General features: G+C 46.9%; 108 protein-coding genes, 1 tRNA gene, 1 pseudogene and 1 riboswitch (2 of these 111 only partly in view). Of the genes and pseudogenes, 38 read left to right on the top strand and 72 right to left on the bottom strand.

What is annotated here, in order from left to right; genetic code table 11:
* Positions 1-62, top strand: partial view of a dicarboxylate/amino acid:cation symporter gene (locus tag ACTL32_RS10680; RefSeq protein WP_441341461.1) — the 3' end only. Its footprint begins 1,204 nt before the window's first position; the window shows 62 of its 1,266 coding nt (coding positions 1,205-1,266); its start codon lies off the left edge, out of view; it ends in the stop codon at positions 60-62.
* 27 nt (positions 63-89) lie between these two features.
* Positions 90-1,379: an aminotransferase class V-fold PLP-dependent enzyme gene (locus ACTL32_RS10675; protein WP_441341460.1), complete on the top strand. Its 1,290-nt coding sequence runs from the start codon at positions 90-92 to the stop codon at positions 1,377-1,379.
* A 141-nt stretch (positions 1,380-1,520) separates the two neighbouring features.
* Here the strand turns inward: ACTL32_RS10675 and ACTL32_RS10670 are convergent, their stop codons facing one another.
* The gene (locus ACTL32_RS10670) at positions 1,521-2,000 is read right to left on the bottom strand and encodes a UPF0158 family protein (protein ID WP_441341459.1); all 480 of its coding nucleotides are present in this window, start codon (positions 1,998-2,000) and stop codon (positions 1,521-1,523) included.
* Positions 2,001-2,179: 179 nt separating this feature from the next.
* Between ACTL32_RS10670 and ACTL32_RS10665 the strand changes: the two genes are divergently transcribed.
* Positions 2,180-2,662 (top strand): SRPBCC family protein, encoded by a 483-nt coding sequence (locus tag ACTL32_RS10665; RefSeq protein WP_441341458.1) that lies wholly within the window; start codon positions 2,180-2,182, stop codon positions 2,660-2,662.
* A 354-nt stretch (positions 2,663-3,016) separates the two neighbouring features.
* Here the strand turns inward: ACTL32_RS10665 and ACTL32_RS10660 are convergent, their stop codons facing one another.
* Together ACTL32_RS10660 and ACTL32_RS10655 are read right to left on the bottom strand one after the other, a co-directional pair.
* A complete protein-coding gene (locus ACTL32_RS10660; RefSeq protein WP_441341457.1) occupies positions 3,017-3,772 on the bottom strand; it encodes a hypothetical protein in 756 nt (251 codons plus the stop codon).
* Between the two features lie 4 nt (positions 3,773-3,776).
* On the bottom strand, positions 3,777-7,547 hold the full coding sequence (locus ACTL32_RS10655) for an AAA domain-containing protein (protein ID WP_441341456.1): 3,771 nt from the start codon (positions 7,545-7,547) through the stop codon (positions 3,777-3,779).
* A gap of 264 nt (positions 7,548-7,811) precedes the next feature.
* Between ACTL32_RS10655 and ACTL32_RS10650 the strand changes: the two genes are divergently transcribed.
* Positions 7,812-8,201 (top strand): DUF2892 domain-containing protein, encoded by a 390-nt coding sequence (locus ACTL32_RS10650; protein ID WP_441341455.1) that lies wholly within the window; start codon positions 7,812-7,814, stop codon positions 8,199-8,201.
* Positions 8,202-8,277: 76 nt separating this feature from the next.
* Here the strand turns inward: ACTL32_RS10650 and ACTL32_RS10645 are convergent, their stop codons facing one another.
* From ACTL32_RS10645 to ACTL32_RS10605, 9 genes are all read right to left on the bottom strand, one after another.
* Positions 8,278-9,375: a DUF4179 domain-containing protein gene (locus ACTL32_RS10645; RefSeq protein WP_441341454.1), complete on the bottom strand. Its 1,098-nt coding sequence runs from the start codon at positions 9,373-9,375 to the stop codon at positions 8,278-8,280.
* Positions 9,350-9,898, bottom strand: coding sequence for a sigma-70 family RNA polymerase sigma factor (locus tag ACTL32_RS10640; protein WP_441341453.1), 549 nt, complete (start codon positions 9,896-9,898; stop codon positions 9,350-9,352). The genes ACTL32_RS10645 and ACTL32_RS10640 overlap by 26 nt, the downstream gene beginning before the upstream one ends.
* Before the next feature lie 110 nt (positions 9,899-10,008).
* A complete protein-coding gene (locus ACTL32_RS10635) occupies positions 10,009-11,427 on the bottom strand; it encodes a YfcC family protein (protein WP_441341452.1) in 1,419 nt (472 codons plus the stop codon).
* A gap of 195 nt (positions 11,428-11,622) precedes the next feature.
* Positions 11,623-11,976 carry a hypothetical protein gene (locus tag ACTL32_RS10630; RefSeq protein WP_441341451.1) on the bottom strand — a complete coding sequence of 118 codons (354 nt, stop codon included), beginning with the start codon at positions 11,974-11,976 and terminating at the stop codon, positions 11,623-11,625.
* 38 nt (positions 11,977-12,014) lie between these two features.
* Positions 12,015-12,284, bottom strand: a complete 270-nt coding sequence (rpsN, locus tag ACTL32_RS10625; protein WP_441341450.1) for a 30S ribosomal protein S14 — start codon at positions 12,282-12,284, stop codon at positions 12,015-12,017.
* Between the two features lie 55 nt (positions 12,285-12,339).
* The gene (rpmG, locus tag ACTL32_RS10620) at positions 12,340-12,489 is read right to left on the bottom strand and encodes a 50S ribosomal protein L33 (RefSeq protein ID WP_441341449.1); all 150 of its coding nucleotides are present in this window, start codon (positions 12,487-12,489) and stop codon (positions 12,340-12,342) included.
* A complete protein-coding gene (locus tag ACTL32_RS10615) occupies positions 12,479-13,624 on the bottom strand; it encodes a GTP-binding protein (RefSeq protein WP_441341448.1) in 1,146 nt (381 codons plus the stop codon). Before ACTL32_RS10615 ends, rpmG begins: the two co-directional genes overlap by 11 nt.
* Positions 13,617-13,823, bottom strand: coding sequence for a hypothetical protein (locus ACTL32_RS10610; RefSeq protein ID WP_441341447.1), 207 nt, complete (start codon positions 13,821-13,823; stop codon positions 13,617-13,619). Before ACTL32_RS10610 ends, ACTL32_RS10615 begins: the two co-directional genes overlap by 8 nt.
* Positions 13,823-14,719, bottom strand: a complete 897-nt coding sequence (locus ACTL32_RS10605; protein WP_441341446.1) for a LysR family transcriptional regulator — start codon at positions 14,717-14,719, stop codon at positions 13,823-13,825. The genes ACTL32_RS10610 and ACTL32_RS10605 overlap by 1 nt, the downstream gene beginning before the upstream one ends.
* A gap of 183 nt (positions 14,720-14,902) precedes the next feature.
* On the opposite strand from ACTL32_RS10605, the gene ACTL32_RS10600 reads away from it, so the two are divergent.
* Positions 14,903-15,481 (top strand): sugar O-acetyltransferase, encoded by a 579-nt coding sequence (locus ACTL32_RS10600; RefSeq protein ID WP_441341445.1) that lies wholly within the window; start codon positions 14,903-14,905, stop codon positions 15,479-15,481.
* Positions 15,482-15,536: 55 nt separating this feature from the next.
* Here the strand turns inward: ACTL32_RS10600 and ACTL32_RS10595 are convergent, their stop codons facing one another.
* The 9 genes from ACTL32_RS10595 to ACTL32_RS10555 all read right to left on the bottom strand — a co-directional run bounded on the left by ACTL32_RS10595 (position 15,537) and on the right by ACTL32_RS10555 (position 25,674).
* Entirely contained in the window at positions 15,537-17,042 is a 1,506-nt protein-coding gene (locus ACTL32_RS10595; RefSeq protein ID WP_441341444.1) for a phytoene desaturase family protein, read from the bottom strand.
* A 293-nt stretch (positions 17,043-17,335) separates the two neighbouring features.
* Positions 17,336-17,497, bottom strand: a complete 162-nt coding sequence (locus ACTL32_RS10590; protein ID WP_204891909.1) for a hypothetical protein — start codon at positions 17,495-17,497, stop codon at positions 17,336-17,338.
* A gap of 124 nt (positions 17,498-17,621) precedes the next feature.
* Positions 17,622-18,062 carry a GNAT family N-acetyltransferase gene (locus ACTL32_RS10585; protein WP_441341443.1) on the bottom strand — a complete coding sequence of 147 codons (441 nt, stop codon included), beginning with the start codon at positions 18,060-18,062 and terminating at the stop codon, positions 17,622-17,624.
* Positions 18,063-18,087: 25 nt separating this feature from the next.
* On the bottom strand, positions 18,088-18,867 hold the full coding sequence (gene nadX, locus ACTL32_RS10580) for an aspartate dehydrogenase (RefSeq protein WP_441341442.1): 780 nt from the start codon (positions 18,865-18,867) through the stop codon (positions 18,088-18,090).
* Positions 18,868-19,049: 182 nt separating this feature from the next.
* Positions 19,050-20,249, bottom strand: coding sequence for a M14 family zinc carboxypeptidase (locus ACTL32_RS10575; protein ID WP_441341441.1), 1,200 nt, complete (start codon positions 20,247-20,249; stop codon positions 19,050-19,052).
* 302 nt (positions 20,250-20,551) lie between these two features.
* Positions 20,552-21,526 (bottom strand): alpha/beta hydrolase, encoded by a 975-nt coding sequence (locus ACTL32_RS10570; protein ID WP_441341440.1) that lies wholly within the window; start codon positions 21,524-21,526, stop codon positions 20,552-20,554.
* Positions 21,527-21,717: 191 nt separating this feature from the next.
* Positions 21,718-22,890, bottom strand: coding sequence for a Zn-dependent hydrolase (locus ACTL32_RS10565; RefSeq protein ID WP_441341439.1), 1,173 nt, complete (start codon positions 22,888-22,890; stop codon positions 21,718-21,720).
* A 17-nt stretch (positions 22,891-22,907) separates the two neighbouring features.
* On the bottom strand, positions 22,908-24,260 hold the full coding sequence (locus ACTL32_RS10560) for a dihydroorotase (RefSeq protein WP_441341438.1): 1,353 nt from the start codon (positions 24,258-24,260) through the stop codon (positions 22,908-22,910).
* A 1-nt stretch (position 24,261) separates the two neighbouring features.
* Positions 24,262-25,674, bottom strand: coding sequence for a sodium:solute symporter family protein (locus tag ACTL32_RS10555; RefSeq protein ID WP_441341437.1), 1,413 nt, complete (start codon positions 25,672-25,674; stop codon positions 24,262-24,264).
* Between the two features lie 105 nt (positions 25,675-25,779).
* Here ACTL32_RS10555 and ACTL32_RS10550 point away from each other — a divergent pair, with 105 nt between their 5' ends.
* Complete coding sequence (locus ACTL32_RS10550; protein ID WP_441341436.1) at positions 25,780-26,484, top strand: IclR family transcriptional regulator; 705 nt, start codon at positions 25,780-25,782, stop codon at positions 26,482-26,484.
* Positions 26,485-26,593: 109 nt separating this feature from the next.
* A complete protein-coding gene (locus tag ACTL32_RS10545; protein WP_441341435.1) occupies positions 26,594-27,343 on the top strand; it encodes an SDR family NAD(P)-dependent oxidoreductase in 750 nt (249 codons plus the stop codon).
* Positions 27,344-27,431: 88 nt separating this feature from the next.
* On the opposite strand, the gene ACTL32_RS10540 is transcribed toward ACTL32_RS10545, so the two are convergent.
* Positions 27,432-28,442: an aldo/keto reductase gene (locus ACTL32_RS10540; protein ID WP_441341434.1), complete on the bottom strand. Its 1,011-nt coding sequence runs from the start codon at positions 28,440-28,442 to the stop codon at positions 27,432-27,434.
* 289 nt (positions 28,443-28,731) lie between these two features.
* Between ACTL32_RS10540 and arr the strand changes: the two genes are divergently transcribed.
* Together arr and ACTL32_RS10530 are read left to right on the top strand one after the other, a co-directional pair.
* The gene (gene arr / locus ACTL32_RS10535; RefSeq protein ID WP_441341433.1) at positions 28,732-29,148 is read left to right on the top strand and encodes an NAD(+)--rifampin ADP-ribosyltransferase; all 417 of its coding nucleotides are present in this window, start codon (positions 28,732-28,734) and stop codon (positions 29,146-29,148) included.
* A gap of 219 nt (positions 29,149-29,367) precedes the next feature.
* Positions 29,368-29,670: a TIGR04104 family putative zinc finger protein gene (locus ACTL32_RS10530; protein ID WP_441341432.1), complete on the top strand. Its 303-nt coding sequence runs from the start codon at positions 29,368-29,370 to the stop codon at positions 29,668-29,670.
* Between the two features lie 74 nt (positions 29,671-29,744).
* Here ACTL32_RS10530 and ACTL32_RS10525 read toward each other — a convergent pair whose 3' ends face one another.
* Both ACTL32_RS10525 and ACTL32_RS10520 read right to left on the bottom strand, forming a co-directional pair.
* A complete protein-coding gene (locus ACTL32_RS10525) occupies positions 29,745-30,716 on the bottom strand; it encodes an NAD(P)-dependent alcohol dehydrogenase (RefSeq protein ID WP_441341431.1) in 972 nt (323 codons plus the stop codon).
* Positions 30,713-31,081, bottom strand: a complete 369-nt coding sequence (locus tag ACTL32_RS10520) for a YciI family protein (RefSeq protein ID WP_441341430.1) — start codon at positions 31,079-31,081, stop codon at positions 30,713-30,715. The genes ACTL32_RS10525 and ACTL32_RS10520 overlap by 4 nt, the downstream gene beginning before the upstream one ends.
* A gap of 236 nt (positions 31,082-31,317) precedes the next feature.
* Between ACTL32_RS10520 and ACTL32_RS10515 the strand changes: the two genes are divergently transcribed.
* Positions 31,318-32,193: a YitT family protein gene (locus ACTL32_RS10515; RefSeq protein ID WP_441341429.1), complete on the top strand. Its 876-nt coding sequence runs from the start codon at positions 31,318-31,320 to the stop codon at positions 32,191-32,193.
* 96 nt (positions 32,194-32,289) lie between these two features.
* Here ACTL32_RS10515 and ACTL32_RS10510 read toward each other — a convergent pair whose 3' ends face one another.
* Positions 32,290-33,609 (bottom strand): short-chain fatty acid transporter, encoded by a 1,320-nt coding sequence (locus ACTL32_RS10510; protein WP_441341428.1) that lies wholly within the window; start codon positions 33,607-33,609, stop codon positions 32,290-32,292.
* Between the two features lie 465 nt (positions 33,610-34,074).
* Here ACTL32_RS10510 and ade point away from each other — a divergent pair, with 465 nt between their 5' ends.
* The 3 genes from ade (at position 34,075) to ACTL32_RS10495 (ending at position 38,106) form a co-directional block, all read left to right on the top strand.
* A complete protein-coding gene (gene ade / locus ACTL32_RS10505; protein WP_441341427.1) occupies positions 34,075-35,802 on the top strand; it encodes an adenine deaminase in 1,728 nt (575 codons plus the stop codon).
* Between the two features lie 259 nt (positions 35,803-36,061).
* Positions 36,062-36,169, top strand: a riboswitch (SAM riboswitch).
* Positions 36,170-36,416: 247 nt separating this feature from the next.
* Positions 36,417-37,544, top strand: a complete 1,128-nt coding sequence (locus ACTL32_RS10500) for a 5-methyltetrahydropteroyltriglutamate--homocysteine S-methyltransferase (protein WP_441341426.1) — start codon at positions 36,417-36,419, stop codon at positions 37,542-37,544.
* 310 nt (positions 37,545-37,854) lie between these two features.
* Positions 37,855-38,106: a hypothetical protein gene (locus ACTL32_RS10495; RefSeq protein WP_441341425.1), complete on the top strand. Its 252-nt coding sequence runs from the start codon at positions 37,855-37,857 to the stop codon at positions 38,104-38,106.
* A gap of 243 nt (positions 38,107-38,349) precedes the next feature.
* Here the strand turns inward: ACTL32_RS10495 and ACTL32_RS10490 are convergent, their stop codons facing one another.
* Positions 38,350-38,778 carry an OsmC family protein gene (locus ACTL32_RS10490; protein ID WP_441341424.1) on the bottom strand — a complete coding sequence of 143 codons (429 nt, stop codon included), beginning with the start codon at positions 38,776-38,778 and terminating at the stop codon, positions 38,350-38,352.
* Between the two features lie 191 nt (positions 38,779-38,969).
* Here ACTL32_RS10490 and ACTL32_RS10485 point away from each other — a divergent pair, with 191 nt between their 5' ends.
* Together ACTL32_RS10485 and ACTL32_RS10480 are read left to right on the top strand one after the other, a co-directional pair.
* Entirely contained in the window at positions 38,970-39,167 is a 198-nt protein-coding gene (locus ACTL32_RS10485) for a hypothetical protein (protein WP_441341423.1), read from the top strand.
* Between the two features lie 33 nt (positions 39,168-39,200).
* Complete coding sequence (locus tag ACTL32_RS10480; RefSeq protein WP_441341661.1) at positions 39,201-39,329, top strand: hypothetical protein; 129 nt, start codon at positions 39,201-39,203, stop codon at positions 39,327-39,329.
* A gap of 60 nt (positions 39,330-39,389) precedes the next feature.
* Here the strand turns inward: ACTL32_RS10480 and ACTL32_RS10475 are convergent, their stop codons facing one another.
* Entirely contained in the window at positions 39,390-40,079 is a 690-nt protein-coding gene (locus ACTL32_RS10475; RefSeq protein WP_441341422.1) for an Ltp family lipoprotein, read from the bottom strand.
* Positions 40,080-40,453: 374 nt separating this feature from the next.
* On the opposite strand from ACTL32_RS10475, the gene ACTL32_RS10470 reads away from it, so the two are divergent.
* A complete protein-coding gene (locus tag ACTL32_RS10470) occupies positions 40,454-42,121 on the top strand; it encodes a DUF2207 domain-containing protein (protein WP_441341421.1) in 1,668 nt (555 codons plus the stop codon).
* A 150-nt stretch (positions 42,122-42,271) separates the two neighbouring features.
* Here ACTL32_RS10470 and ACTL32_RS10465 read toward each other — a convergent pair whose 3' ends face one another.
* From ACTL32_RS10465 to ACTL32_RS10445, 5 genes are all read right to left on the bottom strand, one after another.
* Positions 42,272-42,577, bottom strand: a complete 306-nt coding sequence (locus tag ACTL32_RS10465) for a hypothetical protein (RefSeq protein ID WP_441341420.1) — start codon at positions 42,575-42,577, stop codon at positions 42,272-42,274.
* Positions 42,578-42,594: 17 nt separating this feature from the next.
* Positions 42,595-42,963, bottom strand: coding sequence for a hypothetical protein (locus ACTL32_RS10460; protein ID WP_441341419.1), 369 nt, complete (start codon positions 42,961-42,963; stop codon positions 42,595-42,597).
* Positions 42,960-44,333 (bottom strand): PD-(D/E)XK nuclease family protein, encoded by a 1,374-nt coding sequence (locus tag ACTL32_RS10455; protein ID WP_441341418.1) that lies wholly within the window; start codon positions 44,331-44,333, stop codon positions 42,960-42,962. The genes ACTL32_RS10460 and ACTL32_RS10455 overlap by 4 nt, the downstream gene beginning before the upstream one ends.
* A gap of 35 nt (positions 44,334-44,368) precedes the next feature.
* Positions 44,369-45,382 (bottom strand): DnaJ domain-containing protein, encoded by a 1,014-nt coding sequence (locus ACTL32_RS10450; RefSeq protein WP_441341417.1) that lies wholly within the window; start codon positions 45,380-45,382, stop codon positions 44,369-44,371.
* Between the two features lie 90 nt (positions 45,383-45,472).
* Positions 45,473-46,096: an EcsC family protein gene (locus ACTL32_RS10445; protein ID WP_441341416.1), complete on the bottom strand. Its 624-nt coding sequence runs from the start codon at positions 46,094-46,096 to the stop codon at positions 45,473-45,475.
* A 358-nt stretch (positions 46,097-46,454) separates the two neighbouring features.
* Here ACTL32_RS10445 and ACTL32_RS10440 point away from each other — a divergent pair, with 358 nt between their 5' ends.
* Positions 46,455-51,677 carry an AAA domain-containing protein gene (locus ACTL32_RS10440; protein WP_441341415.1) on the top strand — a complete coding sequence of 1,741 codons (5,223 nt, stop codon included), beginning with the start codon at positions 46,455-46,457 and terminating at the stop codon, positions 51,675-51,677.
* A gap of 62 nt (positions 51,678-51,739) precedes the next feature.
* Here ACTL32_RS10440 and ACTL32_RS10435 read toward each other — a convergent pair whose 3' ends face one another.
* The 7 genes from ACTL32_RS10435 to ACTL32_RS10405 all read right to left on the bottom strand — a co-directional run bounded on the left by ACTL32_RS10435 (position 51,740) and on the right by ACTL32_RS10405 (position 62,854).
* A complete protein-coding gene (locus ACTL32_RS10435; protein ID WP_441341414.1) occupies positions 51,740-51,967 on the bottom strand; it encodes a YdbC family protein in 228 nt (75 codons plus the stop codon).
* A gap of 251 nt (positions 51,968-52,218) precedes the next feature.
* On the bottom strand, positions 52,219-53,490 hold the full coding sequence (gene sstT, locus ACTL32_RS10430; protein ID WP_441341413.1) for a serine/threonine transporter SstT: 1,272 nt from the start codon (positions 53,488-53,490) through the stop codon (positions 52,219-52,221).
* Between the two features lie 259 nt (positions 53,491-53,749).
* Positions 53,750-54,544, bottom strand: a complete 795-nt coding sequence (locus tag ACTL32_RS10425; RefSeq protein WP_441341412.1) for a hypothetical protein — start codon at positions 54,542-54,544, stop codon at positions 53,750-53,752.
* 319 nt (positions 54,545-54,863) lie between these two features.
* The gene (locus tag ACTL32_RS10420) at positions 54,864-56,123 is read right to left on the bottom strand and encodes a TIGR02679 family protein (protein WP_441341411.1); all 1,260 of its coding nucleotides are present in this window, start codon (positions 56,121-56,123) and stop codon (positions 54,864-54,866) included.
* On the bottom strand, positions 56,120-60,229 hold the full coding sequence (locus ACTL32_RS10415) for a TIGR02680 family protein (RefSeq protein ID WP_441341410.1): 4,110 nt from the start codon (positions 60,227-60,229) through the stop codon (positions 56,120-56,122). Before ACTL32_RS10415 ends, ACTL32_RS10420 begins: the two co-directional genes overlap by 4 nt.
* The gene (locus ACTL32_RS10410) at positions 60,219-61,388 is read right to left on the bottom strand and encodes a TIGR02678 family protein (protein WP_441341409.1); all 1,170 of its coding nucleotides are present in this window, start codon (positions 61,386-61,388) and stop codon (positions 60,219-60,221) included. The genes ACTL32_RS10415 and ACTL32_RS10410 overlap by 11 nt, the downstream gene beginning before the upstream one ends.
* Entirely contained in the window at positions 61,385-62,854 is a 1,470-nt protein-coding gene (locus tag ACTL32_RS10405) for a TIGR02677 family protein (RefSeq protein ID WP_441341408.1), read from the bottom strand. Before ACTL32_RS10405 ends, ACTL32_RS10410 begins: the two co-directional genes overlap by 4 nt.
* A gap of 351 nt (positions 62,855-63,205) precedes the next feature.
* Here ACTL32_RS10405 and ACTL32_RS10400 point away from each other — a divergent pair, with 351 nt between their 5' ends.
* On the top strand, positions 63,206-64,246 hold the full coding sequence (locus ACTL32_RS10400; RefSeq protein WP_441341660.1) for an aromatic acid exporter family protein: 1,041 nt from the start codon (positions 63,206-63,208) through the stop codon (positions 64,244-64,246).
* 207 nt (positions 64,247-64,453) lie between these two features.
* On the opposite strand, the gene ACTL32_RS10395 is transcribed toward ACTL32_RS10400, so the two are convergent.
* The 8 genes from ACTL32_RS10395 to ACTL32_RS10360 all read right to left on the bottom strand — a co-directional run bounded on the left by ACTL32_RS10395 (position 64,454) and on the right by ACTL32_RS10360 (position 70,421).
* Positions 64,454-65,026 carry a DUF2269 family protein gene (locus ACTL32_RS10395; protein WP_441341407.1) on the bottom strand — a complete coding sequence of 191 codons (573 nt, stop codon included), beginning with the start codon at positions 65,024-65,026 and terminating at the stop codon, positions 64,454-64,456.
* Positions 65,027-65,288: 262 nt separating this feature from the next.
* Positions 65,289-65,795 carry a TspO/MBR family protein gene (locus ACTL32_RS10390; protein ID WP_441341406.1) on the bottom strand — a complete coding sequence of 169 codons (507 nt, stop codon included), beginning with the start codon at positions 65,793-65,795 and terminating at the stop codon, positions 65,289-65,291.
* Positions 65,796-65,991: 196 nt separating this feature from the next.
* A complete protein-coding gene (locus ACTL32_RS10385; protein ID WP_441341405.1) occupies positions 65,992-66,276 on the bottom strand; it encodes a putative quinol monooxygenase in 285 nt (94 codons plus the stop codon).
* A 3-nt stretch (positions 66,277-66,279) separates the two neighbouring features.
* Positions 66,280-66,957, bottom strand: coding sequence for a type 1 glutamine amidotransferase domain-containing protein (locus tag ACTL32_RS10380; RefSeq protein WP_441341404.1), 678 nt, complete (start codon positions 66,955-66,957; stop codon positions 66,280-66,282).
* Positions 66,958-67,133: 176 nt separating this feature from the next.
* Complete coding sequence (locus tag ACTL32_RS10375) at positions 67,134-67,943, bottom strand: TspO/MBR family protein (protein ID WP_441341403.1); 810 nt, start codon at positions 67,941-67,943, stop codon at positions 67,134-67,136.
* Between the two features lie 44 nt (positions 67,944-67,987).
* A complete protein-coding gene (locus tag ACTL32_RS10370) occupies positions 67,988-68,974 on the bottom strand; it encodes a YhdH/YhfP family quinone oxidoreductase (RefSeq protein WP_441341402.1) in 987 nt (328 codons plus the stop codon).
* A 172-nt stretch (positions 68,975-69,146) separates the two neighbouring features.
* Positions 69,147-69,656 carry a YfiT family bacillithiol transferase gene (locus tag ACTL32_RS10365; protein WP_441341401.1) on the bottom strand — a complete coding sequence of 170 codons (510 nt, stop codon included), beginning with the start codon at positions 69,654-69,656 and terminating at the stop codon, positions 69,147-69,149.
* A 96-nt stretch (positions 69,657-69,752) separates the two neighbouring features.
* On the bottom strand, positions 69,753-70,421 hold the full coding sequence (locus tag ACTL32_RS10360) for a vWA domain-containing protein (protein WP_441341659.1): 669 nt from the start codon (positions 70,419-70,421) through the stop codon (positions 69,753-69,755).
* A 292-nt stretch (positions 70,422-70,713) separates the two neighbouring features.
* On the opposite strand from ACTL32_RS10360, the gene ACTL32_RS10355 reads away from it, so the two are divergent.
* Positions 70,714-71,361 (top strand): peptidoglycan-binding domain-containing protein, encoded by a 648-nt coding sequence (locus ACTL32_RS10355; protein WP_441341400.1) that lies wholly within the window; start codon positions 70,714-70,716, stop codon positions 71,359-71,361.
* Positions 71,362-71,485: 124 nt separating this feature from the next.
* Here the strand turns inward: ACTL32_RS10355 and ACTL32_RS10350 are convergent, their stop codons facing one another.
* Positions 71,486-72,205, bottom strand: a complete 720-nt coding sequence (locus ACTL32_RS10350) for a DUF4386 domain-containing protein (protein ID WP_441341399.1) — start codon at positions 72,203-72,205, stop codon at positions 71,486-71,488.
* Positions 72,206-72,846: 641 nt separating this feature from the next.
* Here ACTL32_RS10350 and ACTL32_RS10345 point away from each other — a divergent pair.
* The 3 genes from ACTL32_RS10345 (at position 72,847) to ACTL32_RS10335 (ending at position 76,167) form a co-directional block, all read left to right on the top strand.
* Entirely contained in the window at positions 72,847-74,094 is a 1,248-nt protein-coding gene (locus ACTL32_RS10345) for a DNA/RNA non-specific endonuclease (protein WP_441341398.1), read from the top strand.
* Between the two features lie 392 nt (positions 74,095-74,486).
* Positions 74,487-75,500: an STAS domain-containing protein gene (locus tag ACTL32_RS10340; RefSeq protein WP_441341397.1), complete on the top strand. Its 1,014-nt coding sequence runs from the start codon at positions 74,487-74,489 to the stop codon at positions 75,498-75,500.
* Positions 75,501-75,711: 211 nt separating this feature from the next.
* Positions 75,712-76,167, top strand: coding sequence for a hypothetical protein (locus ACTL32_RS10335; protein ID WP_441341396.1), 456 nt, complete (start codon positions 75,712-75,714; stop codon positions 76,165-76,167).
* Between the two features lie 635 nt (positions 76,168-76,802).
* On the opposite strand, the gene ACTL32_RS10330 is transcribed toward ACTL32_RS10335, so the two are convergent.
* From ACTL32_RS10330 to ACTL32_RS10320, 3 genes and pseudogenes are all read right to left on the bottom strand, one after another.
* On the bottom strand, positions 76,803-77,057 hold the full coding sequence (locus tag ACTL32_RS10330) for a hypothetical protein (RefSeq protein WP_441341395.1): 255 nt from the start codon (positions 77,055-77,057) through the stop codon (positions 76,803-76,805).
* 22 nt (positions 77,058-77,079) lie between these two features.
* Entirely contained in the window at positions 77,080-77,976 is an 897-nt protein-coding gene (locus tag ACTL32_RS10325; protein ID WP_441341394.1) for an acyl-ACP desaturase, read from the bottom strand.
* 629 nt (positions 77,977-78,605) lie between these two features.
* Positions 78,606-79,163, bottom strand: a pseudogene (locus ACTL32_RS10320) (PQQ-dependent sugar dehydrogenase); the annotation flags it as partial.
* A gap of 76 nt (positions 79,164-79,239) precedes the next feature.
* Between ACTL32_RS10320 and ACTL32_RS10315 the strand changes: the two are divergent.
* On the top strand, positions 79,240-79,902 hold the full coding sequence (locus ACTL32_RS10315; RefSeq protein WP_441341393.1) for a DNA alkylation repair protein: 663 nt from the start codon (positions 79,240-79,242) through the stop codon (positions 79,900-79,902).
* Between the two features lie 76 nt (positions 79,903-79,978).
* Here the strand turns inward: ACTL32_RS10315 and ACTL32_RS10310 are convergent, their stop codons facing one another.
* On the bottom strand, positions 79,979-80,305 hold the full coding sequence (locus tag ACTL32_RS10310) for a hypothetical protein (protein WP_441341392.1): 327 nt from the start codon (positions 80,303-80,305) through the stop codon (positions 79,979-79,981).
* Positions 80,306-80,574: 269 nt separating this feature from the next.
* On the opposite strand from ACTL32_RS10310, the gene yfkAB reads away from it, so the two are divergent.
* Positions 80,575-81,705 carry a radical SAM/CxCxxxxC motif protein YfkAB gene (gene yfkAB / locus ACTL32_RS10305; RefSeq protein WP_441341391.1) on the top strand — a complete coding sequence of 377 codons (1,131 nt, stop codon included), beginning with the start codon at positions 80,575-80,577 and terminating at the stop codon, positions 81,703-81,705.
* An 81-nt stretch (positions 81,706-81,786) separates the two neighbouring features.
* Here the strand turns inward: yfkAB and ACTL32_RS10300 are convergent, their stop codons facing one another.
* Both ACTL32_RS10300 and ACTL32_RS10295 read right to left on the bottom strand, forming a co-directional pair.
* Positions 81,787-82,320 (bottom strand): GNAT family N-acetyltransferase, encoded by a 534-nt coding sequence (locus ACTL32_RS10300; protein ID WP_441341658.1) that lies wholly within the window; start codon positions 82,318-82,320, stop codon positions 81,787-81,789.
* Between the two features lie 178 nt (positions 82,321-82,498).
* Positions 82,499-82,582: transfer RNA gene (locus tag ACTL32_RS10295), tRNA-Leu, on the bottom strand.
* Between the two features lie 251 nt (positions 82,583-82,833).
* Here ACTL32_RS10295 and ACTL32_RS10290 point away from each other — a divergent pair.
* The 10 genes from ACTL32_RS10290 to ACTL32_RS10245 all read left to right on the top strand — a co-directional run bounded on the left by ACTL32_RS10290 (position 82,834) and on the right by ACTL32_RS10245 (position 92,471).
* On the top strand, positions 82,834-83,622 hold the full coding sequence (locus ACTL32_RS10290; protein WP_441341657.1) for an ABC transporter ATP-binding protein: 789 nt from the start codon (positions 82,834-82,836) through the stop codon (positions 83,620-83,622).
* Positions 83,606-84,361, top strand: coding sequence for an ABC transporter permease (locus ACTL32_RS10285; RefSeq protein WP_441341390.1), 756 nt, complete (start codon positions 83,606-83,608; stop codon positions 84,359-84,361). The genes ACTL32_RS10290 and ACTL32_RS10285 overlap by 17 nt, the downstream gene beginning before the upstream one ends.
* 101 nt (positions 84,362-84,462) lie before the next feature.
* Complete coding sequence (locus ACTL32_RS10280) at positions 84,463-85,443, top strand: ABC transporter substrate-binding protein (protein ID WP_441341389.1); 981 nt, start codon at positions 84,463-84,465, stop codon at positions 85,441-85,443.
* A gap of 559 nt (positions 85,444-86,002) precedes the next feature.
* Positions 86,003-86,416 (top strand): helix-turn-helix domain-containing protein, encoded by a 414-nt coding sequence (locus ACTL32_RS10275; protein WP_441341388.1) that lies wholly within the window; start codon positions 86,003-86,005, stop codon positions 86,414-86,416.
* A 17-nt stretch (positions 86,417-86,433) separates the two neighbouring features.
* Entirely contained in the window at positions 86,434-87,138 is a 705-nt protein-coding gene (locus ACTL32_RS10270) for a hypothetical protein (RefSeq protein WP_441341387.1), read from the top strand.
* Positions 87,139-87,373: 235 nt separating this feature from the next.
* Entirely contained in the window at positions 87,374-87,736 is a 363-nt protein-coding gene (locus ACTL32_RS10265) for a cyclic-phosphate processing receiver domain-containing protein (protein WP_441341386.1), read from the top strand.
* Between the two features lie 913 nt (positions 87,737-88,649).
* A complete protein-coding gene (locus tag ACTL32_RS10260) occupies positions 88,650-89,765 on the top strand; it encodes a GTPase domain-containing protein (protein ID WP_441341385.1) in 1,116 nt (371 codons plus the stop codon).
* Between the two features lie 194 nt (positions 89,766-89,959).
* The gene (locus ACTL32_RS10255) at positions 89,960-90,922 is read left to right on the top strand and encodes a Kiwa anti-phage protein KwaB-like domain-containing protein (protein WP_441341384.1); all 963 of its coding nucleotides are present in this window, start codon (positions 89,960-89,962) and stop codon (positions 90,920-90,922) included.
* Positions 90,923-90,938: 16 nt separating this feature from the next.
* The gene (locus ACTL32_RS10250; RefSeq protein ID WP_441341383.1) at positions 90,939-91,598 is read left to right on the top strand and encodes a hypothetical protein; all 660 of its coding nucleotides are present in this window, start codon (positions 90,939-90,941) and stop codon (positions 91,596-91,598) included.
* Positions 91,599-92,096: 498 nt separating this feature from the next.
* On the top strand, positions 92,097-92,471 hold the full coding sequence (locus tag ACTL32_RS10245; protein ID WP_441341382.1) for a hypothetical protein: 375 nt from the start codon (positions 92,097-92,099) through the stop codon (positions 92,469-92,471).
* A 533-nt stretch (positions 92,472-93,004) separates the two neighbouring features.
* Here the strand turns inward: ACTL32_RS10245 and ACTL32_RS10240 are convergent.
* Genes ACTL32_RS10240 through ACTL32_RS10230 form a run of 3 tightly spaced genes read right to left on the bottom strand, consistent with a single transcriptional unit; the run spans position 93,005 to position 99,873 of the window.
* Complete coding sequence (locus ACTL32_RS10240) at positions 93,005-96,091, bottom strand: type I restriction endonuclease subunit R (protein WP_441341381.1); 3,087 nt, start codon at positions 96,089-96,091, stop codon at positions 93,005-93,007.
* Between the two features lie 12 nt (positions 96,092-96,103).
* The gene (locus ACTL32_RS10235; RefSeq protein WP_441341380.1) at positions 96,104-97,309 is read right to left on the bottom strand and encodes a restriction endonuclease subunit S; all 1,206 of its coding nucleotides are present in this window, start codon (positions 97,307-97,309) and stop codon (positions 96,104-96,106) included.
* Entirely contained in the window at positions 97,306-99,873 is a 2,568-nt protein-coding gene (locus ACTL32_RS10230; protein WP_441341379.1) for a type I restriction-modification system subunit M, read from the bottom strand. Before ACTL32_RS10230 ends, ACTL32_RS10235 begins: the two co-directional genes overlap by 4 nt.
* Positions 99,874-100,053: 180 nt before the next feature.
* Between ACTL32_RS10230 and ACTL32_RS10225 the strand changes: the two genes are divergently transcribed.
* The gene (locus ACTL32_RS10225; RefSeq protein ID WP_441341378.1) at positions 100,054-100,710 is read left to right on the top strand and encodes a Type 1 glutamine amidotransferase-like domain-containing protein; all 657 of its coding nucleotides are present in this window, start codon (positions 100,054-100,056) and stop codon (positions 100,708-100,710) included.
* Between the two features lie 95 nt (positions 100,711-100,805).
* On the opposite strand, the gene ACTL32_RS10220 is transcribed toward ACTL32_RS10225, so the two are convergent.
* The 9 genes from ACTL32_RS10220 to ACTL32_RS10180 form a co-directional block, all read right to left on the bottom strand.
* Positions 100,806-101,294, bottom strand: coding sequence for a DinB family protein (locus tag ACTL32_RS10220; RefSeq protein ID WP_441341377.1), 489 nt, complete (start codon positions 101,292-101,294; stop codon positions 100,806-100,808).
* Positions 101,295-101,390: 96 nt separating this feature from the next.
* On the bottom strand, positions 101,391-102,182 hold the full coding sequence (locus ACTL32_RS10215) for a YwaF family protein (RefSeq protein WP_441341376.1): 792 nt from the start codon (positions 102,180-102,182) through the stop codon (positions 101,391-101,393).
* Positions 102,183-102,334: 152 nt separating this feature from the next.
* On the bottom strand, positions 102,335-104,056 hold the full coding sequence (locus ACTL32_RS10210) for an acyl-CoA dehydrogenase family protein (RefSeq protein ID WP_441341375.1): 1,722 nt from the start codon (positions 104,054-104,056) through the stop codon (positions 102,335-102,337).
* Complete coding sequence (locus tag ACTL32_RS10205) at positions 104,057-105,559, bottom strand: class I adenylate-forming enzyme family protein (protein ID WP_441341374.1); 1,503 nt, start codon at positions 105,557-105,559, stop codon at positions 104,057-104,059.
* Entirely contained in the window at positions 105,556-105,939 is a 384-nt protein-coding gene (locus ACTL32_RS10200; RefSeq protein WP_441341373.1) for a MerR family transcriptional regulator, read from the bottom strand. The genes ACTL32_RS10205 and ACTL32_RS10200 overlap by 4 nt, the downstream gene beginning before the upstream one ends.
* Positions 105,940-106,203: 264 nt before the next feature.
* On the bottom strand, positions 106,204-106,629 hold the full coding sequence (gene mntR, locus ACTL32_RS10195; RefSeq protein ID WP_441341372.1) for a transcriptional regulator MntR: 426 nt from the start codon (positions 106,627-106,629) through the stop codon (positions 106,204-106,206).
* 41 nt (positions 106,630-106,670) lie between these two features.
* Complete coding sequence (locus ACTL32_RS10190; RefSeq protein WP_441341371.1) at positions 106,671-107,609, bottom strand: metal ABC transporter solute-binding protein, Zn/Mn family; 939 nt, start codon at positions 107,607-107,609, stop codon at positions 106,671-106,673.
* A 25-nt stretch (positions 107,610-107,634) separates the two neighbouring features.
* Entirely contained in the window at positions 107,635-108,495 is an 861-nt protein-coding gene (locus ACTL32_RS10185; protein ID WP_441341370.1) for a metal ABC transporter permease, read from the bottom strand.
* Position 108,496: 1 nt separating this feature from the next.
* Complete coding sequence (locus tag ACTL32_RS10180) at positions 108,497-109,237, bottom strand: metal ABC transporter ATP-binding protein (protein ID WP_441341369.1); 741 nt, start codon at positions 109,235-109,237, stop codon at positions 108,497-108,499.
* A gap of 233 nt (positions 109,238-109,470) precedes the next feature.
* Here ACTL32_RS10180 and ACTL32_RS10175 point away from each other — a divergent pair, with 233 nt between their 5' ends.
* Entirely contained in the window at positions 109,471-109,812 is a 342-nt protein-coding gene (locus ACTL32_RS10175) for a hypothetical protein (RefSeq protein WP_441341368.1), read from the top strand.
* Positions 109,813-109,865: 53 nt separating this feature from the next.
* Here the strand turns inward: ACTL32_RS10175 and ACTL32_RS10170 are convergent, their stop codons facing one another.
* Positions 109,866-110,747: a PucR family transcriptional regulator gene (locus ACTL32_RS10170; RefSeq protein ID WP_441341367.1), complete on the bottom strand. Its 882-nt coding sequence runs from the start codon at positions 110,745-110,747 to the stop codon at positions 109,866-109,868.
* Between the two features lie 348 nt (positions 110,748-111,095).
* Here ACTL32_RS10170 and ACTL32_RS10165 point away from each other — a divergent pair, with 348 nt between their 5' ends.
* Positions 111,096-112,193 carry an ABC transporter ATP-binding protein gene (locus ACTL32_RS10165; RefSeq protein WP_441341366.1) on the top strand — a complete coding sequence of 366 codons (1,098 nt, stop codon included), beginning with the start codon at positions 111,096-111,098 and terminating at the stop codon, positions 112,191-112,193.
* A gap of 176 nt (positions 112,194-112,369) precedes the next feature.
* Here ACTL32_RS10165 and ACTL32_RS10160 read toward each other — a convergent pair whose 3' ends face one another.
* From ACTL32_RS10160 to ACTL32_RS10150, 3 genes are all read right to left on the bottom strand, one after another.
* The gene (locus tag ACTL32_RS10160; RefSeq protein WP_441341365.1) at positions 112,370-112,576 is read right to left on the bottom strand and encodes a hypothetical protein; all 207 of its coding nucleotides are present in this window, start codon (positions 112,574-112,576) and stop codon (positions 112,370-112,372) included.
* Complete coding sequence (locus tag ACTL32_RS10155; protein WP_441341364.1) at positions 112,563-112,724, bottom strand: hypothetical protein; 162 nt, start codon at positions 112,722-112,724, stop codon at positions 112,563-112,565. The genes ACTL32_RS10160 and ACTL32_RS10155 overlap by 14 nt, the downstream gene beginning before the upstream one ends.
* 186 nt (positions 112,725-112,910) lie before the next feature.
* Positions 112,911-113,180, bottom strand: a complete 270-nt coding sequence (locus ACTL32_RS10150; protein WP_441341363.1) for a hypothetical protein — start codon at positions 113,178-113,180, stop codon at positions 112,911-112,913.
* A gap of 402 nt (positions 113,181-113,582) precedes the next feature.
* Between ACTL32_RS10150 and ACTL32_RS10145 the strand changes: the two genes are divergently transcribed.
* Entirely contained in the window at positions 113,583-113,924 is a 342-nt protein-coding gene (locus ACTL32_RS10145) for a hypothetical protein (protein ID WP_441341362.1), read from the top strand.
* Between the two features lie 134 nt (positions 113,925-114,058).
* Here the strand turns inward: ACTL32_RS10145 and ACTL32_RS10140 are convergent, their stop codons facing one another.
* Positions 114,059-114,673, bottom strand: a complete 615-nt coding sequence (locus ACTL32_RS10140; protein WP_441341656.1) for a YczE/YyaS/YitT family protein — start codon at positions 114,671-114,673, stop codon at positions 114,059-114,061.
* A 243-nt stretch (positions 114,674-114,916) separates the two neighbouring features.
* Positions 114,917-115,343, bottom strand: the 3' end of a protein-coding gene (locus ACTL32_RS10135; protein ID WP_441341361.1) for an NAD(P)-dependent alcohol dehydrogenase. It continues 542 nt past the right edge of the window; 427 of the gene's 969 nt are visible here — the last part of the coding sequence; its start codon lies beyond the right edge, outside the window; its stop codon occupies positions 114,917-114,919.

Here is a 115,343-nt window from a genome sequence, read left to right as displayed (position 1 = left end):
AAGCAGTTTTTAACTCTTCGAACAATCCAAAAGTGGATACGTCAAGCGAAGAAGTATTCTAATAAATTTATCGAAAGGTCGTGCTTCAAATGTCAGAACGCCATACAGATTTTTTCCCTGCAGACCTGCAAAACCAGCTTAACGGCCGGTTCTACTTTTTGAATCAGGACGTTTACGGTACACAGCGGCTTTTTTTTGAAAATGCTGGCGGTTCTTTGCGATTAAAATCTGCAGTAGAGGCTCAAACAAAGTACTCTGCATTTCCGGATTGCCCGGAACGTAATCATGACGTCGCATTAGATATTCGGAATGTGATTGATAAAGGAACTGAAGACATCCGCTTGTTTTTGAATGCACAAAGCGGCTCCATCGCTACATCACTGACCGCTTCAAAGCTGATGTTTGAAATCATCACTGCGGTTGCTGCATCAACATCTGCAGGAAACCTTGTCACTACGGCGATTGAACATCCATCTTCCTATGATGCATGCCAATTTGCTGCTGAACAATACCAGCACGAATTGCGTGTTGCCGCAGCTGATCCGGTGTCAGGAAGCATTCCGCTTTCGAATATTTTGGAACTGATCGATGAGCAGACGGTTCTTGTGTCTGTTATTTTGACTTCCAATATCACTGGGGCTATGCATGATATTAAGGAATACGCAAAAAAAATCAAAGAAAAGAATCCGGACACCGTAATTGTCGTGGATGCGGTTCAAGGGGCTCCCCACGGTGTAATTGATGTTGAAGACTGGAAAATCGACGCCCTGAACATCGCACCTTATAAAATGTTCGGCAATCGCGGAATCGGTTTTGCGTATCTTTCTGACCGCATCGCTTCTTTGCCGCACCATCGTCTGCTGGCGACCGCTTCAGACAATTGGCATGTCGGTAGCCCGACTCCTGCACATTTTGCAGGATTTACAGAAATCATCAACTATATTTGCGACATCGGCAGCTATTATAATGCTTCAAAAGACCGTAGAACCTTAATCGTCGAAGGAATGGAGCGCATTCATCAACAAGAACAAGCAATCCTCCACCGGTTTATAAACGGATCGACAGAAGCAACCGGAATTAAAAATTTACCAGGTGTCACTATTCACTTTGAACAAGTCAATAACATAAATCAGGATTTGATTTTGGCATTAACATTCGACAATATGTCCTGCTCAAAAGCAGTAAAAAAATATGGTGACCATAATATTCTCGTCTACGCCCGAGAGTCGACCAGCCACTACTCCAAGCGAATACTAGAAGCGATCGGCCTCGATGCCATCGTACGGGTATCACCGCTCCATTGCCACACCAAACAGGATGTGGATACTTTCCTGACAGTTACTCAAACCATTTTGTCAGAGGCGAATATAACCGTATAAAAAGGGCAGCTGCTTCAGAATCCTGAAGCAGCTGCCTTCATTAATTGGCATAATATTTTTATGACAGACTATTGCTATTCCAATTTAAGCCAATAGCCAATACACGCAAAACCTGACTCACTATTGCCTTTACTAGTGTTGCTACATACTACCGTCCGTCTTCTCAAGCTCCACAATCTTCTCGTAAAGCCCTTCCTCTTTCAGCCATTCCACAATCCGCTCTTTGGCAAATTCCTGTTCAAACTTGTACCAGTCTTCCGTCAAGTCCAGCGCATCCAATTGGTTCCGGAACTGCTGGAACGGTTTTTTTCGTTGCAGCGACTCCAGCAGTTTTTTCCGTTGGCTCGTGTCCGGCAATTGTCTTGCATACATTTCTCTTGCCTCATAGGCTTCCGGCGAAGTGAACTCCGGGATTATGATCAGGTCGTCCGCTGCTTCGACTTCTTCGTCCATTTCAAATTCGTCGTCGTATTCGGTATCGTCTTCATCTTCATCGTAGAATTCATCTTCAAACGGATCTTTCGGTTCGAAAATGATTTCTCCTGTCTTCACATTCAACATGCTTTGGAATTCTTCCGTCTGTATCAAATACTGGTCAGCCAACTCATCGATCAGCTTCATGGTTTTCGCCTCCGATACGTGTGATGAATGCGGTTCTGGTTTTATTTTAATGTATATGTGCAGATTTCGTAACCCTGCTATCTTAATGCTTGAGTTATACGATAAATTAATGGGGCAGCGAATGGTTTTCCAGTCAAAAAGGGTATATAAATAAAAAATAAATGAGGAGGTCTTCCACCATGTCCCATCCGCCAAAAACCCGAATTGACACTGCTGCTAGGGTGATCCAAGCTCCGCCAAGCGCCATCTACCAGGCATTTATGGATCCGGAATCGTTGGTTTCCTGGCTCCCCCCGGAAGGGATGTCGGCCCGTATCGACGAGTTTGACGCTCGCGAAGGCGGGACTTATCAGCTCACCCTCACTTACGAAGCCGATCCCTCTTACGTCGGAAAGACTTCGGACAATACCGACGTTTCCCGCGGCATGTTCCTTAAACTGGTGCCCGACACCAAAATCGTGACAGCTGGCGTGTTCGATTCCGAAGATCCAGCGTTCGCCGGTGAGATGACACAGACATGGTACCTCGAAGAAGTCCCGGAAGGCACCAAGGTCACCATCGTTTCTGAAAACGTTCCTCCGGGAATCCGGAAGGAAGACCATGACAACGGCATGAATTCCTCGCTTGGGAATCTTGCGAACTTTCTTGAAAACAGGTCGTAAACAAAAGAGCTTCCAGCAGGTGTGATTCACCGCTGGAAGCTCTTTGTCTTTTTGTATCATATTTAAGGGAGCACTACAAAACCGGGTAACGCTGTCAGCTTATATTGAAATATATAGCGACGGCGCGTCCAAGGGCTGGGCGAAGCAATGAGACGAGCGGTCTTCTCGGCTCATTGCGAAAGCCAAAGAGGTGTACAAAAGTTTTTGGGCACCTCTTTTGCGACGAGCTTGCGCAGGAGCAATGCCTTTTCTGTTTCGAAGCTAGCGAAGCGATGCAGAAACAATCGTCTTTGCTCTTCCCAAAGCGTCGAAGCGGCATATAAACCTTCTCTTCATTAGTACAACATATACAGTTTACGCTTCCATCTGCTCTTCCATCACCTTGCGCCACGACACCACTTCGCGTTCCTCGATCCGCTTCGCGAGAATTTCGTCCCAGCTGCCGCTTTCGGCATTCCAGACGCGGGCATAAAAGATGTCCTGCTTTTCGTCGTACAATTGGAACTCGATGCACGGGACGGCGCGCGTCTCCTGCTCGATGCAGCCGGCGATTCCGGTAGCGATGACTTGGAAGCTGTCTTCGGGCGGATACACAAGCTCTTTGGTGAGCATCCCTTGCATGCGCTCTTTGTTCAGGTTGCCTTTCACGGCATAGCGGAACGGTGGAAGCCCGTCGCCCGCTTCGATGTCCACGTCTTCCCCGGCCAGACGGTATTCATCGTGCACAGCGCTGAAAGTGGCCTGGGCGGAGTCCTCTTCCATCTCTTCGTCAAAGATACCCCGCTCCAAATAATCCATGCCTTTCGCTGTCGGCTTATAGCCCTTTTTCTCGAGCCCGATCAGGCCCGTGCGCTGCATCTTGTCGATCAGGTCGCGGATGAACAGCTCTTCTACAAACAGCATGTCAGCGAGTGCCGCGGCTCGGCGGATGTCCGCTTCCTGAAAACTCAACAGCAGCATCTTCATCAGGATGTCCATCTTCAGCCGTTTGACGCGGGTAAAGCGGACATCGTACAAGACGACCGGCAGCTGCCATGTCTGCTCCTTCAGAACCACTACATCCGGATTCTCCAATAAACCCGCACGCAGTCCGCTCTTCAGTTTCTCCATTCCCTCACCCCCTGCTTCCTGCCAATGCTTTCAAGCCGTTTTTCTGTTTCACAGTGTCCAGCACGTGCCGATACATCCGTTTCGTCTCTTCTTTTTTCGCACGCGCTGTGAACATCTCGGAGCTGCCGATCAGCACCAATAGTTCTTTGGCGCGCGACAGCGCGACGTTCAGCCGGCGGTAATCGTTCGCAAAGCCGATGTCGCCGTGGCTGTTTCCGTTGTTGCGCACCATGCTGAGGAGGATGACCTCCATTTCGCTTCCTTGGAAGCGGTCGACGGTGCCGGTGCGGATCGTCAGATGCGGCAGGCGCAGTTCCTGGTCAATCATGCGCTGCAGGCGCTTCACTTGTTCGCCGTAGAACGAGATGACACCGACGCTTTTCAATTCATCCGCCGGAATCCGTCCGGCCGCTTTCGCTTCTGCAGTGGCTTCGTTCATTTCCACGAGCAGCGCGCTGATCTCCTTGAGTTCCGCCGGGTTGAACAAGCTCTTCCCGCCGCTCATCCGCTCTTCGAAATACGCAGGTTCGTTCGGCAAATCGAGCCACATCAAATGGTTGCTGCGCGTGACCGAACGGGATTCCAGCAAGTGGTCGCGCTCGTGGTCCGAATCCTGGAGCCCGCATTGCAATTGCACCTTTTCGCCTTTGTAGAACGGCGTAATCGTCTCCATGATGTCCGCGTGCATGCGGTACTGGATCGCAAGCATCGTCTTGTTCGCTTCCGGCAGGTTTTTGTAAAGCCGTTCGAACAACGATTCTTCCAATAGCTTCTCGAGCTCCCGCTTTTCCTCGAAGCCGCTGTTTTCCTTGATCATTTCCTCAAGCGTTTCTTCCAGCGTATCGTTCCCTAGAAGCGGCGGCAGCTGATGATGGTCGCCGACCAGGATGATTTTCTTGCCTTTGAGCATCGGCAAGAGGAGTTCGGGCGGCGTCGCTTTTGACACCTCGTCGATGATGACGACGTCGAACTCCGGGTAGTTGTCGATGAAATCCTTGCGCGCCGAAGCGACGCATGTCGTGCCGATGACGTTTGCGTGCTTAATGTACAGTTTGCGGATTTCGTCCAAGTCGTGGTCGTTCGCGCCGTCCAGCAACTGGAGCCATTTCTTCTGGACCGACTGCAGGAGCGGCAAACTTTTCTGCTCCTGTTTGAGCGATTCCAATGTGAATGAAAGGCTCGCAAGCTGTTTCGCCGTTTCCTCGTATGCCGTTTCCGGGTCGGACGACAGGATTTCGGAGAGCGCATCGAGCTCTTTGTCCCGAAGCCTAATGGCATTTTGCAAGACGGCCATCTCTGCTTTGATTTCGTTCACCCTTGCTTCGTGCTTCGCGAACGATTCTCGCTCCGCTGACGCCTGTGCACTAAGCTCCGCTGCGCGTTTTTCTGCCGCTTCAAAAGCCGTCTTGTCCTTTTGCAGTTCCGCGAGATCCGCTTTATGGCCGCGGATCGTCCCTTCCAAATCGTCCGGCAAGCCGGACGCGACATTCAGCTCGCTGATCCGCGTTTGGAGCGGATCCCGTTCCCCTTCGAGTCGTTCGAGTTCCGCAAGCCATTTGCGGTCGAGTTCGATGTAATGCTGCTGCTGTTTCAAGATGCTGTCGGCCATCGCTTTTTGCAAGCCTTGGAATGTGCGCTTGGAGTCTTCGATGTATTCTTCCGCCGACTTCAGCTTCGCACCGCGCTGCCACAGGTTGTTCTGCCGCTTGTAAAGGCCGCTGAGTCCTTTGGCAAGGACCGCCGGATCGTTGCGCTGCGCACTTTTCAATACCCCTCTCAGCCGTTCCAAGAAGAAGTCCACATCCGCAGAAGTGAACACTCCTGGGTTGGTGAGTGCATCTTGCTTCACCTTATCAGCCGAAATCGCGGTTGGCGCAAGCAGTTCCTTTACGTATGCGATGGCGGACGCGATGCTTTCATTGTATTTCCGCAGCTTTTCCCATTCCGTCATCTTGTCTCGGATGAGGTCAAGCTTGTTGAGCGAATACGTGATTGCCGGCCCTTCCTCGATTTCCTGCTCTGCCATCACCTGCAGCAGGCCGTCCACTTTTTTGATGCTTTCAATCCCTGCCACCAGCGTATTCTTCTCTTCGATCACCGCAGTGACCTCTCGGCGTTTGTCCAAGGTCGCTGAGATATCCTGCTCCATGCCGGAAAGTTCTTCAGCAAGCGTCCGTGCAAGCTTCGCCTCTTCAAGCTGCCCGATTGCAGCTGAAATGCGCCGGAATTCATCGCGGAACCACTCGGCACTTTTGCTGTTGAAGAGCTCGGCATCTTTTTGGATCGCTCTCTCGAGCGCCTGCAGCTTCTGTTCAATTCTTTCCCCTTCAAGAGCCGCTTCCGCTTTCACGGACTCGAATGCCGTTAGCTTGTGCTGATCTTTTTCAAGCAGCGCCTGGATATTCCGGCGCTTCTCTTCGGCCGCCTTTTTTTCTTCGACAGCTTCCGCCAGCCGTTCAAAGACCGGCTGCAATTCAGCATACGCCCGTTCCGTTCCCGAGAGTTCCCCTTCAAGCCCTGCAGCACGCGCTTTCCGCGCTTCGTACTGGCTAGAGATTTCCTTCAAGGTGTTGTCTTTCCAATACTGGCCGACGTTTTCCTCGATGAACTTTTTGCCTTCCTCTTCGATGCTCTCCGTCCGGCCGACCCGCAAAATCCGGATATCCTTATGGGCCAATAAACGCCCGAGCGCATTGTCGACCGCGAGATTCGACTGCGATGCGACAAGCGTCTTCAAGCCCTTTTTCGCGTTCTGCAGGCAGATTTCCGCAATAACCGTTGTCTTCCCTGTTCCTGGAGGACCCTGGATGACGTACAGGTCTTCCGCGGCGACAGCACCTGACACCGCCCGCTGCTGGAATTCGTTCAGCCGGTTATGGAATGCCAGTTTCTCCAGCGGCTGCAGCGCAGCGACCGGCGGCTTCTCTTCGAATAACAGGCGGTCGAGCTTCGGATTCACCGCAAGCCCTTTTTCAAGGTTTGTGATGCCTTGGCGCAGCCTCCGGATCTGGCTGAGCGCCGCGAAATTGCTGAACACCACTTCTTTTTTCGCCAGCGCATGCCCTTTTTCCCGGAGCTGCTTGACCGCATAGCTCTGCAGCTCGATCTCCACTGTCCGGTTTGCCGCCTTGATGACCGTGCCGACGTCACCGTCAATTCCGGTCAGCCGCACGCTCAAGTTCTTGAGCGACTTCCATTCGGTGTCTTTCATTTGGCAGCCGGTGAGCGTGATGCGGCTGAAATCATGGCTGAACGCAAGTTTCGAGTAGCCGGTCTTGATGTCCGGAATGTCCATGCCGCGTTCCTGGATCTTCAGGTAGCCTTCCCAACTTGAAATGCGCTTTTTCACATAATCCGATTTTTCCTTCGCCGGCGTCATCCGGTTGATCAAATTGACAAACTCCACAGGGGCCGGCTCGCGGGAATCCTTGAATACAATCTGTTCCTCACGCTGCCAGTTCGTCCCGAGCGCCCCGTAGGATTTCCGCAGCGTCACGTTCGTCACCAGCAAACGGTGGTTCTGGAACACGCAGTGGAGGACGACCGAGCCGTCCAGCTTCTTCGACGCCAAGCGTTCCGCTTCCGTTCCTCCGAAAATGAGCGCAACCGAAAGCGAGCCATCCGCACTTGCGGGATAGCGTTCCATGAACACCCGGAACGGTTCGGCCGCATTAAAAAAGGAGCGTTCGCTGATGCCGAACCCTCTCATTTTTTCTGAAGCGGTGTTTGTCATTCGTAACGATGTTCTATATGTATCTGTCTTTGCCATTGCCATTTCCATCACCTGTTCTGTAGAACTGAAGACATTTTCCGGCCCGTTTCCTGCCGGAAGAAGGATGGCCGTTCGTCAAGCCTATCCGATTTGTTTACATCTCATCATATCATCATTTCGTCCGATTGAGCCGTGCCAACCACAAACTAATCCAAAAAACCCATCCGCATATGACAGGTTTTATTCGGCATGGCGCATCCGATGTTTAGCCCTCCTTGAGCGCGATAATTGATAGGCAACCAACAAATTTCAAGGAGGCTGATTCCATTGCCGAATTTACCTGATACGATGTCGCGCGTCCAAGACCAGACGCCAGAACCCATCAACCGGAAGTTCCAGGAGGACATCCAGGAAAGCATCGCCTATTACCGCGGCAAGAGCCCGACGGAAATCCAGCAGCGCATCGATGAATTGGACCAGGAATGGGACACTGAACGCGTTTTGGAAGCCAACGCCAGCACGCTCATCATCGTCGGCAGCGTTCTCGGCGCCACCGTCAACAAGCGCTGGAACATCCTTTCCGGCGTGGTCGACACGTTCCTGCTGCAGCACGCCATCCAGGGCTGGTGCCCGCCGCTTTCAGTCATCCGCCGCATGGGTATGAGGACGACGGAAGAAATCAACCAGGAAAAAGAAGCGCTGCAGGAATTGCTGTGACGTGAACGCTGTTTCGATGAACCGTCCCTACGGCAAAATCCGCTACAGATTTTCTGCAGCGGATTTTGCTTTTCTTCTATTTTTCCTCTTCTTCCGGCAATTTCGGCACCGCAGAGCTTTCGACGATCTTGTACGTCCCTTCGATGATGTCGATTTCCAGTGCGTCAAACGCAATCCTCTCCGACGCCGGGTCTTTGCCGTCAATCATCCGGCTCAGTGTAGCAATCGGATAAAACGTCAGCGAAGTGGCCGTCGGGTCCAACCCTCTCATGGTCGCTGTCCAGAAAAGGTCCTCCCGCGTCCGAGCCCCTCCGTATGCGGTTCCTCCGTTATAAGGGACTTTGTAGACATGCCCCAAATTGTCCTTGGCAATCAATTCCGCTTCTACATGCTCCCATTCTTCAAGCAAGGCCGGATCGACCAGTTGCTGGTAGGCGATGTTCACCGCAATACCTGTAAACGTCACTTCCGTAAAATGAACCGTCACGCCGCTTTCTGTGACTTTTTCGTCCAAGGGAATCGGTTCTTTGGTCAGCTGATCCACGGCAAACGCAAATTTCCAGTCACCCTTGATCTCTCCTTCTTCGGTGGCAAGGCTTTCCGGTTCCCACAGCACGTTGACCTGGGCTGTGTCTTTGCTGACATGCGTGATTGCACTCATGCCGGCAATTTGGCCGTCAATCACTTCCCACGTCATCGATGCATTCGGTCCGTCTGCTTCAAGCAATTGAGGGATCCCCGTCACATGCGCCGAATCATCCAATTCCTCTTTCGCAGTGACGGTATAGGTGAACGTCACATTGGTGCCATCGTACACCGCCTGGTCAATTGAAATCGTGATGCCGTTGCTCGTTTGCGACAGCCCCACTTCTTCACTGAAGCGCTCGTATTGCAGGAGCCCTTCCTCTTCTTCCGCGAAGATTGAGAACACGTTGCCGATGACCGGCAGTTCAGCCATATATTTCGCAAGTGCCGGAGAAGCGGTGAGGGCCGCTGTCGAAATGCCTACGGCCAGAACGGCTGCCGCAGCAGCCGGGAGAAGCCAGTTGCGCCGCTTCTTGATTTTAGGCGGAGCGGTTTCCAAAAATGCATCTTCAATGATCATGTTCAAGCGCTCATCCGGCACTTCTATCTGCTCCATCGCTTTCTTAATTGAAATCTCGTTGCCATTCATCTGCATACACTCCCTTCAAGCCTTTTTTCAGCAATCCCAGCCCCCGGTGGATCATCGTCTTCACGGTTCCTTCGGGACAATCCATGACTTCGGCGATCTGCTTCACCGTATAATCCTGGTAAAACCTGAGCATCAAAGCTGTCTTGTACTTCTCGGGCAATAAACCCAGCGCGTTTGCCACATCGAGCTGCTGGGCAATATCCGCGGAAGCGTCCTGTTCGGCGCTCTGTTCCTCCACTTCGTTCATTACAACCAATTTCTTGTTTCTCTTTATCACTGCCAATGCTTTATTGATGCAGATCCGTGTCAGCCACGTAGAAAAGAACGCCGGCTCTTTCACTTGGTGCACCGATTCGATGGCTTGAAGAACCGTCTGCTGGAAAATCTCCAGGGCGTCTTCTTCGTTTTTCACGTATGTAAATGCCATGCGGTACAATTTCTCTTTTTCCGCTTTTAATAATTGCTGGAGCGCCAGCCGGTCGCCCCGGATCGCCGCTGCAATCTTTTCCTCATCATGCTGCATCCACCTCATCCTCCCTTTATTTATTAGAGACGGCAGCCTCTCGAAACGTTTCGTTTATTTTTCAGGAAATGGCTGAAACAAAAAAACCTCCTAATTAAAGGAGGCTTTTCTTACAACGGTCCATAATCAATAAACTGCGCAATAATCAGGGCGGTTGCGGCAATTGCATACCACACGATCAATAGCGGGAAGATGAATTTCAGCCATTTTTCCCAACGGACACCGCCGACAGCAAGCGTCGCCATGAAGTAACCGGATGTCGGGTAGAAAATATTGGTGAAGCCGTCTCCCATCAAAAAGGCCAACACGGCTGTCTGCCGCGTCACTCCGCTGATATCGGAAAGCCCTGTCATGATCGGCATCGTCACCATCGCCTGCCCGCTTCCGGACGGAATCAGGAAGTTCAGCGCCGCCTGGACAATGAGCATAAATACTGCCGTCAACGAATCCGGCATGATATTCACCAGTTCACCCAGTGCGTAAATGATTGTATCCATAATATCTCCAGCATCAAGAACCACCGCGATACCGCGCGCAATCCCGACGACGATCGCCCCGAGCAGGATTTTCTTGAATCCTTCATTGAAGGCATCCGCTATTTCGGAAGGCTTTAAGCCGGCTACGAGGCCTGCCGTTACACCAATCAACGCGTAGAGCCCGGTCAGCTCACGGAAGTACCAGCCGTAATTCAGCAAGCCGAACAACAGGACGCCGAACGCCACCAATAACGTCAGTGCCGTCCACATCTGGCGTTTTGTCGCTTTCACTGCTTTCATTTCTTCCATTTCCGGTTGCGCATCCTCTTTATCGAAGACAATGCTCAGTTCCGGATTCCGCTGCACTTTCCTGGCATAGCGCCAGACATAAGCCATTCCGATCGTCAAAACGATCGCCAAAAGAATGATGCGGTACCACATGCCGGAGTACAAGGGCAGCTCGGCGATTTCCTGCGCTACGCCGAGGTTGGCCGGAATCGCCAACGCCAGCGTAAAGCCGGCAATCGTCGACACCAGCACAATTGCTGTCGCGGTGATTTTATCAAACCCGAGTTTCAGCACGAGCGGCAGAATCGCTGGCAAATAAATCAGGGACATTTCCACTTGTCCCGTGAATGTCGTGAACAACGCAAACGGGATCATTAGCGTCGGAATGATCCATAGCCCTTTATCGGAAAATTTGCTGGCCAGCTTGTTGACGGCCAGGGAGATGACGCCGGTCCGTTCAATGACGGCGAACATCCCGCCGATCATGATGATTCCGAAAATGATTTCCGCGGTCTGGATAAACCCGTCCGGAATCGCAAACATAAACTCGAGGAATGTAACTGGAGAAGCTTCTATGTATTCAAATGTTCCCGGCTGAATCACTTCAGCGCCGCTTTCATTCGCCACCCGCTCAAACTGGCCGGCAGGAATGATGTAACTGACCAATGAGGCCACCGCAATCATCAGGAATAAAATTACGAAAATGTGCGGTACTTTCATTTTCTTCTTCTTTTTCGGTTCGGCAGTATGGTTTTGGCTAACCACCCAATCCCTCCCTTTTCTGATTTGTCTCAATTATTGTAACATAGATGGGAACAGCCTTTCTTTTACCCCTGTCTGCTCTGAATTGCTGCATGACTAAAAAACACCGCCTTCTCAAAACTAGAAATTGAGAGGGCGGTGTATCGGTAAGGAAGTTCCGGGCACAATTTTAAAAAAAGCAGAAGATGCACCTGCGGATCAGTGAATGAACAGAAACAGCTGCTTCTGCCCTTCTCCGTCCGAACGCGAGTCGGCATTTCCGCTGAAATCGATCCATTTCACGCGCTGGGCACGCTGTTCGATTCGGATATGCAGTTCTTCTTCGATTTCCATAAGTTTCATCACAATTTCAAGGTACGGCAATCCAAAACGGGCCATCGCCGAGTTGACGGGGGAATCCGCCAAGACGAGGCTAAAGAATTCATCGACGGTCGTCGCCTTATCCGCCAAAGCATTTTCGGCCTCCGTGATGAATTCGTATAGTTTCCTTTTATCTTCCGGAAGCCGTTTCACTTCGCTCTTCCGCAAAAAGTCCAACAATCCTTCGTTCATCGCTTTTCCCCCTTGTCCACTGCTCTTATACTTCTATTTTACCAGCTTGCTTTTTTAATTCCAGGCAATTGTCCTTTATGGGCTAGTTCCCGGAACGCAATGCGCGACATCTTAAATTTGCGCATGAAGCCGCGCGGGCGGCCGGTCACTTGGCAGCGGTTCTTCAAGCGCGTTGGCGAAGAATTCCGCGGCAGCTTGTTCAGCGACTCGTAATCCCCTTTATCTTTCAGCTCCTGGCGAACCGCTGCGTAGCGGGCCACCAATTCCTGCTGTTTTAAGTCTTTTGCGACTTTAGATTTCTTGGCCATCGGTACTTCTCCTCCTAATGTGTAATCGTTACGTTTTACAAATGCGTAAAAATTTTTACTTCGTTTCGCGGTGCAGCGTGACTTTCTGGAGTCGCGGGCAGTATTTCTTCAATTCGATCCGCTCCGGGTTGTTGCGTTTGTTCTTAGTTGTCGCGTAATTGCGGTCGCCCGTTTCAGTGCAGGCGAGGGTGATGTTAATGCGCATGGTCCATGTCGCCTCCTTCCGTTTCTGCGTAGAATGCCGGCAATGGATCAGGAAACTCCTGCCATTCCATTCCCATTTCTTCTTCGGTCAAGACACAGCGTTCCAGTTCTTCTGTTATCATCTGTTGGTCCATGCCGATGCCGATCAGCACGAGTTCCGTCATCTTCAGGCCATACTCCGTGTCCCACATCCCCGCTTGCTCGATGCTGAGCGAAGGCCCTGCCTGGGATAAAAGGGCAGCTGCGTCGTCGCGCGTGGCGATCCATAAAAAGCCTTTCGCGCGGACCACTTCCACCGGCCATTCCATGATCCATTCCATCAGCCGCTGAGGGTGGAACGGCCTTTGGCTCCGGAAGACGAATGAGCCGATGCCATATTCTTCTGTCTCGGGCACGTGTTCCTCGTTCAATTCCTTGATCCACCCTGCACTTTGGCTCGCCCGCTCGAGATTGAAGCGGTTCGTGTTCAGCACTTCGTTTGGATCGATTTTTGAATACCGGGTGCCGATAATCCGGGCATCCGGATTCAAGCGCCGAAGCACCGCTTTCAGCTTTTCGCCCTTTTCCGCGCTGATCAGGTCGAGCTTGTTGACGACCAGGACGTCCGCAAACTCGATCTGGTCGATCAGCAGGTCTGCGATTTCGCGTACATCATCTGCCGCGGCGGCTTCTTTCCGGTCAAGCAGCGTATCCCCGGAGGAAAAATCGGCCCAGAACCTGGCAGCATCCACCACAGTCACCATCGTATCCAAGCGGCATAGGTCCGGCAAATCGATCGCCAATTCCGCATCGCCGTATGAAAACGTCTGGGCGACCGGAACCGGTTCGCTGATGCCGGACGATTCGATGACGATGTAATCGATCGAGCCAAGCTTCGCCAGCTTCTCCACTTCCACGATCAGATCCTCCCTCAGCGTGCAGCAGATGCAGCCGTTCTGCATCTCCACGAGCTTCTCCTCCGTCCGCGAAAAACCTCCCTGTTCCACCAGTGAAGCATCGATGTTCACTTCGCTCATGTCGTTCACGATGACCGCCACTTTCAGCCCGTCCCGGTTATGTAAGATATTGTTAAGTAACGTCGTCTTGCCGGCGCCCAGATAGCCGCTCAGCACGGTCACCGGAATCCTGTTATCCATCCACCCAACTCCTTTCGGTTGCACAATAAAACTGCAAATAGTAATCATTACGTTTTATAGCATATAAGTTTATCCAAGAAACTGCAAGTACTTCTATAAAATTTTTACCAGAACTCTCCCTTCTTTTATTGGCCAGGAGCTTTTGGGCATGAAAAAAAGAAGCTTTGCGAAAAGCTTCTCTCTTTTCCGTCAGCGGCATCAGCCTGCCCCATCGGCTCTTGCTATTTCTTCGCGCACTTGGTCCAGAAACGCACGGGCGGCGCTTGAGAACGCCTGGTGTTTTTTCCAGACGATATTCAAGTTTGCTTCCAGCTTCGGCTCCAGCGGCCGGAAGCAGAAATTGCTAGTTCCTGAAGTGTTGATCAGTTTGTCAATGCACAGCGCATAGCCGACGTTCTCCTCCACAAACCAGGCCGCGTTGTATAGCAGGTTGTACGTGGCCGTGATGTTCAATTCCCCGGCATCCCGGCCGAACCATCCGCTGATTTCATTGCCTACTGCAGTCTGGCGAGAAATTAGCAGCGGTTGACCAACCAGGTCGGCCGGCTTGATGGACGGCTTGTCGGCCAGCGGACTATCTTTTCGCATCAGCACCCCCCAGACGTCTGCAGCGGGCAGTTTTAAGTAATCGTATTTCCGCTTGTCAGCCGGTTCAATGACTACCCCAAAATCCAGCAGCCCCTTGTCCAATTTCTCGGCAATGTCGTCTGCATTTCCGCTGTAGAGATGGAAGCGGATATCCGGATGGCGCGCCGCCAATTTCCGGGAAGCTTTGGCGATCAGCTGCATGGCGTGCGTCTCTCCCGCTCCAATATGGATATCGCCGCCGATGGCCTCTTTTGGACGCTTTAAATCGGCTTCGGCTTTATCCGCCAATTCGACGATCTCTCTCGCTTTTTTCAGCAGGAACAGCCCTTCTTCCGTCAGCGAAATTTTCCGCTTGCCCCGGACAAACAGCGTGATCCCCAATTCGGTTTCCAGCTCTTTCAATTGCCGGGATAGCGTCGGCTGCGTTAAATGGAGCCGTTTGGCCGCGGCGGAAATGGTTTCTTCATTTGCCACTGCGATGAAATAGCGCAGCACCCGAATGTCCATCGAACCCCTCCCCTTGTATATGCCCAAAAGGCATGTTGGTCTATTTGATATAGGCATTCGCTTTCTGAATCTTACCATTCTATAATAAAGCCGAAAAGACAAATCATTCAGCGAATAGCCATCCGACCGGACGGCACCAGATGTCTGGCCGGAAACCAACCATCAGAAAGGCGGCGTCATGCCATGAACATGAATGAATTCATCGAGTTTTGCCGGCAAGGAAATTCGATATCCGGAGATGACACGGAATTGCACGGCCTGCTGGTCCAATGCAGTTTCGATGCACAAAAAGTGACCATGGAACTGAATACGTCCTTTCACACAAAAGAAGAAATTACGGCTCTTTTCAGCGAACTGACTGGCCAGGAGGTGGACCCGTCGTTCATGTGCTTCCCTCCTTTTTACACAGACTTCGGCAAAAACATCACCATCGGGAAGAACGTATTTCTTAATACGGGCTGCTCGTTCCAAGACCGCGGGGGCATCCGGATCGGCGACGGCGCCCAGATCGGCATGAACGTCGCGATTGCCACACTCAACCACGGCCTCCCGTTGAAAACCCGCAGCACGACTTACGCACAGCCCGTCGTGATCGGTGAGAATGCCTGGATCGGCTCCAACGCGACCATACTGCCCGGTGTGACCATCGGCGACAATTCCATCGTTGCCGCAGGAGCTGTTGTCACAAAAGACATTCCTCCGGACAGTGTAGCTGCCGGAGTGCCCGCCAAAGTGATCAAAACCATCGATCAGGATGCCTGAACAAAAAAACCGATTCTCCTGCTAGACAGGAGAATCGGTTTTTCTATTTGTTTGGTTATCGTTTTTCTGCCGCGTCACGCTGCACGATCTTGTCGCTCACCTGCTGGCCGCTCAGTGTCACCATCGGCATGCCGCCGCCCGGGTTCACCGTGCCGCCGACAAAATACAGGTTGTCGTACAGTTCGCTCTGCTTTTTATGCTTGAAGCCGCCGTTTTTCCGTTTGTCGGATACGGTGCCGTAGATTGCACCGCGGTCGGATCCGTAGATGCGCTCGATGTCGTGCGGCGTCCAGACGTCGCGCGTTACGATGTTCTCGCGCAGCCCCGTCAGGCCCATGCGCTCGAGCTTGTCGATGACGCGGTCTTCGAACTTCCGGTAATCGTCCGGCGTGAACGGGTGGTCCTGGATATACGGGATGTGCGGCAAGATCTTCAAGTTCTCATGCCCAGGCGGCGCCTGGGTGGGATCGGTTTTATTGGTATTGACGAGGTAGATTGTCGGGTCGTCCGGCAGTTCGTGTTTCTCGAACACTTTCTCCATCTGTTCGTGCAGGTTCTCCGAGAAGAAGAAGTTGTGATGGTTCAGGAACGGGTATTCCTTCTTCACACCAAGGTGCAGCACAAGGCCGGAACTTGCCGGTTCGAATGTCTTCTCGAGCTTCCCGACATACTCCTTGTCGGCATAGACCATCTTTTTATAGAACGGAATCACTTCCATGTTCGACACGTAATAATCAGCCGTTTGGAATGAACCATCCTCCAGTTCGACGCCGTTGATGCCTTTGGCTTCGTCTGTGTACGCGCGGATCACGCCCATGCCGGTGTGGATCTCGACGCCTTCTTCTTTAGCGAGCTTTGTCAGGCCTTCCGCCAGTTTGTTGATGCCCCCCGGCACGTACCAGCAGCCTTGCGCATGCTGCATATATACCATCATATTGAGCACGGCAGGCGCGTTGTACGGCGACGAGCCCACGTATTTGATGAAATACGCGATCATGTCGCGCAGATGCGGATTGGAGATGCGCTTCTCAATCGCGCTGTACATCGTCGAGGCCAAATCGAACCCAGTCAGCGTCGCACGCACGCCGTGGATCGCCACTGCCTCTTTCGGCGTCTCGAAGCCCTCCGCCAAATAGCCGTCTTCCGTCGTCTGGTAGAGCTTTTTCGCATACTTCAAGAACGCGTAATACTCTTTGATGTCTTTTTTCGACAGCGATGGATTCGCGCGTTCCATCAAGTGAAGGTCATGGTAGAGATCCAGCACCGTGCCGTCCGGAAAGAACGAGCGCCATTCGCGTTCAAGGCGCTGCGTCGGGATATAATCGCTCATGCGCTTGCCGCTGCCCTGGAACAATTTCTCGAACACATGCGGCATCGTCAAAATGGACGGGCCGAGGTCGAAGCCGAAGCCGTCCTGCTCCAGGCGGTTCACTTTCCCGCCGATATGGTCATTCTTTTCATATATCGAAACCGCGTACCCTTTTTGGGCGAGGGAGATCGCAGCCGACAAGCCGCCGAGGCCGCCGCCGATTACGAGCACGGATTTTCTAGGATTCTTCATAAACAAAACGCCTTCTTCCCCAATTTATTTTCATTCCATCCCTTTCGTGAACGGCCGCTTCATTTCCTGCTTCCATTCAAAGTCCAGCTTGCCTATGTGCCGGAAATCCAGCTGAATAAAACCTGTTTAGGTTCTTAATTCCCCTTCTCGCTGCTTCTTAAAACTTTTCTCGCATAGCATTTGTATAATAATTATATACTATTAGTAGAAGGAAAAGAATTACTAACACAGAGCAAGAATCCCCGCCGCTTTCCCACAAAAAAAGCCGGGCGAAGTCCGCCCGGCTGCATCGTTTATTTTTTTGTCTTCTCTTTGATCTTGTTCGCCACTTCGTCTTTCATTTCCATGGCTTGATCTTTATAGGTTGCCGCTTTTTCCTTGTAGTCGTCCTTGTTTTCTTCCCAGTGTGTCAGCGTCTTGTCTTTCAATGCGTTCAGCTTGTCGAGAAATGCCATTCCAATCATCCTTCCGTTCTGCCTGGCTTTAGCGGACAGGCGAACTCCCGCAAGCATAACGCGTTCAGGGCGCATTGTCTAAAAGGACGTCCCTCCGGAAGACCTTAATAAGCAGATAGAGTGTCTATTCCAGCCCTCTGGTCATGAACACTAGCCGGTCGATTTCACTGAACCCGTTCCTCCGATAGAATTCCTCAGCCGGGATCCCGCGGTCCGTCAAAAGTGATAGATGCGTGACGTCGTCCGCACCGAGTTCCTTCACCAGCCGTTCAAGCAAGGCTGTGCCGATGCCTCGGTTCTGCCGGTCTCCCCGGACGCACATTTCATTGATGAAAAATTCATCTCCGCTCCACCAGGTGCGTTTCGCTCCGAACAAAAAACCTAGGACTTCCCCATTTTCTGTCGCTAGCATCCCTGTGAATCCAGGCGTGCGAAAAAAGTCCAGCAGATATCGAGCGGCTGTCTCCTGCACCCACCGATCATTCCAAGGTGCTTCATTGAAAACCTGGGTGAACGTCTCGGTGCATTTTGCCAAATCGCTTTCTGTCGCTCGTTTGATTTCCATGGCTCCACCTCTCATTCGTTTGCGTTTAGTTGCCGATCCGCAGCGCACGGTCCTTGTTCTGCAGCACCGCCAGAATGCTGAGGGCTGCGAGCAGGCTTGTCTTCGGGTTGTCCGGCATCGAGTTGTTTTCGACCTCAAGGCGCATGTTCCCGAAAATCCCTTCCGCTTCGATCGTGTGGGTGTTCCGCTCAACGGCCGGATCGACGATGATGCGCACCCGCGTTTCCTCGACGCCGATTCCGGCAAGCGCCAATACCAGCGCCACGTTGACGTTTTTCGGGAACCGTTCGACCGCGTCAAATGCCGACCCTTCGAAGATCACCTTTTCGCTGTCCGCTTCGATCCCGAGCGATGCAGGGGATTTCCGCGTGGTGATCCGGACTTTCTCCAGCCCGCCGGCCGCTTTCGCCGACTGCAAAAGATCCAGTCCGCCAATCGCACCGGACGGGAGGAAGATGTGCGAGCCGCCCTCCTCCGCCAGGCTTTTGATTTCGTCAAGGAACGCCGCGTCCTTGAAGACGCCGATGCTGCTGACGACAAGATCGATGTTGTTTGCCGCCACATCTCCGAGATAAAGCCCGGCCGCTTCCACCGTCGAAGCTTCCACTACGATGTCGAGCGGCGTCTCCAAAAAGTCTTGGATGTCCGTGTAAAACTCGACGCCAAAATGGGTTTTCAATCGCTCGCCAACAATCACGTTGCGGCCGAAAATCGCGGTCACCTTCCCATTTGCCAGATGGTTCTTATTCACCTGTTCCAATAAAAACGACGCGATATTGCCTGTTCCGATGATTCCAATGTTCATGGTCGGCCTCCTCTTCTATCCGATATTCATGGAATATTGTCTTCTTTAAATAAATTGTAAGCTATCTCCAAGCAATAAAACAGCTATGAGTTGTTCCATTAAACGAGAAACACCTGCAATTCCGGGGGATGGAATTGCAGGTGTTTTTTGTACCATCAGATTTTACAGGATTTATTCAAAGATCAAAACGCCGGGCGGTAAGCCGTAAGCGGAATGTCTTCGTATGCTTCTGGATCCAGTTCTTCGACCGAACCGTCTGCGACGCCTTCAATGATGGCGGAAAGGCCGCGTTCGACCGATTTGACCAACTGGCCTTTTTCCTTCTGTCCAAGCGACTGCGTTTGGCCTCTGACTTCAAACAGCACCGTGCCGCTGCCGTTCAGGGCGTAGCTGCCAAGCGCAGTACCTGGAAGGTCGAGCCCTTGCGAATAAAGCGAGATGTTCGTAAACTTCGAGTCGCCGTACGACTGCAGTTCGTTATACGCCAGCAAGTTCAGCTGTCTCGAGAAATCGTAATTGTAGTTGTCCGCGTACTCCGCATAATCCGCGCCTTCAGGCGTGCTCGGATCCGGCACGAATTGAGCCGACAGGGACAATGTTACAGGATCCGCTGTGCCGTCCACATAGTAAAGTCCCTGGTGGTGCAAGTCGATAAAGACATCCACTTTGCCGAATTCGTCCTGCAGGGATTTATAGACATCACGTGAAACTTGGGCTTCCGGTGTGATGAACCAGCCCGGCTCATCGGACGCGCCCGGGAAATCTTCCGCTTGCGGAACGTAATCAAGGTCAGGGTTGAAATCGCGGTTCACGTCAAATCCAGGATTCGCACCGTAATCATAGCTCTGGCTGATGCCGCGGTCCAGGTAGTTCCAAGACGGCGCAGCTCCTGACAATTGCGGATAGCTTTCCACTACTTCGCTCCATGTCAGGCTGTTGCGGCGTTTGTCCGCTTCCGAAGCGTCCGGGTTCATCATCGGCATGAAGACGACCGTCACTTGTTCGCGGAGTTCTTTAGCCTCTTTGGAATTGCCGGACAGCGTCTTCAATAAATTAAGGATCGCCACCGTGCCTGTTTTTTCATTGCCGTGGATTTCGCTTTGGACCAAAAGGACCTTATCGCCTGTCCCGACGCGTGCGGTATAGATATCCAATCCTTCATGCGACTGCCCTGCCACTTCCAACTGGACAGTGCCTTTGCTGTTTGCCGCAATTTGCTTCAGGCTTTTTTGCAGCTCCTGATAGTCGATAAATCCGGAAATACTATTGTCATGGTGATGCTCGGTCTTCGTTACCGGATCAGCCGCATAAACCGGCATCGCCAATGCTGTACACAAACTCAAAACTCCGACTGTACTCGCCCATCTTCTCTTCAAAAACATCCACTCCCTCAAATTTTTAATTGCCTGCATTCGCTTGCAAAATTTGACGCCTCTTTGTTGCCTCCTTTTTTGAAATTTACCTTTACCCAAAAAGAGCATAGCAATAAAAGAAATAATAGTAAATATATTTAGAATATTCAGTTCTTATGTATTATTCGACTCCCTAAAGACCTTGTTTTCTTGTATCTATCGGCGCAGGACTCCTTAACTACTTCGGGCCGCTAAATACTTTTCCGCAAATAAAACCACCTTTCCGGAGAAAGATGGTTTCTGTCTAAATAAGTGTTTTCTTATACGATAAATCAGTTCTGCCGGGCAAAAAGATGCTGCGCCGCATGCTTGAACGACTGCATCAGAAAGTCCCGTGCCGTCCGGCTGATTTCGGCTTTCGGGTTGATGATATCGAAGCCGTGGTAGGCGCCTTTGTAAATCTTGAAATCAACGGGCACGCCCGCTCGCTTCAAGTTCTCCACGAACTGGATCGTCTCATCCCGGAATGGTTCGATGTCGCCGACGAACGTAACGGCCGGGGGCAAATTGCGGTAGTCCACTGCCCTTCCTGCTGCAGCGTAGGACGGCACGCCTGTTCCGAAGCGCTCACCCAGGTACAGCTTCCATGCCCAACGGTTCATATCCGAATTCCATATATAGGCGTTGTTCTCCCGGGCCGATTCGGTCGCCATCCGGTCATCGAGCATCGGATAAAGCGGCATTTGAAAAGCCAGCTTCACTTCGCCTCGGTCCCGCGCGTAAAGGGCAAGCGCTGCCGTCAAGCCGCCGCCTGCACTCTCGCCGCCTGCCATCAGCTGGTCGTCCCGGATCCCGAGTTCCGCTGCATGGTCCTTCATCCACAGCAGCACCACGTAGCAATCCTCAAGCGCTGCCGGATAAGGTGCGTCGATCGACAGCCGGTAATCCGGCGCGACGATGACGCAATCGCTCGCGTTGATCAGCTCCTTGTACATGTCCCCGCTCATCTCCGGCACGCCTTGGGCATAGCCGCCGCCGTGGATCCATAACACGCCGGGCACCCCTTCCACCGGATGGAGCGGCTTGTAGATCCGCACGCGTATCATAGATCCGTCCACCCGACTCACCTCCACCTCGCTGCAGTCAAGCCCGTCAATGTCTCTGCCCCGGAACCGCTTGTCCATCACTTTCCGGGAATTTTGCATCGCCTGAATGAACTCGTCTTCACTCTTTTTCATCACCAGCCGGTTCAGCAGCATCCCTCTGAACCGCAATTGCTTATCGACCTCTTTGCGTGATACTTTCACCCTGGTTCTCTCCCTTTTTTCATTCTAACATTCCTGAATTTTTCTCTTGTAATAAATTGTAAGCTATCCTTCAACAGAAAAACAGCCGGAGAAAAGACATGCTCTCTCTTTTCTCCGGCTGTTTTATATGCAAGATGTATTTAATTGTTTATGAAATTAACAAATCCTGTTGTTGGCTGCAATGGATCACATTATCTCGCCAGATTCAAAACGCTTCCCAACAACACATTCGCACCGTTTTCAATGTCGGTCGCTTCTGCAAATTCTTTCGGATTATGGCTCACGCCGTTCAAGCATGGGATGAAGATGAGGCCGGAATCCATGACGGACGCCAGTGAATTGGCGTCGTGATTGGCCCCGCTCATCATCATGCAATAATCTACACCCGTTTCCAGGCAAACCTGTTCGACCGTGTCAATCAGTTTTTTCGACAGCTCGGACGGGTTTTTCTCAATATTCGGTTTGATCATCACATGATGATTGGCATGGGCATACGCCGAAAACCGCTCCGTAATCCGGTGCATCATCTCCATATCCGTCCCTCTTACTTCAAGGGTGAAGTTAACCTCTCCAGGCACCACATTCGGCAGATTCGGATGCACATACAATTCACCGACGGTTCCGACATTCGGTTCACCGTATTCTTTGACGATGCGGTCGAATTCCAAGAGGATTTTCGCTGTGCTGATCAACGCATCGTCTCGTTCGCCCATTCCCATTGTTCCGGAATGCGCCGCTTCGCCGTGTACCGTCACGTCCAGCCGCTTGATGCCTGCAATTGAATGAACGATTCCGATGTCCGTACCGCCTGCCTCCAGCTTTTTCCCTTGTTCAATGTGGAGTTCCAAAAAGCTGCTGAATTGTTCTGCTCCCGCGGTCTCTTTCACTTGCTGAGGCGTGAATGGTGTGCTTTCCAGCCGCTTGATGAAATCGTCATCAAATTGGATGCTGCCGCAAATCGCACGGCTGCCGAAAGTCCCGCCGAGCAGGTTCGCTTCTTCTCCGCGGAACGAAACCGCCGTCACCGGCTTTGCCAATTCGGCCTCTTTTTCGGCGAGCGTGAGCAATACTTCCAACCCTGCCACTACGCCAAGAGCGCCGTCGTATTTTCCGCCGTTTTTAACAGTATCGAGATGCGAACCGATCAAGATGCCTTTTCCGCTTTCCGGCCCCACTGTCCCGAACACATTGCCGATGGCGTCGCGATACGTACGGATGGAATGTTTCTCGCACGTTTCGATAAACCAATCCAATGCCAATTTTTCTTGTTCGGTGTAGGCGAGGCGGGTGATCCCTTCGCCATCCGAGGTGATGCAGTTCACCTCGTCCAGCATGCCCATTAACCTTTCCCCGTTTACTTTCACCTTTTTTCACCTCCCATTTATTCATTCGGTTTTACAAAGCGTCCGATCGCCTCTTCTTCTATACCCTTTTCATGGGAATAAACCAATTGCCCCCGGACAAACGTCGCTTCAACCCGGTTCTTGACCGAATGTCCATGATAAGGGGAAACATCGGATACCGAGATAAATTCGTTTTCATCGATTTTCCAGGAAGCCGGGTTTTTGATGATCGCGAAATCCGCGTCTTTCCCCTGCTCGATCGACCCTTTTTGAATCAAGTTGAACCGTTTGGCAGGCGCAAGTGCCAGCAGATCCGCAAATCGGCTCAAGGAGACACTCTTCTCTCCAACTAAACGGTCGAAAAGGAGCGGCACCATGATTTCAAGGCCCGGCGTACCGGATTTCGCTTTAAAGATGTCGTCATCGCCAATCGATTTGTCCGCTTTTTGCCACGGTGCATGATCGGATGTAATAAAGTCGATTCTGCCGTCCAGCAATTGCGCTTCCAACGCTGCCACTTCCTGCGGCTCCCGAAGCGGCGGGTTGATTTTCGCTTTCGGTCCGTATTTCTCCAAGTCCTCCGTAGACAGAAGCAAGTAGTTATAGCACGTCTCCGCGGTCACGTCCGTCCCTTGTTCCTTGAACCAATTGATGTAGTCGAGGCTCCGCGCATGGCTGACATGGACAATGTGCAGCTTTGCATCTGTCCAGGATGCCATGTCCAGTAATTTGATGACAGCCGTCGTCTCTGTGACCGGTGGCCGAGTACGGTTGTGGAAGATCGGCTCCAAGTTGTTTTCCGCTTTCGCTTCTTCGATATACGTCGACAGCAATTCATCGTTTTCCGCATGGAATGCGACAACCAGATCCCTTTCTGCCGTTTTTTTCATCGCTTCAAGGATGTCCGCATCCGCAATCCGCGGGAATCGGTACGGGTCGGTTTCAAATGTTGACAGTTTGAACCCGGCCACGCCGCCTTCTACCAATTCTTCGATCACGCTTGCGCCGTCTTGTTTCGGGATGGTGCCCCATAACGCAATGTCGACAACCGACTCGCTATTGATTGTCTCAATTTTCTTTTTCAGCACCTCGCCGCTTGCGACCGGAACCGGCAAATCATACGGCATATCCAAAAACGTCGTGATGCCGCCTTTCGCCGCTGCATAAGAAGCACGTTTGATGCCTTCGTTCGGGTTGCTGTAGCAATGGACGTGGGCATCGATAAATCCCGGGAAGACGAAATCCTCTCCGAAATCATGGATGTCTTCGCCTTGCAGCACGCCGGCAGTTTCGGATATCTCCATTATTTTCCCATCGTTTATTCCAACTTCGCCCGGGAATTTCCCTTGCGGTGTGACAATAGTTCCTTGGATTACTTTATCGTATTTCATCTCAACTCTCCTTCGCTTTTCTTGTTGCTCCGACTGCAGCCAGTCCATACGATGTGGCAAGTAAGCCAACCAATGAGGCGAACAACCCGTACATCACGTACAGGTCCGAGCCGAGCATATGGGCTATCGCAGAACCGCCGATACCCATGACGATGCTCGCAATGCCTGAACGGTGATCCAGAATGTTTTTGTCTCTCAGGATAAAGCCGCCGAGAATCGGTACAAGTAGCGCCGACACCGAATACGCGAATGACGCGACAATCCAGCTAAGAGCCTGCGGATAAAAGTTCGCCAGTATGACAGCGAGCGTCAAGACTCCGACAGAGACAATCCGGGAAACCGAAACCAATTTCTTCTCCTCGATGTCCGGATTGACGTAATTCGTATAGATGTCTTTTGTAATTGTCACCACGACCGATTGAACGGCGCTGCTTAAGGTCGACATGATCGTTGCAACGATGAACACCGCGAACATAACCAGGAACCATTCAGGCGTCTGGGTCAAAAACCAGCCGGTGGCATTTTCCGGACTGTCGAGATTCGGGTTGAGCGAACGCACCGTCAAGCCGATCGTGGAGGACCAGAACGTCGCGAGCGCAAATAGGACCGCGGTTACGCCGATGGATATCGTTGCGTTTCTCGAGTTGTTTGCAGAAAAGATGCGCTGGTACAGCTGCTGATTGGTCAAGTTCCCCGGCATGACGCCGAACACCCAAAACAGGACTGTTCCCATCCCAATCCCCGCAAGTCCGCTTGGGAAATCGGAAATTTCACTAGGCGTATTCGATATGATCGTCTGAAATCCGCCGCCCATATCCATCGCCATGAAGAAAGCGATTACAGCTCCGACCAACATCGCACAACCAAAGATGAAATCTGTCCACGCAACCGAAGTCATACCGGCTGGCAGAACGAACGCCAGACTGATCACCGCAAAAATCGTCACCATGAGTCCCGCATCCATTCCGGTGATCGTCGAGAAAATCTTTCCGAAGCCGACCAGCTGCGTGATCATCCAGCCGAACGGTACGATCAGCGTGCTTAAAATCGTCAAGACGGATAGGACTGGATGGTTGCCGTAAATCTTTTTGATGATGTCCGGCATTGTTTCAAACTCACTGTTCCGCAACCATTTCGCCATGAACAGAAAAGGTAAAAAACCGACCATTGTCAATAAGCCGTACGTCAGCGTTGACCAGCCGCTCGAATAAGCGGTACCGACAAGGCCGACGATTACCGCTCCGCCCATCACAGTCGCAAACTGCGTTCCGATTTGCACGTAAAGCGGAAGCGACCTGCCGCCTACATACCAGTTCTGAATCCCCTGCTTCTTACGTCCCACAAAATAGGAAAAAATAATAATTCCTAACAGCACGACCGCCAGTGTCAAAAATAAAATAATGTTTGTGCTCATCCCAAAACCCCTTTATGTATTGATGTATTACTTGGAATCGTATAGTATGAAGAATATTAAGACAAATCTAATGTCTTAAATAATGAGACAAAAAGAGGTCGTAAAATGAACTTTAAAATATTGCAGCTCTTTCATACCTACGGTTCACCGCTTCACATCGACCAAATCCTGCAGGAAATGAAAATCCCCAGAAGTTCGCTCTACCGGCAAATTAAAGCCTTGATCCACGCGGGCCTGCTTGAAGCAGCCGGCAAAGGGCTGTATGCCCCGGGCTGGCTGGCGGTTGAAATTTCCCGTGTCAAGGAAGAGTCTTTTAGTTCCTTGGTCGAGACCGCATTGCCCATCATGCAGGAACTCAATGACGACCTTGGCGAGTCCATCAACTTAACCGCTGTCCAAGGCTCCAAAGTTCGCGTCCTGGCCCATTTGGAAAGCAAACACAATTTACGGTACTCCTATGAAGAAGGCCAAGTGCTGAACATCTTCAAAGGGGCTTCATCCAAAATCCTGCTGGCCTATTTGGCTGACGAACACCGAGACTTTCTCATCCGCTCCTCCCTTTCTTCTGAAGAAGGAGAAAAACTGGAACAGGAACTGGCAAGCATCCGGCAGAACGCGTACGCATTGACCAATTCCGAAGTGGACGAAAATGCCATTGGCATCTCTGCGCCGATCCTGCGCAACGGAAAATACATCATGGGTGGCTTATCCATTGCCGGACCGGAATTCCGGATAAACGGGGACAAAATTGAAACGTATATCCAGCGGCTGAAAGAAGCAGCGGCGGATATTTCATTGATGATGGAGTAAGGACTTCTGAAACGAACTGCTCGTTCCCTGATTAACCCCTCCCCTTTTCGGGAAACCACTTAAAGTAGAGTTCTTTAAAAGAAGCACTTAAATCAGAGGAGGAAGATCAATGGGCAAAACAGCAATTATCACAGGCGGCGGCAGCGGGCTCGGCCAATCGGCAGCGCTGCGCCTGGCAGACGAAGGCATCAACATCGCGGTAGTCGATGTCAGCGAAAAAGGCGGCAATGAAACCGTCGAGAAGCTGAAAGCAAAAGGCGTCGATGCCATCTTCATCAAAGCGGACGTCTCAAAAGCGGAAGAAGTGAAAAACTACGTAGACAAAACGCTCGAGCATTTCGGCTCGATCGAATACTTCTTCAACAACGCCGGCATTTCGGGAAGCGGCAAGAACTTCCTGGAGACCGATATCAAGGAAATCGACCAGATCGTCGGCATCAACCTGCTCGGCGCGCTTTACGGCTTGCGCTATGTGGCGGAAGCGATGCTGAAAAACGGCGGCGGCTCGATCGTTAATACCGCTTCAAGCGCCGGGGTCACCGGACAGGCTTCGGTTGTTACTTACGGTGCCACAAAGCACGGCATCGTCGGCATGACCAAGAGTCTGGTCGCGGAATACGCGAAGGACGGCCTACGAGTCAACGCCATTGCGCCAGGACCTACGGAAACCCCGATGGTCAAAAAGTTCTTCGAAGACAATCCAGACATGAAAGAAAGCGCCGAAGCCGGCATCCCGCAGAAGCGCCTCGGCACACCGGAGGAAGTTGCGGAACTCGTCGCGTTCCTGTTGACCTCAAAAGCGCAGTACATCAACGGCGACACGATCCGCATCGACGGCGGCTTCACGAATACGAAGTAAAGGAAACATTAAACGTCTTGAATAAACAAAATGCCGCTCCAAGGAACTTAGATTCCATGGAGCGGCATTTGTTGTCTTGTTTGATAAATCAGTTCGAATGGTTTCTCTCCTTGAATTCTCCCGGCAAAGGAGCTTTTGATGAAAGAAGCCCCGTCTCGACCAGCTCTTTCCAAAAAGCAGCTGGAATATCAGCCTGCATTGCCTGCAAATCCTCTTTGATGCGGTCAGGCCGCGTGGATCCCGTCACCACTGCTTTTACAGCAGGATGCGCGGTCGAGAACTGGATTGCGGCATCTTTCAAGTGCACGCCGTGGTTCTGCGCCACATCCTGGAACCGTTCGACCCGCTGCTTGATTTCCGGTGTGATTTCCTTGTAGTCGAAATGGTCTCCGCCCAACAATGCACCTGAGTTGAATGCCGAGCCGATGACAAGCCCGCCCTCTTTCTCAAGTGCGAGTGGCATCATGCGCTCGAGGGCACGTTCATGCTGCAGCAAGGTGTACTGGGTCGCAGATAAGCTCAGATCCGGATGCGCCTCTTCCAGCTCCAACGCCACTTCGATCGGCGTCGTCGTGTTGACGCCAAGCCCCCACGCTTTGATAACCCCTTCGTCCCGGAGGCGGTCCAGCACTTTGAATGCGCCCTTTCGCGCTTCGTCAAACTTCCCAATCCACTCGTCTCCCAAAAAGTCCGGAGACAGGTCATGGACAAAAACCATATCCAAGCGGTCCGTTTTCAGGCGCTTCAGGCTGTCTTCAATGGATCGGAGCGTTCCATCTTCGGTATAATCCGTCCGGATCTTGTTTTTGCGGCCGTACTCGAACAGCCCTTCTTTTTCCTCTTCTTCGTCCAGGATGATCCGTCCGACTTTCGAGCTCAGTAAAAAGTCATCGCGCTGATAGGAAGACAGAATTTCACCGAGCCGCATCTCCGCGAGTCCGGCCCCGTAAAACGGCGCCGTATCGAAATACCGGATGCCTTTATTCCAGGCCGTCTGAATCGTCTCCATCGCTTCCGCTTCCGGAACCTCCCTGAACATATTGCCAAGCGGCGCTGTTCCCAAGCCGAGTTTGTTCTTGACCGTCACTTCGTGTTTCATCGATGAACACCTCTTTTGGTTTTTTTAGTAAAAAGCACATATCCTTATCTACCCGCTGCAATTCGGGATAAACGACGGCAGCCTGAACGGTCATTCCTGAACGCAATAAAAGCCAGAATCCCCGCCGCCAATGGGGGAATCCGGCTTTTATTCTGCATGCATATCGTAGTGTTCACTTGTTCTCTCTACCTTTATTATACGGCCAAATTAAAAAAATTAACAGACTACTTTTTCCGGGATCCCTCCCCTATACTGTTAGGTACATCAACCCCATAGGAGGCGGAGCGATATGAATGAACCAAAAGATGTCTTAGACCGAGGCCCTTTCTTCCACGGAACAAAAGCCGAACTGAAGATCGGCGACTTGCTGGAAGCGCAGAACCAGTCCAATTACCAGGACAAGAAATCGAATTACATCTATTTCACGGCCACCCTGGAAGCGGCAAAATGGGGTGCGGAACTGGCGGCTGGGGACGCCAAGGAACGCATCTACTTGATCGAACCGCAGGGCGAGTTCGAAAACGACCCGAACCTGACCGATAAACGGTTCCCCGGCAATCCGACGCGCTCCTACCGGTCCCAATCTCCCTTGAAAATTGTTGCGGAATTGGGTGCCTGGGAGCGGCATACCGATGAGGAGATCAATCATATGCTCGCCTCGTTGAAAACCCTGCGCGAACAAGGAAAAGCGATCATCATCGATTGATCCGCAAGAAACGTTGGAAGCACCTGCTGAAATCCGGTTTCAAGCAGGTGCTTTTTTCTGTGCCAACTTGAAAGCCTGCCATTGCAGAACGAGTATTGTAAATTAAATGGGAGTAGTCCGAAACTTCGAGCTGTTCCGATCGTATAAGTACTATATACATAAAATCACAAGAAGTTTGAAACATGACAGAATAAGAACTAGAAGAACGGAGGAAACGCGATGCCACGCTGCCAGAGCTGCAACCATCAATGGACCTGGAAATCAACGGTCCGCAAATCGTTCACCCTCGGGGTAGGCATGGAATGCCCGAACTGCGGCACCCGACAATACCTCACCAAAAAATCCCGCAAAAAAGCAGGGATCCTCAACATCTTTCCCGCGCCGATTTTAATCCTCTCCGCCTTGTTTTTCGACTTGGAAATCATGATGATGCTGCCCCTTGCCATTGGGGTTTTCGCCGCGTTCCTGGCGGTTTATCCGTTTTTCGTAGAATTAAGCAATGAAAATGAACCGATGTGGTAGGAATCAATAAAGTTGAACAGCCGCCATCCGTTGGGATGGCGGCTGTTTTTAAGTTGTCCATTTAAGGACTTGGCTCAGCTAGTGGAAATGACCACATTCCCCTTTTTCACGCCGCTCTCTACGTAATGATGCGCTTCCTGCAATGCTTCCAGCGGGAATACCCGGTCGACCACCGGCTTGAGCTGCCCTTCAGCCAACAGTTTGTTCAGAAAGCGTAAATCTTCAGCCCGGTAATCCGCCGCGCCTGCGAAGATTTTCCTGCCGCCTCTCCTTGTCGGCCACAGCCTCCGAAACATTTGAGCGGAGCTAGGATTGCCCATCAGGTAGACGCCTTTCGGCTTCACTGAACGGATGGTTTTTGAAAAAGGGCTTTTCCCTGCCACGTCGAAGACCACATCATACGTTTCGCCAGTTGCAGTGAAGTCTTCCTCCCGATAATCCATGGCTTTGTCCGCGCCGATGGATAAGAGCATGTCCAGCTTCTCTTTGCTGTCGACGGCTGTCACATCAGCGCCCCAATATTTGGCGAGCTGGACGGCTACCGTGCCAATGCTCCCGCCGGCTCCGATGACGACCACTTTCTGACCTGCCCGGATGTTTGCGTTCCGGAGAAAAAACAAGGCATTCATTCCGCCTGTCGGAACGGTGGCAGCTTGTTCGAAACCGAGCCCTTCCGGCATGTGGGCAATGGCATAGTTTGCGGGAAGGCAGAGGTATTCAGCATACGCGCCAAGCTTCAAACCCGTCGCGCCGTAGACACGGTCGCCTTTCTTGAAAGCCTCCACACCCGCGCCCACGGATTCCACTTCCCCGGAGAATTCCTGCCCCAAGACCTTCACTCTCGGTTTTCGCACACCGAAAAGCAGCCGCAGTGGAATCCGCAGCGCCACGGGAAACCGGAAGCCCCGGATCTCGCAATCTCCTGCCGTGACGGTGGACGCCTGTACTTTCACAAGAATTTCACCCACTTTCGGCACGGGCTTCTCCAACTCCTGCAGCTCCAACACTTCCGGCGGCCCGTACCGTGTACAGACCATGGCTTTCATCTTGCGTCCTCCCCTCCGAACACTTGGCGCAATTCAACCTCCCCTTCGCCATTACCTATCGGGTCCGGCATCTGCATGGCCCACTTGATCGCCTCTTCCCTCGATTCCACATCGATCAAAATGAAACCGGATATGACTTCTTTCGGATTTGCAAACGGCCCTTCGGTCATCAAGGGCTTTTCCCCCGGCTTCACATATGAAAGACGAATCCCGTTCGAACTGGGATGGAGCCCTTTCGCCATCACCCGGACGCCCGCCTCCATCAACTCCTCGTTATACGTCGACATGGCGTCCATCAGTTCAGTGCTTGGACGCTTCCCACCTTCCGAACTGGGCGACGCTTTGACAATCAGCATAAACAGCATGAAATCTCCTCCTTGGTAAGGCTGCAGTCCTTTAATCCTGCCGCTGATTTTGATTTTCCTTAACATAAAATTCAAGATGGCCGTGCCCAAACCCTTTTTTCGAATAAAGCCCCTCGTTGGATCAGCAACCTGGGCTTCTTGCCAGTTCTCGCTACCAAAGCAGCTAAAAGAAAGGTATATTTAAAAGTTAGCGTGAAAAAATCCCCTCGCAATCCATCAAAGAAGGAGTACATAGAATGAGCGCAACAGACAGAAATCGAAAAATGAACAAAACCAGAATCCTCAAGCGGGCGCTTCCAATCATCATCGGAGCGTTCATCACCGCTTACGGCCTTGAAGCCGTGCTGATTCCGAACAACGTATCAGACGGGGGCGTCACAGGCCTTAGCATCGTCGGCTCCCAATTGTTCGGCTTGCCGCTCGGCTTGCTGATTGCCGTCCTCAACATCCCATTCGTCTACCTCGGCTATAAGCAGATCGGCAGAAGCTTCGCCATTTACTCCATCATCGGCATCGCGTCCCTCGCCTATGCGACGACGCTCATGCACCACGTTCCGGCCATCATCGAAGGCGACACGCTGCTCGTCACCGTGATCGGCGGGATCATCATCGGGTTCGGCATGGGCCTTGCGCTCCGGAACGGCGGTGCGCTCGACGGCATCGACATGCTTGCCGTGCTGCTGTCGCGCAAAATGCCGTTCGGGACGAGCGACATGATCCTGTTCCTGAACGTCTTCGTCTTCATCGTCGTGTCGTTCGTTTTCGGCCTGCAAGGCGCGTTCCTGTCAGGTATCGCGTACTTCATCGCATCCAAAGTGATCCACCTGGTCGAAGAAGGGTTCAGCGGCTCCAAAACGTATAAAATCATTTCGAAAGAGCCGGAGCTCCTCGTCCAGACCATCTACGACCGGCTCGGTCGAAACGCCACCTACAATGTCGTCAAAGGCGCTTATACAAATGAAGAATACAAGGAAATCACCTGCATCATCAACCGGCTCGAAGACAGCAAGATGAAGGAAATCATCTACGAAATCGACAGCAACGCTTTCATCGCCGTCTACGATGTAGCGGAAGTCAGAGGCGGGAACTTCAAAAAGCGGGATATCCATTAAGCTTTTTGAACGCATTAAAAATAGCGCCGGATTCTCTGTGACATGAGAATCCGGCGCATTTCATTTTTCATATGAACTAAATCTAAAAACTCTTCCTCACAGCAACAAAAGACCGAGGCCGATCACGACACCGCTGACAAGCAGCACGATGAGGCAGAAGCCCATGATGTCTTTCGCTTTGAGCCCGGCGATCGCCAGTGCCGGCAATGCCCAGAACGGCTGGATCATGTTCGTCCAGGCATCGCCCCATGCAACCGCCATCGCGACTTTCGCGGGATCGCTGCCGAGCATTTTCGCGGCTTCCAGCATGATCGGCGCCTGGACCGCCCACTGCCCGCCGCCTGAAGGCACGAAGAAGTTGACGAGCCCCGCGCTCAGGAAGGCGAATAGCGGGAAGGTCTGCACGGTTGAAATGCTGACGAACGCTTCCGACATGACGGCTGCCAGGCCGGACGCCGTCATCATGCCCATGATTCCCGCGTAGAACGGGAACTGGACGATGATGCCGCCCGCCCCTTTGACCGCTTCTTGCACCGCGATCAAGTATTTCCGCGGCGTTCCGTGGAACAGGATTCCAAGGAACAGGAACATGAAGTTTACCAGGTCGAGCGTCAATGCAAACCCGTTCTGGACAAAATAATAAACGATGAATGCAATCCCAAGCCCGCCGATGACCAGCGACAAGATCCAGCTGTTCTCCAAATGCTCCGCCGGTGTCCGCACCGCTTTGGCCGTCTCTTCTTCCACTTCGGGTTCGACAAGCACTTTCGGGTCGACGACGACGGTCTCTTCTTTTTTCGGCATCATCAAGCGGTTCAATAGCGGCAGGATAATAATCAGTGCCGCCACAATAATCAGGTTATAGCTTGCAAAAATTGTCTGGCTCGTCGGGATGATGCCGATCTGGTCAGCAAACGGATGCCCTTCTGTCGCAATCGACAGCGGAATCGATCCGGAGAAACCCGCGTGCCAGATCAAGAACCCGGAATAGGCACTCGCAATCAGCAAACGGTAATCGACATGCGCGACGCGCTTCGCCAATTCTTTCGCAAACAGCGCGCCGATAACCAGGCCGAATCCCCAGTTGATCCAGCTCGCTGCAAGCGACACCAATGTGACCCAAATGATTGCGCTACCCGGCGACTTCGCAAAGCTCGCAAGCTTGCCCAGCCCCTTTTTGAAAATCGGGCTGCTCGCCAGAACGAATCCAGTGACCAAAACGAGCACCATCTGCATCGAGAACGCGAGCAGCGCCCAGAATCCTTCACCCCAGAACGCCACCATTTCGACCGGCGAGGAATCGGTCAACCCGAGCCCCAATCCGAAAACCACCAGCGTCAAGATGATGACGAATAAAAACGGATCCGGCAAATAGCGCTCCATTAAATTATTCGAAAAACGTATAATTCCTTTCATTTTCCTACTCCCCTTTGTCTAAGTATTCACACCATTTCTAATGCTACCTTATTTTTGCAGGAGAATGTACTAAAATTGAAAAAATTTGAATATTATCGGGGAATTATTTATTTGGTCCCTATTCACATAGTTAAGAAACGAAGAAGCAACTCTTATATGCCGCAGCGACGCTTTGGACAAGGCTCCCACAACAAGCCGAGAAGCCCACTCGTCTTATTGCTCCGCCCAGTCCTAAGGCGCGCCGGTGCTGTGAGATTTTTATTGTGGAACAAGCCCCTCGAGGCCAGCTGAGTTGGTTAATTGATGAAAAGCTCTTGTGGATTCTAGATTCATTCTCCTCTTTTTCCGCTAGAGCTTATCCGCCAATTCATGTAGAATGAGTCAAAGCTTGCTTGCTATCTGAGAACAGGTAGACATACATTTTTATTCGACCGAATCGAAACAACTAAAGGAGACTGGACAACCGTGAAGAAAGTTCAATTGAAAAACCGAATCGATGCCGCCAACAAGCAAAAGAAAGCGGACCTGGTCATTCGCAATGCCTCCATCGTCAACGTCTTCACAAAGAGCCTGACTTCGGGCGATGTGGCAATCAGCGACGGCATGATTGTCGGGATTGGCGAATATGAGGGCATCGAGGAAATAGATGCCACGGGCAAATTCATTGCGCCAGGGTTGATCGATGCCCATGTCCACATCGAGTCGTCCATGGTGACGCCGCAGCAGTTTTCACAGGTCGTCCTGCCGCACGGCGTCACGACTGTCATCACTGATCCTCATGAAATCGCCAATGTCAGCGGGACGGATGGACTGGAATTCATGCTGACGGATTCAGAACCGGCTCTGCTCGACATCAAACTGATGCTGCCTTCCTGTGTACCGGCCACGCCATTTGAGAATGCCGGAGCCGAGCTGTCCGCTGAAGACCTGGCGCCTTTCCTTTACCGCGACCGGGTGCTTGGACTTGCTGAAGTGATGGATTTCCCGGCCGTTCTGCGCGGAGATGACGCGATGCTCGATAAGCTCTTGCTGAACCAACAGATTGACGGGCATGCAGCCGGGCTTACGGAAAATGACATCAATGTCTATGGCACCGCCGGCATCATGACCGATCATGAATGCGTATCAAAAGAAGAGATGGTTGCGCGACTGGAGCGCGGGCTCTACGTCATGCTGCGCGAGGGATCGGTTGCGAAAAACCTCCATGCCCTGCTCGAAGGGGTGACAGAACAAAATGCCCAGCGCTGCCTGTTCTGTACGGACGACAAGCACCTGGACGACCTGATTGAAGAAGGCAGCGTCGATTACAATGTCCGGACTGCTATCAAACAGGGCATCCAGCCGATCACCGCCATTTCCATGGCCAGCTTCAATGCGGCGCAGTGCTTCGGGCTGCGCCAAAAAGGGGCCATCGCGCCGGGATATGATGCGGATTTCCTGCTTCTCGATAACTTGGAGGAGTTGGATATTGCGGAAGTTTATCGAGCGGGCGTGCTTGTGGCGCAGAACGGGCGTTATGTAGGACCGGTTTCAGAGAAGAGTGCGACGGAATCGGTTCAGGATACCGTGCACATTGCCGAGCTGTCCGGAGACAGTTTCCGTATACCGATGGGGCAAAGCTCCACCGCCCATATCATTGGCATCAATCCGAACAACCTCATCACGGATCACCTGATCGGAGAAGTGCCTGTCGCCGACGGCTCCTTCACATCGGATCCCTCCCAGGATTTATTGAAGATCGCCGTCGTTGAGCGCCACCGGGCGACCGGCAACATCGGCCTCGGCATCGTCAAAGGGCTCGGCCTCCAAAACGGGGCCATTGCGACAACCGTGGCGCATGACTCGCACAACATTATTGCGGTCGGGACGAACGACCGAGACATCAAAGCAGCCGTCGAGGCCGTTCACGAACTGCAAGGCGGACTGGTGGTTGTCCAAGGGGACAAAGTGCTGGCCAGCCTCCCTCTTGCCATTGCGGGATTGATGTCCGAAGAGCCGTTCGCTGCTGTTTACGACCAGCTCAAGGCACTCGATGAGAGCCTCCTGCAGATCGGTGCGCCGACTCAGTTCAATGCCTTTTTGACCCTTTCGTTTTTATCTTTGCCGGTCATCCCCCATCTGAAATTGACCGATTGCGGGCTGTTCGATGTGGCGAGCTTCCGGCATATCGAAGTCGCCGTTGAAGCGGAATAAAAGAAACGGTGATCCGCCGGTGTTTTTCTATACGACGGCAAGTCTTGCCAAGACTAATTTAAGATTAAATTAAATGTATGGCAGGAATCTTTTAGAATGTATTGTTTATGGCCTATTTCAATCAGAAAACGCCCCTGATGCTGGAAGGCTTTTTTATCGCAGCTGAAATTTATCACGCAATTCCCACTTTTGCCTTGCTTTTGTTTGGAAACTGTTCTAAGGTTAAAAACATCTCATCACATACAATTTAATAATTTGATTCTTATCAAGAGAGACGGAGGGACTTGGCCCTGTGATGTCTCAGCAACCGTCCTGCTAAAGGAAACGGTGCTAATTCCAGTAGGCGCCCTAGCCTAGAAGATAAGAAGAATGCATTTCCATACAATGGAGCTTTCTTCTTTTTTGAAGAAAGCTCCATTTTTTATTTGAAAGGATGAGGATCGTGCTGAAGCAATGCCTGAAAACCCAGTTAATGCAGTTGGGTAACCCAGTTATAAACGGAAGATTTAGAGCAGGCACTTAAGTGAGCCACGTTCAAAAGCAAGATCGGTACCGCAACCTGGAAAATGAAAGCTTGTTCGACAAAAACTAAAAACAGAAAGCAGGAATTTCACATGACAAACTCAACCATCCAGACAGCTAAAGCAGTGGCAAAAGCACCCTTTAAAGCAGATCACGTAGGAAGCTTGCTCCGTCCGGAAAGCATCCACCAGGCAAGAAAGGATTTCAAAGAAGGCATTATCACGGCGGAGCAGCTGCGCGAAGTGGAAACAACCGAAATCAAACGCATTGTCGACAAGCAAATCGAAGTCGGCCTGAAAGCCGTCACGGACGGTGAATTCCGCCGGACTTTCTGGCATACCGATTTCATGGCCCATATCAACGGCTTTGAAGGATACGCTCCGGAAAAAGGCTATCAATTCAAAAACGTCGAGACGGAAGCCTATGACGTCCGCAATATCGGCAAAATCTCTTTTGACAAAAACCATCCCTTCGTCCAGGATTTCATCGAATTCAAGGAAATTGTCGGCGGCCGCGCCATTCCGAAGCTGACGATTCCGAGCCCGAACCAATTTTTCAATCAGGGCATCCGCGACGAAAGCATTTATCCGGATCTTGAAGATTATGCAAAAGACGTCATCCAGGCTTACCGCGATGCCTTCAAAACCTTCTACGATGCAGGAGCGCGCTATATCCAAATCGACGATGTCTATATTGCCGGCCTCTCATCACCCGATATCCCGTTCAACGACGGGCAGTATGACCGCAAATACTTGATTGACCTGGCACTGCGTGTCACAAACGCCGTTCTTGAAGACAAGCCGGAAGATCTTGCGGTAACGACCCACTTGTGCCGCGGAAATTACCAGTCCGATTGGGCATTTGAAGGCAGTTACGCGCTGATCGCCCCGACGCTTTTCGCCAAAGAAAAAGTCGATGGCTTCTTCCTGGAATACGACGACGAACGTTCCGGCAGCTTCCAGCCGCTCAAACACATTCCAGCTGGTGGTCCAAAAGTTGTGCTCGGCGTCTTCACTTCAAAGAACGGTGAGCTTGAAGACAAAGAATCCATCAAAGCGCGCGTTGCAGAAGCTGCTCAATATGTGCCAATCGAACAGCTCTGCATCAGCCCACAATGCGGTTTTGCGTCAACACACCATGGCAATAAACTCACAGAACAGCAGCAATGGGATAAATTGCGCTATATTGTTGAGGTATCGGAAGAGATTTTCGGCAGATAAATTGAAAAAAGGCATATCAAAAACCAGTAAGGGAACGACGCTAGCAATGGCCGCTGCCCTTACTGGTTATTTATGTACTGCAAAAACCGCTTTTTCATGACATATCTTTTAAGCAGCTTGTTAGAAAAGAATATCTATTTCTTTTGATTAATAGTTGATTAACGCCTGAAACGGAATTGATTTAAATCCATATGCTTTCGGGTAAACAGAAATCAGAACCTAATTAAAAAGGGACAACGCTATGAAAAAAACAGCCAGTGTTGCGGAAGCTACAGTTAAGAAACGAAAATAAGCCTAAGGAGGAAGAAAAATGCAACAGAAACTAACAGTAATTAATGATATTATGTTTTTCGCTTTTAGATATGCACTGGGCAAAAGTTCAGATGCATCTATACTTGTAATTGAAACAATCAAAGAGAATATCAACCATATCGAAGATTTTGATCTAAGAAAATATGTCCGTGAAATATATGAGTGCAGAAATTCTGGCCTGATTACAGAGGAAGCGGCTTGGCTGGATTTTGTAGATTATCTGCAAGAAGAATTAAGGAGTAGAGAGTAATAAAAGAGCGCTCCAATCAAGCTTCAAAGACAACCGATTTGGACAGATTCCATTTCTGTTCCCAAGTATTTTTGAAACTTCAGCGGTGAGGAAACCTGCCAAATACTCTCCGTGTGCGGCACATTTAAGAGCCTTCTTGCAAAGACTTAAAAATGCATGAAGAATCCCTTCCATCTCTGGGTTCGGCTGATTCTTCATGCAATAATTTCATATAACTAGGTTGGTGTCAGATTCAGGCGCTTTTCACGGTTCCACTGTTTCGACCGGCGCATCATTCAACACATAATGGTAGGTCAATGTGGAATTCAAGGAATGCGTGACCGAACAATAAGTATCCCTGGACAGTTTAATCGCCCTGACAACTTTATCTGCCGGAAGATCCCCTTTCAGATGATAAGTGATGAAGATGTCCGTGAACCGTTTCGGATGCTCCGTCGCGCGCCTTCCTTCGATATCAATGAAAAATTCCTCCACGTCCAAGCGCATCTTGCTCAGGATCATCACAATGTCCATTCCCGTGCATACGGCCGCAGCGTGCAGTAGGAGCTCGGTCGGACGCGGCCCACTATTAGCCCCGCCGCTTTCCTCGTTGGCATCCAAAACTATCCGGTGCCCCGATTCCGTCGCTCCGTTAAAAGCCATTCCGCCATCCCAATCTAATCTTGCTTTCATCCAATCACCCTTTCCCTTTTCTTTTAGTATATCCCGCTCCTTGGAGTGCTAATCTTTTCTACTTGGATCAGCCGCTAATGCGGATCAATAAGGAATGGTTATCCGCACAGCGGCATTCTCTATTCCTTGCCAACGTTTATCTCTATTTCTTCCGGGAATACAAATAAAAACATCTAAGAGAGGGGTATTTTATGAGCCAGGACAAGCGATCTACACAAGATACGAACATCGAAAAAATGAACGAACTCCTTGAAGGAAAAAACAAGGATACGTCAGCGCAGCAGCATTCCGATTCACAAGAACAAAAAAATCAATCGCTAAAAGATCAGGCACAAGCTCCAAATGAAAATAACAAATTAGTAAACAAAAACAATAACCGGACTCCCTGATTTTTCATTTTAATTAGGTGATAGAATACTTTCATCATTAATCGGCTCATAGACAATAAGATGGAAGAAATCATTTACGAAATCGAAAGCAATGCATTCATCGCCGCTAATGACGTCGCTGAAGTCATTAGCGGGAGTTTTAAAAAGCGAGATATCGATTGATTTACAAAAGAAAAAAATAGCGCCGAGTTCTCTTTCCAAGAGAATTCAGCGCATTTTTTCTTATAGCCCTACTGCATTCACAGCATTCGTAGCATCTGAGTTACTAAAACCTTCAAAAACTAATTGCTCGGTTAAACCACTCTTTGAAAAAGCTATAGAGTCTATATAATTCTCAGCCATACCGATTGCCTGTTGCTGCGAGAGCGTTTCTGCATCTTTCGCAGCTTGTGCCTTCGCCTCTGCTTCAGCTTTTGCCTTGGCTTCTTCCTCGGCTTTGGCTTTAGCTTTTGCCTCTGCTTCAATTTTCGCCTTGGCTTCTTCCTCGACTTTGGCTTTAGCTTTTGCCTCTGCTTCGGCCTTCGCTTTTGCTTCCGCCTCCGCTTTTGCTTTAGCAGCCGCTTCTTCTGCTGCTTTTTTCGCTTTCTCTTCCTCTTCTTTTTTCTTCAATTCGGCTTCTTTCGCTTTTCTTTCTTTTTCTTCTAACAAGAAAAAAGGCTCTGCTTCTTTTACTTTCGCTTCCAGCTCTTCAATTTTCGCTAAAGAATCTTCATTTGTTGATTCGAGCGATTTGATTGTCGATGCCATTTCCTTATTTGTCGCTTTAAGTTCATCTTGTATCTTTTGATTTTCGGTTGTAGAAGCATCCACATCAGATTGAAGAGACCCCACACTTCCTCCAATACCTAAAGCAAACAATGCCACCAATATATATTTCCTGTTGTTTTTGAAGAACTCATTCATTCCATCCATTTCTTAGCCCTGCTTTCCAAATCTTTTTATTTAGGATGATCTATTTCTCTTATAATTAATACATTTTTTTACAAAATTAAGAAAATAATCGCATTACCCCTTCAATACTCTATCTTTTGTAGAAAGGTAAGGCAGATGTTAGTGAAACGCAAAAAAATGCAGCTCTTCTTTTGAAGGGCCGCATTTACTTATCATTAACTTTCATTATTCCTCATTTAAAAAGCGATTCATAGACAAACCTTCCTTGAATCCACACTTATACTGTAAGCATCTGCGGGAACAGACCATATGGACTTCCAAAAAGAAGTCTTAGGCCACACTCTATGAAACTTTTTCCAGCACTATCCGTATGCTTATACAAGAGGTGATGGATTATGAAAAGCAAAAGAATCCTGCCGTACCTGCTGGCGCTCGTGTTGGTTATCCTCGTCCCGACGCAGGTATACGCAATCGATTTTGAAATTTTGGAAGTCCGGATCGATGCACAATTGGTTGCGGATGGCACAGCGGATGTCACGGAACAGTTCACGTACGAGTTCGATGATGATTTCAACGGCATCACGCGCAGCTTGATCGCAAAAGATGGTACGGCCATCGAGAACTTCACGGCTTCGGAAAACGGCAAGCCGCTGCGGGTCGAGATGGAAGACGGCATCTACCAGATTCACCGCACAGGCGATGATGGCGACACGATCGAGATCGACCTAAATTACGAGATCAAGAATGCGGTCGAGAAATTCGAAGACGGGGCGCAGTTCTATTGGGCGTTCTTCGATGAAAGCAACGAAAGCGAATACGGCGACATGACGATTTCCGTCACGCCGCCATCGCCGGCGGAAAATGCCGAGGCGCTTGGCTACGACGAGGCCTTCGGCACAGAGCGCATCACGGACGACGGTGCTGCCCTTTTTGAGCTCGGTTCCGTACCGGACGGTGAAAATGCCGATGTCCGCGCAATTTTTGAACCTGAGCTGTTCCCAGCTGTAGTAGCGGCGGAGGGTACGGTACGCGACGATCTTGCCAATGACCGCGAAGAGCTGGAAAACGAAGCAGCCGCTTTCGCGCAGAATCAGCAAACGGCACGAAATATCGGAATTCCTGCCCTTGTGATTGCGGGCGCGTTGCTGCTGGGCGGCATCCTGTTCGCGTGGATGCGGTCTTTCAAGCGCAAACGCCAGATCCGCAATTACCCGTATGAATTTTTCGTCCCGAAAGAATCGATGAGCATTCCCGCGCTCCTCTCGTTCACAAACTCGGCGCTCCTGTCGCCGAATGCGATTTCGGCAGCGATTCTCGAACTCATGCGAAAAGGCAATGTCCGGCAGCTGTCGGAAGACCATTTCCAGCTGATCGACCGGAAGACCGACCACGCTCATGAAGCCACGTTGATCGGCTTGCTGTTCGACCGCATCGGCGACGGCCGTGAATTTACGCTCGGGCAAGTGGAAGAGTTCACGAAAAACGAGTTGAACCACCCAGCCTACAACGAAGCCATCGCCGAATGGAATAAAGGCATCAGCAATGAAGTGAAAGCGAAAGGCTTTTACGAGAAGCATCCGGCAATGCGCTGGACGGCCGGCATCTTGAGTGGGCTCTTCACCGGGCTCGCTATCTACACCGGCATCTACCAGCTCTTCCCGGCAATGTTCTTTTCCATCGTCTTGGCGGTGCTCGCACTCGGCTTTGCCGTCGCCTACTCGCCGATCACATTTGACGGGCTTGAAATCCGCCACAACTGGCGGAAGCTAAAAGCCGCCATGCAAGACTTGCCGGAAGCGCAGTGGAACCACTTGAGTCCGGATGATAAACAGCGCGCCTACGCCTACCTTCTCGGCAGCGACCTCAAAACCGCCGAACGGAAAGCGCGGGTCTTCACTTCCGCGAATACCGCAGCAGACGGCTCAAGCTTCGTCATGAATCCGATTTTCATGACTGCCATATTCGTGTCAGCCGGGTCCACTACCACCGCGAGTGCAAGCGGCGGCGTGGCCGGATCCGGTGCTGGAGTCGGCGGCGGTGGCGGCGGGTCGGGGGCTTTCTAGATTGAATCGCAGAAATACCGCACTGAGGATAGGCGCAAAAAAAAAGGCCTGAATACAAGCAAATGAAAACCGTGGTCTGGAAAACTTCCGGACCACGGTTTTAAAAATGCATCAAACTATTAGATATCCGCTAACTTTAAAACGCACTCTTTATAAATTGAATTCTTCTTGCATGATTTTGTTGACCTCACCTTTTATTTCAAAATCCGCAATCAACATATCATCCTTATCGAAATAACCTGGTTTTGAGAAAAAGAAAGTTTTTATTCCCTTTTTAAATTCCCCTCTGCTTGCACCTGCAAATCTTGTGTAGCCTTGTTCTACTGCATAAGAAATGATTTCTTTCAGGTAAGGATGGTCTTCGGCCTTTAACTCAAAGTCAGATGAAATTGAAATGGTCAATTCATAGCCATCCATTTCTACTTCTGCTACACCTTCGGGTACGGGCAATGACATCGTCATTCCTCCTCTTCCTACTTCTTTAGATTAACAAGTTTCATTAAATTTTCCAACGTCCCATTGCTCATCCCGTAAGTCTCTTTAATGGCTAATCCCATAGCAAGCCAAAGGACTGTGCCATCAGAATTGTTCTCCATCGGACCGACAGTACGTTCAAAAAGCGGATAGATGTCGTACAGTTTGTTCTGCCGGAAACGGTAGTTGAATTCCTGAATTGAATTTAACATTTTGATGAAGTAGAGAAAGAATTCATCATCCAGCAATTTAGTGGTCTCTTTTCTAAGTTCCCCCTCTACCCGATAAATACAATCGAAAATGGCAGTCATTGTTTTGGCATCCAAGAGAGGCAAATTCTCTTTGTTGACTTCGATTCTCCGCTTCATACTTTTACTTCTTTCTCTTGATAACCTAAATCTGCTGAAGCAATTGCAATACTTTTGTTGATTCTGTTGATGCTATCTTCAAACTTTTTACTATTAGTCAGCTTTTGTATGGCTTCCTGGACTTTTTCTATACTTGACCAATCGGACACATGAACTTGATCTGTGAATATTCTTGTATACATTGAGCTTGGAGATTTCGATGAATCCTTAATGTTAAAGCCATTATCTTCTAGTTTCTCAAGAAGCTTAATTCGATGATCAAATTCCAAATTACCAACTTCGATATATAATTTCAATTTGTCATCGGATTTTCGCTTCATGAAAATAATTAGACCATAATCTAACCAGTATTGGCCTTTGGCGCTAACTTTTTTCATGAAGGGTTCATACCCTTCCCAGTCGGGATAAAGAAAATTCGGAGCAGTTTTAGCAGCGTTATACGTTTGAATTTCATATTTTTTATTCTCTACTACAAATTTCTCGAAAGCTTTCTTCAAAACAAGAGAACCTTCTGTGTATATAAAATCTATTGTTTCTTTTGCTGAGAAATAGATTTTCTTCATCCATTCCTTTTCTTCTGTCTTAAGGATTTGAAGTTGCTCCCTGAAACGTTGATGATGATTTTGAAATTTAGTGTTTGGATTACTCAACAAATAAAGGTAAGTAACAGCTTCGCCATGTTTTTCGAAAATCTCCTCTGCCAGCAACAATCGAGCTTCATCTGGTGCAAAACGTTCTTGCAACACTGCTAAATAGTTTTTTAGAAACACGAATACTTCTTCGCTTATAGATTCTTTGTAGAATTTCAAAATAAACTCGAGCACTTCTGCAATATCAGTATAGTTGAGTGCCAAATATTGTTTGTTTACAGCTTCCTCGTCCAGCAAAGTAAGAAATATCGGTATAATCGTATACTCCTTATACGTATCCTTTATGTACTCTAAATAATCATTCAGCTGATTATCAGACTGAGAAGAATAGAATTTATTTTCGATAACGATCACCGTTTTGTTTTCTTCGGAAGAAAGCACCAAATCAATATACCTCTTCTTAGTGGTTGGCTTTTCCCGCTGCACTTTCCAATCATCATATTTCATAGCCAATGTCTCAAGAAAAAAGGTAGAATCACTGACAAAGCTGTCGTTCTCTGGTTTCATAAGTAAATTGCTGATCAATTTCTTAAGAAAAACGGAATTCAATCCATGATTTCCCTCATGATCTACTAACCAGGCAAGGACATTGGAATGCCTGATTTCATGGTTGTCCATTCGCAAAACTTTTAAAGGGTTAAATGTTTTAAACATCCGGTCCAATTCTTCAAATTGCTTACTGTATATCATGTTGGCTATATTTTTCACTTCGACTGTCACTTTCAACACCCCTCTTTTAAAATTATCAGAAACAATTAATTCATATAATTTGTAACTAACCAGTAGCAGCGTTGTCTCGTTACCTCTAGTTGAGCATCATTAAAAACAGGAACTTCCCATGAACCTCCAGTAAAATCGGCCGCAGCTGCAGCAGAAATTGCATCTCTTTCCACTATCCAAGTGCGTTGTAGATCTCTAAGAGCGAAAAATTCTTCTTCAGTTAACTCCAATTTTAAAGTTTGGTAAATTTCATTTAGCAAATCGTCCCACGCTTTTAACTGAATATAGGAAGCTTGCGTAATTTCAGCATCGCTCCCAAACTCCCAAACTTCTCCATAGGTTAATAGATCATCTTCTAATTTATAAATTCGGTCGAGGTATCGAGTATAAAGTGAAGAAGAATCTGCTGTTAAATGATCAGACGGAACAATCGACACAAATTCCGGGTCCTCTTTTTCATTTATTACTTCTTCATTAGACTCCATTTCTGAAGATTGATCATCATATGGTTCCACCGTCCCCACATCTGCCTCCACTACACTATTCGGCAAATCTTGGCTCTCCTCAATACTCGCAGCTTCCTCAATTGATTGGCCACTTTCTTCCACCGGGAAAATAATAGGACTTGATGGAATTTCTGGTTCTGTAGTATCTTCAAAAGCATTGATTGCTTTTGCAAGGATAATGAGACCAACTAGAGCTCCTAACGTTACTTTTCCATAACGCTTATAGTCAAAAGAGAACTTTGGATAGTCCTTATCGACATTTGTTTTATTGTGATGATTCGACTTTTCTCTTTTTTCATGAGATTGTTCCTTAGTTTGCTCTCTGACCTGTTGAAAACGGACATATTCTTGGTCATATGCTTTTCTTTTTATTGGATTGCTCAACATTTCGTATGCTTCAGTTAATAGGATGAACTGTCTTTCATCTCCACCTTGATCGGGGTGCATTTCTTTAGACATGATACGATAAGCACGCTTTATTAACTCATCATTTGCTGTCGGCAATATATTTAGCAAGGTATAGTAGTCAACAAACTTTTCCATACTTTCCCTCTTCCTACCATCATTAGTGAATAGTCATTCTTAGCAGGTCAATTGCGTCACCTTGCTAAAAAAGTTAGGGGTTTCTTTAAATCACTCAAAGACCTTTTTAGCAGTCTTTCCGATAATCCCTGTCCCTGAACCATCTACAGTTCCTCCAATGATTCCCCCTGCAATTGGTATAGCTTTCCCCAAATTCACTATGCCTTTTTGTCCGAATTTGGTAACCAGCCTAAAGCCAACCGCTTTATTTATAGATTTAATTATCTCCCCAGGTATTTTCATAATTGCTTGTTTGGCAAATGAAGCCCCCGCTTTAATACCCGCTTGCTTTAATATTTCTGAAGCTGACTGCCCCGTTAAACATACAAACACAAATGTCTTTACTTGATCATCTTTAAGATCATAACCTCTCATATGTGCTATCGCTACAATCATTCGTATTTGCACATACATAACTGAAGCTATGTTGGCTGGAATAGCTACTGGCAGAACAATTATTCCACCTAATCCTGTTATAAAACCACTTGTGGCAGCTTTTGTATTTTGCCAACGTATTAAACTATTTATAGCTTTGTCAGTTGAATCATGTTTAGACAAAAAGTTCTCTGCCATCTTGTAAGCTGAATCCATTCCCGGCATTCCTTCTAAGGACTTTTCATAAGCCCACTCTAACATTCTTCCAATTTCCCCTTCAGAAAGCTCATTTCCTGCCACAATATTCCTCCTATTTAATAACAAGTTTATTGAACTATAGAGTAACAGATGTTCAGACTATTTAAAAAATAAATTGCAATAAAAGGATATACAGTATGCTAAAAGCCTTACAAAAAGCTTTACTTATATTAAGTCAATTTTCACATCGAGTAATTTCTAGAGACAACGGAATTGCACTACTAAAAATCGTTATTATATTTTATGAAATAACATTTTACTGGTGCACCCTAAATATCCTTTTGAACTTAATTTATATATTTACTTATTTTCGGGTATTATGTCCTCTTATGAAAAGCAATGATTATCTACGTTTTTTGGCATAAAAATGGTATAATACCTTCCACAAAGGAGTGAAATTATGACCAAGACGGCGACACCCAAAGATGCTGCTTATTTAATAAAATATATCAAAGGCCTTACACAGTTGACTCAGAAACCTATCTATAATTTTTCAAATTACGAGGAGATTTTGTGGGCGGATACATTCCCCGATGAGACCGAATGCGATTATAGTTTTCCACCAGTGGACAATAACCTGCTCCTTGTGAAGAAGCCATATATTCCATCATCACCAGAAGCAAGCGAATCGTTAAAGAGCTGGATAGTTTACAACGATTCAAATGATGGAATTTCACTGAAATCCAAAATCGAAGTAACGGTTTTAAACGAAGACGATGAAACGGAGTATGTAGAGCATTTATTAGTAGACAATCCAAGAATCCAAAGAGAATTCGACCTTTTCCTTGATAAAAAATGGACTCCCTATATAAATGAGAAAAAGCGGGTCAAGCCGCTTCAAGATCTTTATGACAAGCTTTTCAGTATACATCAGACGCTTTTATCAAGATCGGAGTCCATTCAATTCATTTTTGCCATTGGCCTTCTCGCTTGGAATACGCCGAACAATCGTGAAGTCAAACGGCACTTGCTAACCGCAGAAGTCGAGTTGAAATTCGAACGCGAAAAAGCGCTTTTCACTATCTCCCCTTCATTCACCGGCCTTCAATTTTCTTTCGAAGAAGATATGCTGGAAGTTGAACATCGACTAAATAGCGTGGACCTGCAAAGCGTAGGAGAAATGCTTGAATCCCTAAACGAAGAGGAAAGCGACGTTGCTTCAGTCACTTCCCTGTTGAAGGCAATTGCTTCCTCTTTGGATTCCAGAGGCGTCTATACCGAAGAAACCATTCGAAATAAAAAGGCATTGCCGAGCCCTGTCGTTTCACTTTCGCCTTCGTTCATTCTGAGAGAACGTCCTCAAAAGAGCATTCAGAAAGCGTGTGACCAAGCGATAGAGCAATTGGAACAGTTGGATGACGAAGATCCGATTCCGGGAAGCTTGTTCAATATGTTCAGCCCCGAACAAGAAAATACCGGCAACGCGGCAGAGGAGAACGAGAAAGAATCCTATGACAAGGAGTTTTATTTCCCGCTGCCATCGAACGACGAGCAAAGCCGCATAGTTGCAGCGATTACACATAAAGACAGTGTATTGGTCCAAGGCCCTCCGGGGACCGGAAAAACCCATACCATCGCTAACCTCACCTCTCATTTATTAGCAACTGGCCAACGTGTGTTGATCACCAGCCAAACTGCAAAAGCTTTGAGTGTTCTTAAGGAAAAACTGCCAGCTGAATTGCAGAATTTATGTGTAAGTCTTCTGGGCGGCGATTCGTCCTCCCTAAAGGATTTAGAAACTGTTGTAAGCACGATTTCCATGAGAAAAGAGTTCTACGATGTCGCTAAAACAAAACGGGACATCACTCAAAAAGAAGAAGCTTTAAAATCTGCGAAAGAAGATTTGAACCGGATTAAATCAGAGCTGTTTGCAGTCAGGGAAAAAGAGACTTATAGACATGATTTGGGAGCTCCTTATACAGGAACTGCCCAGCAAATTGCAAGCACTGTAAGTGATGAGAAAGATCTCTACAGCTGGTACTGGAATGAAAACATACTGAATTTGACGGAAGAAGATATTCAAGGGGAGAAATCAGCCGTCTCTACTTATCTAGAGTTGCAGCAAACAGAATTAGCTGCTCCGGAGAACTATAAAAATTTCGAATCCCCTTCCCTGGACCACTTTTTCGATATTGGCCAAGTGCTTCAGTTTATGGAACAAGAAGCTATTTTATTAGAACAATACCGGCAAATATCACATTCGGAAGATGTGGATATCCAACAATACTTAAACCGGTTGTCAGAGCACGATTATCAAAAGTTGAAGAAGCTCTTCGCTTCTTATCAGGGGTTAGAAAACAAGCTTTTCTATACTAATTATCCATTCTTGGAGAGGGCTGTCCGTGAGGTTTTTCAAAACCGGGGCCATTATTGGGCTTCTGCAGCGGAGCAATTCCAGAAGAATATCAAAATAATGGATGAAACAATCGATTCCTTCGAGTTATCTTCGGTGGATACCGGAAAAGTTCCATTTAAAACGGTGCAGCATATCAATAACCAATTGATCGACCTTCTTGAAAACGGTAAAGGGCTGGGAAATCTATTCTTTAAACCAAAGGTCTTAAAAGAGTACAAGAATGAGTACAATGAAATTAAATATAATGGCCAGCCGATTAAAGAACTAAACCAAGCCCGGCAGCTGAAAGCTTATATTGATTTTGAACGTGCCTATACTGAAATTAGAAGTTTAATGGATTCCATAGAGATTCCCTTTAAACACGTCAATCCACAAATTGATTTGGCAGAATGCAAAGGGATTTATACGCAATTAAAAACAGTGCAGGATATTTCTCTTTTGCGCCAACAAACAATTGATGCTGCTGACTATCTTACAGCTGTCAATTTCGGCAAAGAAAAAATCGGGATGTTCCAAAAGAACTTTGAAGTTTTTGAGAAAAAGAGCGAATTAAAAGTTCCTCAAGATCACTTGAACACCGTCCGGGAATCGATCCATGCATCCTTGACTGATTCTATGCATCAGGTCTATAAGAATTTATTGGAGAGCCTGATAAGCCGGGATAAACAAGGATTGAAGCAGCAATATGAAGCATACTTGCATCTGCAAAAAATCCTGAACCGGGACGAGTTGATTGCTCAAACTTCAGGCCTCTTGGAAAGAATCAATCCCAAGCTTTTAAATTATCTTCAGGTAACCTCTTCTGATCCGGCATGGACACTCCGTTTGCAGAATTGGTCTAAAGCTGCTCATTGGCGGAAGGTTCAAACTTGGTTAAAGGATTTTTCAAACAAAAACGAAAAAGATCTGGCAGACGAATACGAAAGAACAGAAAAATTCATAAAAGCGACCATTACAGACATCGGTGCATTAAAAGCTTGGGACAGCATGCTTACATCCATGACGGATCTGCAGAACAGCCATTTGAAAGCCTGGACCAAAGCCGTCAAGCGCGTCGGAAAAGGAACCGGTAAAAATGCTCCGAGATACCGGAAAGAAGCTCAGGGCCACATGGAGAAATGCAAGGATGCCATCCCTGCCTGGATCATGCCGCTATACCAAGTTTTCGAGAATTTCGAAGTCAAGCCTGACTTGTTCGACGTTGTCATCATAGATGAAGCCAGCCAATCTTGGCACGAAGCAATCCTGTTAAAATATATTGCGAAAAAAATTATCATTGTCGGCGATGACAAACAGATCAGCCCAAGCAAAATCGGAATACAGGTCGAAGATGTGGCGAAACTCCAAAACCGCTATTTGAAGCCGATTGACTATCCTTTCATGGATACATTAAACCTCGGCAATTCGTTTTTCGATGTTGCTTATGTTCTTTTCAGAAACACGATTACGCTGCGTGAGCATTTCCGGTGCATGCCTGAAATCATTGAGTTCTCGAATCGAATCGCTTATATCGACCAGCCGCTATTCGCTCTCCGGCAATATCCGGCAAACCGACTGGAACCGATCAAATCGAAGTATCTGCCGCATGGAGTGCGCGAAGGCAGCTCGGCATCTGCAATAAATGAAGTCGAAGCCAAGGAGATCGTCAAAGAAATCAAGAAATGCGTGTCGAACCCAGCTTATAACGGGAAGTCCATAGGGGTCATCTCCCTCCAAGGCAACAGCCAAGCCAACCTGATCCAGCAATTGCTTTTAACTGAAATCGGAGCGGAAATCATGGAAGAGCGCAATATTATCTGCGGTGACGCTTATGCGTTCCAAGGGGACGAGCGCGATATCATTTTCCTTTCCATGGTTGCAGCCAAAGGAACAACGAGGCTCACTTCGCTGACTAGCGAACCGTATCGCCAACGTTTTAATGTTGCAGTCAGCCGGGCAAAAGATCAGTTGTGGCTCATGCACTCGATTACAGTCAATGATATTAACAATTCCGATTGCATGAGATATCAATTGCTGAACTATATTCAAAACCCGTTGAAAGAAGAACAGGATGGCAACCGGGAGAAATGTGATAGCCAATTCGAAAAAGATGTTTTCGATGCCATTGTGCGCCGAGGTTACCGCGTGCTGACGCAATATGAAGTTGCAGGATACCGAATTGATTTGGTGGTAATGGGCGAAAGTTCTAAACTGGCAGTGGAATGCGATGGAGACCATTGGCATACTTCAACAGAAGATATGGAAAATGATTTCCGTAGACAGCGAGTGCTTGAGCGGGCAGGCTGGAATTTCTGGCGGGTACTCGGAAGCACGTATTACCTCGATCCATCAAAAGCCCTTGAAAGTTTGTGGCAGCGTCTGGATGAAATGGATATCCGCCCTTATCTGGAATGGAGCCCCAAAATTTCGGAACTGGCGGATGCAGAAGAAGCCACCATTGACATAAGCACAGAGGAAATCAACAAAATCAAAACCGATATTAATAATAAAACACAAAACGATTCAAACTTTGATTTGGGGGATGCTTCCGTTTCCACCCTTGAGAACCTTTCGGCATCTGGTAAATATCAAGCGGACGTTCAACTTCCAGTTGATGATGAACTCTCAAGAGCATTTTCAATCCTGAACCAAAACGAAAAGGATTCTGAAGTCAAAGCTGCAAACCATTCACCCGTTGCAGCGGATTTAATCGAAGCCATTTCAATTGTCGAAAACAAAGAAAGTGTGACAGCAAACGAAGAGCTCTTAAAGTTCAAAGACTTATTGACGAACGAAGGCTTTAAGGTGTTTGTAGATACAAGTTCTGAAGACACCTTAGTTGTCCTTGGTTCAGCGAGCCTCGGAAACGAATTGGAGCGTTTTGCTCCAAAAAACAATTCATTTTCTTTTCATAGGAATGGTATTGAGAGCAGCAGTCAACTTCCTTGTTGGTCGATCGCTATGTTAAATAGAAAAGAACAGAACAAGGAAACGCCAACACCTAAAACTAAATCATTAAGCTCTCCTTTGAAACAGGAAAAAATGATTTCTGGCAAGCGTCTTTCGGAATTGACCGTAGTTGATCAAATGTTGGAAATCATAAAAGCCAAAGGAATCGATGTGATCGACAACCGGCAAAAATCTGAAACCCTCTGGGTGATTGGGACCGAAGAATTAGAAGAGTTGTTGGAACCGTTCAAATCACATAATATTTTCTTCCGATTTATGAGAAACGGATCGATAACGACCTCCCATCAGCCTGCCTGGTTTGCGAAAATAACCAAATGAAAAAGCTGCTTGCAATGGCCTCCTCCTTGAAGGAAAGCCAAAGCAAGCAGCTTTTTTAAATATCATTTCAACTCCGGCATTTGATTCAACACTTCTTTTAAGGCCTGGAGTTCAGATAAATCGAAAGTTACGCCTTTTTTCATCTCAGTCTGATCTTCCGACCAAAAACGGATATCATATTTAGGATCCCGGTCGGCCCAGCTTATCAATGTTAACTGTTTTTTCCAACCGTTTCGTTTAGTAGACAATGTACCAATCGTTACGATAATCTCAAATTTCAACTCTGACATATAACGTCCTCCATTTTTAACATTCTCATTATACGAATCATTTAACCACACAAATGCACATATGGCTCAACTAATTTTTTTCTTCTCCAAAATAATCTTCAACCACTTCTTTGATAACGCGGGTTGGAAGCGTTTTAAAGTCCTGTGTTCCAGCCCCATGATCCAACAATTCAAAAAAGCACCGCTCCGATTATTCTCGGAGCGATGCTTTACCTTTTCCACAAAACTCTAAACAAATTCAAACTAGAAATCTAACTTTTCACCAAGTCTTTAGCAGGTGGATTGATTTCGAAAGATTTTCCGACAACGACTTCATGTCCTTCTTTCAAACGCTTCTTGTACTCAGCTGTCGCCGTGAACAATACGTCTGTTGAAGAGTTCAAAGCCGTTTCAAACGAATCCTGCAGCACGCCGATGATGAAGCCGACGCCGACTACTTGCATCGCTACGTCAGCCGGAATTCCGAACAAACTGCTCGCCAGCGGGATCAACAGCAGCGAGCCGCCTGCCACGCCAGAAGCTCCGCAGGCACTCACAGCCGCCAGCACACTCAGCATGAGCGCTGTCGGGATATCCACTTGGATGCCAAGCGTATTGACCGCAGCGAGCGTCAACACGGAAATCGTGATCGCCGCTCCAGCCATATTGACCGTCGCGCCAAGCGGAATGGACACCGAGTACGTGTCTTTGTCCAACCCAAGTTTTTCGCACAACGTCATGTTGACCGGAATGTTTGCAGCCGAGCTGCGGGTGAAGAATGCCGTAATGCCGCTTTCACGCAGGCATTTGAATACCAGCGGATACGGATTGCGGCGGATGTTGATAAATACGATAAGCGGGTTGACGACAAGCGCCAAGAACACCATACAGCCGATCAACAGCGCCAACAATTTGCCGTAGCCGAGAAGCGATGAAAGCCCGTTTGTCGTAATCGACTCGATAACAAGGCCCATGATGCCAAGCGGAGCGAATTTGATGATCCAGCCGACCATCTTCGCCACTGCATCCGAAACATTTGAGATGACCGTTTTCGTCGTATCCGCGGCGTTTCGCAGCGCCAGACCAAGGACAATCGCCCAAGCCAAGATGCCGATGTAATTGGCATTCACCAGCGCATTGACCGGATTGTCGACCACGTTTAACACCAAGGTCTTGATCACTTCAACCGCATTGCCTGGAGGCGTCAAGCCTTCAGCCCCTTGCGTAAGCGCGATGTTTACCGGGAAGATGAAGCTCGCAATGACTGCGACCACCGCTGCCAAGAACGTACCCAGTAAATAAAGAAAGACAATTGATTTCATATTCGTTTGCTGGCCCTTTTTGTGATGGGCAATCGATGCCACGACCAGGAACAATACCAAGACAGGCGCAATCGCTTTAAGCGCTCCTACAAACAGCGTGCCGAAAATCGTCAACGATGCAGCCGTTTCCGGAATCGCAACTGCCAAGACCACCCCTAAGACCAAGCCGATCAAGATCTGTTTCACAAGACTGATCCGGTTCCACATTTTCAATACGTTCATACCCATTCCCCCTGTTGGTTTCTTCTAAGATGCAATTCGGCCGCTCCTTTTAAGAAGCGCCAATTTTTCAATCTATCCCTATTCTATACAAAGAGCTGAATGAATAAAACAAATTTTTCATAAAATCAAATTGTTAATCCAATTGAACCGCTGCTACGAATAAAAAGACCAGTCCGATTGACTGGTCCCTGCTTACATTCTCCTATAGGCGCCATGGGTACAAAAAGAGCGCTTGATTGCCCTCATCTGGCAGCTTTTATTAATTGGCATCCCGGAATCTGTACAACGACTCGTAGGTGCGGACCCGGGAATCGGTTTCAAAGGAAGAACGGCTCCAGAGGCTCTCATCATCCGAAGTTTCTTCGGTCTCGACCAATTTCAATTCCCCCGCTTCAAGTGTCATGACATTGGACTCGACCACTTTCAGTTCTTGCTGTTCGGAATTCAGCGCCCGGATGCGCACCTGGACCTCTTTTTGCTCGTCTAAATTGTTTTTGAGGAAAAATGAATTTTTGTACGTCTCGTTGTTGCAGTTTGACGAGGTAGTCCGCATGCATTCTTTTTCGGAGCTCAGGAACAGCACCGTGATTTCCTCATCGGCTTGCTGCTGTTCGGCCATCGCCAGCGCCGTTTGGACTTTATGGATATAGGACGCCTTCTCCCCTAGCGGATAAACCCACATTGTGAAAAACATGATGACGGCACACAGCACCCCCGTGACAGTCCATGCCACTTTAGGGTTGTGGACAGATTTCGGAGCCCCTTTGAAAAGGGTGCTGACAATGACATTGACGATACCCACAATCAGTAGAAACGCAGCACAGATAATGAGGGCAACGGTGCTTTCTAAGCCATTCTGGAAAAATGAAAGCTGATAGGCGTTGGAATAATAGTAGTTTAAAACAACGCTGATGAAGATCACCGCAATAAGAGCCGCGAGGGCTATTTTCCAATTGGCTCTTTTGGTCTTGCCGGCTTTCGAATTCATGCCGGTCCAGAAAAGCCAAGCGAATGGAAGAAAAAAGAGGAAGATGACAAGTGAAACGGTACCCATGGAATCATGCCTTTCGCAAAAAGTGAGTGAAAAACAAAAAGTCAAAAAGTTGCTAAATCAGATGAACATTAATGAAATATCGTTTTCAGAAAGGTGCACTTTTTCTTTCTTGCTATAATTATACGGAACACACTCTAAAAAGATTCAAAAGGTTATTTCCCGGCGCAGAACGTGGTACCGACTCATCATTTACGCCATATTGATTAGAACTTTCCGGGAATCTATGTAGAAATAGTTTAAACTACAAAAACATTTTGGTTTCAGTCCTGGAATCCCATTGACATAGGTAGATAAAAATAGAAAACGGCCACCAAGAAGCTCAATATTTTTCTTTGAGTTCGTTAACCATACCCTTCAGCAGCGCTTCCTGGTAGCCTGCTTTCCCTGTTTCATGCATCTTCAGAATCAATTCCTGCACATCAGCATGCTTAATGCTTTCCAGCTTTTTCAGCCGGTCGCCCATTTCAACAGGTGACTGTGCAGTCATATAAGATTCCGCATCCATCCACCACAGCCTCACGGACTTCGGGTGACGCTCGTGCAATCGTGCTGCCATAGCTATACCTTCTGGATCGAAATCACCCGCATAATAAATACAGCATCCCGATTCTACAAGAAGATCAAGCAGCCGGAGTCCGGCCAACTTAAATTGACCGTGTGTGCAGATGAGAGGTGCAGCCGGCACCTCATCGAGCAGTGATGAAAAAACACCTGAATTCTCGACAGCATAGACATCTTGTCCGACTGCCGGTCTTGCTCCATCAATCATAAATAATTCCCGCAGCGGCATATTGACCGCACTTTCTGTTTCAACAGCAGCTTGCCACACAGGATGTACCGCACCGTCCCGCATACCGAGCAAATTAGCAAACGATACAAAATTTGAAATATCATCACGCAGAATTCGGAACTGTCCCAGTAGTTCGTTCACTTGTTCTGTGCCGGAAGGCGGTGCTCCTCCGCCGTACAGACGAAAATTCAGGAAATGTATGAGCAGTTTGCCATTCATCCCAGACAGATCGAAGCTGTGCGGGTTACCGCTCACCCGCTGGCTGAAAACTGGCAGCCGCTCATACGACTCTGGCAATGCATTCCCAGCATCCGCCAGTAATCGGACGCTTCTAGCAAAATCGTCGATCAATAGGAGCCGGATGATCCATTGTGATTCGGCTGTCCGCTTGCTGAGATAATCGAAATAACCGGCTAGAATAGGATGCAAGTGCTTAAATTCCTTAAGCTTCGCCTCTTCCTTATCCTGCTTTTCTTTTCGAACAGCTTTATTAGAACGAATCGGTTCGTCAAAAAATACCTCAAGGAGTTCAGGGAGACGAATACCCACGAATTTCGTTTCTTGCAACCTCTTGTCGAATGCAGCAAGGGAAATCACTTTCTTCTTTTTTAAATCTCCGAAGAAAAGCATTAGCGATTCAAGTTCCTCGGCTGAGTAGTTTTCAATATTCACTGTTCCGCCTATCCGACCGAGCGATTCGATTTTCGATCGAAATTCACTAAACAACTTGTGATATACAGGAGCACTTTGAAAATAATGGGCAGCTTGGCAAATCAACTCCTTATTCATTCCACTACCACACTTTCAAGATCCGGTTCCGCCACAAGTGCATGGCCATCCCATTTATAGCGGATAACGGTCACGAAATCTGCATTGCGTGGCCGAACAAGCTCACAAACCGATAACCTGCTGACCGTCTCATAATCTCCCCACAGCACTTGAGAGTTCATAATGTAGTCAAATCCTAGCTGTTCGACAACTTCGAACATTTCCTTTATATTATTCTCATCCACGCCTGCGAACGCTTCATCAAGCGTAATAATATATGGGGCGGTGTCAGCCGCTTCCAAATAACGCGAGTAGCATGCTGTGAATAGCGGAATATACATTGCCATCGCTTTTTCACCGCCACTGAACGTGAAGAATTTATGATTTGTAAGTTCGCGACGCTTTTCGTTCGTCCGTTCATATGATAGTTCGAACGAAAACCATTTGCGGTAGTCTAGTACGAGTTTCAAGACTTGCAGGAGTGTCTGCCCTTCCCCTTTTTCTTCCATCCACTGCTTTGACGCTTCTATTTTTGATCGGAAGTGAGCAGAGATCCGTTCCATGTCTTCTTCCTTCAGCAGTCGTGCATCTTGCTTCAGCAACGTCACCAAATCTTTCGTATCCAGTTGGTCTTCGGAGTCCGCGCTCCGCGGTTTCCATCGGATCGAGAATTTCAAGCCGGAAGATGAATCGCGGCTTTCCATCAGTTTCTTCATCCCAGCGGTCCAGTGCTCCGCGCGGCGGATCCGGCTGCGAAGTTTATGGCCGACCGAGTTGAACAGGATTTCCTCATACAATTCCTTGTCCTGATCATTCAAGCGGTTTTCTTGCAGGAGCTGTGCATCCGCAGTTTCCTTATATAGTGCATAAGGTGTCACCGAAATGCCACGACTATCGAAATCGATGAGCCGTCGCGATGTCTTCTGACGCCATTGATCGATGACCGGCAGCCACTCGTCCGAGTCGATGCCCTCCATCCATTCCTCTGATTCCATCTGAATGCCTCGCTCACGCATGCGGTGCTCCGCGAGATCCGTCTGCACTTCGAAAAAGACATTTGTCAGCTTCCGTTCGATCTGGCTTGTGTCTTTCGATGCATCCACTGACAACGTCGCTTCCATGTTCGGCAAGTCTTCCCATTCACTTTCCTCCAACGAAATAAACCCGCGCTTCAGCTCCACCTGTACTGCTTTTTTCCAACTTGCTTGCATATTTGTCCAGAAAGCATGCCTTTCAGAGACTGCTGAGAGTTGATCAATCAAAACTGTCCGCTTAGACATCTTGTCAGGCAAGGTTCTGCGACGATCGGCGAGCCCCGCTTCGGTTTGCCGAAGCTCATCCTGTACAGAGCGTATCTGTCCCCGAATATCTTCTGCCCCTTCCCGCTCCAGCTGTTCCTCGAGCTGCCGAAGGATTTGCCCAGCGACGGCGAGCACACCTTCCATCAAGTTCAACTCACCTTTCAGTTCATCGATGTCTGCCATCAACGTCTCCTGCCGCTTCTGTTCATCCTTCAGTTTTTCAGCGGTATGGAGATGCGTTAAATGCTTCCTGCTCAGTTCCGCCAATTGTTGTTCGTATGTCCGTAAAAATCCAAGCGCTTCCTTATAAGCTTCTGAGTTCGCTTCCAATCCCAGCGCCCCTGTCGCTAAGTGTACATCCCACTTCAACTGCTGGAAGTCGATGTCCATCTTGCGGAGCCCTTCTGCCGCTTGTTCGATTTGACCGCTTAGGAACTGGATTTGTAGCTTCGCTTCCATTATTTCATTGAAACTTGTTTTCAGATCAGAACCATCCGGAAATGCGCGCCACGCCGCCTTTGTCGAGGCCAGTTCAGCAGCCAGCGTTTCCCGGTCCGCCCTGATTGTGCTGATCTGTTCTTCGATTGATACAATTTCCAGCGTTAGCTCCTGGATGAGTTTCTCACGGAAACGTCGGCGGGCTTCCCGTCCAACATATCGCACATCCTCGACCGGAACGGCATGACCGAAAAGAATACCGAGTGAGTAAGCGCCGTTTTCTTCCACTCCAGCTGCACCGCCGCTGTCACCGACAAGCACACTTTGCAACACTTCTTCCACTTGTTCAGAAGAAATTCCTGTTTCACCGGGATCCGGTTTCAAATAATCGGCGAGTGTATGTGCGAGCATGACCGGCTTCGCCTTGACCACGCGATCATATCGAGCATCGATCGCTTGTTTCGTAATGAGCGCATCTAGCAGGCCACTGTCAATGAGCGCCGCTTCCAGCCGTTTCTGTGTTTCCTCCGGTACGTGCGGCTGAAATTCCACCACTTCGTACAGCGGTGCAAATAAAGCACCCTGCTCCCCAAGCGCTTGCCTTGCTTCCACCGTTGCAGCATGCCGTTTCGGTTCTGGTTCCCGCTGTGCTTTCCGGTTGCCGAGTTCCACCGTTTTTTCGGCACGTTTATCCTCAAGGACATGCAGTTCGTTTTGCAGCTTCAGGGACTTGAGCTGCAGTTGTTCTTCATATGCTTGCACGAATGGCTCATAGCAGCGCTTCACTTCATCATACGAAACATCTACAAACAGCTCGTCCATTTGCCGGGACACTTGCTGGTGTACAGTACCATTAATACCGAATCGACTGTTCGCCTGTGCCCACTCATGGAACTCGTTCAGTTTCCCTTGTTTATCTTCTTCAAATGTCACAATCCAACTTTTTTCATCCCGTTGTTTATCATCACGCTGTTTTTCCACGTCGCCAATTTCTTTCCTTTTCTGTGCGATTTTCTCTTTCAGCGCTTCGAACGACTGCAGTTTGCTTCGCGTTTCTTCAATCCGCTTGTGATGCGCAGCCGATTCGCTTTCCCATATATCAAATGAAAAGGGTTCTTTTAAATGGCGCTCAAAGTCCGACGCGTTCTGCCCATGCTGGTCAAACGCGCTCATTTCTCCTTCATACGCCATGTCCTGCAAATGATTTTCTAGCGCGTTCAGTTGCTGACCAAGCGTTTCTTCCGTTGCTTCGATTACCCGCAAGCTTTCCCGTTCTTTTTTTTCATATCCGGACAGTCGCTCTTCCTCGCGGCGGAACTTGTTCTGGTCTGCGGTATAAGTCTCCTGCGCCTTTTTCCACTCTTCTTCAAGCGACCACACGCGATGGCCAAGAAGCCTGTCTTTCGTTTGCTTGAGGGCTTTCTCGCGATGCTCGTATTCCTGGACTTCCCGCTCGAGCGCGTCGATATTTAACTCCAGCATTTCGAGAGATGCTTTCATCTCCTTCTCACCTTCCCGCTCTTTCTTCATGCGCAATGCAGCACGTTTCAGTTCCGCGATTTGGTCGAATAAAACCCGATGATTATAGGCGTCATAAGCTTTCGTCAGTCTGCCAAGCGCTTTCACTTCCCGATCGAGCTGTTCGATCTGTTGTTTCGTCTGATCCATCTGCTCGATTGAATCAGACAGATAGCGAAGGTCTTCATCCGTCAGTGGAGGCAACGCGCTCTCCAGGATTTCGTAAATGACGGTCGGCTTGAAATCCTTCGAAAGCTTTGGGCTTCGGAGCTGGAGGAGAAGCTCAATCAGTTCTTTATAAGCTTCCGGGGTAGCAAAACCAAACACGTGCTTATTCACAAGTGCCATGTATTCTTGGTTCGTCTTAACAACTTCTCCACCGGTGCCAATCAGATTTTCGAGTTCAATGCGAGACCTCGGAATTTTTACCTGCTCCCCGTTCTGATTTTCCATTTTGAATAGTTCTAAGTCGAAGCCAATCCGCCGGTTGTCCGTAATTACGAATCCCCATGATCTCAATTCCTTGCCGCGTTTCGCCTGCATGCCGATACCTGTCGTTACGTACTGATTCGTATCTTGTTTTTTATACTCGAGGAATAGATAACCGGTCCGCTCTTCCCGGTCAGTGATCTCTTTTTCACCCAGCAGGTAATCTTCCATCCGCCGTGATTTCGAGCCAAATGGATCGAGCCGATCAGGAGATTTCTTCCCGTCCAGCAACACTGGGAGAAAGCTCTGCATCGTGACCGACTTCCCGGAACCGTTACTGCCGCGCAGTAAAAGTTTGCCGTTTTCGAAATCAAATATCTCTTCATCGTAATACCAGAAATTCAACAGTCCTGCCCGGTTCATTTTCCATTTATTCGCCACTTCGCTTCACTTCTTTCATGTAGTCTTTCGGATAATGGCCGACCATCCGACCGGCACCGGATCGGATGACGATAATTCCCTGCTCCGTGTCCACTTCCGCAAGTTCCCATTCCTGCCAAAGAGCGAGAAGCGCAGCGGCCGTTTCTTTGTCCGTCTCATCGCGATGCTGTTTGCTCCAGCCGTGCCCGTGTTGTTTTTTCACTTGCCGCACAACCGCCTCGAAAGTCTGGCTCGGAAGCCGGATCTCCCCAAACTCCGTCGCTTCGAAGTCTTTATGCTCCCGTAAATATGCCGCTACATGCAGCGCGACACTGCTGATGCCCCGCTGATCTGGGAATAGCGTATAGCGCCGTTTCCGTTCCGGGAGCGTTAGCATTGCTGCATTTTTGAACACTTCAAGTCGAAACGGCGTGTGTGCTTCTAGATCATCGCGTAGCGAGTTCCGGTAATTGCGGATATATGTGAAATCCGCTTCCGCCTCGGAGGTGCGGTGCACAACTGGCGAGAACAAGAGCTGCCGATAGACGCGCTTGCGCCGTTGGTCGTCCGGATGCCGCTTCCATTCGCTCTCCAGAATTTCTTCAATAGAATGAAAGCGGTACAGATCGTCCGGATATGACCGCATAAAATAGCGGGCGTAAATCGCGACTTCATACAACACTTCTTCTTCGGCATCCGACTGGAACAACTCTACATTGCCGTCAATCGTCTGAATCAGTTTCAGTCGGGCGATTTCCTTCAGTGCACGCACGAGCGATTTGCGGTGCCGGTAATCCATCCAGTCTAGGGGAAAATCCCCTCCATACATGTCCTGGATACTTTCCGTTAAATCTGACAGCAGAAACTGCTCGTTCACCACTTTTTGTTCCGTAAACGCGAGCGCACAACAGAAAATGGCGTAGTCCATCGGCTCCTGGAAAGCCTGGTTACCCATCCAGCTTTTCGGCTCGACCGGTATTTTCTCCAATTTGATGAAATGCTGGCGGATAATCAAGTCAAAACCGAATTTGTCGCTAATATAGCGCTTCAATTTATGCTCGCGGTCCCTGATCAGCCGGTAAGCGTCAGGTTCATCTTCCCTCAATACCCAAAACTGTTCGAATAACAGCCCGAGCGCTTCTTCTGTCTGTTCATCAAACTGCTCTTCCCGCTCATTCATGATGTCACCTCTTCCTGGATGAAGCGGAAGTGTGCATTCGGCATTTCGAGCGTGCCGTCTGAAGATTTTAGCAACACCATTTCATGCGAATCAAGAGTTACTTCCACTTTCGTCCCATACTCCGTCTGAATTATCCGGTCTTCCTTTACCATTGCCTTGCCTATCCACGACAATAGCAATTTGCGCACATACGGCTCTACAGTGGGTAATTCATCGAGACGAATTTCACTGCCTTTCATGTACTGCTCGATAACCCGTTTTTCCTCACTGCGCCGCTTGAGGTGTTCCCGCTTGGCTTCCTCTTTCCGCGCCCGGTGGTCTGACATCTCCGTCGCCTTTGTTTTTTCGCCGTATTTTAAAATCCGTGGCAGTGTTTCGTGAACCATCGGTTGCTCTTCCCATGTATCGGCATAGATATCATCGGTCGATATGTGGTCCGAATGAAAATGACGGGTATGGAATACGCCGAATACAACTGAAGACAGCTTATGTGCTTCATCAACCGAATCCATTCCCGCAAACCAATCGGCAAGGTGCAAGTAATCGTCTTTCCGGCTCCGGAACTGTTGATTGCGCTCACCCAGACGCTGCACGATACGTGTGATACGACGGATTGCTTCGTTCGTCTGTCGTTGAATTGTCTCATATTGGCTATCTTCACCGCCTAAAAACCAATCCTTGATGTTGATCCATTTCTCTTGCATTTCGATAATCGCTTCCGTTCCAGACTGCTCAAAGCGGAACGTCTTTTCTTCGTGACTGGCGACTTTTTCAAAAAACACCTCCATATGCCGGCCGTCAAACGACAGCAAAAGCCCTTGTATCTGTGAAGCAGTCTGTTGCAGCGCAATGATAAAATCTCGCAAGTAGGCGGTGAAGTTATCTTTATACAGAAGAAACGCTTCCGATTTCATTTGTTCACTCGCATCTTCACTGCGGAGATATGCGAAATAATCAGATGTGTTCTGCCGGATCTTATTGAAATAAGTCAGGACATCATCCCAGTGCTGCGCGCACGTTTCATCATTGTCATCCCCAGAAACTTCGATACTCTTCAGGCATTTGTACAGGCGGTCGAATTGCGTCTTCTCGAGCGAACCGCCAAATGTGTCCATCTTTTCCATACTGATGAGCATACGCTCGAAATCGACAGTATACGGCGTACACTGATAACGGAAACGGCGTTTCTTGAATTCCTCGATGGTTCGTACATTCCCGCTCTCCTGCTGGGCGAACAGATTGTCCCATTTCACTAGCTGAGTCAAATCACCGTGGAGTTCGTCCAAAGTATAGTTTTCGAAAATCAAATAATCCTTGAGATGTGCGAATACTTCCTCTGGCAACAAAAACTCCTTCATCCGTTCATGTTGAACGTAAAAGAAGCGCAGAATCGCCCGGTACGTCCCCGCCTTCTCCGTTGATAAATACGTGGCTTCTTTTATGCGCTTTAACTGTTCTTCTTTCATGATCTCGCCTCCAAACTCTAGCTGCATTAGTTCTATCGTACTAGAAAACACAATAAGACGCCAATTGTTCAAAATATTTTAAAGAGAAAGACTATATGCTACCATTCTGGATCGGCTCTTCAATATCTTCATAGTTGAATAAAAGTGAGTAAAAAGAACAAACACACTCGGAATACTGTTGTAACAAGTTTCTAAGTGGTAAGAATATATATTGTTATAAGATAAGAGTCATTTTACACAGAGACATAAACTCATGTGCCCATTCTAAATTTTTTAGATTGTGTTAGAAAACGGATGATATACTGGACTACAGTGAATTAATTACATCAAAGGAAGGATGGTTGAACGATGATGCGATCCTTTCGTTTCAATGGCAGCCGGATTCTGAAAACCGGCATCGCTATCTTTTTGACAGCCGTCATTTGCGAATGGTTCGGCTGGCCGCCTGTCTTTGCGGTCATCACGGCCATCGTGACGATCGAACCGACGGTCAGCGATTCGATCAAAAAGGGGCTGGTCCGGTTCCCGGCATCGGCCATCGGTTCGGCCTTCGCGGTTCTCTTTATCACGCTCTTCGGGAATTCTCCGATCACCTATACACTCGCTGCGGTGGCCACGATTCTCGTCTGCTACCGGCTCAATCTGCATGCCGGCCTGCTCGTCGCCACATTGACTTCTGTTGCGATGGTGGAAGTCATCCACGACCATGTGCTAATTTCTTTCTTCATCCGGTTGGGGACGACAACGATCGGCTTGCTCGTGTCGACAGCGGTTAACATGCTCGTCTTCCCGCCCAACTACAGTACCGATATCCTGAAAAGCATCCATAGCATCAGCGCGCGTGCAGGAAGCCTGCTGGAACATACCTTCCGCACCATCCTCTTCGATGGAGATGCGAACCTTCAGGAAGACAAGAAAATTGTGAAGCAGCTGACGACGGAAATCCAGAAGACCGAGAAACTGGTCCATTACCAGCGTGATGAAGCGAGCCTGTACCCTTGGGTCCGCAACCGGGAAGCCGAGCTTCGGGTGGCGGAGAGGCAATTGCTGTTTCTGGACAATTTCGAGTACCATTTGAATGCCCTGCTCCGCGTCCCGCTGCAGGACATCAAATGGACAGCAGGCGAGCGGGAGATAATCATGCACGCCGTTACGGCGCTTGCGGACGACTTGCGGCATGCCGTTCATTACGATCACGAAAAGCACCAGGACGAATTGAAGAGAATCACGGATCTCTTCTGGGAAAACAGCAAGCGGGTGCCGGCAAACGATGCGCTGCACCCCACCCTCTTTCCGCCGGAGTTCACGATCCTCTACGAGCTCATGACGATTTATGATTTGGTCGATAAGTTTTTTGATCCGAATAGCGTGAAGGCCGTAGAGAAAGCGTAAAAATCATAGGATCAATTAATTTTGCGATGCACAAAAGCCGCGCCAGAACTGAACAGTTCTGGCGCGGCTTTTTTGAATTCATAAGGATCGTTCCCTTATGCTTGTGGTGAACAGACGAAGCCACACAAGAAAAACTCCTGATTTCATTGAAGTGGCTGCTGCGGTACGCACTTGCCGTAGCTTTCCGTGCATAAGACGCGATTTTCATCAAAATGATACAGTATCTGTGGAAGTCTCTTGTCTGGTTTTGGCCAGAATAACATTCGATAAGGCAAATCCTGCTGCTACAGCAATCACCATTGTAATCAACGAACCGACCAAAGCGAGTTTAACCGCCATCAGGAAAAGGATTCCCACAACTAGCATGGACATGACGGAAACCGAATTCCACAGCACCCGGTCTCTCACCTTATTCATTAAGCCAACGGAAGGAACAGCTTCCGTCTCCGCTTCTGCAGCGGCCAGAATCCCTTTCAGTCGGCGAAGGTTGATGACCGGACCCAAAAAACTGGTGCCAAGAAGCGTAGCTAAGGACACATTGATCCATGCCGTTCCCCAGCCCCAAGTGGAAAAGACGAGGTACAGGGCAGGCGCCAGTATCAACAGCGTACTCATCGGAAACAATCCGTCCGTCTTTACTGCAAGCCCTGACCAGCGCTTGACGTTTTCCGTGTCTTTTGACTGCAGCAAAGAAAGCATCGCTAATGCCAGAATCGCAATGGCCATGAACATGATCACCGCACCTAGTATATGGAGAAACAATACAACATTGTAAAGCATCGTGTTTTTCCTCTTCTCCGGTTAAGTCATCGAGAATTTGGTTTCGTTTCCGCTGGCTGTGGTGACTAGCAGCTCTTTATGACCCTTTCTACTGTGCATTCCCCTTTCTATTGGTGGTCTTTTACCGCATAAGTTCTTGCCCTCTCGATAATTTCGTAATCAGTATACGCCTTTTCAAAATAAAAAACTATAAGATTTCTAAAAATTTAGAATTCATTACATTAATCATGCAAACAACGATTTAATGGAGTTTTCCAATCCTTCATTTATTCAAGTTCCAAATCGAAGCATTCAAGCCCATGGTTCCGTATATCACCCAAGCGATATACGGAACCATGAGCGTGCCAGCCGTTCGGTCGTATTGGTAAAATTCATACGTTGTCCAGGTGATGGCGGCGAGCATCAACACCATCTCCGCAAGCGCCGTGCCGCGCAGCCCCCATTTGAAGAAAAGGAACGACCACAGGAAGTTCAGTCCCAGCTGGAGATTGTAGGGGACAAGCACTTTATCTTCCTCGTTTTTCAATGCGGCTTTTTGGGCCGCCCGGTATTTCGCCACTCCCATTGAAGTGTAAAGAGCGGTCCATGCCACGGGAAGGATCCAGGGTGGTGGGGAAAATGAAGGCTTTTTCAATTCATCGTACTCTTCTTGGGTACTGCGGTTGGCAAACGCGCCGGCCAATGACCCGCCGACCGTCGGCACCAAGATACTCAACGCCAGTTTTCCGGAGTTGATCTTACCGTTCACTTTGAAGAATTCTATGCTCATTTCCTCCTTCGAATTCGTTTGTCGAAAGGGTCTTGCAACCAACCACTCAGCCATTCGGTCCTTTAGAAAAGGATACCCTTTTTCCGATCCAGCAGAACATACCCCGCTCTCCTCTTAACACAAAAATACAGAACTCTGCGGTGTTTCTCCGCAAAGTTCTGTATTTCGCATTCTCTAAAACTTGCCCGCCAACGGATTAGAGGGCCTTCAGCTTATAGACTTCCCGCTTGGAAACCAGGTCCGCCGTGTTCGTGCGGTATTCCTGGTAATGAGGCGAGCCGACATGGCTCTCCAACGCATCGTTGTCTTTCCATGTTTCGTGGAGGACGAATGTGCCGTCTTCGATGGATTGGTGGAGATCATAGTTCAGGCAGCCCGCTTCTGCACGGGAACCTTCCTGCACTTTGACCAATTCCGCCAACAATTGTTCTTCCATGTTTTCCTTCGCTTTCAGGATTGCCGTAATTACGATAGGCTCCATCGCTCAGTTCACCTGCTTGTTTCGTTTATCCAGCGCTTTCACCAATTCTTCGGCTAACGCTTCAGAAGAAAACGGATCGCGCCCGGTCACCAATTGCTCATTGCCCCATACCACTTTTTGGTCTGAGGAATAATTGGCGATTTCGTCCATTTTGCCTTCCAGGCTGAACGGCAGGATCTCAGGTAGCCCTTCCGGTTCAACCGCTTCAGGATAGCCGGTTACGTCCAAGCCCTCGATGATGCTTTTGCCGTCCGGACGCTTCGTCCAGATCAACGGCGCCGGTCCGTGGCAAACGGCTGATACGATGTTTCCGTTGTCGTAAACGGAATTGATAATGTTGTGCAGCGTCCCGTTTTCAGCCAGGTCATACATTGCGCCGTGGCCGCCGACGATGAACACCGCGTCATACTCTTCTGCATTCACATCCGAAAGTTTCTTGGTATCGTCCGCCAACCCTGATTCATACATTTTTTTGTATTTGCCTTCCGGGTCGTAGTCTTCACTGATGCTGGCCTGGTCAAGCGTCGGCTTGCCGCCCTTTGGCGACGCCAGGTCCACTTGGTGTCCCGCTTTCTGCAAGATCTCCATCGGCGCAAACAGTTCTTCCGCCCACCAGCCGGTTTCGTAGTTGTTTTCCGTGTCCGTGTGTCCGCTTGATAAAACTGCTAATACTTTTGCCATGTTGAGTTTCCTCCTCTGATTTATAAATCGTCATGACACTAGTTTTTCCCGAATGGTTTCGGGTTCAAACAAACTGACAAGAACGACAACTTCCGTTTCCATTCGTTACTTGCTGCCAAAACAGGCACACAAGCCCTTTAAAAGAAGCTGGTGTGCCTGTTTTATTCCGTATGCCCTTAAACCGACTCTCTCGGGAAAAGAGCCTTATCATTTTTAATGAATCGCCAGACCGCCGCGGCCACAAAAATCACGATGCCCGCGATCAGCAGCCACTGGATGGCCGATGCTAATTCGGGTTTGACCCGTCCGCTTGTATACGAACCGTAGATCCCGAAGAATGCCCATGCCAATGGAAGCGGGAAGACGGCATTTTTGTACCGCGAGATATAAATGAGCACAAACGCGATGGCCACGCCCAAGATGATCAGCGTCCAGACCGAATAGGAAATGCCGAAGCCGCTCCAGTCCAGCTGCACCAACAGCAGCGCCGTGTTGACGACGGTCGCGATGGTCACCCACGCCGCGTAAAGCGTGAAGCTGATCCCTGCCAAAGTCGACGGCACTTGGAAGCGGTGCGTATAAATTTTCCCGATGATGACGAGCAATGAGAACAGGAGGCCAATAATCAAAATCGTCGAGATGAAGAGCCCTTCATACGAGAACGCGACGATCCAAGCCATGTTGAATACCGAACTCAAAATAAACCACGGCGAGAATATCAGGGCGAGCTTGCTGACTCCCGCATCTTTCCGTTTGACGAACAAATAGACCAGCGTAATCAGCACCAGCGTATAAATGACGCCCCAAATCGAAAACGTGAACGGTGCCGGAGAAATGAGCGTCATGTATTCGTCGGAGATGTCCTTCTGGCTGTTCCCCGCGAAAAAGCCGGATGAGCCAAGGTAATTGACGCCGAGCGTCACAAAATAAAAAACCAGATTCAATATAGTGAATAACGTTACTTTTTTCTGCGCGCTTCCCTCCACAATGAACCCATCCTTTCGTTATTCTTGTGGCCCAATGCTTTTCATCAGCATTTTACAATCGTCCGTCCGAGGTGCTGGCCGTTCTTGATGGCGTCAATCGTGCCAGGTACTTCTTCAAGCGAGATCTCATCCACCAATGTCGTTCCGGCAATGTTCCAGTCCTTCGCCATCTTCTCCCAAATCGCCGGGCGCTTGTCGATCGGCACATTGACCGAGTCGATGCCGAGCAAGTTGATGCCGCGCAGGATGAACGGCAACACCGTCGCCTTCAGCTCAATCCCGGCTGCCATTCCGCACGTGCTTATGCTGCCGCCGTAGGACAGCTGCGGAATCACTACAGAAGTGACGTACCCGCCGACCGTATCCAAGACGTAATCGAATTTTTCCTTGTTCAACGGCTTTTTCAGCTCGCCCAAATCATCCGGGAAAATGGCGCTATGCGCGCCGAGCGTTTTCGACACGTCCACTTGATGGTCTTTGCGGACCAAAGCCGTAATGTTCCGGTAGCCGATCTTCTCGAGCATCTGCACCGCAATGCTGCCGACGCCGCCTGTCGAACCGGTCACCAGGATTCTCGGATTCTGTTCCGGATCCATGCCGTTCTTCTCCAAAGCCAGGATCGACAAGGCAGCCGTAAATCCGGCGGTCCCGAAGACCATCGCATCGCGCAGGCTTAACCCTTCCGGCAACGCCACCACCCAATCCGCAGGCACCCGTGCGTATTCGGCGAAGCCGCCCGTATGGCTCATGCCCATTTCGAATCCGGTGACGATGACTTCCTGTCCTTCCTGGAAACGGGAATCGCCCGACTCGACCACTGTGCCGCTCAAATCAATTCCGGGAATCATTGGGTAGTTCCGAATCACGCCGCCTTTTTTCTGCACCGCGAGCATGTCCTTGTAATTGATCGACGAATACGCCACTTTGATCGTGACGTTCCCTTCTGACAACTGTGCCTCACCGACCTGTTCCACGCCGAAAACCACTTCTTCTCCCTGCTCTTTCACTACAATCGCTTTAAATGAATCCATCCGTATATCCCTCCTCTCTTATCTCTTCCCGTAATGGCTTCGCAGCCAAACTGTTTTCCAGTAAAACCCTGCTGGTGAAAATAAAAAACACATCCGCCATTTTGTTGCAGCGGGTGTGTCGTTGGTTGAAGGATTTATGAGTGTATCGTTTCAAAGTTGGCACAGAAGCGATTCAGTTCGTTAACGCAATCTTGATGTGTTCCAAATGATGCTCTTCGTGCCAGCACAGTTTTGCGAGTTTCGTCGCGACGCTGATCTCGCCGTTCGTTTCATGGGTGAAGACGCGCTTCAGTTGGTCGTCCGTCACATGTTTTCCGATGGCGACGATGCGTTCATTCAAGCCTTCCAGAATGCGAACCGAGCTTTCCACCGGCAGTTCGTTGTCCGGAAGTTCCGCCCATTTTTCCTGGTCGAAAGGCGGGACCGTCGGATTGTCATCTGTCAACGCCAGCCGCAGGCGCTGATACATCGTCAGCTGCGAATCGGCGATATGGTGCACGAGCTGTCGCACCGTCCAGCTGCCTTCCCGGTACCGCTTGCCGAGCTGTTCGTCGTCCAAGCCATCGACCACGTTTCTCAAGCGTGTCGTGTAGGTGCCGATTTTCCCGAGCCATTCTTGCACATGTTCAGTTGTTACGTGTTCAGGAACTTCCAATTTTCCAATAGGGAATTGCACATCCATTTGTCCAACCTCTTTCCTTATCCGTATTTGTGAACCATCGCATTCAGGCTCAATATATCAATGGGCTGATGTTTTGTAAACTGGAGCCTTGAGCGTTTACTTCAAAATCCCCTTCGCCTTCGCTTCCTTCAACCACATCGGAAACTCATTCAACAGCTGGTCGTACAATTCCGCGTCCGATACTTGGCTGATATCGTTGAGATGGAAAAAGTTCGCGTTGTCGACGACGCGCCCTTCCATGGTATCGAGCTTTCTGAGGACATCGAAGTTCGAGTCGCCAATCCCGACAAACTGCCAGAAGATCGGCTGGTTTGATGATTCCACGATGAACTTCTTGATCCCTGGCTTGCAGCCGCCGTCGTTGATGAAGACGAGGAACACCGGCTCGCCGCTCGGATCCTGTTTCGTATACTTGCGGATCACGTCTTCCATCACTTTCGGTTCGTCGTTGCGGCCGAATTTGTGGACGCCCGAGTTCGACAGGATATTCTTTTCCACATAGCCCATGAACGTGGACTCAGTCGCTGCCGGTAGCCGCGAGAATTCGTTGTCGTAGACCCAGACATCCAGCTCGCCGTCATCATCGAATTGGCTCGCGACCGCGAGCACCCGCTCCACCACATCCTGCACGACGCCTTCGTTGTACAATTTCCGCATCGAACCTGAAATATCCAGCACCACGCCGACTCTGGCCGAAACCCCGGTCAACTTCTTCTTCTCCAGAACGATCGTTGCCGCTTTTTTCTTCAACGTGATTCCGCTGATCTTCTCTTCTTGTTCCGGCTTCTTAAACAGTTTATCGAATAAACCCAAGACGTACGCCCCCTGTATGCTTCTTTTTCTAAAGTATAGCTTCTTAGAGAGCTTAATGACAGTGAATCCCTATATATGTAAAGTATTAGGCATAAAAACTATGGTTACGTTACAGGCTTTCTCCTTTTTCGGCTGTCCCAAAAAAAGCTACAAATCCAAAGGGGTTTATTTTTCCATAGGGTCGTTTCGGTTCATTGTAGATTGGGTACCTAGGGGGCAACTACAAATTCAGGAGGAATGAGCCGTGAAGAAGAAGAAATGGGTTCCCATGTTGCTGGCAGTCGGGTTATTGGTCGTCTCTCCCCTATCTTTTCAGCCAGCGGAAGCTACAAGCCATTCAACTGCAGCCAAGGAATACAAGCTGCCAGCCAAGCTTGCGAATCTCATGAACATCGCTCCGGAGCATCAGTTTACGCTGCGCAAAGGAAGCACACGGCTTGAAGTGAAACTCCTCCAGTGGACGTTGAATCATTATGGCTTGAAAACGGCGGTTGATGCCGTTTTTGGAACGGCCACCGACAAGAACGTCCGGCAATACCAGAAAGATAAAGGCTTAAAAGTCGACGGCATTGTCGGCGTAAATACATGGGCCGCACTATACGCGGAACATAAAAAACCAACAGATCCAGAAGAAGAACTCCCGGCCGAGCTGAGAAATTTGATGGACATCGCACCGGAACATCAGTTTACGCTGCGCGAAGGAAGCAATCGGATGGAAGTGCTGCTTCTCCAATGGACATTGAACCAGTACGGATTAAAAACAGCGGTGGATGGAGTCTTTGGACCCGAAACCAAAAGAAATGTCCAGCAGTACCAGAGGGACAAAGGCTTGAAAGTTGATGGCATTGTCGGCGTGAATACGTGGGTTGCTATATACAGGGAACATCAATAAGATTTATTTCCACAGGAAACTCGTTTAAACTTTATGCACTGCGCTCCATCATAAGGCATGCCCACCCGAAAAATCGGGCGGGCATTTTTCATTTAAACATAGGGTTTCCCAAGGCCGCAATTTCTCAAGACCTTCTATCCAATACCTTCTTCCCTTTCACTAATAACCAGATAGCGAATGCTAATTCCGCTAGAATAGGTACCACAAAGACGATCAGTGAAAAGATTCCAATAAAATCGGTATAGTTAGATAACAGTACCCTCAAGATATTGTCGATAAAGTAACCCACCCCTGCAAGCAGCATCAAAATCCCGAATAGTCTAGGAATAAAAAGGGACTTGAACATGAGGTAGCCGAGCAAAAGCAAATGCAAGCCGAAAAATACAAGGCCAATAGTCCATGCATTATTAATCGCATCAAGGAACATCATTACTTCGAAGCCTATCTGATTTGGTTCAATGGCTTCCAAGCGGGCATCATCAATCAAAAAATGTGAAATGTTTAAAAAGTTGAAGAGGGCAGCGGAAGACATTGCTACATAGACCACCCGGAACAAAATCACCAGCAATGCAACATTCTTATTTACTGGTTTCAGCAGAACATAAAGGGCCCAGGCGATAACGAGATCCAGAATAGTCATGACGATAAAACCGAGAACCCCAAAGCGGAAAAGCAAATCATTGGCTGTGATATTACTTACGGTTGCGGTTGCATCATCCGGTACCAATAATCCCCCCATTACAAAAATATTCGCAAACAGCCCTGATACCCCTGCTAGCAATAAGCTGACCCCTGCAACTCTTGCGTAAAAAGACAATGGTTTTTCAGCAATGCCGCTGCTCATCTTTCTCCCTCCGATTTTTCGTATTTGATTCAATTTGTGTGGCTGGAATTGAGATTATTCTATGTAAAATAAAAGGACAATCAGAGAGATTATGTCTTATTGATAAAAACCTTATATTTATCAGATTTTTCTGAAATATTATAGATTCATTCTATATCTATTGGGTTTTTTTAGCAATGCCAAATGCTTTCTGCTGCAATAATCATCTTACTTCTTAAATAGAATAAAAAACTGCTTGAATTGTGTTCACCACAGAGTCGCTTTTTCACTAACTTTACTTCCTGCTTTTTCGAACTTCCTGCATTTTACTGGTTTCCACGAGTTCTCATTTCGTCCCTGTGTACGGAACAATTATGGATATTTCCTGATGCCCATAAACATGTAAAAGCCACCCTCGAACCGGCTAGTTTCATTGAGGATGGCTGTTAAGCTATGCAATTGTCTTGAATAAATTAAAGCTTTCCCTACACAGGGTCTCATTTATGAGTTTTTTATACAGGAAGCAATCATGGCTAACGGATCCAAATAATTCCAATCAAAAATTTATCCACCCTAGTATTTACCTTCCAAATTATGTTATAGTCATCTTTAGAAAATAGCAATATAGATCTAGCTAGAGAGAAAACAGGGGGAAATATGAAATGAGTGTTTTATTTGGTTTATTGATGCTGCTTGGCTTGCTGGCTTTTGCTGCGAGCATCGTGATGTTGCTCGTCCGTGCTTTGTTCAAAAAAGGGCTGACTCTTAAGCAAGCGGGCCTTGCGGCAGGTATTTCATTTGCCGTGATCATCGGTTCTGGTATCGGCTTCGGATCGACAGCAGACGAAGTTGAAACGGCAGCCGACGTCGAAAGTGAACAGATGGAAGCCCAGAAAGAACAAGCGGCCGCGGAAAAAGCCGAAGAACAGCGCCTTGCCCAGGAAGAAGTTGAGAAACAGGCAGAGCTCGAAAAGGAAAAAGAAGAAGCACGTCTGGCGATAGAAAAAGAAGCTGAAGAAAAAGCGGCGGCTGAGAAGCTGGCGAACGAGAAGGCAGCTGCAGAAAAAGCGAAGGCTGAAGCGCTTGCGAAAGAGAAAGCGGCGCAGGAACTGGCTGAGAAAGAAAAAGCAGCAGCCCAACAAAAGAATGAACTGTTCGCCGGTTACGAATTGATCGAAGTTGATGGCGGTGATTTGTCTGGAACCCGCGAAGCTAACATCGTCGTTGATATCGGGTTTGGGGACCGTGAATACTGGGCCTTTACGAATGAACACGGACAACTCGTACGTGTCGTGGCTGAAGAAATCATTGTACAGGACGACAATAGCGAACCTGTAACGTCGAACGGCAGATATTACTCAGATGAAGCGAAGGTTCCGGGCGTCGAAAGCGACATGTTAGACGAAGGGCATGTCATCGCGGATTCGCTCGGCGGCGTGTCGAATGCCTATAACATCACGCCACAGGAAAGCACGCTCAACCGCCATGGCGACCAGGCTTATATGGAAGACGTCATCCGCGATGCTGGCGGCGCGACCGATTTTGAAGCGATCATTACCTACTCGGACACGGACACCCAGGTCCCTTCACATTACCAGTACACGTACACGGTAATGGGCAATGAAGTCGTCGATACATTCGGCAACGTGAACCCGGATGAAGTGAACGCCTCACTCGGGTTGACCGGCAGCGAACCTGCGTCTTCAAGCCCTGCAGCCACAGAAAGTGCCCCAGCGGAAGCACCTCCTGCCAACACAGGCGGCGATGTTTCGAGTGTGGACACGAACGGCAATGGCCAGGTGACGATCCAAGAAGCGAAAGATGCCGGTTTCTCTATGCCGATCATGAGCGATCATTGGCTATATCCTTATATGCGGGATAACGACAACGACGGCATGGTCGGCGAATAAAACCTTGAACGCATTTCGAAAAGAAATCCGCCCTCTCCTAGGAGAAGGCGGATTTTTTGTCTATGTAGAATGCTGTTTGACAAAGAGAAAGGGTTTCTTAAAAGGGTATCCATTATTTACCGTTTTACCAAGCTGTTGAAGGAACAATATTCATTTCCACTTCTGCAGCGGCCCAAGAAATGTTGATCAAGCCGCGTAACCAGTCCTGTTGGAAACTTTTCATCTTCCCAGTTGAGCAGTCCTGTGTTCAAACAAACATAAATTGTATTTTATGGTGCATAGTTTCTGCCATTGAGGGAATAAGATACCAAACTCACTAAATTGTTTATTACGGAACAGCTGCTCATAAAACATAAATGGGTAAAAGCCAGCAAATCGGGGGAAGACTTATGATGATGAAAAAACAACTTACAGTCGGCGATGTGGATTTGAAATGGGATTTAGAAACAGGGGAAGTCTTATTTGACGGCGGAGACGTCGTGTTCTTTTGGATTTCAGCCATGGAAACGTTCTTTGACTCTATCCGGGAAATTGCAGGAACTGAAGCAACAAAACTTGTGTTGGAAACGACCGGTTTCCGTCAAGGCGTCGTCGTTGGCCAAGGATTTTTGCACATGAAAAACATCAACACCTCAAATGTTGTTGAATGGTTAGCCAATACATATGCACCAGCAGGCTGGGGAAAAGTGAAAATTGTAAAGATGGACGAAGAGACGAAACATTTCACGCTTCATATACAAGATGACTGGGAGTACAAAATGAACCAGCAAAAACAGAAAGGCCTTGAAGGCATCTTCGTCCCTTCCCATTACGCCGGCGTATTGACCGGTCTTTTCGGCACGAACTTCTGGTATAAAACGATCCAATATCAAAATGAAGAGAATTCCTACAGCATCGTTGAGTACTATCCGTCCGATATCACCGTGCAGTCGAACATCCACGAGATGTCCAGAAAACAGGAAGCATTAAAGATTCAAGAACTCGAGCGGATGGTCGATGAGAAAACGATGATGCTGCAGAACCTCGTGAAAGAAATTTCTTCCCCCATCATCCCGGTATTGGAAAATATTGTGGTCGTGCCGATGATCGGCAGCTACGACGAAGACCGTTCGGAAGACCTTATGTACAATACGCTGAGCGAACTGCCGAGACATCAGGCGCACTTCCTGCTGCTCGATCTGACCGGCCTGCACAAAAACATTTCCGAACACACCGCCAGGCTGATCGATAAACTTGGAGCCTCTGCCCGGCTTCTGGGCATCGAAACCATATTGGTAGGCGTGTCGCCGGAACTGGCAATGGTAATCATCCAATCCGGCAATAACCTGAACAAATTCGAATGCCTGCAAAGCCTGCAGCACGGCATCTACTATGCGCTGGGCAAAAGCGGCCGGACCATTTCCTAAGCTGTCTTTTCATCCCAAAAACAGAAATACCGCTTCAGCTTTTGCTGGGGCGGCATTTCTAATTTATGAATCCGTACTTTTAAATTAGGAATAGGAGCATCAAGAAGTGTGGAAAACGGGACATCGAAACCCTTAAAAATGGCATTCATATTTACAGCAATGGGGTTTTAACTTATGATAGGACGAATAGGTTAGTTGAAGGAGTGGCAGCGTGAACAAATCAGTAACGAAAAAAATGGACGAAATGCTCGAAGTCTTTAACAGTCTTCCGAATTGTAAAATTGAAACAAATGCAGAAGGCAAGATTTTGATTGCCAGCCATAAACCGGTTCCCTGGAGCGGTTCTCTTGAAAATACGAATGCAGAACCGTTGCACAAAATCGGGTCCATCACGCCCCATAAAGCATCCCTTGGCCTCTATATTGATTTCCCGCATAATCTTTTGGACGTCGACCGGGTCGAGGAGATCATCAATCCGGAAGGAACCTTGATGTATTATGAGCCAGGTACAAAGGCGTCAAATGTGAAAAGCTGGTGGAGATTCCGGTCGGATGAAAACTTTGATAGCATCCATATGGTTCTGAGAAAGATCGAACTGGATATGTATGATTTTAAGCGGGAAGACTGGATCCAATTGATGAAAGAGATCACGGATGTTCATCAATGATTGAAACATAGCTTCAAATAAGAAGAAACGGCCTGTCATCCGAGATCGGAAGACAGGTCGTTTCTCTTTTTTATTAAAAGGCTGAATTTTTCACCGGGACGTAATTATAAGCACCCTTTGCTTGAAATGGGTCGAGCATTTCGCTTCCCAGGGAGCGGCGCAATTCCCGAACAATTTATATAGATGAATAAAACGAAAAGAATTGTATCCCAAATGTTGATAGGCCCGGGGAAGAGATGTATAAAGTATAAATTGTAGTGTATTATCAAAATCGTTTCGAATTGTTTCTTTCCCTGGGAAGCGATTTCCTATTGTATAGCTATGTAACTATCAATAATCCTCTGTTTTGTCTATATCAATATTTTAGAACGCAAAAAGCCACCCTCCAAAGAAGATGGCTTTCCTTTTTCCGACTCCTGTATCCTCGGTTCCTCATATTAATGAAGCAATTATTTATTCTTGCCGTGTTACTATCATTGGAACCTAGTTGGATTTTCTTTTCACCAATCCACATTTCATCTATTTCACTAAAGTGCTGCATCTTTCATACATGACGTACTTGTCATACTGTTTTAAGAGATTCAATTTATTGCTCCTATGCGTTCAACTTAGGCTTCATAAATAGAGTTGAGGGATTAATTTTCGACTTCAAGAATAGCCTCGATTTCTTCTTGGACCTCTCTATTCACCATAAGAGAACGTTTTTTTCTCAATTCAAGATCCATTTCTTTGTCAATGAAATTATTCGTATGTTTATCAAAACAATCGAAACAAATAGAGTAAAAGTCTTTATTCTCTTTCTCTAAAAAATTAAATTCCCACGTTTCAAGTTCCAAATAACTTACTTTATCTTTCGTTTCTTTTCCACATAATTCGCAAGTTGTGTTCATTATAAAAAACCCTTTCATACATCTACCTTTTATTTTTTCCTAGCTGGCGATCTTTAATTCTTTTTAAGCGCCCATGATATTTCAATATATTCGCTTGTGATTGTTTGGCCTCTTCGCTAGTCGGTTGCAAGTTGGCAATGTCCCAGTATTTAACAACTACATCTAATACTTGGTCAAAGTATTGTAGTGGTCCATAATTCGTATCTATTGCAATGGTTTTCATTCTCTCGTTAAATTCTGGCATAACGGCACCTGGCATAGAGAAATTAATAATTACCTTCTCAAAATAAACAATGAAATTCGGATCAAGTTCAAGATGTGCTTTCACTGTGTCGCGATAAAATGCATAATGAAGTGCTTCGTCTTTCGCTACACGTCGAAGTAATGTTGCTAAATCTTTGTCGTAAAGACCCGCTACCTTAGCTACATTATTATAAAAAACGAGTGTAGCCAACTCTTGCAAAGAAGTGTAGGCCATTGTTGCTAGAGGATTCGTGAAATCTGGAAACCAACCACTTTCAACAACTCGTTTTCTTAATTCATGCAATCTTACAGGATCTACGTTTCGTGTCACCAATAAATACGTTTCAAGCAAGTTAGAGTGCTGGTCTTCTTCAGCCGTCCAAGTGCGTACGAAATCATTTATTACTGCCATTGAATTTTTAAATGTATAATCCAAATGCGAAGTATACCAAGGTAAATTTACTTCTGTAAGTAATGCTGTTTCTACCGCTATAATTACACCTTCTGGAAGAGTTACTTGACTCTCATCCCAAGGAACTCGTTTAAAGGACATGGCCTTGTCCCATGGAATAAATTCGTGATAGCTCCAGTCAATATTTGCAGAACGTTCCTTATGTAATTGATATAATTCTTTAATGCGCGGTTCTAAGCGTATATCCAAATCTGAATTTAACATTATCTTTTCTCCTTTAGGTGTTTTTCTAACTTTAAACCATTTGAATTTTTTTAACAATTATTAATGGTAGAACGTTGGTGTAACCGTCAAGTAGGATAGATCAATTTTTCACAAATTCGGTTTTTTAACTTTTAATATTAAATATAGACATTCCTCAATTATTCAACTTAAAAAGCACCCATTTAAGAGTGCTTTAATCTCCCTAATGCGACCGTATAAATCAACTAATCTACAGCCGGCTCTTCTATTTTCCGGATATCAAAAGTATGCCTGTCTAACAAACCATATAGGCGGTCTTGAAACTTACTGTACCTAGCATTCCCAGCATATATACCAACTTGAGTGACCTCATTGACATGATATCTTCCTTCATCATCCTTATAAGCAATACATTCACCGGTACCTAGGTTAAATTTATAACTTATGGCATCATCTAATAGACTTTTTTCAATTTCTTGACCCAAATCTCTTTTAATAAAATTTTGTATACAATCATCTCAAGCTCCTGCAAATAAGCCTCTACTAAAATGACATAAGGTTGGGTGCATTTAGAAAATATTAAATTATTCATCGTACTTGTCTTCATCAGTATTAAAATTGTCTTCTTCTATACCTTCAACTGCGCCGCCTTAATTTGCTGCAGTAATCTTGTAAATCTTGCCGCCATCAGTGATGGAAATAAGCGCGCCATCCTCCGTTACAAGAATATCAAGGAAACGTTCGCCTTCAATAACGACACGTGCAATATAGCTCGACACTAAACCACCGATGAACAAGTTGTTCTCCCATTCAGGAATTGCGTCGTTGTCATAGAATGAACTACCACTTGGCGCACTTGTCGGATCCCAGTAATATCTTGGTTCCACAAAGCCTTGTGCCTCGTGTTCTGAAATACCCTCATTGATTAATTCACCAGAGTACTCGAGACCATAAGAAACAATCGGCCATCCATAGTTATTGCCTGGTTCAATAATATTCAGTTCATCCCCAGCTTGTGGACCGAATTCAACAATCCATAAGTCTCCTGTTTCAGGGTGGAAGTCTATACCTTGAATATTACGGTGACCGTAGCTGTAAATACCATCCAGTGCGTCCTCATCTTCGATAAATGGATTCGTCTCTACTGCTTCTCCATCTTGTGTAATGTGAATCACTTTGCCTAAGTAAGCATCCAAGTCTTGTGCACGGTCACGAGTGGAACTAGACTCCCAAAAAGGATTTCCCCTCCTTAAGGAGAATACATTCTAAAAGGAGTTGTAGAAAATGAATGAAAAAAAAGAGGCAGAAATAAAACACTCTTCAAAAGCAGAAAACATCCTATCTCAGATCACTAGTAAAACCAAGCTAGGCGACTTACGGAAAATCGCGAAAGAAATTAAGAAAGATCACGAACTGGCCATGGAACTTTGGTCAACCGGAGAGTTTTTGCCCAGATTATTAGCCATCTTAATTATGGACAAAAAACTTCTTTCACAAGATGTACTAAACGAGCTCGATAAAGATATGCAGGCTCACCCTTTTGATGAGCGAAATAACTTAATGGATTGGTTAATGGCCAATCAACTGACTAAAGATAAGAAGAATATTGCTTTAATGGAGTCATGGGAAAACAGTCCTTCCCCTCTTCAAAGACGGATTTTCTGGTATTATCAAGGACGATTGAGATGGACTGGACAAACACCGCCTGATAACACCGAAGACTTGCTGTCTGCAATAGAAGCGAATCTTGCGCAGGAAGAACCGGAAGTTCAATGGGCCATGAATCTCACTGCAGGCTGGATAGGCGTCTATGATGAAAAGAATCGCACACGTTGCATGAAAATCGGTGAGAAAACGGGTCTGTACAAAGATGAAATGGTATCAAAAGGATGCACCCCCAACTACTTGCCGGAGTTCATTACAATTGAAGTGAAAAAACGGCATTAAGATAGAAGACAATAATTTATACTATAAGACAAAAAAAGAACCTTGAGAGCGTCAAGGTTCTTTTACAATTTATATATTAAGCATTTAATTTATATTGCTCTGCCTGGCCATACATACCGTTCTCAGCTGTTACGTCGTTCAATTCTGCAATAACGACCTTGGGATTGGAAGGATCAAATACTGTAGAAATATAACTGACTTTAAATGTATACGTAGCTTTTCTCCGGAAGTTTCGATAATCAGGCGAATCTACTGTAGTCGTCCAATAAAAAGCATTGCCATCTCTATCCATTAAAGCGACTACCCGATGTTCGTCATTTTTGAAGCAAGATAAAACCTCAAGATCCCTAGTATATATCTTTCCTTTTTCAAATCCGTTCACTTCTTTGATCGCAAGCACCATCGAAATCCACCTCATTCCATAGTGATATGCTTTTACTATAACAGAACCTGTGTTCGTATACCAGTCAAAAGATCAAAAAAATATAATTTTTAGTTAATAAAGCGATAAAAGGATAAATGAAAATAGTATAAATACATTTTTTTCACGTAAAAACTGTAAAATCCTGCTTCCAGAGAGGCAATTTCTCCAGCGTTTAAACCACCCCTTGCAGAAGTAAATCGAAAAGCGCATACTTAATAGTCGAGAAAATTATTAGGAGTTCGTTAGATATGGAAAACACAGCAACAACACTTACCAAAATCACACCGCAATACGATCCGTGGGAAGCGTATATGGATATCCAGGAACACGGAAAACTGACTTTATCCAGCATCGAATTTACCACGACCTATCTATGCAATATGCGTTGCGAACATTGTGCTGTCGGCTATATGCTGGCACATAAAGATCCGGATGCATTGCCGATCGAGCTGCTCCTTGCACGATTGGATGAAATCCCTCATTTGCGGACGATCAGTCTGACGGGTGGCGAGCCGATGTTTTCAAAGAAATCGGTCGCTAATTATGTGTTGCCGTTATTGAAATACGCCCATGCACGCGGAGTCCGCACCCAAATGAATTCGAATTTGACGATGCCGCTTGAGCGCTATATGGAAATTGCACCCTACTTGGATGTCCTGCACATTTCCCATAACTGGGGCACCATCGATGATTTTGTCGATGGCGGATTTGCCAATATGGAACACAAGCCTTCCCGGGAACGGCGGGCCGAACAATTCCAGCGCATGATCGACAATAGCCGTGCGCTGGCGGAAGCAGGCGTCATGGTATCGGCAGAAACGATGCTGAACAAACGGACATTGCCTCATTTGAAGAGCATCCACAAGCAGATTGTGGAAGAAATGAAATGCGCGCGCCACGAAGTGCATCCGATGTACCCTAGCGATTTCGCCAGCCAATTGGAAGTGCTATCGCTAGATGAAACGAGAAAAGCGATTCATGACTTATTGGACGTGCGTGATGACAATGTCTGGATGTTGTTCGGCACCTTGCCGTTTTACCCGTGCAGCCAAAACGACGAAGACACCAAATTGCTGAACCGCATCCATGCCAGCAAAAACGTCACCGTCCGCAATGACCCGGATGGCCGCTCCCGGTTGAACGTCAACATCTTCACCGGCGAAGTTATCGTCACGGATTTCGGTGATACCCCAGCGATGGGCAATATCCAGACTGATTCGTTGCCGGCCATGTTGGACCGCTGGTTGGAACGGCCATTAGCCAAAACAATCGGCTGCCACTGCCCGGCCGCAAAATGCCTGGGGCCGAATTTGTTGGTGAAAGACGCCTATTACCCGGAAACCGATTTCACTGTCCAAAAATCAAAAATCACCATTTAATATGAAAAGCCCAATCCAGTGGAAGAATCCAACTGGATCGGGCTTTTTGCGGCTTGTTTCTCGGGAAATTTTAAGCCAACTTTAACTCTTGGCATACTCAATCAACCAGCAATCCCGGTATTCTCCTTCATGAAGTTCACGGTTTGGAAGCAATTTCACTTTCTTAAACCCACTCTTTTCATAACAATGGATCGCCCGCGTATTTTGGGTTTGGGGATCCATCACGATCCGGTCTGCGTGCTTCTGTTCAATTAAAAACTTGATCATAGAAGTAACCAGCAACGTGCCAATCCCTTTGTTCCAATACGCGACCTCTCCAATAAATTGGTCGGTTCCATAAACCGTCTCATTGAAATAGCCATATTCCTTTTTCGTCTCTTCATCCAATAGGTAGAACTGGATGTAGCCAATTTCTTTCCCCTCGTATTCCACAATGCACTTAATTGTGTCATCTTCCGGAGCATATAACTTTTCATTCACTTTTTCCAGATCGAACGGATTGTCCCTGCCTTCATAGAATTCCAGAACCCGCGGGTCGGACAGCCATTTTGCCAACAGGACATTATCTTCTTTTTCTAATTGGCGGACCTTCAACTTTCCATTTTGTAAGATCATCATTATTCTTCCCCCCATTAATAAAAGCTGTTATCGAAGCACGTTTTATGTAATTGATCATCTACGTTTTACTATAAAGATTTACCTAAAATAAACCAAATAGGATTTTCATCATTACCTCTCCCCGAACACAAAAAATCAGCCCCCATAAGGAGCTGACTTTTGTCTTTTCTATTGATGCGGATGAAGGGACTCGAACCCCCACGGTGTCTCCACCACTAGACCCTGAACCTAGCGCGTCTGCCAATTCCGCCACATCCGCAAGATGCATCCCCTGCAAAAACAAGGACTATAAATAGTTTGCCTCGGCGAAAACAAAAAGTCAAACAGTAGTTTTTGACTCACCTCTTCATATTGATGAAGAACCATATCTGCAGCGATATTACCCTCTACATAAAACCATAAGCAATAAAAACTGATAAATTAATTATCTAATATTGACAATTCCTATCAATCTACTATACTTTAATGATATCCGATAGGAAAGGTAGGTTTTATTGCCTGTGAACAACCATATTTATTGAAGCCAAAGAAATCAATAAAGTCTATTACGATAAGAACAACCAGCCCAATACGGTGTTGAAAGACATCGACCTCTCCATCCAGAAAGGTGAATTCGTTTCGATCCTGGGCCCATCCGGCTGCGGCAAGTCTACCCTGTTGTCGATGATTGCCGGCCTTGTCCGCGCAACGTCAGGCGACATAACCGTAGACGGCAAGAAAGTCGTGAAGCCAGGAAAAGACCGCGGCATGGTTTTCCAGCAGGCTGCGCTGTTTCCGTGGATGAACGTGACCGAGAACGTCATGTTCCCGCTGCGCAAGGAAATGTCCAAGAAAGAAGGCCAGGAGCGCGCCCATCATTTTTTGAAAATGGTACAGCTCAGCAATTACCCTTCCCATTATCCCCATGAACTGTCCGGCGGCATGCAGCAGCGCGTGTCGATTGCCCGGTCGCTCGCCATGGACCCGGCCGTCCTGTTGATGGACGAACCGTTCGGTGCGTTGGATGAACAGACCCGAAGCCGCCTGCACGGGCAGCTCGAGGAGATCTGGATCGATACAAAAAAGACCATCGTCTTTGTCACCCACAGCATTTCGGAATCGATCAAACTGTCCGACCGGATCCTGGTCATGGGCACGCGTCCCGGCACCATCCTGACCGATATCCGGGTGGACATCCCGCGCCCCCGCGAGCAGCACCGGCAGGAAATCGCGGCACTCGAAGAGCGCATCATGGGCCTTTTGAAAAGGGAGATCGATAAAGTCATAGATGAGGAGCAAGCATATGAAGCCGGCCGTTAAACGCATCATTTTCTTCGCCGCGCTCATCGTGTTCTGGGAACTCGGTTCCCGCTTTGAGCTGTGGCACGAAACCATACTCCCTTCCCCGGTCAGCGTCTACGATTCACTGGTTGCCGGGTTCGCCGATATGACACTGGTCTATGATTTGATTGCGAGTTTCCGTCGTTTGCTGATCGGCCTCGTTGCAGCCGTCATCATCGGGACCGGCATCGGCATCCTGTTGGCACGGTCCAAGACGGCGGACGAAACACTCGGCACCTTGGTGCTCGCGCTGCAGAGTGTGCCAAGCATCGTCTGGCTGCCACTCGCCATGATGTGGTTCGGCCTTGGCGAGGGCTCCATCATTTTCGTCGTCATTCTCGGCGGAACGTTCGTCATGATCCTGAACGTCCGCACCGGCATCAAGAACGTCGATCCCCTGTTCATCAAAGCGGCCCGGACGATGGGCTCGAATGGCCTGGACTTGTTCGTCAAAGTCATCATCCCCGCCTCTGTCCCGTATTTCGTCACGGGTGCGCGCCTCGCATGGGCGTTTGCCTGGCGGGCATTGATGGCCGGCGAACTGCTCAGTTCCGGACCGGGGCTCGGCTATACACTCCGCTACGCATCCGATTTCGGCAATATGTCGCTCGTCATCGGCGTGATGATCATCATCGGCGTCGTCGGCGCAATCGTCGACCTGATGATTTTCCAGCGGATCGAAAAGAACGTCCTCAAGCGCTGGGGATTGGAAAACTAAGATTTTATTCTATGGAATAAAATCTTCCGCCTCTTACATACCGCTTTCGGCAGCAGAACAATCCATTCCAAATAAATTCACTTACAGGAGGAACTCATCTTATGAAACGTATCTTTTCACTACTTGCTCCCCTTGCGTTGGCTGGCACGTTGGCCGCCTGCGGTTCACCCGGCGAAGATTCATCTTCGGTCACCATCGGCTACTTCCCGAACCTGGATCACGTTCCGGCCATGGTCGCGAAAGACCAGGAATTATATGAGAAGAACCTGAAAGACGGCACAACCGTCGAATATGTCACGTTCGCGGATGGGGCGGATTTCATGACTGCTCTGAAAACCGGTGACATCGATGCCGGCCTTGTCGGCCCTGGCCCTGCCATGAACAACTACACGAACGGTGCAGACGTCACCATGATTGCCGGCGGCGCTTCAGGCGGCACCGTCGTCATGGCGAGAAACGGCAGCGGCATCGACTCCATCGAGGACTTTGCCGGCAAGACGTTCATCACGCCGCGTGTCGGCTGCACGCACGACGTCCAATTTGAAACCTACATGAAAGAAAACGGCATCACCTCCAACCGCATCGGCGGCGAAATGCTCCACCAGACAGGCAACCCTGCCCAGTACGAAGCGATGTTCGCCACTGGAAAAGTGGATGTCGCCGTAGCGCCGGAACCTTGGGCTTCGGTACTCAAGCAAAACACGGGCGCCAAAGTCATCATCGAACCCGACGAGATTTCCTTCGGCACGACATTGCCCGCTTCCGTTCTGGTCACTTCAAGCAAACTGATCGAAGAAAACCCTGAAATGGTCCAAGGCATAGTCGATGCACATAAAGAAGCGACGGAATTTATCGCCCAAAATCCGGACGAGGCAAAAGAAATCACCATCAACTCCATCGATGACATCACCGGCCAGAAACTCGAAGCCTCGATTATCGATGGCGCATGGGATAACATGATTTTCGACACGGCCCTAGCTCCTGAAGAAATCCAGGCATTCGGCGATTCCTCGTTCGACTTGAAGTTCCTGAAAGAGCAGCCGGATTTCGCGTTGTTGACGGATACGCAGTTTTTGGAATAAGGGTTTATGGGACAGCAGAGATTTTTTCTGCTGTTTTTTTGTGTATTTTTCTTAAGCAATGGTATTAACAATGAGAAGACATAAGGAATCAGAAAATTCTCTAACAACTATTAAGAGTGTGTAAATAAATAGCCGCTTCGGGGAATATTGATTTCTTTGGAGTGGTTCTATTAGTTTTGTAAATTGCATAACCTTCACAAAGTCTTATGGAATTATTCATTTTCCAGAATATATCTATTTTGAGTGCGTTTAAAAACCGTATGTTGAAATAAATTCTAAATTATGACACTAAAAGAATGATTTTCTTTTAAACTGACCAAAAAAGTTAGAAAAAAATTAAGCAACTTGTTCGACCTGAGTCCGGTATTCTACCAGGATCAAGGAATAAGGAAAGCAGCCAAACGATAGAATCAATTGCTTAGTAGTCTTTCATGGGATTAGTCATTTAGTTTGAATAATATTTATTTAAAATAAATTTCTCCAAACTTCATAATTGACAACTAATGTAGTCTATTTTAATATTGATATATAAAGTATTGTTTATGAGGGGGGTGAATGAATGTTTACAGTGTCCGAAATATGCAACTTATTGGATGTCTCTATCGAAACAGTGCGCAGGTGGATACGTTCAGGTGAACTGAAGGCTCAAAAGAACGGGAAAAGTTATCTCGTATCTAGAAAAGACCTTCGTGAATACCTAAGTGAAAAGCATAGTCCAAACTCCCCTCTCCTTAAAGCAGTGGACGAAAAGAAAGGAACAGAATTAGTAGGAGCCTATTTAGAAAGTATCGGTGATCCAAATGAAGATCAAGAAGAAGTTGAAAGTCCAGTTCTTGAAAATCAAGATGCTATCCAAAGACTCTTTACTCTGGAAGAAGAGATACTGACGCATGAATTGAAAGTAAACGAACTCAAGGGAAAAATTCTCTCACTACGTAAAGAAGCCTTGGAGATTCGAAGAAAATTACTATAATTGGAGGATGGAATCCTATGAATTTTGAGAAAAGAAGCGAACTGCACGACTCAACACTGCAATACCTGGTTAACAATAGCTACAACAATTTTAGAGCACCCCTATATCCGATGGATCAGGAATTACAGCCCCTTCGGGAAGTCATAAAAAATTATTCAAACAGTTCCATTGAAGAATATAATTTGGTGTGGAATGCTGCCTTGGCTACCAATACCTTTTACCAAGAGCTCTACCGCAGATTTACACCTCAAATCCACCATGCAGAATTCATAAAAAAAGCTGGAGATGTCATACTTGATATTAACGACATGTGGCACATAATCGAGTTGAAAACGACGACAAATGCAGAAGAAATTTATTGTATAAACTTTGATTCCTTTAGGGTTTATGATTCTCTTCCTATGAATGTCAGGGATTTTATCCATATCCTCTTTTACAATGCTGTCACCCAGAGTTTTTGGATTGCGCGATACAACGATTTGAAGTTCCAGAGCACATGTTACGTATATCCAGAAGTCGATCCTCAGCGCTATAACTTTATCAGAAGCTATAGTCGATTTTATGACATTAAAACCAATGACAACCCAAACGTTTCATCATATATTGATAAAACACAGAACGCATATTTTAAAATTGATCTTCGGAAGCAAGCATCGGGCGTATTGTCGCCTATATCGGAGCATATCCAAAAAATCAGACACAATACCATAATTACCCACTAAACATGCACCCTATGACAATGACATTCCTTCGAGTTTTCTAATTCATTCGCCTAATTTCAAAAGAACAACTTTGATTTTGGACTTAAGAATGGCAAGAAATTAAACTTTAAGCGGAATAGGATATAAAGAATGGCCGATCAAATAGCTTTACCGATGTCGAAAAAGTAATTAAATTTCTCGACGACGAGGAGTAGTTAACTGCTCACCCACTACTAATAAATATGGAGGAGTTACTATGACCCGTGAAATTAATTTGTATGTGGATGATTTAAGGGATTGTCCAAAAGGCTTTGTAGTTGCTCGGAACGTTGACGAAGCTTTAGAGTACCTTAGAAATTGCTCCGTTAACATCCTTTCTCTAGACCATGATTTAGGGGAAGATTCAGAAGGAAACCTTCTTCCAACTGGTTATGACCTTGTAAAGATTTTTTGTGAAGAAGGTTATCGTGCTAATAAAATTTATATTCACACTGATAATGGGGCGGGGCGAGAGAATATGTTCCATACATTAAAAGGTGCTCAACGGCGTGGATTTATCGATCAAGATATTGAAATTTATCACTACTCGATTACTATAAACAGATATTCAGGCAATTGAGTCGCAGTAACTTTCAGAGACTTCTTGTCGCAGTAGTTTAATTCTGTTTCCTAGGAAATCACACAATTCAAAGAAATTACCATCAACACAATCGATAACATCACCTGGCAGAAGCTCGAAGCCTCCGTCATCGACGGCACCTGGGATAATAAGCCGGATTTTAATTGCCAGCCATAACTCGGTTCCCTGGAGTGAAACCCTTGAAAAGACCGATTTGGAATCGATGCATAAAACCGGGTCTATCACCCCCGTTGAGCATCCCTCGGCCTCTATATCGATTTACCCCATAATCTTTTGGATGTTGATCGAGTCGAGGATATCATCAATCCTGAAGGCATCTAGATGTATTATTCGCCAAGTCCCAATGCCCTTAAAATGAAAAGCTGATGGAGGTTCCGGTCAGATGAAAATTTCGATAGGATCCATTTGGTTCTGCGGAAGATCGAACTGGAAATGTATGATTTTAAGCGAGAAGACTGGATTCAATTGATGGAAGAGATTACCGGGGTTCATCAATAATTAATAACATAGCTTTAAATAAGCAAAATTTAAGACCTGCCATCCAAAAATGGAGAGCAGGTCTTAAATTTTGATTTGAATTCCGCTTCCCTTGGAGGGGCACAATTATGAATATTACTAAACGTCAAAAATTATGAAAAAGCTGCCCTTCTATACGGATGAGCTGCATCGAAAATGATAGACATAACAAATAATTAAGGTTCCGTTCATCATTGAGATGACTTAACGATACAAAGATATAAGTTACTTTTATAAAGTAAAAGTTGAAAGTTCACATAAATTTAAAATTCATTTAAATAACTATGATCTCCAAAAGGGATTTAAGCATTAATTATATTCTAGTATTTGGATAAAAAGGTTATAATAGTTTCAATAATATTAAGGATGTGGAGAAATGGAAAATAAAGAATGGGACAAGGAATTAGAAAAAATTTTAAAAGATATGGGCATTGAAGGAAGTCCAATGGTTGTAATTCACGAAAGATTAAAAAAAGACTTTGATAAAGTATTAAATATCGGGTTTATTGGATCTCCTGGAGTTGGAAAATCTACCTTGATGGATAAAATTGCTGGAAAAAAGATAACTGACTCAGGAATTAAACCAGGTGTAGCAGTTACAAAGCATGTATGGGGTGAAAATGGTTCAATTGTATTTTATGATCTACCCGGGTATAACGGACTTCCAAAAGAACATAATCCAGAAAAATTTTGGGATCAATTTGAGCTTGATGAATTTGATATTTTAATTTGTATGTTTTCAAATAAGTTAAATGAAGATGACGCTAACTTTTTTAATCTAGCTATTAAGCATGCTAATGACGTAATTTTTGTAAGAAGTAAATCCGATGATATTTTTGATGATGAAAAAACTGTAGATGAATTAAAAATAGAAATCGAAGAAACATATGTTAAAAAATTATTTGGACTTGAATATTCACTATTATTTATTAGCTCTCGTACGGGAGAAGGGTTATCAGAATTACAAGATACAATTGCTCAACGTCTCAGTTCTGATTTACAAGAAAAATTTCATCGAAATGCTCAAGCTTATTCAGAATCCTTTCTAAACGCTAAAGAAAAGGCTTCGTTGAAAACTGTTTTGTTTTATTCCACTATAAGCGCTGGTTCTAGTGCAATACCAGTAGGTGGTGGAATTCTGATAGATATAAAGAATAATATTAAAATGGTAAAAGCAATAGGGAAAAACTTTGTTCTGACCGAAAAAAGATTGTCAATTCTAACAGATAACTCAAAAGACAAAATGGAAGAGTATAATGTGTTTTTAGGTCTATTGAAAGCAGGTGTAGGTGCAAAGGATATATATATGCCTCTATTGAAGAAATATGCCCCTAAAATTGCATTGGCCAATGGTGGGAAACTCTTACCTATTGTTGGGGCAGGTGCAAGTTTTTCTTTAACATTTTACATGGGTAAACAAGCAATTAATTCGTGCAAAGAAATTTCAAGAGAATTATTGCAGAAAGAAATTAATAATTTTAATAAAAGCTGAATTAAATAATTAGAATACTATATGTCTGGTTTTTTAAATTTAATTAGGAGATTTTGTATGCAGTTTTTGTACAACTCAAATTGCAGTTAACATAGGATGGCTTTTTTCTATTATAAATTTCCGCTAGCCTTTTAGTTCTGTTTATAACATTGTGCAAGCAGTTCAAAGCTCCGATAAAATAAGGAGGAAAAGAATTGATTGAAAACGAACTTACTAACAAAATAGAAAATTTTTTCAGCAAGGAAATTACCGATACTAAAATATATCTGATTTTTAGAAGTGTAGATGATGAAACAAATGAATATCTATACTCCAGTTCATATTTCGGTTTTAAAGGAAAGGATTATGAAACCTTTAAAGAAGATTATGTCGAATATCTTATAGAAGCGGTTAAAGATAAAGAACTAACCGAATACGATATTGCTGTTACAGAAAAAGGCTCGATTGAAACAATACCATCATCACATGTGCCCAATTTGACAAAAGTTAAAGAAGTACTATCGCCACCAGAAAGTCGAACCATAATAGAGGATCGAGATTTCGACCCGGTTAAAATTTGGGGTTATGTTATTGTTATGAAAAATAAAGATGACAAGGTAATACGGACTTATCGTAAGCAAGTTAATGCTAAGTTAATGAAAGAGAGTAAAGTCTTAAACTTCCTCCAAGGCGAAGTAAAAATAATTAAGAGTGACGATAGGCTTATCTTAGACTTTAAGGCTGACGCTATTGAATTTGAAGATAAGTGCTTTGTTACCAACAACCATTATTTTAATCAATTCTTTTCATATACAGAGGCACATGTTAATTATGCAAATGCCAATTTTGACGGGTTAAAGGAAATTGACATAATTGAAAACTTTGATGATTTCCATTCAAGGTGTATTGAAAGCGTTACACTTGTTAAACGCTTGGTCGCAGTTATTAAAGAAGATAGATTAACATGGCTAAAAGACAATTTTAGCAAAGCCAAAAAAGTAGCTACCGATTATGGACTTAAAATTGAGTTTGATGGGGATAAAATAAAATATAATAGCAAGAACTGTAATATATCTGATGTTATTACCTTAATACGAGGCGGGTGTGTAACGGATGCTGTTGACATGGAACGATATATTGCTTCCTCAGTAAGAAAGATTGGTAGTACAACAAGATAGTAAAGGAGAAATGTAGGTGCTAAATAAAAAAAAATTAAAAGCAAATATAATATTATTATTAAGCGCCTATATCCCTCTTTACTTAACTGTTATCGTCCAAAACTTCTTCTCTTTATGGGATAAATTAAGTTCGAAATATAATATTTCTTTTACTGATTTATTTAATTTCAGAAAAATAAAAAATAATTTCAATGAATTGTTTCAATTTCCAGAAACTTGGATAATGACAATATTTATTGTACTTATACTTTTACTGTTCAGCTTGATTTTTCTAATGTTATTAAACACTTATAGTACCAATAGTAGTCTTAGTTACGAAGCGAAGGTCGTAAATGTTGAAGATAAGAACCACGAATATCTTACGAGTTACATAGCCGTCTATATATTACCCTTTATTACATTAAATCTGACCACTTATAGCGGTTTAACTCAATTCTTAATACTGTTCTTATTTATAGGTTACATTTACTTAAAGTACGAAATGATTTACATCAATCCAATATTAAACATATTTTTTCGGTTAAACGCTTATGACGTTCATTATAAGGTAAAGGACAATGATAAGACTTATAACACAGTATTGTTATCTAAGAAAGATAGAGAAACGTTAACAAAAATGGCTATAAAAGTAAAAGGCTCTAACGGAATCTTAATTGATCTTGACAAAGAGAAATAAATAATATCATTTTTATAAAATTAAAGAACTTTTATAATTGAATACATTTTACTTCAACATTCGAATGTATCCTTAATTTCATTTCTTAAGGAGCAGCATTATTTAATACAGCTTTACTTTTGCTTCCTTGAGTAACACAATGCTGTACGCGAAATAAATGCACCTGTTTCAGAAATCAAATTTAAAGAGAAATACATCGAAGACTTCAAGTGGTAAACGGCTTTCCTCCATTTCGCATTTTACCAGCAGTTACTAAATAATCCCTGTTAACGGCTCAATTATGAATACTTACGGACTTCATAAAAAAAACAAATGCTACCTTTGAAATCAGTTGATTTCATTAGAGGTGTCTTTTCTCTATGCAATTATAGCTTACAAACTAAATCGTTCCATACACAGGGACGCGATTTTGTAAATAGTAGCTAATGGTCAAAATCGCTTAGAATTGTCTTTTACATAAGGACGGTTCAGTTATTACATACCAAGGAGAGAAAATTAATGACCAACAACAATAAGATAAAAACAGAGTATGAAAAGAATGCTTCTAGCTTAAACAATTATATTCAAGATATGATTAAAGTAGTGAAGTTAATTGAGACTAATATTAGTTGCATTCATGATGAAAATTTTTTAAAAACTTTTTTAGATGAGCTTATTGAACTAAAAATAATTGCAGAAAAATATAGTAATACGTCTGATATAAACTCAGATTCACCTGTTGCCGCTATGATTTTTTATCAACAACTAAAAATTAAGTTTTCTGAAATTTCAGATATATACTACTCACAAAAAAATTACCAGTCTATACTACAAATATCAGAACACTGCGAAATAATTAACCAAGAAATAAATTATCTTAGGTCTGAATTATAATTAAGTATTTATTAATAATGACTTCACTTCTCAAGAACAACGCAATTTTGAAAGATTGTATTGACAGAAATGAACCGTGTGCAAATCCAGGCGAGCCCTCTCGTTTTAAATCTCCTGAGCATCCAGCTGGAGAATCTCTCGATATTTGATCATAAAAAACCTCCTACACAATAAATTTACGAACAAGTCCGCAAACCAATTATATAGGAGTGGTTCTTTTAGATGGCTATATGCAGAGACAACTAAAGTATTATAATGGATAACAACAAAATTCCACATAGTAAAAAGAGCTGTGACGATGAATATACGAGAAAAAGAGAAATGATGAGAAGACTTTTTCTAAATTATTTGTAGAATATATTAGAAGCTAGATTTCGATACAAGGATTTTTTCTTAACTCAAGATATTTTACGCTTTCAAAAGCTATAGCAAAGCTTATTTCTCAAATTCATGATTTATAACTCACCATAATTCCTATTATGATGAAAAGGAAAACGCCCACTATTTTATAGTGAGCGTTTCTATATTATATCTCATGACTTAAACTTCGATTTAATCTGCGGCACCACCTTTGTAAGAAACGGTGTTAAAGCAAAGTTATGCATGAGTTGATTAGGTCCTTGCTTTTTTGTTGCAGCAGAGAAATCCAAACTACCAATCAAGTCATCAATGTATGGAATATCTTGAGGTGAAGTTGTTGAATAAGCTTCGACAGACTTTTCAAAAATTTTACCGTTTATTCCCCACTCATCAGCAACTTCATAAATTAGTTCTCTCTTCTTATCATTTTTCCAATCTTCAAATGCTTGATCAAAATGAATGTCACTAGAAACATTCCCAGGTTGTAATTCTTCCACGACAAATTCTCTCAGTAATTTAGCTTGTTCATGCTCACCGAAGTTACTCAATTCTTCAATTTCTTGATGGATGATGCGTAAAGTTTCTGCATCAACCGTTTGAACACCGTTCGTTGAGGTTGCTTTAGATCCGATTAAGTTCAGAATATGATTGGCATCTATGATTTGCGAACCTGCAATTTTCGTTTTACCTGCTAAAGTAGGAGCTGTCGTGCCTGGTAACTCTTCTCCTTCTTCAAAGGTTAAGTTACGATAGGCGCCGATATATTGAAGCCATGTACGTTCATCCATACCAAAGGCTACATCATCCCACGCATATTCATAATACTGCTCGACTAAGTTAAATTGTACGGCAGCTTTTTTGTAAACTTGTATGAACTGTTTCTTCTCCTCTTCAATTGGTTCAATCGATTGCCAGTTTGTTGGATCAGGTAATGTATTCACCATCTCTATAAATGCGAGTTTTAACCTCTCGACTGCCGTTGGGTAGGGCTCGACAATTGCTTTACTGCTTGTTCCCCCGCTACCATAGAGTTTCAAGGCAATGTTGACCATTTCTTCAGTGATTTTTGGATATTGAAAATTAATAATCGTTCCAAATTCCTTATTGTTTCCATACACACGATTCGTTCTAGAATATGCTTGAATCAATCCATGTAATTCTAGCGATCTGTCTACATAAAGTGTATTGAGTAGTTTAGAATCATAGCCTGTTAGTAATTGATCGGCTACGATGACGAGGTCTATATTTTTTGGACTGCGTCCACTTCCCCCTCTCGTCGCACGTTCAATCACATCTTCAAAATATCCGTTTTCTCCGCGCTTTTTATCGCCAGCCACGAATTCAATTCCGGTAAATGCCCCGTATTCTTTAAACATATTTTGAATGATGACAGGATCTACTCGTTCGGTCTCTTCCTCACTGCCAAAACTAAATGTCATGGCAATGTTTAATTGAATATCTCTTTCGGCCATCTGCTTTTTAAATTCTTTGAAGTAAGCCAGTACACGTTTTTTATAAGCGACTGTTAAAATCGCATTAAATTCTCGGTTTTGAGACTGGGCATTCCACTGTGTTAATATTTCTTCGACAACTCTTGGAATATGTGTCTCATCGTAGTAAACGAGTAATCCTTCTTTTTTCGCTGTTTTTTCAACATCTAAATCTGATAGCTGTTGTATTTCTCGTTCTATTTCCTTTACTTCCATATCTGGATTCTGGTTCTGAAGTAACTCAACAAGTTGGTCTCTGAGATCTTCATAACTCTTAAATTCACCTGTATTAATGTAATCGACATGGAAGCCTAAAACGTTTCTGTCTGCAATCGCTTCATCAATCGTGTACTTGTGAATAAGTGGTCCAAATAGTTTTTCAGTCGTATCGATTAGTTCACTTTTTTCATTTATTTTTCCTTTAGCCTGATTTTCATCAAACAAGGGTGTTCCAGTATAGCCAAAGAATAAACTGTTCTTGCTGAAGTACCGTTTAATCGTCCCCATCATTTGCCCCATTGTTGTCCGATGTGCTTCGTCTATAACAAATACGATTCGCTTATTAGCGAGACCTGTATCGTTTGCTTCCACCAAATCTTTCACTAAGCTATTTAGCTTGAATGTCGTTGTTACAACGATGCCATTATTAGGGGAATGCATGATTTTACGCAACTGATATGTATGTTGGGTATCGTCTACAGAAACAGATTCATACGCTGCATAGGCTTTGAAGTTTTCGCTTGTACGACTGTCTAACTCACGACGATCTACGAGGAAAACCACCTTATCAAAGCCGGCTCGTGTTGATAGAAAGAGAGCTGTTTTAAAGCTCGTAATTGTTTTCCCTGAACCTGTCGTATGCCACACATAGCCGCCGTGCGGAATACGGTCTTCATTATCCCAGCCAAATGCTGCGCCTTCAACAGCTTGTAGGGCATGCACTTGGTATGAACGCATCAGCATATGACGACGATTGTCTTCTTCTCTTGCTTCATCAATTACTAAATAGTCCCCAACCATTTGGTGCGCCATTGGAATCATGAAAAATTGGTTAATGACTTCTTCCCAGTTGTTCACAGGGATATTGTCTTTATCTGCCCAGTGGAAGAGGAAACTTGGATTGAAGTCATGCACCGTTTTAGGCGTCGCAAAATAACGTGTCGCAACTTCAGAAGTCACGACCATCATTTGTGAAAATGCCATGAAATTTAGCGTATATTCCCCAGCTTGGTAGTAACGTTTGAACTGGATATAGGCTTCATCAAGCGTTTTATCTGCACGTTTTTGTTCGATATTAATAAGTGGTAAGCCATTGATGAGTAAAACAAGGTCAAAGCGATTGCCGGTTGGTGTCATTACTTCTCTTGCAATGGTGTAACTAGAATCTCCCCCACTAACTTGCGCTTTTTTAAAAATGGTTAGTGTGATTTGTTCTCTAGTCACTCGAGGATCAGGGTCTCGATAAATGCCATCAATCTTCCCTTTAGATCCTTCCATCGCTAATAATTTCGCCGCTTCAAAACTATTGGCGATTTGGTTCACTTGAGCCATCACTTGACTAAACTCATTATCTGTTAACGGAACACTTTCTAATTGATCGACGTTAAGACGGTTCAATTCTCCACGCCAATGATTGATTAAATCATTCGTCGTTACTTGGTGTTTGGTCCCATCAAGTTCTTCAGGTGATTCCCATTTGAAGCGTTTTAACTTTTCTACAAAACGACCTTGAAAACTTGCTTCTGACACACTCTTTGGTGCATTACTCATTAGAACACCCCCTTAGACAAACATTTCTTCTAAATATGCTTGTTTCATTGCTTTTAATTTGTTGAGTTTTTGTTGCTGTTTGATAATTTGATTATCTAGTTTGTTAAAGAATTCACCGATAGCTTTTTGTTCCTGGATATCCGGAAATAAAAAAATCATATTTCGAAACATTCCATTGGTAATTTGATTAATTGTAGCACCTAGATTTTTGTCTATTTCTTTTTTAAACTCTTTTGTATCTAATAAGGCATTAACAAAATTGGACTGCCTAGAACGTATTCCTGTCATAAAAGCTCCAATTACTGTATGGTGCAATTCAGACTTAACTTGTGCGTGCTTTCCTATCAATGAACGAGATCCATTTCTTACTACAACAATAATGTCACCTTTTCTTACGTTACTCGAATTTACTACTTCAGAATTTACGTATACATTATCAGCATCAACAATTTCACCATTTTTCACATTTGAAGAACGCAAAACTAAGGTACCCTTGTCTTTAACATCCTTTGGTGAATATGTTAATCCACTGAAGAGTTCAATCTCATCGTCAAACTTCCTGTGTTCCCACTCTCCACTAAATCCTGCAAACCTTCTCTTAGGAACTCGTTCACCTTCCGCAGGGAACATCTCAGCAAGATATGCAGATTTCAAAGCTTTTGTTTTTTCTAACTTACGCTGATGAAGAGCGATAATATCGTCAAATGTTTTTAGTAATGATCCAATTTGGGCTTGTTCTGCTAATAACGGAATAGAAATTTCTTGTTTTATAACAGCATCCCTTGCAATCCCAGCTATTAAACCTCTAGCTTCTTTTTTTATATTTTCTATTATTGAATTCAATAAGTAGAAATTGAAGACTTTATCCAAATCAGATAGGTTTTTCAAAGCCATAAACTGCCTAGCAATATGCGCTTTATCTTGCGCCATTACAGCGATTGCTCCATAACCAGATCCCTTACAGACAAGCAAAAGGTCCCCCTTTTCTACTAAACATCTAGGAACTGTTGTCCAACGGTTAACGATAGTCTCTTTCCCAACTATACAACTAGCTCCTGTCATATAGGGTATACCGTTACACGTATCGTTATATTCTGAAGGCGAAAAATCTTGTCCCGATAATAAATCTATAACCTCGCCATACTTACGCTGTTCCCACGCATCAGTATTTTGAAATTCTTTGAATCGCCTTTTCGGCACTAACTTCTTTTCTTTCAAGACTCATTCACCACCAATTGCTCTATCATTTCTTCTAATTCTTGCTCTAATTGTTTGCTTTCTTCTTCCAATGTATATAACGTTTCTGAATAGCGTTCTTGTAATTTTTCGAGTATCGTTAGTTCCTTTATTAAAGGGTTCTCAATTAATCGCATAATTTTAGAAACGAGTGAACCGAACCACTTTTCATGCATAAGATCATCAATTTCCACATCAGTTAACGTTTCGATGCGATTTTCTGTCGCTTCTTTTAATTCTTGATTTAATTTCTTCACGTCACGATTTAACGTTGTCTTTTCATTTAGCAAACCCTCTACTTTTTTCAATAACGTGTGGTCGGCACTTCCTTTTTCTGCTTCTTTTAATAGCGAGCGTATGGCTCCTATTGTAAAAGCATCTTCTTTGTCGTTCAGTGCTTCACTTAACGCAACTTCTTCATCACTTTCTTCGACTTTGGCTGCTTCGACTAACTCAGTTAACTCTGCATCGATTTCAGAAAGTCTGGTTTCTTTTTCTTCTATAGTAGAAACTTCTTTACTGAATAAATGTTTCAAAATTAATTCAGTCGGGACAATACTTCCTATCCATCCATCTTGCTCTTGTCTTTTTGTTTTCCCAGAACCTTTCGTTACTATTAATGGTACGCGGGTACGCCCAGCCATATAGAAATCTGTTAAAGCAATAATCTCTGTATCTTCTGTCAGCTTGTCTTTCCAGATTTCTGCAATGATTTGATAGCCATCGTATTCATCAATATGATTGAACGCTAACAAAAGCTCTTTAATCTCTACTAACATCGCCTCACGTAGTTCAGGGATTGCATTTACATCATTAATCGTTTTCAATAACGCCCAATATTTGTCCATATATGCTTTCAATTGCTGTTCGACTGCTGTTGACTTTTGAACGACATGATCATCAGTCAATACTTTTTTCTTCAAGTCAGCTATCGATTCTGTCAACTCAACGTAGCCAATACGTACTTCTTTCAATGCCTGTTTGATAATGGTTGGAACGGATTCTTGTAATACTTTTAATTCTGCGATGTTGGCATACGGAATCCCCCCGTAAAGATGAGCATCAACATCCTGCGGGATTTCTTCCTCAATCGCTTCTATATACCGTGGAATATTTAAATTGTACTCATTTTCAATAATTTCATCTCTCGTTGCTAAGTGACTATAGCCAGCTTCTTCATTACGCGTCGCGTATGTATCTACAATTCTAGCAATGTCTTTTTCTTTTAGAACATTTTGCTTCCCTTCTTTTACAAACGTTTTAGAAGCGTCAATCATTAACACAGGAGTACCAAGTGGACGATCTTTCTTCAAAATAAGGACGGTTACAGGAATCCCTGTATTCGTAAATAACTTGTCTGGAAGACCAATGATTGTATCGATATAATTCTTCTCTAATAAGCGATTACGTATTTCTCCTTCTGTGCCACCTCTAAACAACACGCCATGTGGTAAGACAATCGCCATTGTTCCTTGTTGCCCTAAATGGAACAGTCCGTGTAAAAGAAACGCAAAATCTCCTTTTGAATCAGGTGGTAAAACGCCTGCAACTTCAAAACGTGGGTCACTTATTTTTAAATTGGATTTATTCCAATTCTTCACTGAATACGGGGGATTCATGACGACCGCATCAAATTGCACACCTTCGTTTGGACGTTGTGGATCTTCGGGCCAATCTTCTGAAAGTGTATCGCCATTATTAATCGTCATTTTTTCCGGACGTACGCCGTGAAGGAGTAAGTTCATTCTTGTTAAGTTATAAGTTGCTGTATTTTTCTCTTGCCCGTAATAAGCTAAGCTTTTCTTCTCATCTTCTGATAAATGCTTGCTTACCGTTAATAAGAGCGACCCAGAACCGACTGTTGGGTCATAGATTGTTTCAATTGATTTGGTTTTCGCAACGATTTGCGCCATGACTTCACTCACTTGTGATGGTGTGTAGAACTCTCCGGCTTTCTTCCCGGATTCCATCGCAAATTGTCCAATTAAATATTCATAGGCATCGCCTAATACGTCTCCTTTTTGCAAAGCGACCATATTGAGATCTGCAAAAAGTAAAATGAGTTCTTTTATATTCTTACTACGTTCATGTAAGTTGCTGCCTAATGCTGTATCTGTCAGGTCCAATGTAGAACTTGAGAATAGTCCCTTGAAATCATCTGAGTCGCCTGTCACTGCAATTGTTCGTTCGAAGTGGTTCAAGCTATCTGTTACTTTTTGAACTTCAAATTTTCCAGAACGAATATCAGTAATCCACGTTTGGTATAAGTGTTCTGGTAAAACGTAGTAACCAAGGACGCTAGACAGCATTTTTGTAAGAGATTCAGGATATTGTGCGTGGCTTTCGCGATACGCATCAATTACCTCTTGCTCGGTATTTTGCTTCATCCCACTTGTGATTCTAAATGTATCAATCGTTTTATCACTTAGGAATTTGTAGAACATTAACCCCAACATATAGTCTTTATATCGACTGGCATCCATTGAGCCGCGTAATTCATTGGCGCCATCCCATAATCTACGTTTGATTTCTTCTGATGTAATCACTTTGTATCCCCCAATAACTTTTTTTATATGCTACATATAATATATTGATATTATTCATTAGTTTAGTTCTCTCTTCAATCTAGCTGTCTAATGAAGTATCCAAAGATAGAGTTATTATAGACAATCCTCTACTATTATAACCGAATGATATTCTTATACATATGACTATGGAGGAACCTAATGAAAACTCACTATTACTTAGGCTGGTTCAACGACTTTTTTCCGGAGGGTCTAAGCAAGCAGCTACAGAAGGACATCACGGATCGGAAATCGCTCGTGATGATCAGCTCGAATCCATTGAGGGATGACGCAGATGGCGCTATTGAACGTTCGTGGCTGGAAGGAGCCGGCATTGCGTTTGATGAGTATCAGTCCATCGATTACCGCGTAGGGAAGGAAGATGCCCAAACGTTGATTCAAAAGGCTTCCGTCATTTTCTTGTTGGGTGGGGATACCCTCAAGCAAAATGCATTTTTGGTGGACTATGAATTGGCGGAATGGATCAAAAGCAGCGACGCCATTGTGATGGGCGCAAGCGCCGGTGCCATCAACATGTCGGCGAAATGGGTGTATTCGAAAAGCTTCGGCTATTCAGTGGAGACAAGTTCCCTTTACGACGGAATCGGCCTCGACAATTTTTCCGTCCTGTCCCATTTTGATCTTGAAAACAACATGGCACTGGTTCAACGCGAACTGTCTTCGCTATCGGAAGAAATGAAGGTTTATGCGTCGAACAAGGATTGTGCGGTGCGTACACAGGGAGACCAAATAGACATTCTAGGGACTGTTTATTTGATTTCTCACGGAGATATTCAGAAATTAGAGGAGACGTTCTAATTTTGATGGATGGCCAGAGGTTAGGTGCACGAGCTAAACAAGGCCCATAAAAATAAAAAACAGAAAGCGACGAAGAATTTGTCGCTTTCTGTTTTTTATTGGTTTGAATTCATTTCAGTAAGACCTTTGCCAATAAGATTCGCAGACACCGGCTCACTTCCCAATTCCCTCGCCCACACGGACAATTGGCCGATATGATGAATTTCATGTGCAATGACATGCCGCATCACTTCGCCCCACTCGTCAGTGTCAATCATTCCATCACGCCCGGTCGTTGTCAGCACCCGATGTTCCATGCTGTCATCCCAGTTGGCCATAAAGCTTTCGACTTCCGGCCGGAACCGCGCATCAAGCTCACGCACTTTCTCCAGGCTCTTGTAATTGTCGAAGCCTTCCTGGAAGTCTTCCTTACCTTCCAGCAGGCGGATCCAGCTCCATTCCACATCCGCTATGTGAAAAAGTGTTTCGAGGATGCTGCCGAGTCCACCCGTCCGCTTCTTCAAGAGCTCTTCTTCAGGGATTCCTTCGCACCATCGGTACCACTCTTCGCGGACCATCCAGTTGTAATGAAAAAACATTTTCATGATTAGCCTCCACTCTATTGATTCATCATTTATTTCCCATCGCGCTTCTTTTGCTGTTGAACAACTTTCTATACGCCCACAACATCTTGACAATCCTCAATACTTATTAGAATTATTTCGTTCCCCGAGCCGCTCCTTAATGAACCTTTGGAACAACAAGTACTGCCCAAAAAACAACAGCAAGGCGGCTAAACACAGATTGAAGTAATACCAAAGGCCATCTCCGAAAAAATCCAATGGAGAAGCAACGGACGGCCGCCGGCTCAGGTAGAGATAATTGGATTCCGTCATCGGATTCACAAGGAAACCGATGAAAGCGGCGTAAAGGAGCAGTAATGTATAAATGGAAAACACCGAACGGATGGTGATCGATTTTGGAAAAGCCAAGCTTAAAAGCAAACAAGCCCAGGAAATCGCGGTGTGATGGATAAAGAATTTCCAAAACCGGTAATGCTGATAATCATAAGGCAAGTCGGGTGTCACTAAGGCCAGGACAGCCGGCACGATTCCGATAAAAAAGGAGATTTGAATCCATAAAGGCCTCAAGGTCAGCAAACTGATCATGGCAGTAACAGAGGCAATTCCGCATAAGTGAAGCGGCACATGGCGGCTGAAACTCCAAAGATCATGTGTAACGGCCCAATACTGGTAGGAGACTTCCGAGAAAAAAAGGATGGCGAGCAATAGCCAGCGCAACCGCTGAAAGGATTGTGCTTTCACTCCTAAGCGGTCTTTCAACAGAATCAGGCAAAGGAGCCCAATGAAGGCTATGCTTAACGCCAGCAAGTGGCTAAAGGAAAAGACCTCAAAAGGATAGTCGGACGTAGCACCAAACCAGGTTTCCATAGCTGCCCTCCTGTGTAACTCGTTATGAGAATAGTTTAGCATTATTTATCGTTGCAAGAAGTTGGATGGTTCTAAAATATTCCGCCTTTTTCCTCTCCGCCGGAGCAACACAATCCCATCGATTCATAAGCATCACCAAAATAAAACACCGCTCCGAGGAATGTTTATTCACATGGAGCGGCGATGTATGCAGTTTATTTTTTATTGTCCGGATCGTTCAGATTTTTCTCTTGAACATGATTTTTATCCGCCATCACTTCTTCGAAATAGTTCATCGTCTTCATCTCTCCGCCGGTCTGCCGTGTGCCCCACGTCATCTCCGTGAAAATCTCGGAAAGCGGCGTGTAGATGCCGCCGTGTTTTTCCGACCACTCAAGCGCGATGGTGTTTTCAAAAAGCTGCGCCATTTTCTGCATCAAAGGCTTCGCGTCAAAACTTTGGAGGGCGGCGTCGAATCCAGCGAACACCGTCAGTTCTGCGTGCAGCCCTTTCGCCTTCTCCTGCACTAGCACCACATCGCCTGTCGGCTGCAGTTTTCCGAGCCGCTCTTCGATATGGCGGATAAATATGTCGTGCGCCCCGAATTTATTGACGAGGCGAATCAGTTCGAGGCCGAGGATGTTTGCGGTGCCTTCCCACACCGTCAGCACTTGCGCATCCCTGAGCAGGCGCGGCGTGACGAAGTCCTCGATGTAACCGTTGCCGCCGTGCATTTCAATCGCCTCGTGCGAAAAGTGGATGGCTTGTTCAGCAGATTCCTTCTTCAAGATCGCAATGAGCAAGCGGTTCAATACTTGCTCCTCCGGCGTCGCTTCCTTTGCCGTCACCCGGTCGTACAAACCGATGAGATCAAAGATCGCTGCGGTCTCAAAGTCCTGCTTGGCGCGCAGTTTCATCAAGCTGTCCTGCACCATCGGGAAATCGGTGAGCTTCTGGCCGAATGCGTTGCGGCGCTCAGCGTATTCCGCCGCTTCGTCAAGTGCGCGTTTCATAATTCCTATTGATGCGACCGCGTTGCAGATTCGGGACAGGTTCAGCGCTTCCATCATGTACTTGAGGCCGGCTTTCGGGTCTCCTACGACAAACGCCTGCGCGCCGTCGAATTCGACCTCACCGGAAGGCACCGCCCGGACGCCGAGCTTGTCTTTCAGCCGGCGGATACGGATGCCATTCAATTGGCCGTCGACTTTCCAGGGCACCGCAAAAAGTGTCAGCCCTTTCGAGCCTTCTTGCGCGCCTTCGATGCGGGCGAGCACCATTGCGACGCCGGCCATTCCGGCATTCGAGGCAAAGTACTTCTCGCCGTACAAGCGGTAGCCTTCTTCCGATGGAACAGCCTTCACGACATTCGCGCCGACGTCCGAGCCGCCTTGGCGTTCGGTCAAGAACGTTGCGCCTTCAAACAATTCCGTGTCGCCGGTCGCGCACACATGGGGCAAAAAGCGCGATTTGACCCCTTCGTCTGCGTAATGGTCGAGAAGATACGCCGTCGCCATCGTCAACGTCACCGGGCAATAGAAGCCGGGTTCCGACTGCGACAGGAGATAGCCTTGTGCAAAACTATAGACGTAATTGCCCTTTCTCCCGAGCTCTGGGATTTCCTTGTGGACGAAGCCGACGATGCCTGTCCCGTACGTTTCTTCGACGGTCTTTTTATAACCTTCATTGACCCAGACGCGGGAGATGTCTTCACCGAGCCGGTCGTATTTCTCGAGCCTTGGCTGCCCTTCCCGGTCGGTATGTCGGGCGCGTTCATCGATGTCACCCGCCGTGAGCTTGCCGAAACTATTGAGTTCCCGGTCTGCATATTGAAGGAAATCTTCTGGGAGCCGCTCTTCTAAGATTTTCTTTAACGTTTTGTCCCGGTCATAGAAATTGCGTTCACCTGTGGGGGCTGGCCCTTTTAAGACAACCATTCAAACACTTCCTTCCCGCAGCGGCTGCTTGAGGATTTTTCCGGATGCGTTCCTTGGCAAGGCTTCCACTTGTTCGATGAGCCTCGGCACTTTGAAGCTCGCCAATTGCTCCGAAACGAAGGTTTTGATGTCTTCCGCACTCACTTCACGCGATGCGGCAAAATACGCTTTCACCGTCTCGCCCCATTCCGCGTGCGGCACACCGATCACGGCAGCCTCGTGGATATCCGGATGCGCGAGCAACACTTCTTCGATTTCTTTCGGGTAAATGTTCACGCCCCCTGAAATAATGAGGTCTTTTTTCCGGTCGACGATCCAGATAAAACCGTCTTCATCGAATTTCGCCAAGTCGCCGGTTTTCAGCCAGTCGCCTAGGAAGGTTTCTTTTGTCGCTTCCTCGCTCTTGTAATAGCCGAGCATATTGCCTTCTCCCCGAAGCAGGATCTCTCCCACTTCGCCGGGCTTCACATCTTGCCCGGCGTCATCGACGATGCGGATTTCGGTATGGAGCGCTGCGCGTCTGCCGATGCTTCCGGCTTTCTCTCTGTGTTCCGGACCTGTCATCAATGTTCCGCTCGGCCCTGCTTCTGTCAGGCCGTAGACACATACCAGATTGTCGGTTTGGAACGCGTCCTGGACAAATTTTACTTCCCCTGCAGAAAGCGGTGCGCTGCCGTAGATCCACCATTTCATCGAAGACAAATCGCGCTTCGCGATATCCGGATGCTTCGCTGTCATAAGGTAAGCGACCGGCGCCCCGAAGAAATGCGTCGTCCGTTCGCTTTCCACTGCATCCAGCAAAAGATTCGGTGTAAATGTCGGAACGAGCACATGCTTGGCGCCGACAATCATGCCGGCCGCGAGGAACAGGTGAAGCGGTGCGGAATGGCTCAGCGGCATCATATGCAAGAGGCGGCTTTCCGGTTTCATTTCCATTTCGACGCAAATCATGCCGGCGACTGTCAACACGTTGCGGTGGCTGAACAGCACGCCTTTCGGCTTTCCGGTCGTTCCGGATGTATAAAGGATCGTCGACGGGTCGTCGTCCTGTGCATCGGAAGAAAGCTTTTCCTCTGATTGCAGGGCTGCCAGTTCGCAGAACGACTCCCATGTATCCATCGCTTCACCCGTTTTGAACATCAGCAATTTTTCATTTTTCAACCCCTTCACGGCCTCAAACAGCCCTTCATGTGCCAGGAGCGCTTTTGCGTCCGAGTGCTCCAGTATGTACTCAATCTCTTTTTGTCCCAATTTTGCGCTGATCGGCACAATGACCGCATCTAAGCGCTGCACCGCAAAATATGCCGTTATAAATTCGGGCACGTTCGGCATGAAGAGGACGACCTTGTCGCCGCGGCCAATTCCCCGCTCCTTTAACGCGTGTGCTGCGTTGTTCGCGAGCCGGTCCAATTCGCGGAATGTCAAGCGCTGGCCCATTCCGACCACTGCCTCGCTGTCCGGGTATTTCCGTGCATTCCGCTCGAGCAATTGTGAAAGATTCATTGTCCCATCCCCTTTAGTTTTGATAGCTTTTCGGAAAACTCCCCCAGAAGCGCTTCCATCTCTCCCTTAGTCTTTTCGAGTTCTTCGATGCGTTCTTCCATCACGGCAATCTGCTTTTTGCCGTATTCGATCGTCCGCTCCAGCTGCTTTGTGCCGGACCGGTCGGCGTCGAACAGCAGCACCATTTCCTTGATTTCGTCCAGCGTGAATCCGTATTTCTTGCCACGGTCGATGAGCTTCAGCTTCGCGATTTCGGCGTTCGAGAACATCCGCTGATTGGCGCTTGTCCGCTCGGGCTTCAGCATGCCCATTTCTTCGTAATAGCGGATCGCGCGCGTCGTCACCCCGAATTCCTCCGCGGCTTCCCTTATCGTTTTCATGTCCCGCCTCCTTGTCTGATTTTTTTGATAGTTTTAGTTTAGCATTGACGTTAACGTAAAGTGCAAGGGGTTTTAGTGGAATAACGGTATAGGCCATCCTCTTCTTCGACCTATATAGGCCTCAAAGCATAAAAAAACACTCCGAGGAAGTTTGATTTCCTCAAAGTGTTTTAAGCTGGAGCGAGTGCCAGCGGGTTTCTTGCCTTTTTTGATTTGAAGTTGTTTGGCTTTTAGAATCGTTAACGACCATTCAAGAGCCGGGAACTAGCGGGATTGTGCTTCCCGATACTCCATGTACGCCTTTTTGACGCTTGGGTTCTCCTCCAAAAACCGGACAAGGCGGCCCATGCAAAACACCGCTTCCGGACCGATGTGATGTTCGATTCCCTCGATCTCTTTTCGGCTGTCTGTAGCAGGGATTTCAAGAACGCGGTAGAACCCCTCCAGCGTCCGGTGCTTGTCGACGATGTCTTTCGCGATGCTGCTGCCTTCTGGCGTTAACTTGAACCCGCGGTACTTTTCGTAGGAAACCAACCCTTGCTCGGCCATTTTCTTCAGCATTTTGGAAACAGAGGACGGCAGGATGCCCAGTGCAGCGGCCGCATCGGCTGCGCGAGCATAGCCGTTTTCTTCCGTTAACTGGTAGATCTTTGCCAAATAATCCTCCATGCTAATGGTGGGCACGCCCATTCCGCTTTCCTCCCTCCGGATTTCCGTTTGGCTATCAGTTTTTATTCCGTAAGCCCGGCCAGAATGGTCTCGATATTCCACTCCATCATCTTGATGTAGGTGTCTCCGTCTTCTCCCGGCTTTCCGATCGAATCGGTGAACACCTTCCCTTTGATGTCAATGCCGGTTTCCCGGGAAACCATTTCCATGCTGCGGGGATCGATGCTCGTTTCCAGGAACAAACCTTGGATGTCCTGTTTTTCGATCACTTTCAAAACACGGGTAATCTGGTTCGGCGTCCCTTGGTTTTCCTGGTTGATTTCCCAGATGTACTCGGCCTGGAAATCATACGCTTTGCTGAAGTATTTGAAGGCGCCTTCGCTCGTGACAATCACGCGTTTTTCTTTCGGGATTTCGCTGTAGCGCGCGATGGCGTCTTGGTGCAGCGCCTCTAATTTGCCGATATAGGCTTCCGCATTCGCTTCGTATTCTGCCGCGTGGTCCGGGTCGATTTCGATGAATGCGTCACGTGCGTTTTCTGCATATTGGATGCCATTTTGCACATCCAGCCACGCATGGGGATCTTCTTCCCCTTCTTTGCCTTCAGTCGTCAAATACATCGGCTCGACTCCTTTGCTGAGGGCAAAGACCGGGGCGCCGTCCCCTGATTTTCCAGCGGTGCCGAGAAGTTTCTCAAACCAGGAATTCCCCGCTTCCAGGTTCAAGCCGTTATAGAAGACAACATCCGCATCAGTAGTCTTTTGGACGTCTTTCGGCAGCGGATCGTATTCATGCGGATTGGAGCCGATCGGAGCCAGGCTGTGGATCTCGACCCGGTCCCCGCCGACATTGCTTACGATATCGTAAATGATGGAATAGGTCGTGACGACCTGCAGTTTATCGCCGCCTGCGGCTTCTTTCTGGCCGCCATTGCTCGAGCAGCCTGCCAGGATACCCAGCAGGAAAAGGCTCAGGAACAAGAATGCTTTCGTGTTTTTCATTGGGATGCTCCCCCTTTTTTAGAGTCTAAGTTGTTAATTTGTTCTGGTTTTTCTTGGCACTCCATTCTCTCCAGACCACCCCTTGTTTCGGTGAGAACAGGAATGCCAGAAAGAACAGCGCAGTGGCCGCGAGCACAATCGTCGCACCAGACGCCAGGTTGTAGGTGAAGCTGAAGTACAGGCCGATGACAGCGGCACTCGCGCCGATCACTGCGGACAGGAAGATCATCACTGATAAGCGGTCGGTCAAAAGATATGCGGTGGCAGCCGGCGTGATCAGCATGGCGACGACGAGCACAATGCCGACGGTCTGCAGCGAGGCGACGGTCACCATCGTCAGGAGCGTCATCAGGAAGTAATGGATGAGCCTGACAGGAAGCCCGTAGACTTCCGCCATGACCGGGTCAAACGAAGTGACCAGCAGTTCTTTGTAGAAAAGATAGACCGCGGCGAGCACCAGCACGCCGGTGCCGAGCGTGATCCACATATCGGACGGCCGCACGGCCAGTACGTTACCGAAAAGAATATGGTACAGATCGGTGCTGCTTTCCAGTACCGTGATCAGGATAACGCCCAGCGCAAATGCCGCGGTGAACAGGATGCCGATTGACGTGTCTTGTTTGATGCGGCTGTGCTGGCTGACAAAGCCGATGCCGATGGCCGTCAAGACGCCGGTGAACACTGCACCGAAGAAGAAATTGATGCCGAGAGCATAGGCGATCGCGACGCCCGGCAGCACCGCATGCGAAATGGCATCTCCCATCAGCGCCATGCCCCTTAAGATGATGAAGCAGCCGATGACGCCGCAGATCACACCGACCATGATCGATGTCAGCAGCGCTTTTTGCAGAAAGTCATATTGGATGATCCCTTCGATAAACTCCATGCTAATTCACCCCCACTTCATGCAGGAAGGCCAGTTCCCGCTCGTACGCTTTCAGGATGATTTCCGGACGCAGCACTTCCTGCGGCTTGCCGAAATGAACGACTTCTTTATTCAATAGGAGCAATTGGTCGAAGTAATCGTTCGCTTTGCTCAAATCATGGTGGATAACCACCACCGTTTTCCCTCTACTACCCAGATCCTTCAGGAGATTGATGATCGTTTCTTCACTCGCCACGTCAATTCCGACGAACGGTTCATCGAGGAAGAACAGGTCGGCATTTTGCGCAAGCGCCCGTGCAAGAAAGACGCGCTGCTGCTGGCCGCCTGAGAGTTCCCCGATCTGCCGGCCGGCGAGCGCTTCCATGCCGACTTTTTCCAAGCAGGCATATGCCCACTCCCGATCCTTTTTCTTCGGCCGCTTCAACAGCCCGAGGTTCGGGTAGGTGCCGATCAGCACGGCGTCCAGCACATGGATGGGGAAATCCCAGTCGAACTCGCTCCGCTGCGGGACGTAGGCAATCTTTTTGCGGTTTTCCTTCAACGTGCTTCCGAGTATCTCGATGCTGCCGCGGTTGATCGGCACCAGGTTCAATAAGGCCTTCAACAGCGTCGATTTCCCGGCCCCATTAGGCCCGATGATCCCAAGGATATTGCCTTCTTCAACGTTCAGGTCGATTCCCTGGATGGCGGGTTTGCCGTAGTACGAGACCCCGACATTTTTTAGAACAAGTGCAGAACCCATGTTATTCCCTCCTAACACTATTTTTCGTAAGTCGAATATTCTTTCCTCAAGGAAACTTTTTTATTAGTTTAGTCCTTTTGTGGATAAATGTAAATAGAAAAGAATTTAAAGTATCCGTTTTTCTGATTGCTGTCTGGACATAAAAAATAAAATCTTCTGCCTTTTAAAATATGCAAGAACGGGTATAGAACTCCATATTCAAAAAATGATTTTATTTCCTGAGGAGGAATTCGATGCATTATCAATTGAACTTGCATTTATCACGCGATAAGAAGGATTATTACTGGCTGTTCCGGAGCGAAGAAGATACAATCACGGTTTTCAATGAAGTCGTCGAGACGTTCAAGCAGTATGAACCGCCCAATGCGGAAGCGTTTATCGAGGAGAAGAAGCGCGAGATTAATGAGACCGGAAAAAGCAATACGGTCCAGATTGAAGTGGTCAAAGTCGACAAGGAAGCGCTCATACGCTCCGCGTCTTATAACGAGATGTGGTACGATGACGAACATTTCGATGATATCTACAAGACGCTGACCGATAAACTCGGTGCGCCGGAAGAAGGATCCATCGCATAAACCAAAATCCCCTCTGAACCCAATGTTCAGAGGGGATTTTGTGGTTCTTGCGGTTAGACGAGCAGCGCCAGGTAGACCGCCATCGCGTGATGGAATTTCCGGATGTCGATTCCCGTATTTTCGGTGAAGCGATCCAGCCGGTATTGAAGGCTGTTGCGGTGAAGGTGGAGCGCTTTCGCGGTTTCAGAGACGTTCAGGTTGTACTTCGTGAACACTTCGATCATCCGCAAGGTTTCCTCGTCGTCCGCGTAATTCTGCAGGACCATTTCCCGGATGTGCTGATAGCGGTCTGGGCTTCCCTCACCCACCAACAAGTACGGCACGGCGTCGCTGAAATGCGCAACGGCCTTGTCCGATGAAGCGAAAGTGGAACGCGCCGCGTCCAGCATGAACGCATGGTAGCGGCTTGCCCCTGCCGCACTTTCCCGGAACGGGCCGACGAGGAATTTGATTTTCAAATACAAATCACTCATCAGGATGTCGATGATTTCTTCGTAGCGGATGTTGTCATTCCCGAGATCCGCGTATTCGATCAGGATGCCTTCATGGCCGTTCTCCCAAAGGATTGGGACGCTCCCAGGGAACAGATCATGGATGGCTTCTTTAAAGGCTTCCGGGCTGCTCTGATTTTCCTTGATCGAGAAATAGACGAAGCGGTAGGATCCGATTGTCTCCATGCCCGCTGCATCGGTGCCTTCCGCATCGACCGCTTTTCGCCACTTCTGCTCTTCGGCCGTCAAGGCTGGAACATCGGTACGGTAAGGAGCCATGAACGCAGCCAATAGCGCGAGGTCCTTCGAGGCCAATTGGCTTTCTTCAATGCCGATGATTTCGTTGTCTCGGGTGACGAACCATTTGAAGCCGGGGTCGAATTCATGGATGCCTTCTTCGTAAACGATTAATGAAGGATAGATTTTTTTCAGGTTAGGGATCATACTAACACTCTTTTCTTCAGAGGGATTCACTGCCATGCTGTCAGAGACAATCACTTAAGAGCCATTATATAACAGAATGTCTATCGCTAGTTCATGGTTTAGGATTGTTCGCTCCAAATTCCCGCTCAAATTAAAGCAGGCGTGGTTGGTCATGCAGCTTAGGTTTGTCGGATTTTCCTAAATAGGAATGACCAGCTGCCTGTGGCCGTGCTTCAGCGATCCAGTCCGGAATGGCAAATGTGCACGAAGACGCACCGTAATTTTGTGCACTCTTGCCATTTCGAAAAAATCCACGGGACGGTATGCTGTTAGCAGATAAAGAAGTCTACATACAATGGAGGGATTCAGATGGCAGGGTTGAATTTAGTGAACATCAGAAAAGAATACGAAAAAGGCGTCGTATCCGTACAGGATTTCAACTTGGAGATCCGCGACAAGGAGTTCCTTGTACTCGTCGGCCCTTCCGGCTGCGGGAAGTCCACAACGCTCCGCATGATCGCCGGGCTTGAAGACATCACCGAAGGCGACCTCTACATCGGCGAAAAACGCGTCAATGACGTGTCGCCGAAAGACCGGGACATCGCGATGGTGTTCCAGAACTACGCCCTGTATCCGCACATGAGCGTCTACGACAACATGGCGTTCAGCTTGAAGCTCCGCAAAATGAAAAAAGAGGAAATCAAGACGCGCGTGAACAACGCTTCTGATATCCTTGGCCTCGGGGATTACCTGGACCGCAAACCGAAAGCCCTGTCAGGCGGTCAGCGCCAGCGTGTGGCTCTCGGGCGCGCCATCGTCCGCGATGCTGAAGTGTTCCTGATGGATGAGCCTCTGTCCAACCTGGACGCCAAACTGCGCGTGCAGATGCGTGCCGAGATCCAGAAGCTTCACCGCCGCCTGCAGACGACCACTGTTTATGTAACTCACGACCAGACGGAAGCGATGACGATGGCGACACGCCTCGTGGTCATGAAAGACGGCTTTATCCAGCAGGTCGGATCGCCGAAAGAAGTGTACGACCTGCCGGACAATATGTTCGTCGGCGGCTTTATCGGTTCACCGTCCATGAATTTCCTGCACGGCAAAATCGTCGGCGATTCGTTCGTCATGGAAGGCGTGAAAGTGCTCGTGCCGGAAGGAAAACTTTCGATCCTGCGCGACCAAGGATATGTCGGCAAGGATATCATCCTCGGCATCCGCCCGGAGGACATTCACGACGAGCCGCTGTTCCTGCAGCATTCGCCGCAGACGAAGATTGTCGCATATGTGGAAGTTTCGGAATTGATGGGATCAGAAATCGTCCTGTACTCAAAAGTGAATGACCAGGACTTTATCGCCCGTGTCGACGCCCGCTTCAATGTACAAGCCGGCCAGACCATCGACATGGCGTTCGATATGAACAAAGCGCATTTCTTCGACATTGATACGCAGTTGCGGATTAAATAATCAATCAAAAAAACCGGCCGGTAACTTTGGCCGGTTTTTCTATGTGGCTCTTTCGCTTCAGACGGACGCTTTCCGCGGGCTCGCGCCGAAATCCACCCGGTCCTTCGATGGCGCTACACTTCGAAACCTAGCCGACGGACGGCGCTCCTGTAGGCGGCAGCCTTACCGGTTCTGCCTCAGTCCTGGAACAGCTTCTCGACGGCTTTGTAATTCTCGTAGCATTCTCTCCGGTAGCGCCCTTCAACAAAACCTAAAAGCACATCTTTTCCGACTGAAAACCGGTGCTCCAACGCTTCCAAGGAAGTGCCTTTGCTGTAGTAAAGATAAAGCATCGTATAGACTTCGTCATCACGGAAATTAGACAATGGATCAATGGTAGACATCCGAGGTCTCCCCTTTCCCAATGACATCCCACTTCTCTTTCAATTTCTTATACAGTTTGTAGCCGGCAATGTAATCTTCGTATTCGTCCATCTGCCAATTGAATGTATCTTTTGGTGCTATAGCTTCCGTAGTTGAAAGTTTTTCCATGAGGCATCTCCCTTTTTTAGCATCTGCTTCTTTTGTGAGGAATCTCGGATTTCCTGGCCATCTTGTTCACCCAGCCAGTGCTTTCCATTCATATGGTGAAGGCGTTCTGTGAATCAATGCTTTTGGTGCGATGTTGACGAGCTTTTTTTCTCTTGTTTATACACTTTATAACCTTGAATGAACTCACTATATGATTGCAGGCGCCGCTTGTTCACGTGCACCATCTTCGCTGGCTTCTTTGCCTCTGCTTGCATTCCTTCCAACTCCCCTTTCAATCATCTGCCAGGTGAACTTTTCCCATGGCGGCTGCCGGCGTTCCTTCTTTTTGCTTTTGTGGGTACAAGGCATGTACTGAATTTCTCTCTTTAAATTTATTGGATCCTTCTTGCCTGAACCTGTATGAACGGTATTTTTTTGGAATACCACTTTACTTCCTAATAAAAGCAACCCTAGCAATCCGGCCCCCTTAAATCGATAAAATGAAATACCGAATCCTATTTATCGGGAATTTTTTAAATTATTAACGATATATTTTGTTTTCAACAAAAAAATATCGTCAATGATTCATTACACATAACAAAAGCCTAACTTACACCCTTATAATTGTAAAGTTGTTTTCTCAATATTCTAGTAATTAAGATTTCTTTTATTTTTATTAGGACTTTTGGACAAGCGAGCCCATTCTTTTCGAAAAACCTTATGTAGAACAATGTCCTACGGGTTCCGTGATTCGAATCAAGTACAGCCCGATAGCAAGGAAGCCGAAAAAATAGCAGCGCGGCACTCTTTAAAATATGCCAAAAGGGGTATAGACCTTCAGAACTAAAACAAACGGCTTCATTCCCAAGGAGGAATACGATGTATTATCAATTGAATCTGCATTTGTCACGTGAGAAAAAGGATTACTTCTGGCTGTTCAGGAGCGAAGAAAATACGATGGAAGTGTTCAATGAGGTCATCAGCACGTTCCGGCAGTTCGAGCCGAAAAACGCGGCGCTGTTCATGGCAGAGGTGCAACACGAAATCGACGAGACTGGCAGCAGCGATACGGTCCAGATCGAAGTGGTGAAAGCGGACGAGAAAGCGCTCATTCGCTCCGCGGCGTACAAGGAGATGTGGTACGACGACAAGTATTTCAAGGAGATTTACCAGACACTGACCGACCGGCTCGGTGTGCCGGAAGAAGAGTCGATTGCGTAAAGGCAAATGCAAGAAACCCATTCCACTGCCCTTTGGCTGCGGAATGGGTTTCTTTTGCTTTTATTTTTTTAGCAGGCCGCATCTGGCGGCAATTCCCTGTCTCTTGTAAAGTGAATCTGGATTTCCTGTCTGCTTTACCGTGACTCCGTTTTGGCTGGCATTAAAATAGGGTCAAGCGCTTTGCCGATCGGATGCATGAAGAAATGGAGGATCGGGCCGCCCAGACAGACTGTCAATAAGGTTCCGATGCCGATCGGCCCGTCCACGAGCAGGGCAATGATCAAAAAAGCTGCGTAGATGAGCGTTCTTGACAGAAGAATGGTGATTCCGAACAATTCCTGCAGAATCAGAGTCAACCGGTCCACTGGAATCGGTGCGAAATTCGTGTACAAATAGGTGGCGGTCCCTGCGCCGATCAGCATCAGTCCGGCCGCAAAGCAAACTGCTTGGCTGTACCAAAGTTCAGGTGTCCATCCTTGTCCTAGAAAAAGCCACAAATCGATTCCGGCGCCCGTGATGAGGGCCGTTGCCAATCCAAGCACTTCCGGCTTTTGTCTTTTCAAAATGGCATTGCAGCCGATCATCAGAAAGGCCAGCAGAACCTCCCAGCTTCCAACCGTCAGCCCGATATTCTCCGCCAAGCCGACTAATACTGCATCAAAAGGCGAGGTCCCAAAATCGGACTGGATCGTCAAAGCGATGCCCATGGTTAATAGTAAAATTCCGATGACGTAAAACAGGTATTTCATTGGCATCAACTTCCCCATTCTTTTTGTTGCAATTGCAATAAAATAATAGATTCACTATACACCGGTTTTATCTGGGTTTGCAACAACTATATCGAGGATGAAGGTTTTATTGAAACAATAGAGGGAAATTCCAGCCGTTTGCCTTTAGTCCCCCTTTCCATCGATGGTCGGCCGTTCCTCTAGCACCCGGACAAACTGAAAAGCACAGCTGCTGAGAAATAGCAGCTGTGCTTCTTTTCGGATTCAACCTGCCGGTGCCACCGTAATCACGACGCTTCCGCGCTTGTGCCCGGTCTCCACGTAGCGGTGGGCTGCAGCCAATTGATCCAGCGGATAGCTTCGATCGATCACCGACCTGATTTCCCCGGCCTCGATCAGCTCTTTCAGGAACAGCAGATCTTCCTTGCGCATCGGCGCCATGCCGCCAATCAATTTCTTGCCGCCGCTTATGGGATTTGCCGTCATGCGTGCGAATTGCGGCAGCCCTGCCACGGTTGTCAGGAAGACCCCGTTTTCCTTGAGGGAGTTTTTGCACTTTGAAAACGAAGTCTTGCCTACCGTATCAAAAATGATATCGTAGGTTTCGCCGTTTTTCGTGAAATCCTCCTGCGTGTAATCGATCACCCGGTCGGCGCCGAGCGACTTCACCAGTTCCACATTCTTTGTGCTG

Source organism: Planococcus sp. FY231025, assembly GCF_052078085.1.
Classification (GTDB): domain Bacteria; phylum Bacillota; class Bacilli; order Bacillales_A; family Planococcaceae; genus Planococcus.
The sequence above is the reverse complement of the archived record's forward strand: the minus strand, read 5'-3'. Positions and strand labels throughout refer to the sequence as shown.

Coding starts and splice junctions, on each gene's coding strand:
- ACTL32_RS10675 (WP_441341460.1), top strand. CDS start 90: ATGTCAGAACGCCATACAGATTTTTTCCCTGCAGACCTGCAAAACCAG.
- ACTL32_RS10670 (WP_441341459.1), bottom strand. CDS start 2,000: ATGAAGCTGATCGATGAGTTGGCTGACCAGTATTTGATACAGACGGAA.
- ACTL32_RS10665 (WP_441341458.1), top strand. CDS start 2,180: ATGTCCCATCCGCCAAAAACCCGAATTGACACTGCTGCTAGGGTGATC.
- ACTL32_RS10660 (WP_441341457.1), bottom strand. CDS start 3,772: ATGGAGAAACTGAAGAGCGGACTGCGTGCGGGTTTATTGGAGAATCCG.
- ACTL32_RS10655 (WP_441341456.1), bottom strand. CDS start 7,547: ATGGCAATGGCAAAGACAGATACATATAGAACATCGTTACGAATGACA.
- ACTL32_RS10645 (WP_441341454.1), bottom strand. CDS start 9,375: ATGAATGGCAACGAGATTTCAATTAAGAAAGCGATGGAGCAGATAGAA.
- ACTL32_RS10640 (WP_441341453.1), bottom strand. CDS start 9,898: ATGCAGCATGATGAGGAAAAGATTGCAGCGGCGATCCGGGGCGACCGG.
- ACTL32_RS10630 (WP_441341451.1), bottom strand. CDS start 11,976: ATGAACGAAGGATTGTTGGACTTTTTGCGGAAGAGCGAAGTGAAACGG.
- rpsN (WP_441341450.1), bottom strand. CDS start 12,284: ATGGCCAAGAAATCTAAAGTCGCAAAAGACTTAAAACAGCAGGAATTG.
- rpmG (WP_441341449.1), bottom strand. CDS start 12,489: ATGCGCATTAACATCACCCTCGCCTGCACTGAAACGGGCGACCGCAAT.
- ACTL32_RS10615 (WP_441341448.1), bottom strand. CDS start 13,624: ATGGATAACAGGATTCCGGTGACCGTGCTGAGCGGCTATCTGGGCGCC.
- ACTL32_RS10610 (WP_441341447.1), bottom strand. CDS start 13,823: ATGCCGCTGACGGAAAAGAGAGAAGCTTTTCGCAAAGCTTCTTTTTTT.
- ACTL32_RS10605 (WP_441341446.1), bottom strand. CDS start 14,719: ATGGACATTCGGGTGCTGCGCTATTTCATCGCAGTGGCAAATGAAGAA.
- ACTL32_RS10600 (WP_441341445.1), top strand. CDS start 14,903: ATGAACATGAATGAATTCATCGAGTTTTGCCGGCAAGGAAATTCGATA.
- ACTL32_RS10595 (WP_441341444.1), bottom strand. CDS start 17,042: ATGAAGAATCCTAGAAAATCCGTGCTCGTAATCGGCGGCGGCCTCGGC.
- ACTL32_RS10590 (WP_204891909.1), bottom strand. CDS start 17,497: ATGGCATTTCTCGACAAGCTGAACGCATTGAAAGACAAGACGCTGACA.
- ACTL32_RS10585 (WP_441341443.1), bottom strand. CDS start 18,062: ATGGAAATCAAACGAGCGACAGAAAGCGATTTGGCAAAATGCACCGAG.
- nadX (WP_441341442.1), bottom strand. CDS start 18,867: ATGAACATTGGAATCATCGGAACAGGCAATATCGCGTCGTTTTTATTG.
- ACTL32_RS10575 (WP_441341441.1), bottom strand. CDS start 20,249: ATGTTTTTGAAGAGAAGATGGGCGAGTACAGTCGGAGTTTTGAGTTTG.
- ACTL32_RS10560 (WP_441341438.1), bottom strand. CDS start 24,260: ATGAAATACGATAAAGTAATCCAAGGAACTATTGTCACACCGCAAGGG.
- ACTL32_RS10555 (WP_441341437.1), bottom strand. CDS start 25,674: ATGAGCACAAACATTATTTTATTTTTGACACTGGCGGTCGTGCTGTTA.
- ACTL32_RS10550 (WP_441341436.1), top strand. CDS start 25,780: ATGAACTTTAAAATATTGCAGCTCTTTCATACCTACGGTTCACCGCTT.
- ACTL32_RS10545 (WP_441341435.1), top strand. CDS start 26,594: ATGGGCAAAACAGCAATTATCACAGGCGGCGGCAGCGGGCTCGGCCAA.
- ACTL32_RS10540 (WP_441341434.1), bottom strand. CDS start 28,442: ATGAAACACGAAGTGACGGTCAAGAACAAACTCGGCTTGGGAACAGCG.
- arr (WP_441341433.1), top strand. CDS start 28,732: ATGAATGAACCAAAAGATGTCTTAGACCGAGGCCCTTTCTTCCACGGA.
- ACTL32_RS10530 (WP_441341432.1), top strand. CDS start 29,368: ATGCCACGCTGCCAGAGCTGCAACCATCAATGGACCTGGAAATCAACG.
- ACTL32_RS10525 (WP_441341431.1), bottom strand. CDS start 30,716: ATGAAAGCCATGGTCTGTACACGGTACGGGCCGCCGGAAGTGTTGGAG.
- ACTL32_RS10520 (WP_441341430.1), bottom strand. CDS start 31,081: ATGCTGTTTATGCTGATTGTCAAAGCGTCGCCCAGTTCGGAAGGTGGG.
- ACTL32_RS10515 (WP_441341429.1), top strand. CDS start 31,318: ATGAGCGCAACAGACAGAAATCGAAAAATGAACAAAACCAGAATCCTC.
- ACTL32_RS10510 (WP_441341428.1), bottom strand. CDS start 33,609: ATGAAAGGAATTATACGTTTTTCGAATAATTTAATGGAGCGCTATTTG.
- ACTL32_RS10500 (WP_441341426.1), top strand. CDS start 36,417: ATGACAAACTCAACCATCCAGACAGCTAAAGCAGTGGCAAAAGCACCC.
- ACTL32_RS10495 (WP_441341425.1), top strand. CDS start 37,855: ATGCAACAGAAACTAACAGTAATTAATGATATTATGTTTTTCGCTTTT.
- ACTL32_RS10490 (WP_441341424.1), bottom strand. CDS start 38,778: ATGAAAGCAAGATTAGATTGGGATGGCGGAATGGCTTTTAACGGAGCG.
- ACTL32_RS10485 (WP_441341423.1), top strand. CDS start 38,970: ATGAGCCAGGACAAGCGATCTACACAAGATACGAACATCGAAAAAATG.
- ACTL32_RS10475 (WP_441341422.1), bottom strand. CDS start 40,079: ATGGATGGAATGAATGAGTTCTTCAAAAACAACAGGAAATATATATTG.
- ACTL32_RS10470 (WP_441341421.1), top strand. CDS start 40,454: ATGAAAAGCAAAAGAATCCTGCCGTACCTGCTGGCGCTCGTGTTGGTT.
- ACTL32_RS10465 (WP_441341420.1), bottom strand. CDS start 42,577: ATGTCATTGCCCGTACCCGAAGGTGTAGCAGAAGTAGAAATGGATGGC.
- ACTL32_RS10460 (WP_441341419.1), bottom strand. CDS start 42,963: ATGAAGCGGAGAATCGAAGTCAACAAAGAGAATTTGCCTCTCTTGGAT.
- ACTL32_RS10450 (WP_441341417.1), bottom strand. CDS start 45,382: ATGGAAAAGTTTGTTGACTACTATACCTTGCTAAATATATTGCCGACA.
- ACTL32_RS10440 (WP_441341415.1), top strand. CDS start 46,455: ATGACCAAGACGGCGACACCCAAAGATGCTGCTTATTTAATAAAATAT.
- ACTL32_RS10435 (WP_441341414.1), bottom strand. CDS start 51,967: ATGTCAGAGTTGAAATTTGAGATTATCGTAACGATTGGTACATTGTCT.
- sstT (WP_441341413.1), bottom strand. CDS start 53,490: ATGAACGTATTGAAAATGTGGAACCGGATCAGTCTTGTGAAACAGATC.
- ACTL32_RS10425 (WP_441341412.1), bottom strand. CDS start 54,544: ATGGGTACCGTTTCACTTGTCATCTTCCTCTTTTTTCTTCCATTCGCT.
- ACTL32_RS10420 (WP_441341411.1), bottom strand. CDS start 56,123: ATGAATAAGGAGTTGATTTGCCAAGCTGCCCATTATTTTCAAAGTGCT.
- ACTL32_RS10410 (WP_441341409.1), bottom strand. CDS start 61,388: ATGAATGAGCGGGAAGAGCAGTTTGATGAACAGACAGAAGAAGCGCTC.
- ACTL32_RS10405 (WP_441341408.1), bottom strand. CDS start 62,854: ATGAAAGAAGAACAGTTAAAGCGCATAAAAGAAGCCACGTATTTATCA.
- ACTL32_RS10400 (WP_441341660.1), top strand. CDS start 63,206: ATGCGATCCTTTCGTTTCAATGGCAGCCGGATTCTGAAAACCGGCATC.
- ACTL32_RS10395 (WP_441341407.1), bottom strand. CDS start 65,026: ATGCTTTACAATGTTGTATTGTTTCTCCATATACTAGGTGCGGTGATC.
- ACTL32_RS10390 (WP_441341406.1), bottom strand. CDS start 65,795: ATGAGCATAGAATTCTTCAAAGTGAACGGTAAGATCAACTCCGGAAAA.
- ACTL32_RS10385 (WP_441341405.1), bottom strand. CDS start 66,276: ATGGAGCCTATCGTAATTACGGCAATCCTGAAAGCGAAGGAAAACATG.
- ACTL32_RS10380 (WP_441341404.1), bottom strand. CDS start 66,957: ATGGCAAAAGTATTAGCAGTTTTATCAAGCGGACACACGGACACGGAA.
- ACTL32_RS10370 (WP_441341402.1), bottom strand. CDS start 68,974: ATGGATTCATTTAAAGCGATTGTAGTGAAAGAGCAGGGAGAAGAAGTG.
- ACTL32_RS10365 (WP_441341401.1), bottom strand. CDS start 69,656: ATGGATGTGCAATTCCCTATTGGAAAATTGGAAGTTCCTGAACACGTA.
- ACTL32_RS10350 (WP_441341399.1), bottom strand. CDS start 72,205: ATGAGCAGCGGCATTGCTGAAAAACCATTGTCTTTTTACGCAAGAGTT.
- ACTL32_RS10345 (WP_441341398.1), top strand. CDS start 72,847: ATGAGTGTTTTATTTGGTTTATTGATGCTGCTTGGCTTGCTGGCTTTT.
- ACTL32_RS10340 (WP_441341397.1), top strand. CDS start 74,487: ATGATGAAAAAACAACTTACAGTCGGCGATGTGGATTTGAAATGGGAT.
- ACTL32_RS10330 (WP_441341395.1), bottom strand. CDS start 77,057: ATGAACACAACTTGCGAATTATGTGGAAAAGAAACGAAAGATAAAGTA.
- ACTL32_RS10325 (WP_441341394.1), bottom strand. CDS start 77,976: ATGTTAAATTCAGATTTGGATATACGCTTAGAACCGCGCATTAAAGAA.
- ACTL32_RS10315 (WP_441341393.1), top strand. CDS start 79,240: ATGAATGAAAAAAAAGAGGCAGAAATAAAACACTCTTCAAAAGCAGAA.
- ACTL32_RS10310 (WP_441341392.1), bottom strand. CDS start 80,305: ATGGTGCTTGCGATCAAAGAAGTGAACGGATTTGAAAAAGGAAAGATA.
- yfkAB (WP_441341391.1), top strand. CDS start 80,575: ATGGAAAACACAGCAACAACACTTACCAAAATCACACCGCAATACGAT.
- ACTL32_RS10300 (WP_441341658.1), bottom strand. CDS start 82,320: ATGATCTTACAAAATGGAAAGTTGAAGGTCCGCCAATTAGAAAAAGAA.
- ACTL32_RS10285 (WP_441341390.1), top strand. CDS start 83,606: ATGAAGCCGGCCGTTAAACGCATCATTTTCTTCGCCGCGCTCATCGTG.
- ACTL32_RS10280 (WP_441341389.1), top strand. CDS start 84,463: ATGAAACGTATCTTTTCACTACTTGCTCCCCTTGCGTTGGCTGGCACG.
- ACTL32_RS10275 (WP_441341388.1), top strand. CDS start 86,003: ATGTTTACAGTGTCCGAAATATGCAACTTATTGGATGTCTCTATCGAA.
- ACTL32_RS10270 (WP_441341387.1), top strand. CDS start 86,434: ATGAATTTTGAGAAAAGAAGCGAACTGCACGACTCAACACTGCAATAC.
- ACTL32_RS10265 (WP_441341386.1), top strand. CDS start 87,374: ATGACCCGTGAAATTAATTTGTATGTGGATGATTTAAGGGATTGTCCA.
- ACTL32_RS10260 (WP_441341385.1), top strand. CDS start 88,650: ATGGAAAATAAAGAATGGGACAAGGAATTAGAAAAAATTTTAAAAGAT.
- ACTL32_RS10245 (WP_441341382.1), top strand. CDS start 92,097: ATGACCAACAACAATAAGATAAAAACAGAGTATGAAAAGAATGCTTCT.
- ACTL32_RS10240 (WP_441341381.1), bottom strand. CDS start 96,091: ATGAGTAATGCACCAAAGAGTGTGTCAGAAGCAAGTTTTCAAGGTCGT.
- ACTL32_RS10225 (WP_441341378.1), top strand. CDS start 100,054: ATGAAAACTCACTATTACTTAGGCTGGTTCAACGACTTTTTTCCGGAG.
- ACTL32_RS10220 (WP_441341377.1), bottom strand. CDS start 101,294: ATGAAAATGTTTTTTCATTACAACTGGATGGTCCGCGAAGAGTGGTAC.
- ACTL32_RS10215 (WP_441341376.1), bottom strand. CDS start 102,182: ATGCTAAACTATTCTCATAACGAGTTACACAGGAGGGCAGCTATGGAA.
- ACTL32_RS10210 (WP_441341375.1), bottom strand. CDS start 104,056: ATGGTTGTCTTAAAAGGGCCAGCCCCCACAGGTGAACGCAATTTCTAT.
- ACTL32_RS10205 (WP_441341374.1), bottom strand. CDS start 105,559: ATGAATCTTTCACAATTGCTCGAGCGGAATGCACGGAAATACCCGGAC.
- ACTL32_RS10200 (WP_441341373.1), bottom strand. CDS start 105,939: ATGAAAACGATAAGGGAAGCCGCGGAGGAATTCGGGGTGACGACGCGC.
- mntR (WP_441341372.1), bottom strand. CDS start 106,629: ATGGGCGTGCCCACCATTAGCATGGAGGATTATTTGGCAAAGATCTAC.
- ACTL32_RS10190 (WP_441341371.1), bottom strand. CDS start 107,609: ATGAAAAACACGAAAGCATTCTTGTTCCTGAGCCTTTTCCTGCTGGGT.
- ACTL32_RS10185 (WP_441341370.1), bottom strand. CDS start 108,495: ATGGAGTTTATCGAAGGGATCATCCAATATGACTTTCTGCAAAAAGCG.
- ACTL32_RS10180 (WP_441341369.1), bottom strand. CDS start 109,237: ATGGGTTCTGCACTTGTTCTAAAAAATGTCGGGGTCTCGTACTACGGC.
- ACTL32_RS10175 (WP_441341368.1), top strand. CDS start 109,471: ATGCATTATCAATTGAACTTGCATTTATCACGCGATAAGAAGGATTAT.
- ACTL32_RS10170 (WP_441341367.1), bottom strand. CDS start 110,747: ATGATCCCTAACCTGAAAAAAATCTATCCTTCATTAATCGTTTACGAA.
- ACTL32_RS10165 (WP_441341366.1), top strand. CDS start 111,096: ATGGCAGGGTTGAATTTAGTGAACATCAGAAAAGAATACGAAAAAGGC.
- ACTL32_RS10160 (WP_441341365.1), bottom strand. CDS start 112,576: ATGTCTACCATTGATCCATTGTCTAATTTCCGTGATGACGAAGTCTAT.
- ACTL32_RS10155 (WP_441341364.1), bottom strand. CDS start 112,724: ATGGAAAAACTTTCAACTACGGAAGCTATAGCACCAAAAGATACATTC.
- ACTL32_RS10145 (WP_441341362.1), top strand. CDS start 113,583: ATGTATTATCAATTGAATCTGCATTTGTCACGTGAGAAAAAGGATTAC.
- ACTL32_RS10140 (WP_441341656.1), bottom strand. CDS start 114,673: ATGAAATACCTGTTTTACGTCATCGGAATTTTACTATTAACCATGGGC.